Below are 115,343 nucleotides of genomic sequence, written 5' to 3'. Positions count from 1 at the left end.
GCGATGCGGTGTCCAAACCGCAGCCGCCCGTCTTGCCTGACGGCCGCCCGGCCCCTGTCCGCTGCTCGCACGCGGCCGCACCCGACCTGCCCCCAGGCGCCGCACCCGCGCCGGCATTCGCCGTCGGGCCCGCTTGCCGGGCGCCGTCCGCCCGCCCACCTGCAGCGGCCGACTTGTAAAACGCGAACGCGAGCGGAACCTGGGCCGATGCCATCATCCCTTGCCGCATCACCACGCCCGTCTCGGCTGGCCCGACAAACAGCACGCCACCGGGCGCGAGCCGGCCATCGACGATGCGCACGACACGGTCCTGCGCATCCCGGTCGAAATAAATCAGCACGTTGCGGCAAAAAATAAAGTCATACGGCCCGCAGGCGTAACCGGGAAGGTCGAGCAGATTCACGCGCCGGAACCGCACACACGCGCGCACCCGCTCGTCGAGCGTCCAACCGTCGGCCGCACTCTTGAAATGACGGTCGCGAAACCCGAGCGCATGGCCGCGAAACGAATTACGGCCGTACTGCGCCCGCTGCGCGTATTCGATCACACGCTGGCTGATGTCGAACGCGTCGATTTCGAAGCGCGCCGGGTCGATACCGGCATCGAGCAGCGCCATCGCCGCCGAATACGGCTCCTCACCCGTCGAGCATGGCGCGCTCAGGATTTTCAGCATGCGGCCCGGCTCCGCGAACAGCCGCTCGCAGCTAAAACGCACGAGCAACGCGAACGCTTCAGGCTCGCGAAAGAACCAAGTCTCCGGCACGACGAACAGTTCGACCAACGCACGCCGCTCGTCCACCGATGCATTCAGCAACTGCCAATAGGCGTCGACCGCTTCGTCCGTCACCGGCTGTAAACGGTTTTGCTGCTCGCATTGGCGATCGTGCGCATCAGTTTGCATCGCGCGGATGCGCTCGACGAGCGCACGCTCGACGAAATCGGTGCCGAGCGATGCCGGATCGATCCCGGTTTCGCGCGACAACCACGCATGAAAACGCGCATCGAATACGTTCATGGCAGACTCTGCGTCAATCCATCCGCGCTCGGCGCGAGCGACGCGGCATAATCGAACAACAGCGTGCGCGCCTCGCCATCGAGAATCTGCGAAACCGCAACCCACTGAACGAGCCCATCGGCATCGCTCGCGATCGGCCCCAGCCAACGCGCGTGCGACGTGACGATTGCGCTGTCGCGGAACGCGTCGCGTGCGATGCGCGCCGTCTGCGTCGCACGCTCGACGACGAGCCCAAGCCGCCGCTCATACGGTTTGCCGAACGCAGGACTGCCGCCATCGATGCTCGGCCGGTAGCGCACGATCGCAAGCCGCGTCGAGCGCAGCCGCTGCGACGCGCGGCCAAGCGCGAGCCGCGTCACGTCGATCACCGGCACGGGCTCGCCGCGATGCATCAGGATGCCGGCCGCCCACGCCGGCGCACCGGGAATCGCCCTCATGTCCGCGAGCGGCAGCACTTCGGCGATCTGCGTCGCATCGAGCGCGTAACGCTCGTCGTCGAGGTGAAACAACAGGAACAACATGTCGGCTCCGTTGGATGCATCGAAAGTCACGGCGCATCGACCTTGAAGCGCGACACGCCGGTGCGCAACTGGTTCGCGACCAGCGTGAGATCGTCGATCGCCTGCGACGATTGCCGCAACGATTCAGCCGTCTGCTGCGCAGCCTCGGAGAGCTGCGACAGTGCCTGCGTGATCTGCTCGGCGCCATTGGCCTGCGTCTGCATGCCTTCGTTGACCATCTGAAAGCGTGGCGCGAGTGCCTGTACTTCGGCAATGATCTGCGAGAGCTGGGCGCCCACCTGCTGCACATCGCGCATGCCGCGCCGCACCTCCTCGGAGAATTTATCCATCCCCATCACGCCCGCCGAGACGGCCGACTGGATTTCCTTCACCGTCTGCTCGATGTCATACGTCGCGACGGCCGTCTGGTCGGCCAGCCGGCGAATCTCGGTCGCCACGACCGCGAAGCCGCGGCCATACTCGCCCGCTTTCTCCGCTTCGATCGCCGCGTTCAGCGACAACAGATTGGTCTGATCGGCGACCTTCGTGATCGTCGCAACCACCTGATTGATGTTGATCGCCTTATCGTTGAGAATCGCGAGCTTCGCGTTCACCGAGCCTGCCGCGTCCATCACGCTACGCATCGTCTCACCCATGCGCGTGAGCCCGCTTTGCCCGACGCCCGCCAGCGTGGCTGACTGCTCGGCCACCGCCGACACTTCGTTCATCGTATGCAGCAGATCGCGCGAGGTCGCGAAAATCTCGCGCGACGTCGCGCCGATCTCGGTCGTGGTCGCCGCCGTTTCGTTCGCGGTCGCCTGTTGCTCGCGCGACGTCGCCGCGATCTCGGCAACCGAAGTCGTCACCTGAAACGACGATTTCTGTGCTTGCGCGACGAGCGCGGTCAATTCGTCGGCCATCCGGTTGAAGCCGTTCTCGAGCGTGCCGAATTCGTCGCTGCGACCCAGATCGAGCCGCTGAGTCAGATCGCCGGTGCGCATCACGTCATGCACTTCGATGAGCCGCGCCATCGGCACGGTGACCGCCCGATACAGCAAGTAGCCGAGCACGAGCGCGCTCACGAGCACGACGCCAAGCGCAATCGCAAGCGTGACTTCGGTGCCTTGCGCCGAGTTGCGGATCGCCACGGCCGACTGCTCGGCAAAGCGCCGGTTTTCCTTGACGAGAAGGTTTGCCAGGCGAATCATCTCCGTCCAGGCAGGCGTCATCTTCATATACGCGGCAACCGCTTCGCTTCTTGCGCCATGCGCCTTTTGCAGCGTGTCGTTCAACAGCGGCAAATATTGATCGTAAGCGGTGCGAAACGCGTTGAAGCGATTCTGATCGTCGTCGCGGAAAATGGATGCCTGATATTCGGCCGACAACTTGTCGAATTCCTGCAGGGAGCCGGGAATCACCGCGAGATCGCGCTTGATCGCATCGGGCTCCGTATCGACGAACACCGCGCGCTGCATCGCGATATACGATTCGTTCGCCGTCGCGCGCAATGACGACGCGAGATACACGCCCGGGAGAGAATCGCGCTCGATACTGACGGCTTCTTCGTTGATCGTATTCAGCCGCTGATAGGACAGCGCGGCGGTCATCAACATCAGTATGAACAGCACGCCGAAACTGAGCAGGATCCGGTTGCCCAGCATGAGCCGGCTGCCGCCGGCGGAAGGTTTGGACTGCTCATGGCTGGCGCGAGGCGTCACGGTAGACATATCGTTCGATCCGGCTGGCGGAAAAGCGTTTGGAAATAAGCACCGCGAGTGTAACTTGATCCTCCCGGCGCGTGGCATCGCGCCGGATACATCCGGGCATTCGGCTGCCGGCGGCTCAAGCCGCGCCGGTTTCCTTCGGCACCCGCAGCCCGGCCAGGAATCCGCGCGTCGTATAGCGCATCAGCAACTGGCCGCGATGCTTCGCGGCCGTCGCGCGCACGAACGCGAGCCCCAGCCCGAAGCCGCCGCGCTGCGCGCCGCCCGTCGGCACGAGCCGCACGAACGATTCCATCGCGGCCGCGCGCTGTTCCGGCGCGATGCCTGCGCCCTCGTCCTCGACGCCGATCAGCCAGCCGTCGCCGTCGTCGACGAGCGTGCAGTGCACTTCGGAGTGAGCCGGGCCATATTTCAAGGCATTGTCGACCAGGTTCGCGACCGCGCGCGTCAACATCATCCGGTCGCCGATGCACAGGCATTCGGCGGGCGGCACGTCGGCACTCACGCGGCTGCCGATGCAGGTCGCTCTTTCCCACATCTGGTCCACCGCGTCGAGCACGACCTCGTTCAGGCTGACGAGATCACTCGGACGCTTCTCGGACTGCGCGCGCGTCAAATGGATAAAACCGTCTGCGAGCGCGAGCGCGCGACGTGCATGCGCCTCGATCCGCTCGAGAATGGGCGGCATCTCGCCGTGCCCGTTGCGGTAGACATCGAGGAGCGCGAGGATCGACGTTTGCGGCGTGCGCATGTCGTGCGACAGAAAATCGAGCACTTCGTCGCGCTGGCGCAACATCAGGTACGAATTCGAGTGATAGCGGATTCGCGCGATCAGTTCGATGGTGTCGGGCAGCTTGACGAGATAGTCGTTTGCGCCCGCCATGAATGCGGCCCGCTTGACGTCGGGCTCTTCCTTCGCGGACAGCACGATGATCGGCACCCGCGCAGTCTGCGCCTCGCTGCGCCAAGCGCGCACGAGATCGAGACCGTCGATGTCGGGCATCACCAGATCCTGCAGGATCACGGTCGGCTTCACGTCCTTTGCCACCGACAGCGCGCACTGTGCATCGGTGCAGGTATGCAGCACGATGTCGCGCTCCGGAACGAGCAGGCGGCGTATCACCTCGCCGACGAACGGCTGGTCGTCAACCAGCAGCACGGAAATCTCCGATTCCGGAGCATCCGGCGCGTTATCCCCATCCGCTTTGTTCATCATATCTTTACACTACGCAATCATCGCCTTCGTTGCCTGCCCGCTCGTCCGTTGGCCAATTCGGGTGGGCTATAAGCAGGTCCTAATTATTTCCGATTAGAATATAAATGCCGATGTTAAATGAAATTGAGTCAATCTGCTGCTCTTATTCATCGGCCGGAACCATTCCATTCCCGTATTCCCGTTAGGTGGCCGAATCGTGTCGCAACCACTCCCCCAAACTCGCATCGGCTGGCTCCGTTCAAACCCGCTTTTGCCGGATTCCGCCACTCCCGGCTCATGGTGCGCGGCACAACGCACCGACTATTTATCTCAAAAAAACGTTTCCATCGACATTGTCGACACGGCCATTATGCAGGACAAGCGTTTGCGCATCTTTCAGTTTTATCATCCAAAAAGTAGTTATCTTGAAATATTGAAAAGAACTGTCGCAAGAACCAGTGCGGCGCACGTGTTGCGTTGCAGCCCGCTCAACGCTTGCGCACGACCATCAGGCGCAACTCGGTCATGTCTTCGATCGCGTACCTTATTCCCTCGCGACCGAGCCCCGAATCCTTGACGCCGCCATACGGCATGTTGTCCACGCGGAACGACGGCACGTCGTTGATCACGACACCCCCCACCTCCAGTTCATCCCATGCCCGCTGCGCGTGCGCGAGCGAATCGGTAAACACCCCCGCCTGCAAGCCGAAATCGCTGTCGTTCACCCGCGCGAGCGCATCGTCGAAGTCGGAGAACGGTTCGAGCAGCGCCACTGGGCCAAACGCTTCCTTGCGATACAGATCCTGCTCGCGTCCGACCTGCTCAAGCAGCGTCGCCTCGAACATCGCGCCGTCGACCTTCCCGCCCGCGACGATCGTCGCCCCCGCCGCGACAGCCGCGTCCAGCCAGCCGGCAAGACGCCGCGCCTCGGATTCGGAGATCATCGGCCCGACGAAAGTCGCCGGGTCCTTAGGATCACCCATCTTCAGCGAGCGGGTTTTCTCGATCAGCTTATCGCGCAGCGCATCGTACACATCGGCATGCGCGAGAATCCGCTGCACGCCGATACAGCTTTGCCCGGATTGGTAGTACGCACCGAACGCGAGCCGCTCGACGACGTAGTCGAGTTGCGCATGCTGGTCGGCGTCGACGATCGCGGCCGCATTGCCGCCCAGCTCGAGGACAACCTTCTTCTTGCCCGCCTTACGCTTGAGTTCCCAGCCGACGGCAGGCGAACCGGTAAACGACAGCAGCTTGAAGCGCTCGTCGGTCGTGAACAGGTCGGCGCCGTCGCGATGCGCGGGCAGCACCGAGAACGCGCCTTTCGGCAAATCCGTTTCCGCGAGAATCTCGCCGATGATGAGCGCGCCGACGGGCGTGCGGCTTGCCGGTTTCAGCACGAACGGACAACCGGCGGCCAGTGCCGGAGCGACCTTATGCGCGGCGAGGTTCAAAGGAAAGTTGAACGGCGAGATGAACGAGCAGGGGCCGATCGGCATACGCTTGTAGTAACCGCTATAGCCCTGCGCGCGCGGCGAAATTTCGAGATTGATCATCCCGCCGTCGATGCGCACCGATTCTTCCGCCGCAACGCGAAACGTATCGATCAGGCGCGTGACTTCGCCCTTCGAATCGTTGATCGGCTTGCCTGCTTCGATGCAGAGCGCTTCGGCGAGTTCGTCGAAACGTTCGCGAAATCGCGCGACGCAATGTTCGAGAATCGCCTGCCGCTTGTACGCGGGCAGCTCGCGCAGCGGCTTTTGCGCATCGACGGCCGCCGCGATCGCCGCGTCGATCGCCGTGGCATCGGCCAGCGCCACGCGCGTCGCAACCTGGCCGCTGTATTTGTCGGTGACGGCGAGATCCGCGTTCGCATGAACCGGTTCGTTCGCGAGGTAGTACGGATAGGTTTCCTTCAGCATGACGAATGACTCCTTTCCGGTAGGCAATGCAAGTTCCGGCTGCTATGCGGGTCGTCACAGTTGAGCCGATAGACGCTTGATTTCGCGGTTCAGCACGCGCTCGTTGTCCGAGTAGTCGATCGGCACGTCGATCACATGCACGCCCTGCGCCGCGAAGCATTCACGCAATAACGGCTCGAGCGCGTCGGCCGATTCGACCCGGTGCCCATGCGCGCCATAGCTTTGCGCATACGCGACGAAATCCGGATTCGACAGCGTCATCGCGAAATCCGGAAAATTCATGTTCTCCTGCTTCCAGCGAATCATCCCGAACGCGTCGTCGCGCAGGATCATCACGACGAGATCGAGCTTCAGGCGCACCGCCGTCTCGATCTCCTGCGAATTCATCATGAAGCCGCCGTCGCCGCATACCGCGATCACCTTGCGCTGCGGGTGCACGATCTTTGTCGCGATCGCCGACGGCAAGCCGGCGCCCATCGACGCGAGCGCATTGTCGAGCAGCAGCGAATTCGGTTCGTGCGCGCGCCAATAGCGGGCAAACCAGATCTTGTACATGCCATTATCGAGACAGACGATGCCGTCGGCGGGCAACGCGCGGTACAGATCATGGACGATACGTACCGGATAAAGCGGAAAGCGCGGATCGTCCCGCCCTTTCTTCAGGTGCGCTTCGAAATGCTCCTTGATCATCGCGAAGCGCGCGAAGTCCCAGTGCGGCTGCGGCGTCAGCGCCTCCTTCATCTGCCATACCGCGTTCGCGATGTCGCCGACCACTTCGATCTGCGGGAAATACACGGGGTCGACCTGCGCGCCGAGAAAATTCACGTGAATCACGGTCTTGTCGTCCTCGTGCATGAAGAACGGCGGCTTCTCGATCACGTCATGGCCGACGTTGATGATGCAATCGGCATACTCGATCGCGCGATGCACGAAATCCCCATCGGACAGCGAAGCATTACCGAGCCACAGCGGATGCGCCTCGTCGATCACGCCCTTGCCCATCTGCGTCGTGAAAAACGGAATGCCCGTGGCATCGACGAATTCGAGCAGCGTCTTGCAGGTCGTCTTGCGGTTGCCGCCCGCGCCGATCATCAGAAGCGGATGACGCGCCGCCCGAATCGCATCGACCGCGCGTGCCACCGCCTTGCACTCGGCGATCGGACGGCGGCTGTAGCTCGCGGGAATCGGCTGGCCGTCCCCCTCCTCGTGGGCGATATCCTCGGGCAATTCGAGGTGCGTGGCGCCCGGGCGCTCCTCCTCCGCGCGCCGGAACGCCTCGCGCACCGCCGACGGAATATTGCCGATCGACACGATCTGCCGCGTCAGCTTCGTGAGCGGCTGCATCATCCCGACCACGTCGACGATCTGGAAATGGCCCTGCTTGCTCGACTTGATCGGCTTTTGCCCGGTGATCATCAGCATCGGCATGCCGCCCAACTGCGCGTAGGCCGCGGCCGTCACGAAGTTCGTCGCGCCCGGGCCGAGAGTCGACAGGCAAACGCCCGTCTTGCCGGTGAGCCGTCCATAGGTGGCAGCCATGAAGCCCGCCGCCTGCTCGTGGCGGGTCAGGATCAGCTTGATGCGGGAGCGCCGCAACGATTCGAGCAAGTCGAGATTTTCCTCGCCGGGGATGCCGAACACATACTGAACGCCTTCGGCCTCCAGCGCCTTCACGAACAGATCGGATGCTTTCATCGGGATTCTCGGTTGATGCCATGCATCCGGCCTACGGACGGCACGGCGCTGAATGACGCGCACGCCGCGCCGGCCTACGACGCGCGCGACCCGTTTGCTTCGACTGCACACTCACAAGCCACAACCACGACGACGCGACAACACGCGATGACATGCGGCCCGATTCACGGCGATCGATCGGATGCCGTAACGATTGCCGACGCAGGCGGCCAGTTCGCTGCCGGCGAAGCTGCTGCGATTCGATTGTAGAAGATCGGCGGAAATGCCGCTTTGACGCAAGCGGCGTACCACAATGGTGACGAGCAAGAAACCCGCGCCCGTCATCAGTCTTTTGCGTGATAAGCGGCAATTTCCTGCAAATCGAGATCGCGTTCCAGCACGTGCAGCACTTCGTCGTGAATATGTCCGCCCCGATGCAGCCGCAGCAACTCGGCGCGACCGGCGGCGATCGCCGTCAGCACGATGTCGTAGTGCGCATGGCGTGCTTCGACCGGAAGCACGGGCTCGTTCTTGAGGCGCTCGCTCAGATTCGCGCGATACGTATATTGTTCGAACAGCCGGGGATGGATCACGTTTCCGTCGGCGTCGCGCACGTGCGGCTGGATCGCCTCGAGCTGCGCCGCCTCGATGCGCGCCCACACCTGCGGCTCGGTCAGATGATGGCGCTCGGGGCCCGTGTCGCGCAGTTTCAGAAGCTGAATCAGCGGCCCGATCGTCGTGCCCTGCAACAGCACGGTAACGAGAATCACCGCGAACGCGGCGACGAGGATCAAATCCCGGCCCGGCATTTCGTCGGGCAGCGACAACGCGATCGCCAGCGTCACGACGCCTCGCATGCCCGCCCAGCTCGTCACGAACGCCGCTTTCCAGTCGGTGCGCGGGCCACGCCGCGCAATGCGCACTACGGGCCCCTTCAGGCATTCGACCGCGAAAACCCACACGAAGCGCGATACGACCACGGCCGCCAACACCGCGAGCACGGCAGGCGCCATCGTTGCGAAGACCTCGCCAAGCCCGCCCAGCCGCACAATCACGCTACGCAGCGATAGCCCGATCAGCACGAACACGAGCGCCTCGAGCAGGAACACGATCACCTGCCAGAACGCCGTGCCGCGATTGCGTACCGAAGCGGAAAAAATCTCGTGCTGATGCCAGCCGAGCATCATTCCCGTCGTCACGGTCGCGATCACGCCGGATACCTCGCACATTTCACCGGCGATATAGCTGATCCATGCGGCAAGCACGGCGGTCGTGATCACGAGATAATCGTCGTCGAGCAATGCGATGAAGCGCACGATCAGCCAACCGACGATAAAACCCACCACGACTCCGCCCACACCCAGCTCGACGAAGCTGACGAGCGCGTGCTCGAAGCTGAACGCGCCGGTCAACGCGGCGGCAACCGCAAAGCGAAACAGCACCAGTCCCGCCGCATCGTTCAACAAGCTCTCGCCTTCGAGCAGCACCATCAGCCGGCGCGGCAACGCGACACGTTCGAGTACCGCCTTCGCCGCGACCGCATCCGGCGGCGAGACGATCGCGCCAAGCGCGAAGCATGCCGCCCACGGCAACGCCGGCACGGCAAGATGCACGGCCACGCCGACGGCGAGCGTCGTGAACACCACCGCGCCGATCGCCAGCATCATGATGCCGCCGACGTTGCGCTTGAACTCCTCCCAGACCGAAAAATACGCGCCGTCCATCAAGAGCGGCGGCAGAAACACGATCAGCACGAGTTCGGGATCGAGGTTGATCGGCGGCAGCCCCGGCAAAAACGCAATGCCCGCGCCGCCGACGAGCAACGCGGCGGCAGGCGGCAACCTGAGCCGCTTGGCGATCAACTCGAGCGCGACGATCGCAAGAAAGGACAACAAAACAAGCTTGAATGCCGAAACCGGGGACATGGAAGCACCTTCGCTACAAAAATGAATGGCCAGCCGCATGGCGGATCGCGCGATTACAGCATGTCGCGCGGGCGCCGTCGAGAAGACGGTCTTCCATTTCGATCGGAATGCCGGGGTTTCGGCACGGCAACGCCGCGTGGCTTCGCGCCGGCCACCCAGCTCAATAAGGCAGGGCCCCTGCCCACCGCACGACGCACGACACCACGTACAACCCGAGTCCAATCAATCCGCCGACCAGCGTGCCGTTGATGCGGATGTATTGCAGATCCTTGCCGATGTTCAGCTCGATCTGCCGGGACATGTCGCGCGCATCCCAGTTCTTTACGGTGTCGCGGATATGCCGCGTGAGGAATGCGGCAAAATCCGGAGCCATCTCGCTTGCCGCGCGCTCGACGTGCTCGTTCATCGATTCGCGCAATTGCGGGCTCTGCGCAAGGCGCTCGCCGAGCCAGCCGCCAAGCGCCGTCGCGCGGCCAAGCAGCACGGAATCGTCGCGCGCGAGATCGGCCTTCAGCCACGCCCGCAACTGGTCCCACAAATCCTTGACGTAGCGGCCGAACGCATCACCGTCGCGCAAATAACGCTTGATTTCCTCGCCTTTCTCGATGAACGCGGGGTCGTGCTTCAACCGAGCGACAAGCCGCGCGGCGGCCTCGTCGAAGCTGCGCCGCAACCGGTGCTCGCGGTCCTCGCCCACTTGCATGAGCACGCGTGTCACGACGTTCGAGATCAGCGCCGCGCCGTTCTCGCCGAGCCAATTCATCGGCAGCAGCCGCTCCATTTTCGGAAACTCGTAGCGCAGCCAATCGACGATGTATGTCGCGATCGTCGTGCGATTGTCCGGATCGCGAAGCAGCGCGACCACCTGCTCGATGCCGTCGTCGAGCAGGACCTGGTGGCGGCCATCTTTCGTCAGCGTATCGAGAATCGCGCCCGCCGATTGCGACAAGTCGACACCGTCGAACACCGCATGAAACGCGTCCTTCACGAACTGCTGGATGCGCGCGTCGTCGGTCATGTCGAGCCCAAAGCCGACGAGCCGCGCCGCATAGCCGCCGAGCACGCCGGCATTGCGCGGCGCCGCGAGCCACTGCGCGAGCCGCGCGGGCGGATCGTGCCGCTTGATCAGCGAGACGAGCGAGGCTGGATCGAGAAATTTGTCGCGAACGAATTCGGCGAGATTGTCGGCGATTTTTTCCTTGTTTTTCGGGATGATTTCCGTGTGCCGAGACACGAGCGGAATCGGCACGCGCCGGAACAGCGCGACGACCGCGAACCAGTCGGCAAGCGCGCCCACCATCGACGCCTCGGCCACCGATTTGATCCCGTCGACCCACAAGCCGCGCGGCGCGAACAAAGTCGCGACGAACACCCCGGCGGCGGCCGACAGCAGCGCGAACGCGCGCCGCTTGCTGCTCCTGAGTTCCTGTTCCTTGTCGTCGAACATCGCCATCCGATCATCCGATTCCAGCCGTCGCGCGCGCTACGGCGCACAAGTCAGGAATTTCACCATCAACCGCTCGTCCGAGTAGCCGTTGGCGCCCTTCAGCGCACGCGGCTCGACACCATAGGCGACAAAGCCGCACCGTTCGTAGAACGCGCGCGCCGCATCGTTGCCGTCGATCACGGCCAGCGTGACCTGCTCGATGCCGTCCATCGCATTCGCGGCCGCAAGCGCTGCGTCGAGCAGGGCGGCGCCCACGCCACCCCGACGCGCAGCGGGCGCAACGTACATGCCCCACAGCAAGCCTTTGTGGCGCGTCTTTGCGCCTTCCATCTGCTTGATGCCGGCCATGCCGACAATCCGGCCGTCGATGTATGCGCCGAATACGGTCGTTGCTTCGAGCTGCTGAGCGAATGCAGCGAGCGGACGCGCGGCTTCGACGTCATAGGACGAGCCGAACGCGTCGGGGGCGTCCCGCAGCGCTGCAAGACGGATCGTGCGATAGTCGGGCGCGTGCGCCGCCGACAGCAACCGGATCTTGACGGGTAATACGAAAGCTGAATCGTTCATTGCCAGCACCGCCACCATGAAAACGGACGTTGCCCGATGGTACACCGGCCAGCCCGCTTCGCCGAAACCGCTTTGGCGCCGGCGGCGGCCTTTTTGTGGCGTTCGGCATCGCCGGCCCGCACCGGACGTAGCTGCCAGGCCGCGCGTTCCGAGGACGCGCTGAACCAGATCGGTGTCCGCCGAATCCGTCGACGCATTCGGCGCGAGGCAGCCTCGCATCGCACCAGCGAACGCCGGTTCAGGCACGCATTACCATTTACAATCGATCGTCCACGCGGCACTGCGGCCTGCCGCACATACCATCGACTCAACGAACACCCACCCGATGCCAGAAGGAATTCACTACGCGCCGTCCCCGCTGCGCCTCCTCGGCGCGCTGCAGTCCTGGCGGTTTCGCACCACCGCCACGCTCGCCCGCGCGGTCGTCATCAGCGCCGTGTTCGGGCTTGGGCTCGCCGGATGCGCGACCCATCCGCCCGCCACCGCGCTCGAGCGCACCGTTTCGCATGCGTTGCCGCCCGGCACGTCGACGCCGCTGGCCGACGCGCTCGCCGTGCCCGAGCGCGCGCATCCGGGAAAATCGGGCTTCGTCGTACTGCCGCGCGGCGATGAAGCACTGCAAATGCGCATCGCAATTGCGCGCGCCGCGACGAAAACGCTCGACATCCAGTACTACATCGCCGCCGAGGACACCACGGGCAAACTGCTGCTCGGCGCCGCGCTCTATGCGGCCGACCGTGGCGTGCGCGTGCGGATGCTGATCGACAGCCTGAACTTCAAGGACACCAACCAGTTGATGGCCGCGCTCGATGCACACGAGAATCTCGAAATCCGTGTGTTCAATCCGTTCGGCGCGGTGCGCCGCGGCGTGCTCGCGCGCACGGCGAATCTTTTCACCCGCATCGATAGCTTCACGCGCCGGATGCACAACAAGGCGATGATCGCGGACAACCAGGTCGCGATCGTCGGCGGGCGCAATCTCGGCGACGAGTATTTCAACGCAAGCCCGAGCCTGCAATTCCGCGATCTCGACGTGCTCGCGGCGGGCCCCATCACACGCGACATATCAGCGAGCTTCGATGCATATTGGGCGAGCGCGCTCACGTATCCGCTGCCGGTGCTGAACCGGCGGCATTACGACGCGCAAGATCTCGACGCCACGCGCGACGTGCTACGCGCGCACTGGCGCGACAACGCAGCGCCATACAACGCGAAACCGCTGAACGCGACCCCGCTGTCCGAGCAGATTGCGCGCGACGAGCTCGGGCTCGTATGGGCTGACGCTGAATTCGCGGCCGATTCGCCGGACAAGATCACCGCCCCCAACGACGATTACAAGAGCCCGCCGATGCAGCGGCTTGCCGAACTGACGCGCGGCGCGCAACGCGAGTTTCTCGTGCTGTCGCCGTACTTCGTCCCGCGCGACGCGGGGGTCGACGCGCTCGGGCGGCTGAGCGCGCGCGGTGTACGCGTGGCGATCCTCACGAACTCGCTCGCCGCCACCGACGCAGTCGCGGTGCAGGCCGGCTATGCGCCGTACCGCGTGCCGATGCTGCGGCGCGGCGTCGAGCTATACGAATACAAGCCGGACCAGGCACGCCCGCACACCCGCATGCTCGGCTCACGTTCCCGCGCGAGCCTGCATGCGAAGGCTTACGTGATCGACCGGAAGGTGCTCGTGATCGGTTCGATGAACCTGGATCCGCGCTCCGCGCGTCTGAATACGGAACTCGCGCTCGTGATCCACAGCCCGCCGCTCGCGGGCCAGGTCGCCGATCTGTTCGACGCGGCGACGAACCCCGCCGTCAGCTATCGTGTAACGCTCGCGCCCGATACGCCGGGCACTGCACAGGCCGCCGCAAGCACGTGGCCGCTGGTATGGACGAGCATCGACGATGGCCGCGTTCACACCTACAGCATCGATCCGAACGCAGGCTTCTATCGCAACCTGCTTGCTGGGCTATGCCGGCTGCTGCCGATCGACGATCAGCTTTAATCCAACGCGCAATATCGTGCGCGCCCCGCAGTGTGCGTTATAGCGCACTGCGGATCTTTGCTGCGAGCGCTTCGAGTTCCGCCGCATCAGCCATCTCGCGCGCATGCATCTTGAGCGGCTCGTCGGCCCAGCGCGGAATCACGTGAAAATGCACGTGCGGCACCGTCTGCCCCGCCGCCGCACCATTGAACTGTCCGATGAAGAGCCCCTGCGGTTCGAGCGTCTTGCGCAGCGCGAGCGCGACGCGCTTCACCGTTTTCATACATTCAGCCGCGCCTGCTTCGGACAGTTCGTAGAACGTTTCCGCCTGCTCCTTCGGCAGGACAAGCGCATGGCCCTTCGATTGCGGCATGATATCCATGAACGCCAGCGTCGTATCCGTTTCGCACAATCGGATACACGGCATTTCGCCGCGCAGGATTTTCGCAAAAATGTTCGATTGATCGTAGGCCATCAAAAAACTCCCGGCTCGCGAGCCTGTTTATCGGATGTTATCGGATATCGGATTACCGTAGACGCACGATTCTTACCGCTCGGGCGCGATCGTGCAAGCAATCCGGCTCGCAGCGCCGGTGCCGGGACTGGCGCGTCTGCGCCGGCAAATACTCCGGCGCGGGCGATCCGGCTCGACGGGGCTCAGCGCGGCAGGAGCGAGCGCAGCGCGACCGACCGGTCCGCAAGTTGCGCGGCGTTGAGCGTGACATCCGCAGTCATCAGCCGGCGACACACGGCAATTTCGCTTCCCGCGTTCACCGCAGCCGCAGCCCGCAGCCGGCCCTCCGGGTTCAGCGCGAACACGCAGAACGCGTGCTCGTGCGGTGCGCCGCGCGCGACCAGCGTTTGCCCGCTGTCGAAAAGACCGATTGTCTGCAGGTTGCAGTCGTACTGATCCGACCATAGCCACGGCCATTGCGCATAGGTATGTGCACCGCCGAGCATGTTCGCCGCAGCAATGGCTGGCTGGTTTTCCGCGACCTGCCACGATTCGACCCGCACCGGCTTGCCGACGAGCGGATTGAAATGCCGCGTGACCTCGCCGGCAGCGAAAATCGCCGGATCGGCGGTGCGGCACTGTGCGTCCACGCACACGCCATCATCGACCGCGAGCCCGGCCTGCGTCGCCAGCTCGACGTTCGGCGTAACGCCAATGCCGGCGACGATAACGTCCGCGTCGAGCGCGCCCATGCTCGTATCGACGACGCTCGCGCCATTCGCACCGCGCCGGATCCGTTCGGGCAACGTACAAAGCCGCACGTCGACGCCATGCCGCGTATGCAACGCGAGCGCGAACGCACTGACCGCCTCCGGCATACCGCGTTTCAACAAACGTTGCGCGGGTTCGATCAGCGTCACGCGACAACCGAGCCGCACCGCGGAGGCTGCGACCTCCAACCCGATAAAACCACCGCCCAGCACGGCGATGCGCTTGCCAGGCAAAAGCACCGCGCGCAATGCGCGTGCATCGGCGATAGTGCGCATGTAATGAACCTGCACATCCGGATCGAGCGGCCCCGTGAAATGCCGCACGCGCGAGCCGGTCGCGATCAGCAGGCGCGCGTATCCGACGCTCGAGCCGTCGCTCAGCCGCACGCGCCGCGCAGCGCGCTCAATCGCGTCGACACGCACGCCGAGCCGCGACTCGATGCGCCGGTCGCGATACCACGCGGCATCGCGCATGAATGCGCGCCGCTCGCCGTCATCCCCGAGCAGCGCGTCCTTCGACAGAACGGGCCGGTCATAAGGCAATTCGGGTTCCGCACCGATCAGCACGATCCGCGCGGCCGGATCGCACTCGCGCAGCGTTTCGGCCGCGCGCCGCGCCGCATGGCCGCCGCCCGCGATCAAGTAAGGATCAGCCGTCGACATGGATCTCCACCCGAGCGTCGACGATACGAATCGGATACGTGCGCACGGGCGCCGTCACCGGCGGGCATTGCGGCGCACCGGTTCGAATATCGAAACGCCCCTGATGCAACGGACATTCGACGCAGCCGTCCTCGACAAAACCTTCGGACAACCGCGCATGCCCGTGCGTGCACAGATCGTGCAACGCAAACACGTCGTCGCCAATCCGGAATACGGCCACCGGCGTGTTGCCGACGACGCGCATCGCCGGTTCGTCTTCGATGAATTCGTCGAGCGCGCCAAGCGGCTGCCATGCGGCGACGGTTTCATTACTCATGCTTCGAACTCCTGGTCAGATCAGATCGGCGTCGCGAGCAGCGTCTGCACGCGAGACGTGTCGTAAATCACGCGCTTCTTCTTGTAGCGCAGCCCGGCGGCCGTGCGCACGACCGTGTCGCAATACTTGCCCGCCTGATAGACGTTCGATTCGCCGTCGCTGCGCGTCTGCACGACGACATAGCTGCTCTGCGTGTCGATTTCAGCGTCGCGCTCGCCGACGATCGTGAACCCCGACGTCATGTGCCGGTACGTGTGCGCATCGTAGATATTCGCGTGACGCAGCGACACGACGCGATCGCGCAGCATCCGCCGGTTTGTGCAATGAACGATGCCGATCGGCAATCCCAGGTCCGCGTTTTCCTTAGGAACGATTTCATACAGGCAATCGTCGGTGAAAAACTCCGGCCAGCGCTCGAGCTGATCGTTGTCGAGAGCAGCGACGTAGCGCTCCTGCAGCATTCGCAGTTCGAGCCACAGCCGAATGTCGTCGGTGAGATCCGTCATGTTCGCCTCCCGCTCAATAGCCCATCAGCTTTTGGTAGCCGACCCAGAATTTGCGGATCAGGCTCTCGGTGATCGCCGTGTCCTGCTGATCCGGATCGCCGCGCGACATCTCGATCACCGAAGCCGCTTGCGCATCGCGCACCGTGCCGCGCTGGACCAGTTCGGTCGCCTCGGTATCCTCCATCGAGATGTAGCCCGCCGGCCCGACGAGATTCGCCTGTTTGATCCGCAACGCGCGCAGCTCGGGAGTATCGTCCGCATAACCGAAGAAGTGGAAGATCAGCTCGAAGTTCTTCGGCCCCTTCGGCAAGAGCTGCCGTGCGACTAGCGTATTGTGGATCTGCTGGATCACCAGTTGCGGAAAGATCGGCTGAATGTGATTGGTCGTATCCTCGTCGTATTCGGAGACCAGCGCGAGAATCGAATCGTCCTCGAGCGAAAATCCTTCGTCAAACGAACGGATATGCTGCTGCTTGTATGCGCGCGCGGTGTCCTCGTCGTCGCGCGTCTTCGTCATCGTGATGATGCTGTGCAGGCCGTGCGCCGCGTCCGGAATCGAGCGTGCCTTCATCCCGACTCGAAAGATGTTGAACGTCGTATGAAACAGATGCAGCATGCTCGCGTGGTACGGGTCCTTCACATTCTCGAAGTACAGTTTCCAGTTCGATTTCGAGTATTGCCGCGTGCAGCCGAGATACTCGATCGGCTTATGAAAGATCCGGTCGATCCACGGCCGCATCTGCGCACCGAGGTAGTCGGGCAGCGGCGCGACCTCGTCGCTGAATGTGGCGAACACGAGCCCGCAATAGCTGTCGACGCGCAGCTTGCGCAGCCCGTGACGCTTCGGATCGAAATCGGCGGGCATCCCCGCCATGCCTTTCTGTCCGCGCCGGAACGGCACGCCGAGCAGATTGCCTTGATTGTCGAAACTCCACTGATGATAGACGCACGTGTGTGAGCTTGCGTTACCGCGCGCGCGGCGGCAAATCTGCGCGCCGCGGTGCGCGCAGCGGTTCACCCATGCGGCAAGCGCGCCGTCGTCGCCGCGCGTGACGACCACGGGCGTATCGCCGACAAACGTGCTCTTGAAGTCGCCCGCACGTGGAATTTCCGCTTCGAGCGCGACGAAGCTCCATGTCGGCCCGCGAAAGATGCGCTCTTGCTCGCGCTCGTACACGGCCTGCGAGCTGAACACTTTGTATGGCACGCGCGAGCCGTCGTCGTGCGGAAACCGCACATCGGACGAATCGGCGCGATCGACCAGCGATACCGGCGATTCGGTCAATTCCATCGTTGTCTCCTGTCAAGGCGGTCGACAAGCCACCCGATGGAATCCATTTTTGAAAAGCCAGAATCCGGCGTCTATCCGAAAAATGCGCGCCATGCGCGATTGCGGCGGTGCAGTATCCACTTTCGGCAGCTTTTCAAGGTACGATGCGCATTAGATTTGCCGTCCGGCCGACGAACGACGTTCGAGATGCCGGCGCGCCATGCGAGGCAACCGGCCATGTCCCCCATCCCATTCGAGCCGCTCGCGCTGCGCGAGCACAGGCTGTTCGAATCGCGCGATCTCGACGAAACGCGCGAGCGCATCTCGCGCGTGATGCAGCCGCACGCGCTGCTGCCGGGCGGCGCCGCGACCGGGCCCGCCCATATGGACTTCGTGCGGCTCGGCGGGCTTGGAATCGGCGCGATCGCGTTCGGCGATGCGATGCAGGTGCGCGTCGATGCAGTTGACGGCTATCACTTGCTGATGTTTTGCCTCACGGGCCGCGCCCGAGTGCGCGCGATGGGCCGCACGTTCGACGTCGACACCCGCACCGGCGTGTTGTGCGCGCCCGGTGAACCGTTTGCCGCGCAGCTATCGGCTGATTGCGAGCAGTTCGTGCTGCGCATCGATGCCGCCGCGCTTGCCGCGTGCGTCGGCGACGCGGCGACGGCGCTCGAGCCGGTCATCGGCGTCGGCGACTCGTCGCTGAGCGCGTGGATGCAACAGCTCGCGCTCGTCGCACGCTCGCCGCAGCTACTCACCTGCGCGCGCGTGAACCCGCGCGTGGCTACGCGGCTCGAACAACTGCTGATCGACCTGTTGATCGACGGCCATCCGCCCTGCGCCGTGCCGGCGCGGCGCGCCGGCACGGCGCCCGGCTTCGTTCGGCGCGCGCAGGCACTCATCGATGCCCAGTTCGCGCAGCCATTGCAGCTCGCGGATATCGCCCGCGCAGCGGGCGTCCCCGAACGCACGCTGCGGGACGGCTTCGTGCAATTTTGCGGCACGAGCCCGATGCAGTATCTGCGCCAGGTTCGTCTCGATCACGCTCGCGAATGGCTGCTGCACTCGGCGCCGGCCAACCGGCGGATCGCCGAAATCGCGCTCGATTGCGGATTCACGCATCTCGGCCGTTTCGCCAATGCCTATCGCGAGCGGTTCGGCGAGCTGCCGTCAGCAACGCTAGGCGGCGCACGCGACGGCTGATCCGGCATGCCGTGAACGGCGGCACACCATCCGCCGCGTTCGCCGCTCTGCCAAGCAACCGGCACGCACGAAGCAGCATCCGGCGCCGCCGCGCTGCGACGACAGCCGGCCTGGTCACGCCATCCGGCCCAAACGGATGGCCACAAGCATTTGCCGCGCACACCGAACAGCGGAGCAGCCCAGCTCACTGCAAGACCGGAAGCCCCAGGCGCTCCCTATTTCGACAACTGCGCATCAATACAAGGAATGCGGCGGCCAACCCTGCTTCGGCAGGCATCAAGCCGGAAGCTCGCATGCCTGCTTGAGAAGGCTGCGCAATGCACGGTTGGCGGGGTCCGTACCAAAGCGCGGATGCCATGCCTGCGAGATCAGCACCGGCGGTGTCGCCACCGGCAGTTCGCGCGTACGCATGCCGTGCCGGGCGGTTTGCGTGAGCCGCTCCGCGACGCAGGCGACCAGATCGGTCTCCCGCGCGACCGCCAGCGCCTCCGCGAACGTCGGCGTCACGACGGTCACGCGCCGCGAATGGCCCAGCACATGGAGCATGTCGTCGACGGGCCCCGTCGTGCGGCCGCGCCGCGAAACCGTCACGTGCTGATAACGGCAAAAGAGTTCCGGCGTGATCGTCTCGGCTTGCTCGAGCGGATGCCCGACGCGAAACGCCGCAACGAAGCGGTCGCGAAACAACGCCTGACGGACGATCTCGGGCCCAATATCGGCAATCACGCCGACATCGAGATCGATCAAACCCTCGCGCAGCGACTCGACGTCTTGCTGGCCTTGCGCCTTGAAGCGCAGCTGCACGTTTGGCGCCGCTTCCATCAGCAACATCAGCAGCACCGGGCCGAAACTGCTTACGAAGCCGTCGTCGGCGCGAATCGTGAAGGTGCGCGTCAATTGCCGTAGATCGAACGTCTCGCCGTCCTGCAGCAGCGCGCGCGCCCGCTCGACGATTTCGCGCGTCCCCTTGCGCAGCGCCAACGCGCGCGGCGTCGGCACCAGTACGCGGCCCGCGCGCACGAAAATCGGATCGCCGATCATTTCGCGAATCTTGTTCAGCGTGCGGCTCATCGTCGGCACGCTGAGATTCATCCGTTCGGCCGCGCCCGTCACGCTGCCCTCGGTCAAGAGCGCATCGAGGGCGATCAGCAGATTCAGATCAAGTGGTTGTTGCATGCCTTTTAGGATCGAAATCGTTTCCTCGAACCGCCCGGCTCGGCCGGACGGGTGAACGCCGCGATCGTGGCGAAGGCGCGGCGTGCCAATTGTCGTGAAGAGAACCGTAGCACGAACTTGACTTGCGATAACTGAAAAGTATGTTTTCGTCGTAGATCATTTCTGAAAATCAACGCCGTCGCTAACCTCCGGAACGTAAATCGAAATTCAATAGAACGGAGTCACCAATGGTTGGCGAAGTATCGCTTCGGGAGGGCCCGGAACCCAAGCGCACGCTGGCGCACCGGGCGGCCGCCATGATCGTCGGCGCGGCAGTCGCGTCGCTGTCCGGCTGCGCTGCTGACATTACCCCACGCACGACGCTCGTTGCACCCGGTGAAAGGGACGCGGGCGCGAACATCAGCGAAGCGGCACGCGCCGCCCGCGCGGCTCAGGCCATCGATACCGCAGGCTGGTGGAAAGCCTACGGCGATCCGCAACTCGACACGCTGATCGCTCGCGCCACCCAATCGGCGCCGAGCATGACGCTCGCGGTGGCACGCGTCGAACAAGCGCAGGCCGAGCTTGGCGCCGTGTCGTCGGGCGATCTGCCGTCGCTGAATGGCAACGGCGGTGCCCTCGTCGAGCATTTTCCCGATCACTACACCTATTCGTCGCAATACGCGGGCAGAGGCGGCAGCGAAGGCCGCCTGACGCTCGACGCGCAGTACCGGCTCGACTTCTGGGGTAAGCGTCGCGAAGCGAAGGCCGCGGCCCAGGAGCGGCTGCGCGCCGCGCAAGCCGAGCAGGCCGACGCGCGCCTGCTGTTACAGACGGCGATCGTCGAAGCTTACGTCGGCCTCGATATCGCCTATAAGGTGCGCGACATCGCGACAAACGCCCTATCGCGCCGCCACGGCGTGGTCGATCTGCTGAAGCTGCGCGCGAAATCGGGGCTCGCCACCGACATCGACGCCGTACAGGCACGCGAAGCCATCACCGAGACGCGCAGCGAGATTCAGCGGCTCACCGGCGAAATCGCGCGGCGCCGCAATCAGCTTGCCGCGCTCGCGGGCGAAGGCCCGGCGTTCGGCGAACAGCTCGCACGGCCTGCACTCGCGAACTTGGCCGACCCCGCACCGCTTTCGCCGATCCCGGCCACACTGCTCGGCTACCGGCCGGATCTCACCGTCGCGCGCGCGAACGTGGAGGCTGCGATGCATGAAATCGGCGTCGCGAAGGCTGCGTTTTATCCCGACATCGACCTGATGGCGTTCGCGGGCTTCAAGAGCCTCGACGTCGGCCAACTATTGCGCCCGGGCAGCACGGCCCTCGGTTTCGGCCCGGCAATCACGCTGCCGATTTTCGAAGGCGGCTTGCTGCAAAGCAACCTGAAGCGCCGCACGGCCCAGTACGACGCAGCCGTGAGCATTTACAACCAGACCGTTGCGACAGCGCTTTCGCAAGTAGCCGACGGCATCGTGACGCTGCGCGCCGAGCATGCGCGCAAGCTCGATGCCGACGAAGCGCTCGCGCATTGGCAGCGCGTGGTCGGACTGCAACAGGAGCGCGAACGGCAAGGCCTCTCGAGCAAGCTCGACCGCATCGCGACCGAGACGGCGCTGCTGCTCTCCGAGCGCCGCGTGGCCGAGCAGGATGCGCGCATCGCGCTTGCGCAGACTGCGTTGATTCGCGCGCTCGGCGGTGCCTGGAGCCCGTCCCGCCCCCATTCCGACCATACGACCACATCGATCGACCATGAGTGATACCACCCAAGCCCAAACAGTTGAACAGCGCACCGTCCAGCGCAAAAAGCGCCTGACCGTCATCGCCGTGGCCGTCCTGATCGCAGGCGGAGCATGGTTCGCATGGGATGCGCTGTCGAACGGCGCCGCGCGCACGACCGACGACGCGTATGTCGGCGGCCGCGTCGTACAAATCACGCCGCAGGTAAGCGGCACGGTAACGCGCATCCTCGCCGACAACACCGATCGCGTCACGGCGGGCGCACCACTCGTCGAGATCGATTCGGCCGATGCGCGCATCGAGCTGAGTGCCGCCGAAGCGCAGCTCGCCCAGGCAGTGCGCGCCGTGCGCGGCATGTACGCAGCTGACGCACGCTACGATGCGGACGTGAAACTGCGCCGTGCCGAACTCGACAAAGCACAAGCCGACCTTGCCGCAAGGCGGGCGATCGCATCGGCCGGCGCGGTGACGGGCGAAGACGTGCGGCATGCCGAAGTCGCCGTGCGCGCCGCGCAAGCAGCGCTCGACTCGGCTCAGCAACAGCTCGTGCAGGCGCGCGCGCAAATCGACGGCTCGACGATCGAATCGCACCCCGCCGTGCAATCCGCCGCGCAACGCGTGCGCGCCGCCGAACTCGCCCTGGCTCGCAGTGTCGTGCTCGCACCTGTCTCGGGCATGGTTGCGCAGCGTGCCGTGCAGTTGGGCAAACGCATTGCGCCCGGCGACAAGCTGATGTCGGTCGTACCGCTCAACCATCTATGGGTGGACGCGAACTTCAAGGAAGTGCAGCTCAAGGGCGTATGCCCAGGCCAGAAAGCAACCATCACGGCTGACATCTACGGCAAATCGGTCAAATATCATGGCGTCGTCGCCGATATCGAGGCCGGCACCGGAGCAAGCTTCGCACTGCTGCCCGCGCAAAACGCAACCGGCAACTGGATCAAGGTCGTCCAGCGCGTACCCGTGCGCGTGTTGATCGATCCGAAGGATCTGGCCGCGCATCCGTTGCGCATCGGCATGTCGGTCGAGGCAGAAGTGATCGCCGACAAATGCGACCCCGCGGCGGCCGCAGCGCGTCACCCGCAAGTCGACGATGCAGCAGCGATTTACGCGGCGCAGCAGGCGCAAGCCGAAGTGCGCGTGCGCGAGATCATCGCCGCAAACATGGGGGCGAAGTGATGTCGGCCGCCGCTCAACCGGCCGCGGCCGGGCCGGCCGCCAAGCAGTCCATTGCGCCGCTATCGGGTTCGACACTGATCCTTGCCACGCTCGCGCTCGGCCTCGCCTCGTTCATGGCCGTTGTCGACATCACGATCGCAAACGTATCGGTGCCGACGATTTCCGGCAATGTCGGCGTAAGCTCGGACGAAGGCGAATGGATCATCACGTCGTTCGCGATCGCGAACGCTGTCTGCATTCCGCTGACAGGCTGGCTCGGCCGGCGCTTCGGTCAAGTGAAGCTGTTCGTGGCGTCGCTCGCCGCGTTCACGCTCGCCTCGGTGCTCTGCGGCCTTGCTCCGACGTTCGAGACACTGCTCGCCGCGCGCGTGCTGCAAGGCGCGGTATCGGGGCCGATCGTGCCGCTTTCTCAGGCCTTGCTCGTGGCCGTCTTCCCGCGTGATAAGCAAGCGCTCGCTGTTGCGATGTGGGCGATGACGAATATGGCCGGCCCCGTGGTCGGTCCCATGCTCGGCGGCTGGATCACTGATGAATACAGTTGGCCGTGGATCTTCCTCGTCAACGCGCCGGTCGGCATCTTCGTAATCGCAACAATCACGATGTTGCTGCGCGGGCATGACACGCCGACCGTCAAACTACCGGTCGACATCATCGGTCTGCTCTTGATCGCGATTGGAATTGGCTGCCTGCAAGTGACGCTGGATCGCGGCCGCACGCTCGACTGGTTTGCATCGCCCTTTATCTGCGCAACGGCCATCGCAGCCGTTCTGGGCCTCGTGGTCCTTGTAATCTGGGAGCTTGGCGATCCGCATCCGATCATCGATCTGCGGCTGTTCAAGCACCGAAACTTCGCCGTCGGCACGATCGCCGTCGCAGCCGGCTTCGGGCTGTACTTCGCCGCGCTCGTGCTCGTGCCGCTGTGGCTACAAACCAATCTCGGCTACAGCTCGACTTGGGCCGGCCTGGTCACCGCACCGATGGGCGTCTTCGGAATCCTGCTTGCGCCGTTTCTAGGCAAGTGGGTAAGGCGCGTCGATGCGCGGTTCTTCGCGAGCCTTGCCTTCATCGCATGGGCGGGCGTGGCCTGGTGGCGTTCGACCATGACGACTGACGTCGACGCCGGAACGGTTGCGCTGCTGTGCTTGGCGCAAGGCATCGGGATCGGCTTCTTTTTGACCCCGCTTGTCAGCTTGTCGCTCGTCGGCGTGCCGCCGGAGAAGATCGCAGCAGCCTCGGGGCTGCAAACGGCGATCCGGATGATGTCGGGCAGCCTCATCGCATCGCTCGCGCAAACCTTCTGGGATCAGCGTGCACGCTTTCACCAAACCTACCTCGTGCGCACGCTCAACGCCCTCAACGATCAGACGGCCGCAAACGTGGCGGAATTGAAACGCGGCGGCTTCAGCGAGGATCAGGCGTGGGGCGTGATCAACCGTCAACTCGATTTGCAGGCCCACATGTTGTCACTCAACGATTTTTTCTATTTTTCGACGTTTGCCTTCCTCGCTGCGCTCGCGATCGTTTGGCTCGCGCGCATGCCGAAAAAAACCGCCTGAATTTACGATCTCACTAGCCTCCCATGAACGCCTTCACGTCTTTCAAGCAAAAAAACCGCACGCTCGTACCCGTCGAGGTTGTGCAAATTCGTGACGTCACTCCGTGTATGCGTCGCATTTCTATCATCGGCGAAGGGTTGCGCACGATGGAAGTCTATCTGCCCGCGCAATGGGTGAAGCTGTTCGTGCCGACCGACCACGACGGCAAGATCGGCCGCGCATACACGATCCGCGATTTCGATGCCACTGCCGGCCGGATGGATATCGATCTCGTTCTGCACGGCGACGAAGGGCCCGCGACGAGATGGGCGGTTAATGCGCGGCTCGGCGAGACGATCGAGGTGGCGGGTCCGCGCGGCGGTTACGAAATCGATGCGCATGCAATGCATTTCACGTTGATCGCCGATGCCACCGCGTTGCCGGCAGCCGCCTCGATCCTGTCGCGGCTGCCCACATCGTCCAGCGTGCGTATCATCATCGAGGTCAACGACGCACGCGAGGAGCAGATGCTGAAGTGCCGCGCACCCGTGACAGCTCATTGGCTCCATTCGGGGCGCCAAGCGCCGGGCACAAGCGGGCAAATCGCAGCATTCGTGCGCACACTTGCGCTCGACCCGATCGAGCACCGCGTTTGGGTAGCCGGTGAATCGTCGATGGTACGAGACGTGCGCGACCATCTGATGAAAGACCGGGCATTTGCGCGCGGCGCAATACGCTCGCAGGGCTATTGGAAATTAGGCGAGGCCGATCATCGCGACCGAGATTGATCGCTCGGCCGGCTCAAATCAAGTACAAGCGGGGGAGGAACTGCGCGACGATCGCAGCCCCGCCCCACGACGGCAGTACAAATTCTATGCGCCGGCATCGATCGCGAACGCAGCTGGTGGCCCTACTTGCGCAAGCCATCGCCGATAGCAGCGCGCTCCATTTCAAGCTCCAGGCCAATCGGTTTCAGCAAAAGCCGACATCGATATCAGTTCGATCTCGATGCAGACGCGCGCACCCCACAGCCGGTGTACACCAGCAATCTTCCAATACAAAAAGCAGCAACGGGCAACGCAGCCGATTTGATTATTCAGGAGTCCGGCCATGAAGCCGGTACTGTTCACAAAGAGACGAATTCCCGATACCTGGTAACGGGTTGAACGTCATCTCATGCATAGTGAATTTTCGTTGTTTTTATCTAAAAAACAGGGAAATATCATATTCGAAAATAGATAAATCCAAAAAAAACGATATGCATGAGCTGGGCCAAATACCCTTGAGTATCGAATGCCGATCACAAAATGCGAGTAGCGGGTGTTGCCAAACGGACGATAGCGTCATGAATGTCGGCTGTTTAGTGCGGATACGGAACATCGCTCCCTTCATTCGTCATCAATCATTTCCTTCGTCAACGCGTACGAACCATATAGACAGGGCAAACACGGCCACTGTGCCGCGATCATCACGTTTTCTCAAAATGCGAGTTGCTCAATCTGCTTTGCATAAATACACTGCAATTCGTCGAACATAATATTTCTTACCAAGCAATCGTCACTGAATCGAGATCATCGGCACAAGACCGCGGACTCGATGCAGGCAGTGTCAGTCATGTGCTGCGCGCCGTTGCTATTTCCATGCAAGTCGTTCATTGCGCCTTTCATTCGGCGCGGCTTCGTCACGACTGTATATGGTTGACGAAACATTCATTCGAGGAGGAGTGCTTGAAAAACGATTCGATTTGCCTGCCGGGTTCCGACGCACAGGCAAGCGACATCGTCATATACACAGGCGACGAATATCTCGTGAGCCTGAATGACGATCGCGAAGTCTGGCTCAATGGCGAGCGCGTCAAGAACGTGGCTCATCATCCGGCGTTCAGAAACTCGGCCAGGATGATCGCTCGCTTTTACGATGCGATTCACGACGAATCCCGCCGTGAAATTCTGACGATTCCGATGGACGACGGAAGTGGCTTTCGCTGTCACCGGTTCTTCCAGGCGCCGCGTTCGGCCGAGGAACAATTGGCCGCACGTGATGCAATTGCCGAAACCGCACGCCTCAATTACGGTTGGATGGGGCGCACGCCCGATTTCAAGGCCGCGTGGATCGGCACGTTCGGCGCAAACCGCGAACTCTACGGCGAATTTCAACACAACGCCCAGCGCTGGTATGACCTTACGCGCAAGCGCCTGCCGTTCATCAACCATGCCGTGGTGAATCCGCCGGTCGACCGGCACAAAGACCCGAATCACTCCGATGTCTTCGTGCACGTGGACGAGGAAACCGATGGCGGCCTCATCATCAGCGGCGCCAAAGTCGTCGCAACAGGCGCGGCGCTCACGCACTACACGTTCGTCGCACACTACAACGTCGTCTATCGCGACAAGAAATTCTCGCCTGTGTTCATGGTCCCGACGAATGCGAAGGGCGTGAAGCTGATTTGTCGCCAGTCGTATGAACTCAATGCATCGCGCACGGGTACGCCGTTCGATCACCCGCTATCGAGCCGCATGGACGAGAACGACTCGATCCTCGTCTTCGATCGAGTATTCGTGCCGTGGGAAGACGTATTCATGTATGGTGTCGAGCAATCGAACCGCTTCGTCGAGCATTCCGGCTTCTTCGGCCGCACGCTGATGCACGGCTGTACGCGTCTTGCGGTCAAGTTCGATTTCATATGCGGCCTGTTCATCAAGGCGGTTGAAATGACCGGTACCAGCCAATTCCAAGGCGTGCAAGGCGCGGTTGGCGAAGCCATCGCACTGCGCCACATGCTCTGGGGCTTGTCCGATTCGATGGCCTGGCGCGTGGAGCCGTGGAAAGGCGACTTCGTGCTTCCCGACACGGAATCGGCGCTCGCTTATCGGGCGCTCGCGGCAGACTCATATAGCCGATTGATCAATCTGATCCGCAAGACTGTGGCGAGTTCGCTCATCTATCTGCCTGCGCACGCGGACGATTTCCGTCAGGCCGATGAACGTTCGTATCTCGATCGCTACGTGCGCGGCGCCGACGGCGTCGATGCCGTCGAGCGTGTGAAACTGATGAAACTGCTATGGGATGCGACCGGCTCCGAATTCGCGTCGCGGCACGAACTCTATGAAATCAACTATTCGGGCAGCTACGAAAAAAGTCGTCTCGACACGTTGAACGTGGCGCGCGGCAGCGGACGCACTGAAAAGATGACCGCGTTCGTCGATCAGTGCCTCAACGAATACGATCTCGACGGATGGCGAGCCTTCGATCTGCGCCACGCAACAGCCACCGGCTGATCGAGACTCTGTTTATCTTCTCGAACGTGTGCGCGGCGCAATGTCGTACGCACGTCAACAATCGGCACGTGATGCCGCCGATCGGAATATGAGGAATTGGGCCGTGCACGATAGAGAACGGGAAGTCGCTGTCGTAACAGGTGCCGCAAGCGGTATCGGAGCCGCGAGCGTGCGCGCTTTGGACCGCCAAGGATACGACGTGGCCTGCATCGATCGCGATCGAGCCGCACTCGACAATTTACTCGGCGATATCGGGGGGCGTCATCGATCGTTTTGCGTCGACGTCTGCGACGAAAGCGCGATCGTCGATGCATTCGCGCAAATCATGCGTTGGCGCGGACGCATCGATGCGCTCGCCACGTGTGCGGGCGTTGTCGATACGACGGAATGGTCGAAGCTGTCGACGGAACGATTCGTCACCGTGATGAACGTCAACGTGCTCGGCACGTTTCTCGCCATCCGCGAGGCAGCGGCATCTATGCAAGCCGGCTCGCGTATCTGCACCGTATCTAGCGTCGCGGGCATTCGCGGTGGCGGCCTCGCCGGTACTGTCGCCTATGCGGCAAGCAAGGGCGGCGTGATTTCGATGACGAAGACACTCGCACGCGAGCTGGGGCCGCTCGGCATCACCGTCAATTGCATCGCGCCGGCTGTAATTCGCACGCCGATGCTCGATCGGACCGCGAAAACGGCCGGACAAATCAAACGTTTTCGCGGCATGACGGCGCTGCACCGTGAAGGCAGCGCGTCCGAAGCCGCGGAGGCTGTCACATGGTTCCTCTCAAAGCATTCGTCGTTCGTCACCGGCACGACGCTGCCCGTCGACGGCGGGCTCACGATGCTTTGAAATCCTATGTATGGTTCGCATGTCTTCCATTCCGGAGCATAGATGGCTATTTCCACTGATAATCCCTTTTCGCTGATGCGCACGTGGTACTTCGTCGCGGGTGCGGATCAGCAAGCGCTTCGGGATGCCGGCATAACCGGCGCCGATGTCGTGATTCAAGAACTCGAGGATTTCACACCGAACGATCTGCGCGCTGCCGCACGCGGTTACGCCCGCGATGCGATGGAGCGTTGGCGGCGGCAAGGCGCGATACCGGGCGTGCGAATCAATCCGTTCACCACCTGCGGGCTCGAGGATCTCGAGAGCGTAATGCCAGCGTTACCGGCCGTCGTCATGATGTCGAAGGTCGAGACGACGGAACAGGTCGAATCGCTCGATGCCGAAATCGGCAAATGGGAACACCGCCTCGGCATTCCGATCGGCTCAACGGCAATCGTGCCGAATATCGAAAGCGCGCTCGGTATCGTCAATGCAATCCCGATCGCGCACGCAAGCGCCCGCGTGCATGCGATGCTCGTCGGCACCGAAGATATGGTCGTCGATCTCGGCGCAGATCGTTCCCGAGAAGGCACGGAATTGTTTCATCCGCGCGCGCGCTTCCTACTCGAATGCGCGGCGGCCGGCGTACTCGCGATCGATTCGCCTTATACATTCTCGGACGAAGCGGGCGCCAGCGCCGACATGCTCTGGGCACGCTCGATCGGATACAACTCGAAGGCCGTGGTGAACGCGCATCTCGTCTCGCTGACGAACCGCGGATTCACGCCATCGGACGAAAAAATTTCGCTCGCCCGTCGACAGATTGAAGCGTTCGAGACATCGCTAAGTGCGGGCATGGTGCGTGCGGAAGTGGACGGACTCGTCGTCGAGCGGCCGAGCTATGCGTCGGCGCGGCGGTTGGTTGCACGCCACGCGCAGTTGTCGGAGCGCGCCGCATCGCGGGCGATTATGCGCGGTTGACGAAGGGTGCCGGGTATGCGGCACATGCCGCATGTCCAGCGTCGAAGTCGGTTTGGCGGCCGCTCGCGGGCGCGAGCGGCCAAGGCGGAGCGAGCGTGAATCAGCTCGCTTCGGCGCGCAACTGCCCAGCGGCCGTCATCGCATCCTGGCGCCGATCGCCGAGAAACGGGTGCACGGTGTCGCCGGCGCGATCAACCGGAGTGTACCTAAGAAACCCGAGGATGATGCGCACGATCGAACGTTCGATCTCATCGGACGCGAATTGCCACGGAGGATCGATCACAGCCGCATGCACTAGCGATTGCGCGACCTGAAGCAAGGTCCATGCGGCAAGATCGAAATCGATGGCGGCAATCTCGTGCTGGTGTTTTTCGAGCAGCGTGCGCAAACAGCACAGGATTTGAGTGTCGGCAGGACTGTCTGCGATCGGCGTGTCGAAGAAGCGGAATTCCTGTTCAAGCACCTGATGCAACGCAGGAGCGCTCTCGTGTTCCGCCATCATCGCACGCACGATGGCTTCAATGCTGTGCTCAAGATCACTCGATCGAGCAGCAACACATTGCTCGATCGCATTGCGCATCTGAATGGCATGCCGCTCGTGCAACGCGGCAACCAGCGAACTCTTATTCGGAAAATATTGGTAGACCGAACCAACGCTCACGCCGGCGCGTTCGGCCACCATATTCGTCGTCATACAGGCATAGCCGCGTTCGGCTAAAAGCTGGGCGGTCGCCTCGAGAATCAGTTCGACCGTCTGCGCGGATCTTGCCTGCCTCGGGCGCTTGCGCGGTTGAGGAAATTCTCTCATGAAGATGCTCCTGACAAAATGCACCCGCTAATTAAAGCGAGAAAGGACTCCAAACCCATTTGGTGACCTGCATCACGGATTTGCGTTGACGGATCGTGAGCGGCCTCGATTCCCGAATAGAAAAACCGTCAAATATGCGATAAAAATATCGTCATTTTATAGTTCGCAATAGCGTCAATTTTATGTAGTTATGTCAGTTACGCGCCCGGCTCTCGGCACACGAGCATGATCTGTAGCTGATCATATTGTAGCGCAAAGAGACGGTCGGTCCATTGATAAAAAATTAAGCCACCGATCCAATATTTTGCGTGTATCTCCGATGTTATCCATGCTCATAAAAGTCGGCGTATCGCACCGTCTTATAATTTGTATGACAATATTAAATTAATAAAACCGCCAAAATCAAATGCGAGCAAAAATTTCGATCAATGCTTTTCCGGAGCAGCATAAACCTTTGTGCGAACACACGGCGCATGTTCAGGCCATCGCTGATAAACACCTGCCAACACACACGACGGCCAACGGAATATTCATAACTATCTGAAACACAACACGGATTTCGAAGGATCGGCGTGATGCGGAGCATACCTAACGATTGCCCGAGGCGGAATGAGGCAATAGAAATTCACACGCGGCAAATGCGAGTTGCTGACAGCATGCCAACTCCATACCATGCGCGACAGGTGCATCGTATATTTTAAGCACCACTCGCAATCACGCCCGATTCAAAAATGGGTCCGCGTGAATTTCTCATCAAATATCAATACGAGACAACCATGAGCGAAACCGGCTATACGACACATATCGAGGTTAAATATCGGGATACGGACTCGATGGGTCATGTCAGCAGTCCTGTGTACTACGATTATTTGCAGCACGCCTACTTGAGCTATATGTTCGATTTGCTCAAGTTGCCTCGCAACCAAAAGCTTCCACACATCATGGTCAAGACTTCTTGCGAATACGTGCAGCCGGCATTCTTCGGCGATGCATTGTCGATCGAGAGTCGCGTGATCAAGTTCGGTACAAAAAGCTTCGAAATGGAGCATCTGATGCGCCGCGACGACGAACAGAACTCGATCGTTGCAAGGGGATCATCGACGCACGTGATGTTCGATTACGAAAAAAACTGTACCACCGTCATTCCTGAAGACTTCAAGAATCAGGTTCAGTCTTATCAGACACGCTGAACGACCGTAGCCTGCGGTGCGGCGATGCTAATCAAACGGGAGCAAAGAGGAGCATATGCATTTCAATTGGACGGCTGAGCAATTGGCCATTCGCCACCAGTACGCAGCGATCGGCGGCGAAATCGCCCGCGCAGCGGCCGAGCGAGCGGAAGGATTCGACTATGACGGCTGGAACAGATTGCGCGACGAAGGACTCTGGCGTTTGATCGTGCCGGCAGACTATCCCGCCAGCAACGAGAACTGGTGGAATTTCACGGCGGCACTGGAAGGCTTGTCGTCGGCGATCGTCACGCCGGAACTGTTGCTGTCGGTAATCGCGCAAGCCGGCATGGTGCGCGCGCTCGCACGGCATGGCACACCGGATCAGCAAAGCCGCTATCTCGATGCAATCCTGCGCGGAGAAGTCAGCGCAACAGGCATCGCGGAGTTGACCACTGGCACCGACGTGCGCAGCATCAACACTTCGCTGACAGAGGTTGGCGGCGAGTATCGCCTGAACGGCAACAAGTTCAACATCGCACATGCACCGATCATGGACTTCGCGTTGATCGTCTGCCGCGCGGGCGACGCGGATACGAACAACATCACGCTGGTACTGCTCGACAAAGGCGCGCCGGGCTTCACGCCGGGCCGCATCGACGACAAGCTCGGCAATCGCAATCTACCCACCGGCGCGCTGCATTTCGAAGACGTCCCAGTGCGCAAGTCGCAGGTGTTGGGCATACCCGGCCGCGGGCTCGGCACATTGATCGACATCATCTCGCTGGGACGCTTGTATTACGGTCTCGTCGCCGCGCATTTAGCCGAGCCCGCGCTGCGCGACGCGCAACAGTACGCCGCGCATCGTGACAGCTTCAAGAGCACGATCGACCAACACCAGTACGTGCAAAAGCGCATCGTCGATATCCGTATCGGCATGGAACGCTCGCGCTGGCTCGCGTATGGAGCGCTTTCGCAATTGCTGGACGGACATCGCGAAGCGCTGCTGTCGTGCTCGATCGCGAAGCTCGTCGGCGCGGAGGATCTGATCAACGCCGCGACAAGTCTCGTCAAGCTCTACGGCAGCCTCGGCTATCACAACGGCAAGGTCACCGAACTGATGAAAAACGCGCTGGGTTTCGCCAGCGTCGGCGGCACAGAGGAAATGCATCGCAAGAATATTTTCAACCAGATGCAGCGTCTGGCCGCGTGATCCGATGTTTGTGAGCGGCGGCAGGTACGCCGCCGCTCATATCGATCACGCGTCGAACTTCAGGAGCAGAACATGTCTCTAGCGCTCAGAGATCGAGAAGCGGTAACCGCGACGAAAATCGTCAAGCCCGCCATGCTGAAAGAAATCTTGCCGCGTGGCACACGCCAGCGCCAATGCGTAATCGAATCGCGACGTGCAATAGCGGAAATCCTGCACGGCGCAAGCGATCGGCTGCTCGCGATCGTCGGCCCTTGTTCGGTGCACGATCCGCACGCTGCGCTCGAATTCGCCGAGCATCTCGTCGACGAGCGGCGGCAGTTGGCCGACGACATCGAGCTTGTGATGCGCGTCTACTTCGAGAAGCCTCGCACCACGATCGGCTGGAAAGGGCTCATTAACGATCCGTTGCTCGACGGCAGCTTCGAGATCGAACGAGGGTTGCAAACGGCGCGCCAACTCATGCTAGACATCACCGGCATGGGGTTGCCGATCGCAGTCGAGTTCCTCGATTTGACCACGCCTGCCTACTTGTCGGATCTCGTCAGCTGGGGCGCCATCGGCGCGCGCACCACGCAGTCTCAGGTACACCGCGAGCTCGTATCGGGCCTGCCATGTCCGGTCGGCTTCAAGAACAGCACTGAAGGCAGCGTGCAAGTACCGATCGATGCGATCCGCGCCGCCAATCAACCGCATCGCTTCCTTGCAGTCGACAGCGACGGTGAGCTGGCAAAGGTGACGAGCGCGGGCAATCGCGATTGCCATCTCGTGCTGCGCGGCGGCAAGCAGCCCAACTACGACGCATGCAGCATCGATACGGCCGTGAGCGCTCTGAAGGCTGCCGGCTTGCTCGCCCGTGTCGTCGTCGACGCGAGTCACGGCAACAGCGGCAAACGTCACGAAAATCAATTGCTCGTTTGCGACAGTCTCGCCGCGCAGCTTGGCTTCGGCGACGACCGAATCGCAGGGGTGATGATCGAATCCAATCTCGTCGAAGGACGTCAGGACGTCGAACCAGGCAAGCCGCTCGTCTACGGCCAAAGCATCACGGATAGCTGCATTGGCTGGAGCGACACCGTGCATTGCCTCGACAAGCTCGCACATGCCGTTCGCGAGCGACGCCTCGTGCGCATGCTCGAAGACGCTGCGTCGGTCGTCCGGTTCGCGGCGGCATGAACGGCAGACCCGAACACGGACGTCATACGCGCGCCGCATCGCATCCGTGCGGCCTTGTCCGGCCGCGGACGAGGCCATTGATGCGGCGTGCTTTCACCGAACGGAGCGCGAAATGACCGACCTATCCATTGGGCGCGCGCCGACGCCGAACGACGAGATCGCTCGGCATCGCACCGCCATCATGTCCATTGATGAACGATTGATCGCATTGCTGAACGAACGGCTCGATCACGCACAAGCGATCGGCCATGCAAAGCGCTCGATGGGCGAGCGCGTGCACCAGCCTGTGCGCGAACAGGAAATCCTGGCCTCGCTCGACGAGTGCAGCTCGGGGCCGCTTGCGCATTCACACGTGCGCGCGATCTGGACCGAGATCTTTCGCATTAGCCGCACGTTGCAGGAAGGGCCGACGGTTGCGTTTCTCGGGCCGGCCGGCACCTATACCGAAGACGCGATGCACACGCATTTCGGTCATAGCGTGCAAGCGCTGCCGTGCGACAGTGTCGATGCTGTGTTTTACGCGATCGACGCAGGCTCGGCCCGCTATGGTGTGGTTCCGATCGAGAATTCCACCGAAGGGACCATCATGCGCACGCTCGATCTCGTATTCGACAAATCGATGCAGATATTCGCCGAGGTCGCGCTGCCGATCTCGCATTGCCTGATGTCGGCCGATGGTCGGATGGATGACATTGCGAGCGTCATCGCGCATCCGCAAGCGCTCGGACAATGCCGCCGTTGGCTCGATGCGAATCTGCCGCACGTCGAGCGCACGCTTGCGGCCAGCAATGCGCACGCGGCGCAGTTGGCAAGCACCACGCCGGGCACGGCCGCGATAGCCAGCCGCCGCGCGGCCGCGCGCTATGCGCTGACAGTGCTTGCAGCCGATATTCAAGACGAGCGGCTCAACAGCACGCGGTTTTCGATCATAGGCAAGCAAGCTGCTGCGCCACGCGACGACGAGCGCACACTCATCGCCGTTGAGCTTGAAAACGACACAGGCGCGCTCTTGCGCTGTCTCACTCCGTTCGCGGCGCGTTGCATCGCCATCACTCGCATCGATTCCCGGCCGCTCAAAAGCGAACTTTGGGCTTACCGGTTTTTCATCGAAATCGGCTGCTGCCGACATCACCCCGACCTGCTCGACGCGTTGCACGAGCTACGTACCGTCGTCACGTCGCTGCGCGTGCTGGGCGCATATGCGGCGACGGCCAGATCCGGCGAACAGCACGCGCAACACGGAATCAAAATCCCTGTGGCGCTGCACGCAATCAATCAGGATTCCTCTCATGCAAACTGAATTTGAACGGACCGCGCGACGCGTGAACGCGATCTTCACTGGCTATGACACGCGTGCGATCGTCATGCTGCGCGCCTGCCCGGCCTTGTTGCGCGACAAGGATGCGTTGCGATGGTTCGCCCGCGTGCGAGAAAGCTATGCAGACGAACTCGAACTGCTATTGCTCTACTCGCCGCCGAACAGGCCATGCAGCGTAACGGGCGAGCCAGCCGCATTAGGAGCCAGCAGTTGGCCACTACGGCTGGATTCAACAGGCACGGGCGAAATCGTCTGGCCCGCGTCCGATGTGTACTGCCCGCTCGCCGCACAGATCGGACGCATGCGTAACGGCACGCAAGCCGACACAGCAACGGTTTCGACCTGGACGTTATGCGAGCCGCCGCAGGAATCGGACGGCACGGGATCGAGCGCGCCGCCAACCTTTCTCGAAGCGCTCTGTGCGTCGCGCCAGGTCGGTTGGCTGCTGCCGTTCAGGCCGGACGCGAGCGCCGAGCAGTTGGCCGCGGCGGCGCATCTCGACGTCGGTGACTTGTCACGTTCGGTGATTGATTTGAGCGCAATCGAAGCGATGACTAGCGCGACCATTGCAAAACAGGCGCATCGGGCCGTCTGCGAACTTGTGACGAGCGAGCGAGCGCCGTGCGGCATTGCACTGGGGCCAACGGCATCTGCGGGACTTGCGCCGTCAGACGCACACGCATGGCAGGTCGACGCCGTCGAGGCACTGCTCGACGAAATCGCCAATGCAGTGACGACGCGTTGGGTTACGGCATTCACGCGTTCGGCATTCTCATTGCGCTCGCGGCTCTGATTCAAGGACGCGTTCGCGTCAACGAAAACCGCATGCCGGCCAATAAAAATATGATGCCCTCGCCCGGCAACACCAAGCCGATGACAGGCTGGCCGAGCGCGCCGAAACACAAAGGCCACAGCGACGCCCCGACATTCTGCAAAATCGTTCGCAAACCGATCACCCGCCCGACATCCCGTTGCGCCGCGACGTCATGAACCAGCGCGAGAAGATTCGGCTGCGCCATACCGAGCGCAAGCCCTAAAAATACGGCGAGCACGCACATCGCCACGAAACTCGTGTGCCACGGATAAGCAGCAAAGCACATACACGGCTTCCCGATACGCAATATCGGTATCGTTTGCGACCATACCGAAGAAATCGATTTAATAAAAAATTCATCAACAATCCGAAAAAATCAACCCTCCTTTCTTTCCATGAAAGGATTCATACCCATTATCGAATGCATCTGCTGAGCGATGCTGGAGACTGTCTGGTCGAATTAACTCGGAAAGCGGGCAGCGCTTCACTGGAGCGCGAACGATACGCGGTCGATCGAAACCGCTGCGAATTCGGTTCGGCGACCACGGTTTCCGAATGTCGGTTAGCCCCAAACCGGCCGCACGGCTACGGTCTTGTGCGACTGCCGATGTGAGCCTGGCAAAAAAATGGGCAGCTGCCCCGGCGCTGGCCGGCAGCAGCTGCCCATGTGCGGCTCATGCAGAACCGCTGTGCGACGCAACAATATCGCTCAACGCGACATCATGTTCATACTGACGTTATGCATGACCCACATCGAGCCAACGATCAGGATTCCTACGGTCACCACCGTATAACTGAACGCCACCACATTCCAGCGCTGGCTCGACGACGCATTCATATGCAGAAAATAAATCAAATGAACGACGATCTGCACGAACGCAAGCGCCGCAAGCGCGACAATCGATTCGCGTGGCGGCAGCGCACCGCTCAGCACGAGCCCGAACGATGCGGCCGTCAATACAATCGATAGAATAAATCCGGTGATATAACCGCCCACGGTACCGTGCGCTTCGCCGTCGTGAGAAAGATGCGAATCAGCCATTTAGATCACGCTCGCGAGATAAACGAAGGTAAAGACGCAAATCCAGACGATGTCGAGGAAGTGCCAGAACAGGCTCAAGCAGGTAAGCCGGCGGATATCCCGCTCGGTCAACGCTGGGCGGCGCAGCGCCTGAAATGCGAGCACGGCCATCCACAGCAAGCCGGTGGCAACGTGCAGGCCGTGCGTGCCGACCAGCGTGAAGAACGACGACAGGAACGCGCTGCGCTGCGGCCCCGCGCCTTGTCCAATCAGATGCGAGAATTCGCGCAGCTCCAGCACGAGAAACCCCGCACCGAGCAAGAACGTGATGGCCAGCCAACCGAACAGCGCACCGCGTCGTCCACGTTGCGCACCGATCATCGCCAACCCGTATGTGATGCTGCTGACGAGCAGTAGCGCTGTCTCCACCGCCACGCCGGGAATGTCGAACAAATCGGCCGCGCTCGGGCCGCCCGCATACTGCCGGCCGAGCACCGCAAACACCGCGAACAGCGCGGCAAAGATCACGCAATCCGTCATCAGATACAGCCAGAAGCCGAATACAGAATGAGACGGCGGATGATCGTGGTCGTGCGCATTGGCGTGCTCTGCCGCGCTCAAGGATAGATATGCCATCAGTTGGTCTCCAGTTCGACGTTCACCGGCCGCATCTTGCGTGCACCGCCCAACGCCTCGATCTCGCGCACCTCGTCGGCCGGAATGTAATAGCCTTCGTTATCGTTCGAGCTATAGACGATCACCGTTGCGACGACGCCGGCTAGACCGGCAATCACGAGCCACCAGATGTGCCACACCGCGGCAAAACCGAGCACCAAGCTGAACAACCCGACGAACAAGCCAGCACTCGTATTCGACGGCATATGGATGTCGCGATATTCCGATTGCTTGCCGATACCGAGGCCGCGCTCCTTGCGATACGCATATTCGTCGAGTTCGTGCACGACCGGAATCGTCGCGAAATTGTAGGCCGGCGGCGGCGACGACATCGCCCATTCGAGCGTGCGGCCATCCCATGGGTCGCCCGTCAAATCGCGGTTCTCCGGCAGATGACGATCGCGGATACTGACGACGAGTTGCAGCAACTGGCACGCGATGCCGATCGCGATCAGCACGGCGCCCGCCGCCGCGACGATCAGCCAAGGATGCCAAGCGGGATTGTCGTAATGGTTCAGGCGGCGCGTCATGCCCATGAAGCCGAGTACGTAGAGCGGCACGAACGCAACATAGAAGCCGACCTGCCAGAACCAGAACGACGCTTTGCCAAGCTTTTCGTTCAGCTTGAAGCCGAACACTTTCGGGAACCAGTAGTTAAAGCCCGCGAGATAGCCGAACAGCACGCCGCCGATGATCACGTTATGAAAGTGCGCAATCAGGAACAGGCTGTTGTGCAGCACGAAGTCCGCACCTGGAATCGCCATCATCACGCCTGTCATCCCACCGAGCGTGAACGTCACCATGAAACCGATCGTCCAGAGAATCGGCGTCGAGAATTCAAGCCGGCCGCGATAGATCGTAAACAGCCAGTTGAATACCTTCACGCCGGTCGGAATTGCAATGATCATCGTCATGATCCCGAAGAACGCGTTGACGTTCGCGCCCGAGCCCATCGTGAAGAAATGATGCAGCCACACGAGAAACGACAGCACCATGATCGCGCAGCTCGCGTAGACCATCGTCTTGTAGCCGAACAACGGTTTTTTCGCGTAAGTCGCAACGACCTCCGAGAAGATTCCGAACGCAGGCAGGATCAGGATGTACACCTCGGGGTGTCCCCAAGCCCAAATCAGGTTCAGGTACAGCATGGCGTTGCCGCCGGCATCGTTCGTAAAAAAGTGCATGCCGAGATAGCGGTCGAGGCCGAGCAGCGCAAGTGTCGCCGTCAAGATCGGGAACGATGCCATGATCAGCACGTTCGTGCACAACGCCGTCCATGTGAACACCGGCATCTTCATCAGCGACATACCGGGTGCGCGCATCTTCAGGATCGTTACGAAAAAATTGACGCCCGTCAGCAACGTCCCGACGCCGGATATCTGCAACGCCCACAAATAGTAGTCGACACCCACGCCCGGACTGAACTGTAGTTCGGATAACGGAGGATAGGCGAGCCAGCCCGTTTGCGCGAATTCCCCGACGACAAGCGAGATGTTGATCAGGATCGCGCCGACCGCCGTCAGCCAAAAGCTCAACGAATTGATGAACGGAAACGCGACATCGCGCGCACCGATCTGCAGCGGCACGATGATGTTCATCAGACCGACCATGAACGCCATCGCCATGAAGAAGATCATGATGACGCCATGCGCGGTGAAGATCTGGTCATAGTGATGCGGCGGCAGATAGCCAGGCGCATGATACGCGAGCGCAAGCTGCATGCGCATCATGATCGCGTCGGCGAAGCCGCGCAACAGCATGATCAGCGCGACGATGATATACATCACACCGAGTTTCTTGTGATCGACCGTGGTCAGCCATTCGGTCCACAGCCATTTCCAGCGGCCGGTCACCGTCAGCGTGCCGAGTATGCCCAGCACGACCAAGCCCATGAAGGCGCCCGCGCTCATGATGATCGGCTGATCGAACGGGATCGCCGAAAGTGTCAGTTTGCCGAACATGCGTTACCCCTTCGTTCCGCAAGCCGCATCCTTCAAATCGAGGACGTGACCGTTGTTGTACTTCGCGATGATGTTGTTAAACAGCCGCACGTCCACTGTCGAGTAGTAGCGCACCGGCTCCTTCTCGCTCGGTTGCGCGAGTTGACTGTATGCCGTCATGTCCAGATGGTTCGACGACGCGCGCACCTTGGCAACCCACGCGTCGAATGCATCCTGCGGTGTCGCGAACGTGCGGAATTTCATGTCGGAAAAGCCCCGGCCGCTGTAATTCGCCGACATCCCGGCGAAATCGCCGGGTGCATCGGCGATTAAATGCAGCCGCGTTTGCATCCCCGCCATCGCATAGACTTGCGTGCCGAGCTGCGGAATGAAGAAAGAATTCATTACCGCATCGGACGTGATCCGCAGATTGATCGGCGCACCAACTGGAACCGCCAACTGGTTGACCGACGCAATGCCGAGATCGGGATAGACGAACAGCCACTTCCAGTCGAGGGCGACGACCTCGACATTGATCGGCTTGACCTGCGATTCGAGCGGCCGGTATGGGTCCAGCTCGTGCGTGGTCTTCCAAGTCAGCACGCCGAGGAACAGAATGATCAGCGTCGGCACCGTCCAGATCACCACTTCAATCGCGGTCGAATGCGCCCACTTCGGCGCATAGGTCGCATTGCGGTTCGATGCGCGATAGCGCCATGCAAAGAACAGCGTCAAGAAAATTACCGGCACCACAACGATCAGCATCGCCCACGTCGACGTTGCAATCAGCGCTTTCTCCGCCGCGCCGACACTGCCCTTCGGATTCAACACGTCGAGATCGCATCCTGAGAGAGCAACGGTCAGCCCGACTCCCAGGAAAAACAATAAGCTTCTAAAAGCCTTTCTTTTCATCACATTTGCCTAATTGATGCATAGATACTCCGAATGCGCGAGCGCACGTCCGATGCTCGGAATTGGCCGCATCATACGATGCTCGAACTAGACATGCATCTGCCTTCCGTGAAAATCACCTTTACGAATTCCGAGATGTGACACGTTGACGCATACGTTTTTAAATGCGCGCTCCATCGCTGATTCACGGGTGGCGAAAGCACTTCAGAGCGGCGTCGCGCAACGTTACGTTTACTACGTTGCCGTATGCGGAAATCGCATCCGTCTTCATACAACCGTATGGCACGCCGACGTAGGGCATCACACTCGACACGAAATCTCACAGGACCGTCCGCACGGTCGTACCTGCGACATCGTTTCAGGTGGCGCTTGGTGGAGAGGGAGAGAAAAGAAGGGAGCCGATTACACCCAGGCGGATGCCGACGCGTTGCAATACAATGAGCTTCGCGAAACAGTTCTACGAGGCAACAATTATTTCTATCGGGATAGGTACTATGAAAAGCCGCCTGACCGTATTTGACGAAATACCCTTATCGCTCTCCGAACTTGTTGGCGAAGGATTGTCCGAGTTCAACGCTAGAACTAAAGGTCTGTCAAACCTCAAGAATCTTGCTCTATCTATAGAGGGGGCGGACGGTCATGCTGGTGGGCTGATCGGTCACACCGCGTGGGGATGGCTGTTTATCAAATGACTGTACATAGCAGAAAATGCTCGTGGTCAAGGATACGCCTTTGATTTATTGGAACGTGCCAAGCAAATCGCTATAGAGCGAGGATGCCACGCGGCTTGGATCGACACCTTCAATCTCGATGCCAAGAGAATTTACGAACGGTTCGTGTTCACGGTTTTTGCTGAACTGCCCGGCTTTCCGTTAGGACATACCCGGTACTTTCTCCAGAAACGGTATAGCGAAAAGACTTTCGTTTAAGCCTTTCCACTCACCGGCATTAGAAAAACACTAAACGATCTCAACAAAATTTTTTTTGATTCGCTACTGATGCACCTCGTTGGCATGCGGCATCCGAAAGAAAACACGACGCACCGTGCTTAAAGCCTTGCCGCGAGCCGCGAGCCTTGATCGATCGCGCGCTTCGCATCAAGCTCCGATGCCAACTCCGCGCCGCCGATCAGGTGCACCGGCACGCCCGCGGCCTTCAGCGGCTCATACAGCGAGCGATCCGATTCCTGTCCCGTGCATAGCACGATCGTGTCCACCTCGATCACGGTCCGATCCTTGCGCGCTTCACCAAACGTCACATGCAGCCCCGCATCATCGATCAATTCATAGTTCACGCCGCCGATCATCTCTACGCCCTTCATCTTCAGCGTCGCGCGATGAATCCAGCCGGTCGTCTTGCCCAGCCCCTTGCCGAGCCCGGTTGCCTTGCGTTGTAACAGCGTGACGCGGCGCGCGGGCGGCGACACCCGCGCGCGCGTCACGCCGCCACGCTCGAGCGCGGGATCGGTGACGCCCCATTCGGCCTTCCATGCATCGAGATCGAGCGCCGACGATTCGCCATCCTGAACGAGAAACTCGGATACGTCGAAGCCGATCCCACCTGCGCCCACCACCGCGACACGCTCACCGACCGGTTTGTTACGCGCAAGCACGTCGATATAGGTCAGCACTTTCGGATGATCCTGGCCGGGGATGCGCGGATCGCGCGGCGTCACACCGGTCGCGAGTATGACTTCATCGTATTTCGCGGCAATCAGCTCGGCCGGCGCGATACGTCGATTCAAATGCAACACCACCCCGGTCAATTCGATCTGCCGTCCGAAATAACGCAGTGCCTCGTGGAATTCCTCCTTGCCCGGAATCCGCTTGGCCATGTTGAACTGCCCCCCGATCTCGGCCGCCGCATCGAACAAATCGACGTGATGTCCGCGCTGCGCGAGTACCGTCGCGCATGCCAGGCCCGCCGGCCCGGCACCGATCACCGCGATACGCTTGGCTTTCGCCGCTCGCACATAGTTCAGCTCAGTCTCGTGACAGGCACGCGGATTCAACAAGCACGATGCAACCTTATTCTTGAACGCGTGATCGAGGCACGCCTGATTGCAGCCGATACAGACGTTGATTTCGTCGACGCGCCCTTCGGCCGCCTTTTTCACAAACTCGGCGTCGGCGAGAAACGGCCGGGCCATCGACACCATGTCCGCGCAACCGTCGGCCAGAATCCGCTCGGCGACCTCTGGCCGGTTGATCCGGTTCGTCGTTACGAGCGGAATGCCGACCTCGCCTTTCATTTTTTGCGTCACCCATGCGAACGCGCCACGCGGCACCGACGTCGCGATCGTCGGCACCCGCGCCTCGTGCCAGCCGATCCCGGTGTTGATCAGCGTCGCGCCCGCGCGCTCGATGGCCTTTGCGAGCATCACGACTTCGTCCCAGTTGCTACCGTCCGGAATCAGATCGAGCATCGACAACCGGTAGATGATGATGAAGTCACGGCCGACGGCCTCGCGCGTGCGCGTCACGATCTCGACCGGCAGGCGCATCCGGTTTGCATACGATCCGCCCCATTCGTCCTTGCGATGGTTGGTATGCATCGAGATGAACTGATTGATCAGATATCCTTCCGATCCCATGATCTCGACGCCATCGTAACCCGCCTCGCGCGCAAGCGACGCGCAGCGCATGAACGCGCGGATTTGCCGCTCGATGCCGCGCGCGGTCAGCTCGTGCGGCGTGAACGGTGAAATCGGCGATTGGATGCGCGAAGGTGCGACCGCGAACGGATGATAGCCGTAGCGCCCCGTATGCAGAATCTGCAGCGCGATCTTGCCGCCGTGCGCATGCACCGCGTCGGGAATCACGCGATGCCGCCGTGCCGCCGCCGTGGTCGACAACGTGCCGCCGAACGGTTTCGTCCAGCCGGCGACATTCGGCGCGAAGCCGCCCGTGACGATCAGGCCGGCGCCGCCGCGCGCGCGCTCGGCGAAATAGTCGGCAAGACGCGGCAACGTCTTGCGGCTGTCCTCGAGGCCAGTGTGCATCGACCCCATCAGCACGCGATTGCGCAGCGTCGTGAAGCCGAGATCGAGCGGAGCAAGCAAATGGGGAAACGGGGTCGTCATGGTCTATCGAACGGAAAATGGTTGTGTGCACATCGTAAGCGCAACCCCGCTTGTCCGTGAGGGGGCAAACAGCCATAATACTTGTCATTTTCGGCCAATCTTGGCCATTTATCATGGTGCGACGCACGATCAAGGACAATCTGGGCCTACGGCGGCCGACAATCCCGGTCGCCTATTTGCGGCATTTGCTGAAGGTCTTCGAGGAACGCGGCATCGATCCGCGCGACGCGCGCGCGGGCACCGGGCTGCACGACGATGTGCTCGACGAGCCGAACGCGCGCGTCGCGCCATCGCAATGGGGTCGGCTCGTGCTGAACGCAATGCGGCTGAGCGGCGACGAAGGCATCGGCTTCGAACTCGGCCTGCGGCTGCGCATGTCGGTACACGGCTTTCTCGGCTACGCGGCGTTGACCGCGGCCGATTTGCGCACGTCCCTCTCCGTCAATGCGCGTTACTTTCGGATGCGCAATCGACAATACCGGTTGCAATACACGGAGCGCGAGGACGGCGTGTTGCTGGCACTGCACGGCGTCCAGCCGAGCCCGGTGCTTCAGCATCACGCAATGTTCGAGATCGTGCTCACCGGCATCGCGCAAAACGTGAGCACGGTCACGGGACGCCAGGATCCGCCGATCGAGTTGCAATTCACCTGGCCCGAACCGGACTATTACACGCGCTACCACCATCGGCTACCGCCCGTGCGTTTCGGTTGTGCAGCCAATGCGCTATGGGTAGCGCGCAGCGCGCTCGACTGGCCGCTGCCGCTTGCCGACGAAATCGCGCATCAGCAGGCGCTCGCGCAGGTCGAACGCGAATATGCTCACGTGCGTCACGACGAAGGCGATCTCGTCGCGCGGGTGCGCGCGGAGCTGGTTCTGACCGAACGCGGCTATCCTGACCCGGACGAGTTGGCCAAACGTCTGCTGATGTCGACGCGCACCCTGCGGCGGCGCCTGCTCGACGCAGGCTCCGGCTATCGCTCGCTCGTAGACGAAGCGCGGCTGCGCGACGCACGCCATATGTTGCGCGCATCCGATCTTGATCTGAAGACGATCGCCGAACGCCTGCAATTCACCGATCCGGCAAATTTCACGCGCGCGTTCCGCAAATGGACCGGGCAAACACCCAGCGCATACCGGCGCGACGAACAAGCGCCCAACTATTGAGTGCGACGCGCGTTGTTTTCCAGGTGCAGACCGGTCAGCCTGTCAATCGGCGGTCGTCAATTATTGCGGATTGCTTTCTTTTTCATCCCAGGAATATTCGGCTACCCAAGCAATTCCCCGGCGATACGGCACTTGCCACACCAACGCCGTGCGTCAATATGTCGGTGCTCATGACAGCACATCCATACAGGGCTTCCTGGTATGCGCCGGCGGCTGACCACTAAATCAAGCCGGTCGAGAATCTTATTCGAGCAGCAGCGTGCGCAATACGCGCTATACACCCGCCGAATTGTTCAAGTTGTACCCGCGCTAACGGTTCGTTCCTTCCCCAATCGGTCCATCGCAAATTATCGGGCGACGTTCGCACTGCATTGCAATGCGTCTTGCATTCGGCAATGCCGGCGGCAGAACACCCATCTTGCTATAAAAATATAGCTATATTAAAGTAGCGAACATGGCCAAGAACGCACATCTCCAATTTGCCTGCCGACTTCGCGGCGCAGTCACCGGGCTCAACCGCCGTCTGCGCCGCGAAGCGCAGAATCACGCTGATCCCGTACAGTTCTCGCAACTTCTGCTGCTCGGCGCGATCGACCGTCTCGGGGGCGATGTCACTCCGTCCGAACTGGCGGCGGCGGAGCAGCTACGCTCGTCGAATCTCGCCACGCTGCTGCGCGAACTGGAAGGCAACGGCCACATCGAGCGCCACGCCGATCCGCACGACGGCCGAAAAACCCGCGTGTCGTTGACCGCGAACGGCAAGCGCCTGCTGTACGGCAATCGAACGAAGCGCGAGGAATGGCTCGTGCGCGCAATGAACGAATGCCTCACCGCCGACGAACGCGCGTTGCTCGTCGCCGCAAGCCCGCTGCTCGAACGGCTCGCGCAATACGAAGACGCGCCGGGCGGCGAGCCTTCCCTCCCCTCTCGCAGGAGTTTCCGATGAAAACCGCACTGATCGGGCTCGACTACATCGTCGACATCATGCATCCCACCGGCAAGATTGCACGCAGTGCCGCGCATGCGGCACTGCGCAACGTCGTCGGCCGCTTCAACCAGGCGCTGTCGATTGCCGCCCAAAAGGACTGGCTACGCATCGCCGTCAAAGTCGGCTTCGAACCGGGCTACCCGGACCTGCCCACGCACTCGCCGATGTTCTCTCGTGCAAAGGAATTCGGCGCGCTCGACTTGAGCGGCCCCGGCACCGCGTTTCATCCGGATCTCGACGCAGGCGCGGTACAACTCGTCGTCGTCAAGCCGCGTGTCAGTGCGTTCTACGCAACCCGCCTCGAGGCTGCATTGCGCGCGAATCGCGTCGAGCGCGTGATCGTCACGGGTGTCAGCACGACATGGGCGGTGCAGGCCACGGCCCGCGACGCGCACGATCGCGACTACGACGTCCTCGTGCTCGAGGATGCGTGCACCGCCGCGACGGACGACGAACACCAACGCTCGATCGACATGCTGCGCGGCATCGCGCGAATCGTCACGGTCGACGAGCTGGCGACACTCTGAGCCTATCGGCAACGCCACGGAGCGCCGAGATGCGCGACATGCTAGCCGCCCGGATCGCCGGCGCGCTGAACCTGCCGGCATTGCGTCACACGCTCGCGGTGTGCATACCGGTTATCGCGTCCTACGCGGCGACCGGCGATACGCGTTGGCTATTGGCGGCAATCGCGACGGTGTCGGTCACGATTGCCGTCGAGCGCGTCGGCGTCGCGCCGCTCGGCGCGCTCGTTCACGGCGCGGCAATCGTCATCGGCTTTCTGTCGCTGTCGCTCGCGCTAAGCGGGTGGCCAACGTTCGTTGCCGGCTGCGCGGCGCTCGCCGCGGCCGCCGTCGCGTTATCACGCTTCGGTGCACGATTGCGCTCACTCGGCAACTTCATCTTTATCCCATCGCTGTATCTGACCTGCGAAGCCGCTGCCTCGCGCCACCAGGCGCAATCGCTGATACCCTTTCTATGCGCGGCAATGCTGCCGCCCGTCGCACTCGCTTGCATCAACACGCTGCGCAGCGCGCCCGCCGGACAGCGCATGCGTATGCTCGCGCGCCTGCACGACGCGCGCGATCTCGGCCCGCGCGTCGCGCCGGGCGACGCGACGCAAACGGCTATCGCGGCGATGCTTGCGGTTTCCGCCGCCGCGATGCTCGTCGAATGGCGTCACATCGACAACGGGCAATGGGTGATCTGGTCGGCCGCGAGCGTCGTGACCGGCACTGTGTCGAGTGCGCACCGCAAGCTGCGCGATCGTACCCTGGGCGCGCTGGTGGGCGTGCCGGGCGGGCTCGCGATCGGCATGCTGCTGCCGCACGGCACGCTCGTCTACATGCTCGCAACGCTCGCGTCGATCGTCACGCTCGTCGCGTTCCGTCACTATGCAACCGGTTTCGGCGCACGCTGCGCTTGCATCGCATGCGCGTCGTGGATCGCGCAGCAGTCGGCGGCGATTGCCGCCGAACGCGTCGCCGACGTGCTGCTTGGCGGGGCGATCGGCATCGCGTTCGCCCTGGCAACGCACCGGCTCGCGGTTCCGCTCATGCAGAGGTGCGCCTCCCGCCCGCAACGGCATCGGGCTCATTGACGGCGCGCTCCAGACGCTTCGTTTCGTTATCCGAATCCTGGCTCGGCCTCAAGCCGCCGCGCACCGGCAACGCGCCGCCCGCCGGATCATGCCGCGCGTCGCCCGTTCCGCGGCCAGACACCGAACGGCGCATGCCCGAATCGGACGTCGATGCACCTAGGCCGATTCCCCATAAAAGAAAGCGGCCGGCCCTCAAACAGAGCCGGCCGCTTTTTCGGATGCGGCGATGCGGTGCAACCGCTGGCCGCTAAGCCGTCTCGCGATTCGGCGGCACGCGCGCTGCTTCGTACCGGTCATGCGCCGACGCATGTCCGGCGATCCACGGCGCGATATCCATATCCTCGTAACGCACGAAACGGGATTTGTTGACGAGCCGGTAGCCGAACCACACAGCCAGGAAAAGCGGAATCCCGATATAAGTTGCGAGCACGCCGATCCAATCGATCTTGTTCGACAGGAATGCTTGGTAATCCTGACCTAGGGCGATCACGACACATAACACGAACGCAAAAATCGGCCCATAAGGAAACAGTTTCGACTGATACGGCAGTTGATCGACCGAATAGCCCTGGCGAATGAAGCCCTTGCGAAAGCGATAGTGGCTGACCGCAATACCGAGCCACGCGATGAAACCCGTCATCCCCGACGTGTTCAACAGCCACAAATAAACCGTCTTGTCGCCGTACAGGGACGACAGAAAGCACAGCGCGCCAACCGCCGTCGTCGCATATAGCGCATTACGCGGCACGCCGCTTGCCGACAATTTCGCGAACAATTTCGGCGCGCGCCCTTCGGTCGCAAGGTTGTAGAGCATCCGCGTCGACGCATACATCCCCGAGTTGCCCGCCGACAGCACCGCAGTCAAGATGACCGCGTTCATCACGCCAGCCGCGAACGCAAGGCCCGCATGCCGGAACACCAGCGTAAATGGGCTGACGCCAACGTCGGTCACATCGCTCTTCAACAGATTCGGATCGGTGTACGGAATCAGTATTCCGATCACGAAAATCGCCAGCACATAGAACAACAAAATGCGCCAGAACACTTGCCGGACCGCGCGCGGAATCGTCGTGCGCGGATTTTCGGATTCCCCCGCAGCCACGCCAATCAGCTCGGTGCCCTGGAACGAAAAGCCCGCGATCATCGCAACACCCATCATCGCCGGGAGTCCGCCGACGAACGGCGCATCGCCGATCGTGAAGTTGCGCCAGCCGTCGCTCGGGCCGCCCTTCAGGATACCGAAGATCATCAAGAGCCCGACGCCGACGAACGCGAGCACGGTCACAACCTTGATCAGCGCAAACCAGTATTCCGCCTCGCCGAAGCCGCGCACCGTCAAGACATTGAGCACGAACATCACGCCGAGAAAGAGCGCGCTCCACCAGATGCCCGGCACGTCGGGAAACCAGTAATGCATGACGAGCTGCGCGGCGACAAGCTCGACCGCAATCGTCACCGCCCAGTTGTACCAATAGTTCCAGCCGAGCGCGAAGCCGAAGCCCTCGTCGACATATTTGGCGCCATAAGTCGAAAACGAACCTGACACCGGCATGAACGCGGCCATCTCGCCCAAGCTCATCATCAGGCAATAGACCATCGCACCGATCAGCAGATACGCGAGCATCGCGCCGCCGGGGCCCGCCTGCGAAATCGACGCGCCGGACGCGACGAACAGGCCCGTGCCGATCGAACCGCCGATCGCGATCATCGTCAGGTGACGGGCTTTCAGGCTGCGGCGCAGCGTCGGGGGATTCGATGGGTAGGAGGAACTGTCGGAATTCGGTTTTGGTGACATAACGGGCTGGCAAGGGAGCGCGGGCAACAAAGCGGCGCCGCGCCGGGCGAGCCGCCGGGAGGTGGCTCGCCGCGGATCGAACGACGGCACATCGCCGATGCCAACCGGGCGACACGCCGTCTCTATTTTTTTGCGCAGCGCGGATTCTACCCGATTCGAAGCCATCCGCCCGCACTGCGTGCGCGGCCGAGACCGGCGCAAAGCGCTTGCCGATCAATGGGTTGCATCGCCACCAGCGGGCGGGCACGACATGCGCAGCTTGCCGGCTGCGGCGCGACGAGCCAAGTGCCGAAAAGTGCCGAAAAAAGGAAAGGCCGCTCGTAGCGGCCTTTCTCGTCTCCCTGATTTGCCTGCTATTGCTACTTACGTTGCCTGCTGCACCGGGTGCAGCGGCACCCGGCGCGGCGCGGCGAATGCCGCCTGGCGCGCATTGCTCGCATCGATCTCGGCGATCAGGCTGTCGAGACCCTCGAGATGCGCGCTATTGTCGTGATCCCACGGATGGAAGCCCGGCCGGAAATAATCGAGCCATTCGCGCGCGATCAGCGCGAAGATCCCGTTCTTCGGACTCCACAAATACTTGATGAGCTTGCCGATGCCCGGCACTTTGCCGAAGCGGCGGCGATGCGCGATCAGCAGCCGTGTGTTGAAATCGAACAGCGTCGTCCAGAACACCACGGTGACGAGCAGCATCATGCTGACGCGCAACAAATAGCTGGACAGGCCCGGCTTCATCACGGTACGCCACACGTCGTAGGCCACCCCCTTGTGCTCGGTCTCTTCCATCGAGTGCCAATGCCACATCTGCCGGTAGCCGTCGACATCGCTCACCGTGATGCGGTTCGCGAGCACCAGACCCGTGAACATCGCCGTGTAATGCTCGAGCGCCATCGTCACCGCGAGTTGCATCGAATGCGGCAACACCTTCTTGAACCAGCCGAGCACCGTCCACAAGCGTTTATCGAGCTTGTGCGCGGGCATGCCCGCCGCTTGCAGCAGATCGTTGAATTCGACGTGCTCGCGCGTGTGCATCGCTTCCTGGCCGATGAAGCCGGCAACGTCACGCTTCAGCGACGGCTCCTCGATGCGGTCGCGATAGTTGCGCACCGAGTCCATGAAGAAGCGCTCGCCCGCTGGAAACAGCAGCGACAGCGCATTGAACAGGTGGGTGACGCCCACGCCTTCTGTATGCCAGTCGCAAATGCGCTCAGGCGGCAGGGCGAAACGGATATCGCGGCGAACGATTGCATTCACATTCATTTAGATGTCTCCATATCGTCCCCGACGGGACGCGGGTGCGACTCATTGCTCTCCCGAGGGTTTGGTTGGGAAGCGGGGAGCTTGGTCGCCATTCCTTATTGAATCATCATACAACGTTACATTAATTGATGTCATCATAGATCACGATATCGGGCTGCGCAAGACCAGATTTCCACCATGTCGGTCGAGGTCATGCACCGCGCTTCACGTCTCGCCGGCCACCCGACTGAATCGGCCCCGCGGCTGGGCATCGCGGGCCGCCGGGCGCGGCCGACACCCGGCCGCAACCGCTGCCGCGCCGGCGCTTCAGCTGCCGAACGCGTGCTGCAAACGCCGAGCGATCCGCCGGGCTTCGTCGAGCGACGCAACGTTGGTAAAACCCATCAGCAAGCCATCCGGCCCGCTTCCCGCCGCGTAGCGCGCGGACAGCGGCTGGCAGTTCAAGCCCGCGCGCTGCGCACGTTGCGCGAGCGTGCGGTCGCCGGTACGCCCGGCCAAGCGCACGACGAGGTGCATGCCGCCGTGCGCCAGATCGATCTGCACGCGCTGCGCGAAAACCTCCGTCAACGCCTCACAAAGCCAGGCTCGGCGGCGCGCGTACAGGGCGCGCATTTTCTTCAGATGGCGCGCCAGATGGCCGGCGTCGATGAAATCCGCGACAACGGCCTGGGTCAGCCACGGCACGCCGGCCGCCGATGCGTCGAGCGCGTCGGCAAACGCCGGGATCAGCCGTTTCGGCACGACGAGATAGCCCAGCGACAGCCCCGGCGCCAACACTTTCGAAAAACTGCCCGCGTACAGCACGCGATCGTGCGTATCGAGATGCTTGAGGGCCGGCAGCGGAAAACCGCTGTAGCGGAATTCGCCGTCGTAGTCGTCCTCGACAATCCAAGCCCGCGCGGCCGAGGCCCATTCGAGCAGCTTCAGGCGACGCGGCAGGCTCATCGATACACCGAGAGGCGCCTGATGCGAAGGCGTAACGACCGCCATCGCCGCGTGCGGCGCGCGGCGCACGCCCTCCTCGACGACAAGCCCCTCGCCGTCCACCGGTATCGGGCACACGCGCATCGCGCAACGGGTGAGCACGGCGCGCGTCGGCAGATGGCACGGATCTTCCACCCATACCTGATCGCCGGTGCGCAGCAGCGCGCGCTCGATCAGCGACAGCGACGCCCGATACCCGGCGGTGATCACCACCTGCTCTGCCCGGCAACGCACGCCGCGCGACACGAGCAGATAGCCCGCAATCGCGTCGCGCAGCGGCCGGTAGCCGACTGGATCGCCATACGCGAGGTCGGCCACGGCCTGCGCACGAACGCGCCGGCCGGCAAGCCTTGACCAAAGCTTGCGGGGAAACATGTCGAGCGCCGGAATGCCGAGTTGCAGCGGCAACGGTGGCTCGGCACGCCAGCCGTCCGGGAGGGAGGGCCGGGTGCGCTCATCGTCGCGCACCCGGCTTGGCGTGTCACTTGGCGTGACGCGCGTGGGCGTGAGATGCGGCGATACGACGGTGCCGGCCGCCCCTTGGGCGAGCACGTAACCTTCACCGGCGAGCCGCTGATACGCCGCCTCGACGGTGCCGCGCGCGACGCCGAGCGCGCTCGCCAGGCTGCGCGTCGAAGGAAGCCGCGCGCCCGGACGCAGCGCGCGGCCGGCGATCGCATCGCGAAGGCGGTCATATATCTGCTGCGACAGCGAAATACGGCTATCGAGACGATCGACAGAAAATTCGAATGCTTCGGGGGCTCGTACCGCTTGGCGCGGATCGTTCATGGCTTACTCAAATAGTCATTTTTTGGCTCTTTTGACTAGGTCATGTTAACGCGAGACTGGGCCACCGTCACACTCGCTTCATCGTCACCGATCATGAACGAAACCGTCTTTCTCGCCGGCGCCGCAGGCGCAATCGGCACGATGCTCGCGCCGCTGCTCGTGAGTGCGGGCTACGTGGTCTACGGCACCACGCGCCGGGCCGAGCGCTGTGCGGCTATCGAAGCGGCGGGCGCGCGGCCCGTGCTCGTCGACGTATTCGACCGAGCCGCGCTTGCGCGCGAAGTCGAACACATCGCGCCTGCGATCGTCGTGCATCAATTGACCGATCTGCCGGCCGGACTGGACTCCGCGCGGATGAAGGACGCGATCACGCGCAACGCGCGGATTCGTGACGAAGGCACGCGCAACCTCGTCGCGGCGGCACGTGCAGCAGGATGCGCGCACATCGTCGCGCAAAGCATTGCATGGGCTTATGCGCCCGGCCCCGAGCCCTGCACGGAAGACCGGCCGCTCGACACCGCGGCCAACGGCGACCGCGCGATCACGATCGGCGGCGTGATCGCGCTCGAAACGCACGTGCTCGGCGCACAGTCGCCGCGATCGGCTGCCACGGTATTGCGCTACGGCAATCTGTACGGTCCAGGCACCGGGCGCGCCGCGCCGACCGGCGCGAGCCCGCTGCACGTCGAAGCCGCCGCGTGGGCGGCGCTGCTCGCCGTGCAGCGATCGCCCGGCGGCATATTCAATGTCGCCGACGATCGCTCGGCGGTCGACAGCACGAAAGCCAAGCGTGTACTCGGATGGGACCCGACGCTGCGGCTGCCGGCCTAGCGCCCCCGATGAACGCGGCGCCGAGCGGCCGACGGCGCGCGCCCGGCCCCGGCCGTTCCGGCTACCGCCGGCATCGCCGTCGCAGCGGCGATCACCAAGCAAGTCGCGCCGACCGCGCCGTCACTCCAGATAAAACGCGTCCGGCAACAATGCATTCGCGCTCGTCACGCGCACATCGCCCTTCATGTTTGCGAGCACGACTTCGAGCGTGGGCTTGCCGAGTTCGACGATCACCTGCCGGCACGCGCCACACGGCGCGATCGGCCCGTCGGTTTCGCCGACAACCGCAAGCGTCGTGAAATCGCCCGGCCGGTAACCGGCCGCGAGCGCGGAGAACAGCGCCGTGCGCTCCGCGCAGTTGGCCAGCCCATACGATGCGTTCTCGACGTTGCAGCCGTGAAACACCTTGCCGTCCTTCGTCGCGAGCGCCGCGCCGACCTTGAATTTCGAATACGGCGCATAGGCCTTTTCACGCGCGGCCTTCGCCGCTTCGATCATGGTTTCATGTGTCATGGAATTACCTTTTGTTCATAGATGAAGTTGCGTTGGGCGCATCGGCAGATCATCGTGCCGCCGCAAGCGGTGCGCAGTTGAAGACGACGAGCGCTGCGCGTTTGCGGAAGGATTGAGCCCGATCGGCCGGTTCGCGCCGACCCAATGTCTTTCCCGCGACTCGCGCAACCTTATCCGATCGTCAGCCCAGCGTCTCATAAACGACGCGCGCCGGCGCCGGCCGCGTCACGCCGAGCCGGTACGCACGCCGCACGCTGTCCGCCGCACGCTGCGCCGCGGCGGCGTCACGCGCATGCACGAGCGCCAGCGGCTGCTGCGCGTCGATACGCTCGCCAAGCGCGGCCAGCGCGCTCAAGCCGACCGAATAATCGAGCGCATCGCCGATCTTCGCACGCCCTCCTCCCAGCTCGACCACCGCCAGCCCGAGCGCACGCACGTCGATTTGCTCGATCCAGCCGTCCTGCCCGGCAAACACCGGCACACTCACCGCCGCGCGCGGCAAATACGCATCAGGCCGCTCCAGCAGATCGGCCGGGCCGCCAAGCGCCGCGACCATCCGCGCGAAACGCTCGGCCGCGGCGCCCGATTCGAGCGCCGCGGCAAGCTGCCGGCGCGCGCCGTCTTCGTCCGGTGCGAGACCGCCCATCGTCAACATCCGTGCGGCAAGCGCCATACTGACGTCGAGCAGCCGCTCGGGGCGCGCGGCGCCCGTCAAGCAATCGATCGCGCAACGCACCTCGAGCGCGTTGCCCGCGCACGGCGCAAGCGCCTGATTCATGTCGGTGAGTGTGGCCGCCGTCTTCATCCCCGCGCCATTGCCGACATCGACAAGGCTGCGCGCAAGCTCGGCCGCCTTGTCCAAACTCGGCATGAATGCGCCCGAGCCGACCTTCACGTCCATCGCCAATGCTTCGATACCCGCCGCGAGCTTCTTCGACAAAATCGACGCGGTGATCAGCGAAATCGACTCGACGGTCGCCGTCACGTCGCGTACCGCATAGATCCGTTTGTCGGCCGGCGCGAGCTGCGCAGTCTGGCCGACGATCGCCACGCCGACGTCGCGCACCACGCGGCGCAGCGCATCAACGTCCGGCGCGACGTCATAGCCGGGAATCGCTTCGAGTTTGTCGAGCGTGCCACCCGTGTGGCCGAGCCCGCGCCCCGAAATCATCGGCACGTAGCCGCCGCACGCGGCAACCAGCGGCCCGATCAACAGCGACGTCAGATCGCCGACGCCGCCCGTCGAGTGTTTATCGACGACCGGGCCATTCAGGCGCTCGCCGCGCCAGTCGAGCACGTCGCCGGAATCGCGCTGTGCGAGCGTCAGCGCAATACGCGCGGGCAACGGCAACTCATTGAAGTAGACCGCCATCGCGAATGCCGCGATCTGACCTTCGGTCACGTCGCCCGTCGTCACGCCGCGCACGAAACGCTCGATATCGGCTGCGTCGAGCGTTTGCCGGTCGCGTACCCGGCGAATGAACTCCTGCGGCAGGAACATCGCTTCTCCTTTTACCGTTTGCAGTTGCCGCCGGCGCGCATGATCAGCCGCCAGGCGGGCGGACCAACCATTGTTGCCGATGCGGCGGGCGCGGCCATTGTCGCGTCGGTGCGGCCGCCGTCGGGCGACGCGGAATCGATCGGATACGACGCCTTTAGCACCGGCCCGGCCGATTGATGTCGATTCAGCGAAAGCGCCATGCAGGCTCGCTCACGATAGAGACATGGACAGAAACAGCCCGGCGATCGTCGCGCTCATCAGATTCGACAGCGTCGCGGCCGCGAGTGCGCGCATTCCATAGCGCGCGACGTCCGAGCGCAGCGACGGTTCGATCGCCGTGAAGCCGCCCGTCAGAATCGCGATCGAGGAAAAATTCGCGAACCCGCACAGCGCGAACGATACGATCGCGAGCGTCTTCGGAGCGAGCACCGGCAAGCCCGCCGCCGCAACCTGCGCGGCGTCTTTCAGATACGGCGACAGCGAGCTGTATGCGACGAACTCGTTCAAGATCAGCTTCTGGCCGATAAAACTGCCGGCCACGGACGCATCGTGCCACGACACGCCGATCAGCCATGCGAGCGGCGCAAACAGCGCGCCGAGCAACGATTGCAGCGTGACGCCGGCAAACCCTATCCAACCCGCGACCACCCCTACCAACGCGTTCAGCAATGCGATCAAGCTGATGAACGCGATCAGCATCGTCCCCACATTCACCGCGATGCGCATCCCCACGGCCGCGCCCGATGCCGCCGCCTCGATCACGTTCGCCGCATGCTTGTCGTCGAATTCGAGCGTGTCGACATCGGCGTGACTGCGCTCGGTTGTCGGGCACAGCATCTTGCCGAACAGCAGCCCGCCCGGAATCGCCATGAACGACGCAGCGAGCAGATACTCCATCCTGACGCCGAGCCCCGCGTAACCGGCGAGCACCGATCCCGCAACGGACGCCATCCCGCTCGACATCGTCGCGAAGATCTCCGTGCGGGTCATCCGGTTGACGAACGGTTTCACGAAGGCGGGCAGTTCGCTTTGGCCGATGAAGATCGTCGCAACGGCCGAGCACGCCTCGATCCGGCTCACGCCGAGCAGCTTCGCGAACGCGGTGCCGACGATCAGAATCAACCACTTCATCACGCCGATGTAATACAACACCGCGATCAGCGACGTGACGAAAACGACCATCGGCAGCACGCGCAGCCCGAACACGAAGCCGGAATCGCCGAACAGCGCGAACATCTTGTCGCCGACGAGGCCGCCGAACAGGAAGCTCAAGCCGTGCTGCCCCATATCGAGCACGCTCGTGACGGCGTGCGCGATCGCCGCGAGTACGTCGCGCCCGAGCGGCACGAACAGCACGAGCGCGCCGATCGCGATCTGGATCGCAAGCGCGCCGATGACGGTGCGGGCGCTGACCGCCCGCCGGTTGATCGACAGCGCGTAACCGACGCCGAGCAAGACCACGATGCCACACAAGCTGCGCAGAATGTCCAAGTTGGATGTCCTCGTAGAAAAGATTCGGAGTCAGAATCGATAACCGACGCTGGCGTAATAGCCCCATCCCGTCGAGCGGTTCTGGAATGGGCCGTTGCCGAAATCCAGCGCCGTGCCGCCCCACTGGCCGCCGTTGTGAAAATAGCGGGCCGCGGCCCAGAAGCGCCAGCGCTCGAGTTCGTAGATCAGTACGTTGGTCGAGACGAATGCGGTGTCGGTGCGGGTATCGCCGCCGGTCCTTTCACGAAGCCGCGAGCCGAAATCGTAGTTGAAGAAACCGACGTAGAGCAGATTGCCGCGGCCGAGTTTGCCGAACGGATAGATGTATTTCATCTGCGCGCGATAGCCGTCCCAGGTGTTTTCGTTTGCCGCGCCATAGTTCTCCCATTGCCTGCGCAGATAGAGGTTCGCTTGCAGAATCAGCTTGCCGGGCGCCGCGAGATCCGTGCCGATGCCTGCATACAGCGTGTTCTGCCGCCCTGCGCGGCTATGGCCCTGGTCGTAGATCCAGTCGAATGCGAGATACCACTGCTTGATAGGTCCGAAAGCCAGGCTGCGGCCAAGCAGATCGTCAATCGACACGCGCGGCTCCTGCTCGCTGAAAAGCGGCGCGCCCTTGTTCGAAATTCCCGAATCGTAGCCGTTGCCGATACCGAATGCACGCGGGATATCGACGTAGCCGTAAAGATCGAACGGTCCCTTGCGGCCGAAATATTCGTATTCGATGTAGACGTCGTTGGTCCTGTATGGACCAAAGCGGATGTTCTTCGAGCCGATCACGCCGATGCTCTGGCGCAGCCAATCCGACAGGTACGGCGATGCCGCGGGCGGCGCGGGCTGGGTCAAAGCGGGCTCGCCGACGCTTTCGGTCAGGGCCTGCGCATGCAATGCCGATGCGCAGAACGCAAGCGCCGACGCAGCGCAGGCAACCGCGCATCGCGCGGCGCGCGACGAATGACGGACGCGAAATGATCTCCGGGGTGCATTCACGTAGTTGGTTTTCCTGATATCGAACGGGCAATCGGTGGCGAGTGCGCGAGCGCGCGATCCGGCAAATCATGGGTCGATGGCAAAGTCGACGGTGCGACGATGCAAGACCGATGCCAACCTGGGCCGTCGAAAAAGGCGATATCGTACCGCCGGCGCGCACGGTTGCCGCACCAATTTGCAGCAAGTCACGCAATGGCTGCGCCAATATTGACCATCCGGTCAACTTAGGACATTGGCGTTTTCGATAGTCGCGCGAAGCCCATCCGATGGGTTACGCGCCGCCGCGCGTTGAACGCCGAAAGCAAGCAGAAAGCCGCTGCGAACCGTCGCCACCGCCGACGACGGCCGATGCGCGCACGTCACCCGCACCGCGCAAGCCGACAGGCCTGCGCCATCGGGCCTGACATGCAGCCCGCCCGCCACCGCGACACAAACGAGCGCCGCGTCCGGCAGGATCCCGATTACGCGCCGCGCGCGCCGGCCTGCCTGGCAACCCGGATCGACCGGCCCGTGCCATGCTGCGCTGCGAGCTACATTGCGGATCGCGATCCAAACTGGGGCGCGAATTCCGGCGCCGACCATTTGAACGGCACCACGCCCGCACTGCGGCGCACTTCGCGAATCTTGAATCGCACGAGACGCTGCGCGCCGTCGAACGCCGCAAGTTCGGGCCCGTCCCAGACGATCTGCGCGTCGGCGGCGATATACAGCAGATCGCCGTGCTCGAAATCGACGAACAGCAGCCCAGCGCGCGGCTCGCGCAGCAAGTTGCCGATCGTATTGAAGAGATTATTGCCGCTGTAATCAGGCGCCGTCAGCGTGCGCTCATCGTCGACGCGCACGAAGCCCGGCAACCCGCCGCGATGCGACACATCGACGCCGCGCGCACGACCCGCCGCTTCTTCCACATTCGCGCTCGCGATGAAAAACGTATCCGCGCGCGCTAGCCATTCGCAATCGGCGTCAGCCAGCCGTGCGGCGCGATGTTGAGGCGGCAGGGCGTCTGCCTCCACTGGCCTTCGCAATGGCACGCGGCTCTGAATATATTTCGGGCAGTTGCCGAAGCTCTGGCTAACCGTCACCGACATCGTCCCGCCGTCTATCCCGGTCACGACGCCATTGATCCGGTTGCGCCGCCGCGTGTGCGGCTCGATGCCAAGGCCCCCGAACCAGCTGCCGGTGCGCCAGCAGGCGGCGAGCGGATCGTCGCGCAATTGGCCGCCCGTGATGGCGAGCGTGCGCGGGTCCGGTGACACGACGAACCCCGGCTCGCCGGCCCGCAATGTCGCCCACGGTTGCCCGTCGGCATCCAGTCCACCGACGATGAAAAACGGCCGTTGCGCATAAAACGTCCGATGCTGATCGGGCATGAACATGCGGACTCCGCGGCGGCCGAGTGCCTCGGCCGCCGCGGTCACGCCCGCGCGCTGCTGCGCGACGAGTTCGCCTTCGTGGAACGGCGCGGCAACTGCGCGCTCATCGAGCACCAATGACATCGGCTCCGTCATCTCGGACTCCTTTGCGATAGACCCCATCACCGTCAACGCAGGCGACGCACGGACAAACGCCCATTGCCGGCGCCCGCCGATGAAACCGCCCGCCGGCACGCGCGGCGCGACCACCGCACGCATCACCCGTCCGACCGGCCGGAAATACGCGCCGCGAGAACCGCTCCCGGTCCAAGCCGCACCTGCGGCAACGCCGTCACGCCGCGCGCCACCCCGCCTTCGCCGCCGGCATCGGCACGAAACCCGGCAGCGCCTCGATACGCGCGAGCCATTCACGCAGATGCGTATAAGGCTCGAGCGACACGTCCCCCTCCGGCGCATGCGCGATATACGAATAAGCGGCGACATCGGCTATCGTCGGTTGATCACCTATTGCGAAGCGCTTATAGGCAAGCTCCGGATCGATCACATCGAACAGATGCCGCGCGATCCGCACCGCGTTCGCGTGGTCCAGCGGCCGGCCGAACACCGTGACGAGACGCGCCGCCGCCGGGCCATACGCAATCGGCCCAGCCGCGAGCGACAACCAGCGCTGCACGGCCGCCGCACCTGCTGGATCAACCGGCAGCCATGACGGATCGGCATACCGCTTCGCAAGATAAACGAGGATCGCGTTCGAATCGCACAGCACCGCATCGCCATCCTCGATCACCGGCACCTGGCCGAACGGATTGAGCGCGAGAAACTCGGCGCGGCGGTTCGCGCCGCCGGCCAGGTCCACTTCGACACACTCGACCGGCAGGCCAAGCAACGACAGGAACAAAAGAACGCGATGACAATGACCGGACAACGGATGCATGTAAAGCCGGATCGGCGCGGCGGGTTGCATGACAGCTGGCATGACGGCACTCCGTGAGCGAAAACGGGACAGGGAAAACACGCGGCGGCGCATTCGCACCGACCGGCCAGTCCCGTGGCAAACATCCGCACCGGGCGCATGCGCGGGCAGCCCGCCGGAGGCCAGCGCGAAACGCGAGGCCAGGCGCTGCGCGTGGCCGCCCCCGTGTCATGCATCACGCCCGGCCCATCAGACTATCTGGCCAGGGACACTCGCAGCGTACCGTGCGCGGTAGATCCATAGAAGATGGATAATTCCCGAAACACAATCCTTGATAAATGGACAATAGGCGATGGCGGACGTCCGCAGCGTTAACCTGAACCGGCTGGCAATCTTCGTCGCAGTGGTCGAGGCCGGCTCATTCACCGCGGCAGCCGGGCGGCTCGGGCTCGCGAAAACGATGGTCAGCGCGCACATGCAGCGGCTCGAAGCGGAGGTCGGTGCGAATCTGCTCGTGAGAACCACGCGCCGGCTCAACGTGACGGACGCAGGCCGCGCGTTTTACGACGCGTGCCGCGACATCCTGCGTGCGGCCGACGCCGCGCTCGGCGCAGTATCCGGCGACACGGGGCCGCTGCGTGGCACGCTGCGCGTGAGCGCCGCGATCGACTACGGCGCGCTTGTCGTCACGCCCGCACTGGTCGCGCTGCGCGACGCGCATCCGGCACTCGACATCGAGCTGATCTGCGACGACCGGATCGTCGACCTCGTTCACGACAACCTCGACGTCGCGATCCGGCTCGGCCGGCTCGCCGATTCGAACCATCGCGCGGTGAAAATCGGCGAATTCGAACGCTGGATCGTCGCCAGCCCCGCGTTCGTCGCCCGTCACGGCGCGCCGGATACGCCGGATGCGTTGAGCGCGTTGCCTTACGTCATGCTGTCCACGCTGCCGCGCACAATATTCGAGCTTGCGAATGCACAAGGTGAGCGCGCGCGCGTGCGCTGCAAGCGCGCATTCGCGTCGAACACGGCGACCGCTTGCCGCGCGGCGGTGTTGGCGGGCGGCGGCTTCGGCATCGCGACGAGTTTCGCAACGGCGGACGATATCGCAGCCGCACGGCTCGTGCGGCTGCTGCCTGGCTGGACGCTGCCGCCCGGCGACATTCACGCGGTATTTCCGTCGACGAGCCATCCGAGCCCGAAAGTACGGGCGCTGATCGACATGTTGAAAGCGCGGCTCGCGAGATGAGCGTCCGGTGCCGGATGAGACGGCACGCACGCATCCTCCGACAAATTTCCCGCCTGCGGGCAGACTGAAGCCGCGCAGGCCAAACCATGCGGCACGCGGCACGCGCGCCGCATGCGCCGCACAATCCTCCCAACCCAATGCGGCACGGCGCCCCAGCCGATCGTGCCGCCGCTCAGTGCGCGGCCAAATGCTGCAACGCGCCGAGCAACACCTGCCGGCAATTGCGCACCATTTTCTCCTCGGAATCGCGATAACCGGTCAGCAACCACGCAGCGCCAACGTTCGTCATCGCTCCCACCAGCGCAATTCCGATGATCCGCTGGTCCGCGCGCACGTCGGGATCTTCGCTCAGCGGCGCCACGAGCGTCACGATCATCTTGCCGAATTCACTCAGATTGCGCTGGTATGTCGCATCGGTTTGCGCGCTCACGCCCATCACTTCGAGCAGCAGCACGCGCGCCGCGCACGTGTCCCGCAAAAATGCGAAGAATGCGGCAAGGCTCACGTCGATCCGTGCGTCAAGCCCGCCACGCGTCGCGCCGAGCGCGGCAACCGCCTGCTTCACCGACATGCGCAGCCGCTGCGCATGGTGCTCGTAGGTGCTGCGCAGCAATGCATCGGTGCTATCGAACGCTGCATAGAAATAGCGATCATTGAGCTTCGCTTCCTGGCAAATCGCGCGCACGGTGGCCCGCTGGAAGCCAACCGTGCCGAAAATGCGCGTGCCCGCGCGAATCAGCGCGTCGCGACGCTCCGCCGCCCGTGCTTCCGGTGGAATGCCGGCGTAAGGGCGGCCTTTCTTGCCCCGTTCGAGTATTTTCTCCATTTCGCTATTTGACATCAGCCAATGTCAAAATTAAAGTGGTGTTGACTCGCACCACATTCTAAATCGACATAACGATGGAGACAGCCAAAGGGAGGCCCGTCCGATGAGGAATTTCTCCGGCAAGGTGGCGGCAATCACGGGCGCGGGATCGGGCATGGGGCGCAGTTTGGCGATCCAGCTCGCGCGTCAGGGTTGTCATCTCGCGCTCAGCGATATCAATACGGACGGCCTCGCGCAGACCGTCGCATCGTGCACCGGCTACGGCGTGCGGGTCACGTCGCAGCGGCTCGACGTCGCGTCACGCGAAGCCGTATTCGACTGGGCGCGCCAGACGCGCGAAGCGCACGGCAAGATCAATCTGCTCTTCAACAACGCGGGCGTATCGCTTGCAGCGGCGGCCGAAACCGTGTCGATCAAGGATTTCGAATGGATCGTCGGCATCAACTTTTGGGGCGTCGTGCACGGCACCCAGGCGTTTTTGCCGTATCTGCGCGAATCGGGCGACGCTCATGTGATCAACACGTCAAGCCTATTCGGCCTGATCGCCATGCCGACGCAAAGCGCGTACAACGCAACGAAATTCGCGGTGCGCGGCTTCACCGAGGCGCTGCGGATGGAACTCGAGCTTGAGCGCGCGCCGATCGGCGTGACATGCGTGCATCCGGGCGGCGTGGCGACGAACATCGCGACAGCGTCGCGTATCGACGCGAGCGTGGTCGCGCTGACCGGGCAGGATATCGAGACGCATCGCCGCGCCGCGAACCGGCTGATCGACGCCACCACGCCCGATGAAGCTGCCCGCCAGATTCTCGCCGGCGTGAGGCGCAATGCGCGGCGTGTGCTTGTCGGCGCCGATGCACGCCGCGTCGACAAGCTCGCACGCCTGCTCGGCTCCGGATACCAGATTTTCGTGCTGCGCTTTCTGCGCAAGTCGCGCGAGCGCCGTCTCTCCCGCCGGAACGGCACAGCCATGCCCGCGCCCGCTTCCTCGATCAGTAAGGATCCCGCATGAACTCGACAACAGATTGGCACACCACCTTGGGCCCGGCCGACGAACGCGCCCCGCTGGCGGCAACGGGCGCCGCGCCGCGCGCAGCCGATTACGACGTGTTGATCGTCGGCGCGGGCATCTCCGGCATCGGCGCCGCCTACTACCTGCGCGAGCGCTGCCCCGGCGCGAAGTACGCGATCCTCGAAGGCCGCTCGACGATGGGCGGCACTTGGGATCTGTTCCGTTATCCCGGCGTCCGTTCGGATTCCGACATGTTCACGCTCGGCTTCAGCTTCCGCCCGTGGCAAAGCGACAACTCGATCGCGCACGGCCAATCGATCCTCGACTACATCAAGGAGACCGCGCGCGAGTTCGGCATCGACAAGGCGATCCGCTTCAATCACAAGGTCACCGCCGCGAGCTGGGATTCGTCGAGCGCGCGCTGGACCGTGCGCGTGCAGCGCACCGACGGCGAACGCGTTGACGAAGCAGTCTTCACCTGCCGCATTCTCTATATGTGCAGCGGCTACTACGACTACGAAGCAGGCCACGCACCGAGCTGGCCCGACCAGGAAACGTACCAGGGCCGCATCGTCCATCCGCAGCATTGGCCGTCGGATCTCGACTATGCGGGCAAACGCGTCGTCGTGATCGGCAGCGGCGCAACCGCGGTGACGCTGGTGCCATCGATGACGCCCGTCGCACGCCACGTGACGATGCTGCAACGCTCGCCGACCTACATCATGTCGTTGCCCGCGCGCGATCCGGTTGCGGGCGTGCTGCGCCGCTGGCTGCCGGCCGGGCTCGCACACCGGGTCGTGCGCGTGAAAAACGTGCTGCTGACGATGTACTTCTACAATCTTTCACGCCGCCGCCCCAACGCGATCAAAAAGCTTCTGATCCATCTAGCGAGCAGGCAGAGCGGCCCTCAGCTCGATGCGGGCAAGCACCTCACGCCGCGCTACAAACCGTGGGACCAGCGCCTCTGCCTCGTGCCGAACGGCGATCTCTTCAAGGCAATCCGCGCGGGCAACGCCTCGATCGTCACCGACGAAATCGAGCGCTTCACGCCAACCGGCCTGCTCCTGAAAAGCGGCGAGCGCCTCGACGCGGACGTCGTGGTCACCGCGACCGGGCTGAAGCTCAAGATGCTGGGCGGGATATCGCTGACGATCGACGGCCAGCCAGTCGATTTGTCGCAAACGGTGTCGTACAAAGGGATGATGTTCAGCGGCGTGCCAAATCTCGTGCTGTCGTTCGGCTACACGAATGCATCATGGACGCTGAAGGCCGAACTGATCGCGCAGTACGTGTGCCGCATGTTCCAACACATGCGCACGCACGGCTACGACGTCTGCGTACCGCGGCTGCCGGCCGGCCAAACGGAGCTGGAACCGTTCGTCGATCTGTCGTCCGGCTACATCCAGCGCGCCGCCGCGATGCTGCCCAAGCAGGGCGTGAAAAAGCCTTGGAAAGCCTATCAAAACTATATCCGCGATTTCGCGCTCTTCCGGTTCGGCTCGCTCGCCGACGGCGCCCTGCGATTCGAACGCCGCCGCCCGACGCTCGTCGAGCAGAATAATTCAACCCGCCAGCCCGCCTACGAAGGAAGGTGATTCGAATGATAATCAAGCTGTTTCACTACCTGGTCATCGTATTCGCTGCGTTCGCCGCGCTCACGCAATTCATCGCGCATCGCACCAAACGGCTGTTTCCGCCTGAAGGTAAGTTCGTCGATATCGGCTCCGATCGCTTGCATTACGTCGAATATGGCGAAGGCCCGCCGATCGTGTTCGTGCATGGCCTTTGCGGCAATCTGCGCAATTTCGCGTATCTGGACCTGCAACGGCTCGCGAAATCGCATCGCGTGATCCTCGTCGATCGCCCCGGCTCGGGCCGCTCGACGCGCGGCCCGCGTTCGGCGGCGAACGTGTACGCCCAGGCGCGCACCATCGCGATGTTCATCGTCACGCTCGGTCTCGACAAGCCCGTGGTCGTCGGCCACTCGCTCGGCGGCGCGATTGCCCTCGCGCTCGCGCTCGACCATCCGCAGATCCTGAGCCGGGTCGCACTGATTTCGCCGCTCACGCACGTCGAAACCGAGGCGCCCGGCCCGTTCCGCGGCCTTGCGATACGTTTTGCGCTCGTGCGCCGCTTCGTGTCGCTCACGCTCGGCGTACCGGTCGCGAAGCTGCAAAGCCGTAAGGCAACCGAATTGATTTTCTCGCCCGAGCCGGTGCCATACGACTTCGGCCTGAAGGGCGGCGGCCTGACAGGCTTGCGCCCGCACGCGTTCTATTCGGCATCGTCCGATCTCGTCGCAGCGCCGGAGGATCTGCCCGACATGGAAAGCCGCTACGCGTCATTGAACGTGCCCGTCGCGTTGCTGCATGGACGCAACGATCAGATCCTCAACTACCAGCGCCACGCCGAGGCGCTGAAGAACCGGCTCGATAGCGTCGATCTGCGCATTGTCGACGGCGGCCACATGTTGCCCGTCACGCAGCCCGCCGAGACGACCGACTGGCTGCTCGACGTGGCCAAGCCATCGCCGGCGGCCGAACCCAAGCTCGTGGCCGCCAGCACGGCCGCCTAACGCGCACGGCTTGGGCCAACCGGCTGCGGGCGCGGTGCAACGCAGCCGTCGCGGCCGCCTCACGTCCCCGGCCGATACGAACATGCGGCGGGCGCCGCGCGCGATTCGGTGTACGCTAACGGCTCGTCCACACCGTTTTCGTGCCATCCAGAATCGTGCGCGTCGGCCGTCCCGTTCCCGCCTTGCCCCAACCTGTCTGCGACTATTGCGGCGCGAAAGCGGCGCTCACCCGCTATGGCGAGGCCGCCTACCCGTACCACGAGGACCACGGCGAGCTTTGGATCTGCGCGCCATGTGACGCGTGGATCGGGGTCTATCCGCGCAGCCGGCGCCATGTGCCCCTCGGCAGACTCGCGAACGCGGAACTCAGGCAAGCCAAATCCGAACTGCACGCAGCACTCGAGCCGCTCGTTGCCGCGAAAATCCGCCGCGATGGCTGCAACGCCTTCGAGGCACGCGCGAAAGGCATACGTTGGCTCGCAACGCATCTCGGTCTCGACGCTTCCAGCACGATCCATACGTTCGATCTCGACGCATGCCGCAGTGCATTACGGCTTATCGAGCAATTCATGTCCCGAAAATCGCCGCACGCGAAGTCTTGAGCCTCGCCGGCTGCTGCGTCGCAGCTACCGGCCATGCCGCATTCAATTAATTTACGCCGGCTTACATAAACCCTTTATTCATTTCCCACCGAAGGAATTATTGCTTTAAATTTTTTAGATCGAATCAAAAAAAGTTTGACGCTCGATTTTTTTCCCTGCTATCTTTTTCGAAACAAGCTTGCTGCAAACAAAGGAAACCAGGATAAATCAATACATTATCCTAACCAAATCCTTCCAATTAAATTACTTTCCGAGGGGCGGCATCCACTCCATGAGCAAATCGCAATAGATTTCCGGTCTATAGAAACATTCCGATAAGCCAAGTCAGAGAAATTCGACACGCGCCGCTCTAGCAGCGTGGGCAGCGTTTTTCTTATGAAAAATAAATCGGATTCCTAATTATTTAACACGTGACCTTCCGATAATCCATCAGCAGGAGGATCTCCATGTCGCCGTGAATCTCACCTGGTCGCATCGCGCCGTACATCGGCTGCGCGCCGAGCACCCTATTTCCGCCTGACGCCGGCTTCGCAACCGTTCTTCATCATTTCTTGGGAAGTCAGAAAATGCAGAGAACTCAGCACGTGAACCCGCTATTTCCAAAACGTTTTGCGCTGTCGCTGCTACCGCTCGCGATTGCCGCCACGCTGGCCCCGCTTTCCGTGCAAGCCGCGTCCGCTTGGGCACCGACCCACACCAACGCCTTCCTGCTCACTCGCACATCTGCTACGACGGCCGCTTCGCAAACGCAGGCAAAAACCGCGCCGAGCTACGCGCTCAATACGATCGGAACGCCGGAACTCACCGATACGACCGTTACGCCGCTCGAACTGAGCCAGCCGCTGCGCGTGACCGTCGTGCTGAAGAATCGTAACGAAGCCCAACTCGATGCGTTCCTGAGCGAAGTGAATAAGCCCGGCAGTGCGAACTATCACAAGTTTCTGACGCCGGAACAGTTCAAGGCCCGCTTCGGGCCGACTGACGCGCAAGTGCAAGCCGTCGTCGCGCATTTGAAGGCGAACGGTTTCAGCAACGTCAGCGTGTCGGACAATAACAAGCTGGTCTTCGCCGAAGGCAACGCATCGAACGCGGAACGCGGCTTCCACACCACGCTCAAACGCTTCAGCTATCGCGGCAAGCAGGTCTACGGCAACGACTCCGCGGCGCAAGTGCCGGCAGCGCTCGGCACGGTCGTCGATGCGGTGCTCGGACTGCAGAACGCAGCGGTTCCGCATCGGATGCTGCGTCGCGTCGCATCGCCGGATTCGGTCGTGAGAAACGCGGTGGCAGGCTCGCAAATCGGCCACCAGCCAACCGATTTCGCCTCGATCTATGATGCAAAAGGTCTGCCCGCCGCGACCAACACGACGGTCGGCATCATCACCTGGGGCGATCAAACGCAAACGATCGCCGATCTGAACCAGTTCACGCAAAGCGCGGGCCTGGCAACCGTCAACACCAAGGTCGTTCCTGGCGGCTCCGGCACACTTGCCAACGACGGCGATCCGAGCGAATGGGACCTCGACAGCCAGACGATCATCGGCACGTCGGGCGGCGTCAAACAACTCATTTTCTATTCGGCCATCAACGGCGACTCAAACGACAGCGCACTCACCGACGCCTCGATCACGGCCGCGTACAACAAGGCGGTCACCGACAACGTCGCGAAGGTCATCAACGTGTCCCTCGGCCTCGACGAAGCCGCAGCGAACTCCGACGGCTCGCTCGCCGCGGACGACGCAGTCTTCAAACAGGCAGTCGCGCAAGGTCAGATCTTCTCGGTGTCGTCCGGCGATTCGGGCGTCTATCAATGGTCGAGCGCGCCCTATAGCGGCGCGCCCGGTTATGTCGGCACGGAAAGCAGCAGCGGTGCGATCACGGTGCGGATCAACCTCGGCAAATACAGCGTCTCGCATCCGGCCAGCTCGCCGAACGTCGTCGCGGTCGGCGGCACGACACTGTCGACGAGCGGCACGACGACGTGGGCCGGCGAGACCGTCTGGAACGAGGGGCTCTCGTATGCGGATCAAGTCACGAACCAGGTCCGACTCTGGGCGACGGGCGGCGGCGTCAGCGCCTACGAAACCGCGCCGAGCTGGCAGACCGCCGCACTCGGCAGCACGGTCACCAAGCGCGTACTGCCCGACGTCGCATTCGACGCAGCGGGCGCGACGGGCGCGTACATCATCATTAATGGCCAGCCGAACCAATTGATCGGCGGCACGAGCCTCGCGTCGCCGATCTTCGTGGGCGGCTGGGCGCGCGTGGAATCGGCCAACGGCAATAGCCTCGGACTGCCGACGTCGGCGTTCTATGCGGGTCTGCCGAGCAATCCGTCGCTCGTGCATGACGTGACATCGGGCAACAATGGCTATAACGGCTATGGCTACAGTGCCAAAACCGGCTGGGATTACGACACCGGTTTCGGCAGCCTCGACTTTGCGAAGGTCAGCGCAAGCTCGGTCAAGTAACCGCCCCGACGCATCACGCAATCCGCCGGCCACGCGCCGGCGCGCGATCGCCTCTCTTCGGAGAGGCGATTTTTTTTGGTCCGCGCTGCGCTTCGCGGCACTGTGCAAATGCCCACCCGGTTTCGTCACATCATTCGGAATGGCACGCGGCAATGAGCAGACAGCTTGGCCGAATCAGCGATCTTTATCCAACAAGCTCTTGTCCGGTGGAATGTGCATCCGGCAAATTCCATCCGATGGAACGGTGGAGCCATCATCCAACCTCTTCATGCGAGGTCATAGTTGTAACAAAGGCTTGCAAGCCCGACCGATCGACCGTCCTGCCGAAAAGCCGCCCGCGGCATGTGCTTGCGGCCAGTGTGCGTGGTTGGCCAAAACACTGATCAGCGCCTGTTCACAAGCCCCGCGCGATCACGCCGAGCCGGCACGATTGATGCGTGCAAAAAAGCCATACGCGTTCGCTGCTCTGCTGCATGACGCCGTCTTCCGCCAATTATTCTCCGTTATCCTTAACGTTCCACTATATTTAACGCTATCTTGCGATGTTAACCGCCATTCGCACCATCGGCGTAGTGTAGGCTGTCGTACTTTCCCCGATAGATGGCGACGCTATCCTTCGACGCAGACGATGGATCCAGTATCGATTCACGTTCGGCGCCACCGCTACGCGCGGCAGCGCCTTCAGCCAACCAAGCCGCCTCGAGGCGGCCGGCCGCATGCGCGACCGCGCCGGCGCGCGGTCCGAACGAATCAGACGCAACGAACCGGAATCACGTTTCCTGGCATCGTTCGCTGATAATTGAAAGCGATGCGCGCAACCGTTCGAGACCAGACGATGCCAGCCCGCAAGATGAGACCGTTCGATCCGCAGTGCGGCCCGCAATTTGACCATCACGTACAGATGCAAGGTATCTCGAAGATACACCGACTCTGGGCGGCAATCTTCGTCATCGCCGTCGCCAGCGACGTGCTGTCCGGCGCGATCCGCTACTACACGTCGCTCGTCGGCCTCGCACCGCTCGGCTATCTGCCGAAGGCACTGATGGTCGTGGCGCTCGGCTTCGCGCTCGTCGAACGGCCGAAGGCAAGCCACGTGCTTATCATCACGTATCTGGGCGCGCAGATGTGCGTGTCGCTCGCCAACGGTATTCCGTTGAGCGCCGCGCTCTTTTGGATCTGGACGGTCTCGCCGATGCTGTTCGCGCTCGTGATGCCGCCGCAGGCGCTCGAGGTGCTCGAATCGCCGCGAATGTTGGCCGTGCTCGTCGGGCTCACGCTGCTTGCAGTCGGCGGCGTGTTCCTCAACTATTTCGTACACCTGCCCTGGGTCGGCGGCAGCGTCGATATCGGCGGCGGCGTGAGCGTGACGATCGCAAAAGCAACCTACGTGGGCACGGCATCGCGGCTGCCCGGCTTCGGCCGCAGCAGCGCGTCGACAGGGCTGTTGATCGGCCTGCTCGTGACCTGGATCTTCCCGCGCCTGCGCTCGCGTGCTGCCGTCACCGCGATCCTCGCGCTGTCGGCGCTTGCCATTTGGAAAACAACGAACAAGACAACCCTCGTCGCGCTCGTGATCGTCGTCGGGCTGCATCTGATGCTGCGCACGCGCTCGCTGCGTACTGCGAGCATCGCATTGTCGGCGCTCATCGTCGCACTGCCGATCGCGGGTTGGCTCATCACGCTGGCTAGCATTCAGGACATCAGCAGTTCCGGTTCGCTGTCGTCGATGCAAGACCGCTTCTTCAACACATGGCCGATGCTGATCGAAGGCATGGTGCGCGAGCACCTGATCTGGCTCGGCGTCGGGCCGGGCGGCTTCGGCTCGTCAGTTGGTTTCGGCTCGGCAGTCGGCAACGGCGCAACCGGATTCGGCTTCAACACCGGCTACGCAGACAACATGGCCCTTTACACGCTGGCGAATGTCGGCGTAATCGGCAACGTGTTTCTCATCGCGGCATTCGTCCATTTCGTGCTCTCGCGCGAATCGAACAATCGGCCGATCTGGCTGATGCTGTGCTTTCTGCTCGCGAGCGGGCTGACGACCGATATTTATGAAACGACCGGCTGCCTGCTGTTCTTCGGCGTGGTTCTGAACTCAATCAGCCAGCGCGTGCCGCGGCCGCGCATCTCGAGTGCGCGGATCGCATTCGAGCGGCTGCAAAGCAACGTGCGCGGCACCGCGTCGGGGCTACACTGAAGGCGCGTGCGAGAAGGAAACGACGATATGAAGAACCGCACGCTATCCCTGCGCCATCGGCTGTTCGCCGCGCTTGCAAGCGCCACGCTCGTCACGCTCAGCTTCGCCAGCGAGCCGAGCGTCGTCACGCTGAGCGCGTCGCAGCCGGCTTCCGCCGCCAACCCGCCGTATGTCGATCTGCCGGGCTTCGTCGCATCGCGCGACAACACCGGCGTCGCGGTGCACGAGATCGGCGATACGAAGCTGCTCGACGCGATCAAGAACGCGGGCTTCACGTTCATCCGCGCCAACCTGTTCTGGCAAGCAGTCGATACGCCGCATGGCTGGAATTTTTCGCAGTACGACAAGCTCGTCGCCGATCTGTCCGCACGCGGCCTCGGCGTGCTGTTCATCCTCAGCGGTCAGCACTATGCGTTGAGCCCAAAGGGACCACCGACTCAGCCCGCTCAACTCAACGCATTCCGCACCTATGCATTCAAGGTCGCGCAGCACTTCAAGGGTAAAGCGGTGCGCTACGAGATCTGGAACGAAGAGGATCACCCGACCTACTGGCTCGGCAAGCCGTCGGCCGACGATTATAAGGAAGTGCTTAAAAAATCCGTGCAAGCGATCAAGACCGCAGACCCGAATGCGATCGTCGCGACGGGCGGCGTACAGCAGATCAACCGCGCGTTCATCCGTAAGGTCGGCGACATCGGCGGCCCGAAGCAAGCCGCGCCCGACGCAATCAGCGTGCATCCGTACCGGCAGACCGAACCCGAAACCGTCTTCGCCGATTACGCCGCGCTGCGACGCGATCTGTCGACGTATCGCAAGAAACCGCAGGTGTGGGCAACCGAATGGGCATACCCGAGCTACGGCTACAACTATGTGTCCGACATCGATGACGGCCACTCGCAAATCGCGCGCGAGCGCCAAGCGAAATATGCGGTACGGCTGCTGCTGTCGAACTGGATCGCCCAAGTCGGCCTCACGTCGTATTACGACATTCGCAACGACGGCCGAAACAACAAAGACATGGAGCACAATTTCGGACTGCTGGACGCCAACGGTGAAAAGCTGCCTGCCTACACCGCCGTCCAGCATCTGTTCTCGTTCACCGGGGACGCCGAGGGTGCGCAGTATCGGCTCGACGCCAACGCACGTTACATCGTGCTGAAGCTGACCGCGCCGCGCACGACAAAGTACGTGGTCTGGTGCTACGGCACCGGCAATTCGATCGTCGTCGACTTGTCGCGACTGCCGGCCAATGCGCGCGTGACCGACATGTACGGTGCCAAGCTCAATGCCGGCGGCACCACGTTCGAGGTTCCGGAAGCAAAAGGGCCAATTTTCATTACGATTGGCGCCTGAGCGCCGCGCCCGGCGCGAATGCCTGCGCAAAGCCGGGTTTAACCGATTGATGCAGAGGACAGCGGCGGCCGCCGTCGCTAACGGAAAACAACGATGGACCTGAAAGCACAACCCACTATGACCGCGCCACACGCCAAGAACAACGACGGGCTCACAAGCCTATCGTGGAGCATCTCCCGGCACCGGCGGCTGTTCGCGACGATCGTCGGCGTGTTTTTCGCGCTCGGCGTGTTGTATGCATTCGTCGCGACGCCGCAATACCGAACCGAAGCGCTGCTGCGCATCCAAACCAAGCCGGGCGCCGCCATCAGCGCACTGTCCGACGTCTCGGGCACGATCTCGGCCGGCCCGTCCGCGAACGACGAAAGCGAAGTGCTGACCTCGCGCGCGACCGTCGGTGCCGCAATCGAGCAGATCGGCGCGGATCTCGACATCCGCACGCGCAGCTACTTCCCGCTGATCGGCCGTCTGTTCGCATCAAGCCATGCGGATGACGACAAGCTCGCTGCGCCATTGCTCGGCTTGTCCGGTTTCGCGTGGGGTGGCGAAAAACTGAAACTCGGCGCATTCACGGTGCCGGACGCATCATACGGCGACAAATTCCGGCTCGTCGCTGGCGACAACGGCCACTGGGCACTGTACGACAAAAAAGACCGGCTGCTCGCACGCGGCGTAGTCGGCGCCACGGTGCCGTTTACCGTCGGATCGGACAATGCCCAGGCTGGCGAGATTCGAGTCGATACGCTGCGCGCGCGCAGCGGCATCGAATTCTCGATCGTCAAGGAATCGACGCAGCGTGTTTATGACGACGTGATGAAGAAGATGAAAACGATCGTCGCGAACCGCGATTCGACGCTAGAAGAGCCGTCGCTGATGCGGCTCATCTATCAGGCCGATACGCCCCAGCATGCCCAGGATCTGGTCAACGCAATCATCCGCGTCTACCTTCAGCAGGACATTGCCTATCGTTCGCAGAATGCACAACGCAGCCTCGACTCGCTGCACGCACGCCTGCCTGTCCTCAAGCAGGATCTCGCCAAGGCCGAGGACGAGTTGAACCGCTACCGGACGACGACGGGCACGATCGATGTCGACCAGCAGGGGGCTGCGCTGATCGGCCGATTGAACTCGCTGTCCGAAAAACAAACGTTGCTGCAACTCTCGCTCGACAACGTGAAGGGACGCTTCCAGCCCGGCAGCACGACCTATCAGACCGTGCAGACCCAGCTCGATCAAGTAAAAAAGGAAATTCAGCAAACAACTGCCGCAGCCAACAAGCTGCCGACCGCGCAACGCGAATTCGTCCGGCTGACGCGCCAGGTAACGGTTGCTTCTGAACTCTACACAAAGGTGCTGGCCAATGCGCAACAGCTCGAAATCGCCGTTGCCAGCACGCCGTCCGGCGTAACCGTCGTCGACTGGGCAAACAAGCCGTATAGGCGGGCATGGCCGCAACGCGGCCTCATCATCGTCGGCGCGCTGCTGGCCGGCTTGTTCACGGGTTTGGCACTTGTATACCTGCTTGCCCGCCGCCGCAACGAGCTGAACGGCCCCCAGTCGATCGCCGACGTATCGGATCTGCCGTGCGTCGCTGTCCTCACGCCGCCGGCATCGCACGCGCTCAAAATCAGCGCGTCCCATCCGTCGGTCAAACCTCTCGCCGCCCGTGATCCCGACGATCCCAGTATCGAGACACTGCGCGTGCTGCGCACGAGCATGCGGGCAGCGTTCGCGCACGACGGCCGGGAAGGCGGCAAGGTTCTGCTGTTCACTGGCCCAACCGCTGGCGTGGGCTGCAGTTTCGTTGCGTCGAATCTGGCGTATCTGTTCGCGGATTCCAACGCATCCGTTCTGTTCGTCGACGCAGACATGCGTGGCGGATCCCACAATCCGCTCGGCGCCGAGCGCAGCGGCATTGGCCTCGCAAACGTGCTCGAGAATGCACAGCCGCTGGACAATGCGATCGTTAGAATCGGCAATAGCACGCTGTCCGTCATGACGCCCGGCACGCTATCTGGCGCGAATCCGGCCGGTTTACTTGAGCGGCCGGAGCTGACCGCGCTGATCGCGACATTGCGCACGCGTTACGATTTCATCATCGTCGATGCGCCGCCAGTCCTGCCGTACAGCGACGCGCTTTCGATCGCCACTCGGGATTGCGACGCGGTTCTGCTGGTCTCGCGCGGCCGAACGACTCGCGCGACAGACCTTGAAACCGCGCAGCAGCGGCTCGAAAGCGTCGGCGCAAAACTCGTCGGCCACGTTTTCAACGCAGACGCCGGGCCTTCTGGTAAACGCCGAGCTGCATCGCACGACGGCGAGCATCGCGCGTATGAAATCGATACGCCTTCCACGGCAAAGCGAACGCTCGAACGTGCAAAATGAACTGCCGCCAAGAATTTCCGATGCCGAATGAACCCAGGAGTTTTCTTTACAATTAAATACCATTGAAAGCCAAATCGGCAGCATTACATCATTATTAAAAATTAATTCAAGGAAAAACCAGAGGTTTAAACACCTCTGGTTTTTTATTTCATCACCTCCATTTCCTTTTTTCATTTTGTCAACGCTTCATTACCAATCCGTTCGTTTCGAACAAATACTCTAATCCTGTCAAAACAGAAAGGTCACCCACCAAACGCGTGTTTGCGATACCGATCGGCTCCTGCCATCACCCGCGAAACCGCGATCGCACAAGGCAATGCCGGATATTCGCCACCGATGCTCGATGGACGGGCCATCCGACATCGCATTCATCGATACCCCACCATCCCGATTCAAAAAATTCCAACCGGCCTATTTTGCTTCCCAAACACTGGCATTCGATCCATCGTTCGGTAATAATTTAGAGATACCTTTATCTCAAATTAACCTAAGATAGAAACCTTCCCCGAACGGAGATCCTGCCATGAATCATCTGAACATTACTTCCGTGCGCCCGAATCAATTTATTAGGTATCCGAAGTATATTCCGATCGTTTTCGCCACATTGTTCGCACTCCTACTTACTGCGTGCGGCGGTGGTGATGGAAGCAATACCAACTCCAGCCTCGCCGCCGCAACTCCGGGTATCGTCGTGCCTGCATCCTCCACCAGCGCAAACTCGACGTCAAACAGCAATACGAGCAATCCGATCGCATCGGCAACGCCGAGCGCGCCGAGCGCCGCCAGCGCAACCGATACGTCCAGCACATCCAGCACGCCAAATGCGCCTCCATCAGCGAGCGCATCCGATGCAGCCAGTGCCTCTCACGGCTCCAACTCGCATGGTTCTGGCTCGTCGACGAGTTCTAGCGGTTCCGGGTCATCGTCATCGTCGACAACGACTCCTCCGGCTTCGTCCTCGTCGACTTCGCCTGCCGCATGGGTCGCACCGTTCTTTGGTACGAACGGACACTTTGTCGCCACCAACAGCGTCTACAGTTCGACGCCGCTCGCCACTCAGGCATCCCACCTGACTACCGCCGGCATCCACGTCTACCGGCAGGACGCTTACATCCCGGATCACATCGACGCGATTGCGGATAAGCTCATCCCCGGACTCGGACCCAACGTCACCGTACTGCCGATGATCGAAGCGAACCCCTGGGTCGATCCTTCACTAAACGGCAAACAGCCGACCGAAGAAACGGCATACGCATATGCCTATCAGCTTTCCGTCTATGCAGCACAAAAGCTCGCCGGCATTCCGATGGTTGAGTTCGGCAACGAATACGATCTGGATAGCCACAACGCACCGATTCGTGGCGACGGCGTCAATGTTTCGGACTTCGACAATTCGACCTTTCCGATTTGGCGCGGTGCATTGCGAGGTGCACTCGACGGTTGGCGTTCAGTCGATACGCAGCACAAAACCAAGCTGATTGCAAACGCAACGGCCGGTTGGCTGTATTTCGGATTCCTCGATGGACTAATGACGGGCACCCAACCCGACGGCACGACCGGTCATCCGAAAATCACGCCCGACGTAATTCAGTGGCACTGGTACTCCGACGGCGGCGACATCGAAAACGCAGTCGGCCTCACTGGTACGTACAACGTGCTCGCACGGCTCAAGGCGAGCTACAACCTGCCGATCGTGATTACCGAGGTCGGCGTGAATCTCAGCAATACGGAAGCACAGGCTCAGGCGTACATCACGAAGACGATAGCCGAACTGGTCGCTGCAAGAACAACTTACAATGTCATCGGCTTCAATTGGTATGAACTCTATGACGACTCGACCGGAGCGTATGGTTTAATGACGAACAGCGGACAACCAAAGCCGCGGTACACGACGATGCAGACGGCCATCACCAACGCGACCACGACCACTAAAAATTAATCATCACGGTTCGCGCATACCATCTTTATAAAATTCGGCAAACCCGCATTTGCGTGAGGCCGCATAGACCAGATGATGCATTACCGGGTCACGACGTAACGAACGTGACACGCCACCCGATCCAAAGCTGCGCCGCGATCAGCTCGCCGGCGCAGTTATTTTTTATTAAAACATCGACGTTTTTTTGGACGGTATCGTCCATAGAATGACAAAGCTGTCGTCGAATCGACAAATCAGCGGGAGCCACATGAAGCGTGCTCGGTCAACTGCATTGGCTGTTACGAATCCGTTCGCGCTGACGTCGTCGGTACTCAAACGACGGGTTGATGATAGTGACAGTGAGGGCGGGGCGTAATGACAGTTCGTCCGGTAGTTCATCTGAGCCACTTCGAAATGGCAAACACGGCAGGTTTTAAGCGAAGCGATTGAAGCGCGGATCTGTCCGGGGCGATTGATCGTTCAGATACGCAAGACCGCGCGCACCACGCTCAGGTTTTATAGCTATCGTCACGCCGGTCCAACTTGCGAATCAACGCCGGCCAAACGAACGCGCCACCCAATCCATCGGTCTGTACCGATGCCGCTTCGGCGTTCGTCGCGATAATCCCGGCCGGCACCTCGATCAGATCACCGCCGTGCAGTGCGGCGATCTGGATCTGGCAAGCCGTCTCGAACAGATACATCGCGAGAAACGCATCGGCTATCGACGCGCCAACAGTCAGGAGTCCGTGATTACGCAGCATCAGGAACATCGAGCGTCCAAGATCCGACTGCAGCCGCGGCTTTTCGTCGTCTTTTAGTGCAACGCCTTCGTAATCGTGATAAGCAAGCGATTGCAGCACGAATGTCGACTGCTGCGAAATTGGCAACACACCGGCGCGCTGTGCGCTGACCGCAATCCCCGCACGCGTATGCGTATGCAGTACACATTGCACATCGGCACGCGCAGCATGCACCGCGCTATGAATCACGAACCCCGCGCGGTTGACCGGGTATGGCGAATCGCCGATTTTGTTGCCTGCCTGATCGACCCTTACGAGTGACGACGCAGTAATTTCCTCGAACATCATTCCATATGGATTGATCAGGAAATGATGATCAGGGCCCGGCAAACGAGCTGAGATATGCGTGAAGATCAAGTCGTCCCAGCCGTACATTGCGACAAGACGATAGCAGGCAGCCAGATCGCATCGAATGCGCCATTCGGCGGAATCGATGTTGGCAGTGGCGGAAGTAGCGTCCATACAGGCTCCATGCGCGCCAGCTCAAGCGCGCCGGCATCGCGCTCACCTTACCAGCTTCACGCACGGATCGCATCGGGTTTTCCACGCCCATCGACGCGAATCGGCCAAGATGCTCGGCTTCGAGCCGAAACGCGCGCGGCGCGCACACGCGCCGCGCGCCATCCATATCAAGCCGGCGTCAACGGCACCGTCACCGACGTACCGGCCGGATCGAGCGTCAGTTCAGTGCCGGGCGTCGGCCTCAACGTCGCTTCGTAGTCGCTCGACAACACGACCAATCCCAGCCGGTGGCCTGCGTCGAGCCGGTAGTCACGCGGCATGAACGTCAAACGCAAATCGTAGGGCATGCCGGCGAGGACGGGCTGCGAATGCCAGATCGACTTGCGATTGCGAGGATCGGTCCAGGCGCGCGTGATAATCGTCGCGCTGCCGTCGGGCGCACGATCAACGAGCAGCGCCGTCACGTTCGCGGCAGCCGAGAACGTCAAGCGGACCTGCGCGGTCGCAGTTCCTGAGATTCGTGTCGCCTGGGCAAGCGGCTGCGTCTCGAAACGGCTGCGATGTGCGCCATCGGCTGCATTCGCGAGCGTTAGTGCCAAGATCCGCGCATCATCGGTAAATTTCACGAGCGGGCCACCCGATGGCCAGCGCAGTAGCGTTCCCGTTCCCGCTCCGTCTCCACCCGAGAAATACGTAGTAGGCGTTGCACTGCTTGCCGGCCAGCGCGGCTCTTTCAGCAACGTGCCGTTGGCCTGCTCGATTACCGAGCCCGGCCCACGCTCGACACCGTTTTCGTAACCCAGCAAATAGCGTGTGAACCAGCGGTTCACCTGCGCAGTCCATTCGCTCGCCATCGCGGGTACACGACTCGGATCGGTATGACGGGCCCGATGCAACCATAGTTGTGCCGGCACGTGCTGTTTGAGCATCGCGAGATACCACGAAGTCGATTGATCGGTCCTCACATTATCGTCCGCGAGCCCCTGCGCGACAAGCGCAGGTGCCACTGCAAAAGCCGTCGGAATCTCGCGGGCGGCCCAGAATGCCGAATAATCGCCCGTCGTCCGGTCTTCTTTCTGCAACGCTTCATCGATGAGATGCGTGCAACGCTCCGGATGCGAATTCGTCAGGAGTGCTTTTATATAGACATCGACGTCCTCGCCTTGGTAACCGTCCGGCGCACGCACGAGACCCGCCGAGCGGTAATAGCCGTACATGTTCGATAGTCCCGCGATCGGCACGATCGCATCGAGTCCGCGCGTGCGCAAGCTGGCGACCATCTTTGGCAGCGTGCCGTCATACGACACGCCATACATGCCGACATGCCCCGTCGACCAATTCGCGACGATCGGCTTGCCGCTCGCATCCTTCGCGCTCGCGTGTCGGCCGAGCCAACGGATTACCGACGCCATCGCGACGGATTCGTCGCGGGTCAGAATCGTCGGACACCCATCCGAACCCGCGGTGCCAAGCGAATCCGCATAGACAATCGTAAAACCGCGCGGCACGAAGTAACCTTCAATCCACGAACGCCCAGCTGCCGCGGCTTCGACTTGCTGCAAGATTCGAGACTGCGGTATCGCCGCCAGAATACGGGCAGCCGTTGACGCGACTGGATGCGGCGTACCGTCAAGCTCAACATCAACATTGTGATTGGGGCTGTCGGCAAGCCCGTTGTAGTACGGGCTCGCCAGAACGATGACCGGCGTGCGCGCGCCCGATGCGGTTTCGGCCGGCCGAACGATACGCACGTGAATCCGATCCTTCTCGCCGTCGCCATCGGAATCGACGGGCGTCTCTACCCACGCTTCCTCGGTAATCGTATTGCCCGACAGCGATGGCTGCACCTGACCGTTTTCGATCAGGGGTCGATAGCGCCCGCCGCCGGACAGATCCGCGTATGGCACGCCGGAAGGCGAAACACGCCCGAAAGCCGCACGCGCGCCGCCTGCAGCTGGCACCGCGTCCGTATTTTCGCTTCGCCCAGTTTGCGCAAACATAGACGCGCCGGGCAAACCCGAGCCGTCGTCGCCCCCACATGCAGTGAGTAAAACCGCCGCCGCAATGGCGGTGCTCCATACGCATAGCGATTCAGTTTTGCGGATTTTCATTGTTGTCCTTATGCCGGGAATCGTAAGAAAACAGCCAGTCCATATCGAGCGATATCGCTCACAAACAGCGCAGCGGGCACCGCCGAAGCGGTGCCTGTCCTTATTACCGAATCGCCGCGTAGACGGCTTGACCTGCGTCGAGCAGCCCCGCGCCGCAAGTGCTCGTCGAGCACCCCGATCCGCTGGGGAACGCACGCGCGCTCGCTTGCAGCCGCTGCAGGATTTGCGAAGGCGACAATGTCGGATTGATCGCCAGCATCAGCGCAACAGTACCGGCGACGTGCGGCGTCGCCATGCTGGTGCCGTTATAACTTGCATAGCTGTCCGCTCCAGGTGAAGTCCTGCCGGCATTCAGCGTCGACAAAATACCAACGCCCGGCGCGGAAATCTTCACTGCCGCCCCGTAGTTGCTAAAACTCGCACGAACACCATTGCGATCGGTCGCGCCAACCGTGATGACGCCCTGGCAATTCGCGGGTTGCGATGTCGATACCGACGTGCCTTCGTTGCCTGCCGCGACGACGATCGTTGTGCCGCGATACGTGATCTCGTTGATCGCGTTTTGGTAGGTTTGGCTGCACGTGCGGCCGGAGCCGCCAAGACTCATGTTCAGCACGTTGGCCGGATACGGATTGGCCGGCGCACCCGGTACCGACAAGCCCGCGGCCCAACGCATTCCATCAACGATATCGCTCAGCGTACCCCCGCATTTGCCGAGCACGCGTACCGGCAACACCTTGCCCGACCATGATATGCCCGCAACGCCGAAACCATTGTTCGTCACCGCGCCGATCGTGCCTGCGACGTGCGTGCCATGCCAGGAACTGTCGCTCACCGGGCATCCGTAGAATGGCCCGTATGGGTCGTTACTTTCTTGCCACGTCACCCAATCGCCCGGATCCGATGCATTGCTGTCGCGGCCGTTACCGTCGTTCGCGCTTACCGGATCGGAGACGAAATCGTAACCGGGGAGCAGGTTGGCCGCGAGATCGGCATGCGGACGGTAACCAGTATCGATAACACCGACGACGACCCGCGATGAGCCCGTCGTCAAATCCCAAGCGGCCGGCAAATTCGCGCCGCCTCTCGGATCGAAATAGCCCCATTGCTCGGAGTAGCGTGCATCGTTCGGAACAACGGACGGATACATCCGCACATCCGGTTCCGCATACTCAACCGCACTATCGGCGGCAAAATCTTGCGCAAGTGCCTGCGCATCGGCGGGCAGCAAGCGATTTTGCAACGACAGCACCGTCGCGCCACCCGACATTTCGCGCTTAATGCGTATTCCGGCCGCGGGATCGGCATAATTCCCGGCTGCCGAAGCCGCAGTTGCACCGAACGCACGATTCGCCGAGCGCGCACGACGCGCGGAGACCACGCGATCGATCACGGCCTGCACATCCGTCGCGCGCGCCGACGGCCCCGTTGCAGCACTAGCCGCCATCTTCGGCGCTCGGAGCTTAACGATTAATTGGTTGACCGTATCGCGCCCGCCAGGAACCGACGGGGATGTAAGAGTTTGTGCGTGCGAGGGCGGGGCGAGACCGACCAGGACAACACCCGCAACAATCGCAGAATATGAAGCAGTTCTAATCAATTTAGACATGCCGATACCCTCCTGATCACTGTAGATAAAGACAAAGCGAACCGATAAGCTGGCGTTCTGATTGCTGGCTTTGCTGCGCTGCCGATAAGAAAGGGCACGTCACACCGCTGCAAATAACCGTGCGACGTGCTACCGACAAACAGTTGCGGCTGATCGCATCATCCGACATGCGGATACTGGATGATTCGTCTACCGTCAGATCTATATCCACGGGAACTGAACGAAACGGCGAGCGTTTCGTTTGCCCTCCTCTCAGGTTCTATGCCGCTGGTTATATTGATAATTACGCTTTACAGCGCTTCAGCCCCACTTGAACTCCGGCCCCGCACGTTCTACGACGGCAAGGCGGTTTACATTCCTATTGCAAAACTTATCTTGCTGAAATCAGCCTGTCAAACATTTTTAGTTAATATCAAAAAAAGTTTCATGGAATGCATTAATCAAAGAACCAGCTTCCACAGTTCTCTGGAATCGCAGATGACATTGACTGCCTGACGCCTTCCGGTAGAGACGCTTGCATCATATTTTCCCAAACATGGAAAAAAATCGGCCGCGCCGGCCGTTCGGCCCAATTCGCGAATACGCTCATCACAAATAGAAATCATTCCACGCCCGACTCGCGCCGATGTTGCCGTTGCGAATCAGCGAAGAGCAGCTTCGCGGCGCATAGCTCCGCATCCGATGCCAAGAGGGCAAGACGACGCGATCGAACCGCCAATACCATGACTGCCTGGATCGACAGCCCCAAGCAAAGCCGGAGCAGCGCCGGCCGTGCCGGCTCCATCCTTGCTCGGCGACCACTGTCGAAGTAGGAAGTCTCTGCCGCCTGAGGTCATGGACTTCGATTGAGAGACCTGCGCGTCACCATCATCGGCGTGTCTTCACGGCACCGTGCATTTGTCATCCCGTACCGGTACGGTTGCGCAGCCCATACCGTATGCCGCCGGTACGCAATGGCGCGCTCCAAGAGATCAACAGACGGCTTCAACGCGGCGATCTTGATATCGTCTGCCGGAACCGGGAATTGCGTGTTTGCAAGCAAGCCACACGCAAGCGCATTCACGCTCCGCTACGATCGATGCGGATCGAACCTGGCGGCCATCGGCCCCGTGTCGCGTCGAGCCAACCCGGATAGCCCAAGCCAAGTGCCTCGGTAATCCCATAGCTCATGTCGACGGTCTTGTCGCGTATGCCGACCGCGACCGACCGGGCAATCTTTGTCGGCTACTGGCAATTGCGGCGCGTTGACGCCACCCAGCCGAGTCGAAGAGGAATCCATACGATCGCGCAGCAGACACAGCCGCGTCAGCGAAGATATCTAGCCGTTCGCTGCAATGCTGCCGCACTCGTCCGTCAACCGGCGCCAACGAGATAAATCGGGATAGGAACGACAGAGGAAAAACTCGAACGCTCACCGATTTGAGCGAACCTCCTGAAGAGGAATGAGGCTTGCGGACCGCGACTCATGCGTACATTCATCGGCTGCTTCAGCGATCGAGAACGTATCCGGGAAGCGGATGAGTGGCAAGCATTGCTATGCCATTCATCCGTACCGTGTGTTCGTTGGTAGGCTCGATTGGATTCGAACCAACGACCCCCACCATGTCAAGGTGGTGCTCTAACCAACTGAGCTACGAGCCTGTGTGAGGCGCGAATTATAGGGACTCCATCGCCGCGGCACAAGCCCCAAGTTATAAAAAGTGCTGCTGCATCGTTTGGAGAACAATGCAGCAGCAAGAAACCGCCAGCATCCAAGGGCCACCAAAACCGCTGACGGATTACTACGACCGGTTCGGCTAGGCCACGCAACCACTGCGTGCGCCTAACCTTTGAGCTTCACCCATACCTTGTTACGCATCTTCAGCGCGGCGGCCGAGCATACCTTGTATGGGCGCAGGCGTGCCTTCTGATCGCGCGGGAGGTTGATCCACGGCTGCCGCAGCAGCGTCTCATCCATATATCGATCGGAACCGGCAATTTCGTTGCCGTAGCGAAGCGTATTCGATACCTTCGCGATTACTTCGGGCTGCATCATCCAATTGATGAATCTGTGCGCATCGTTGCGATTTTTCGCATTTGCCGGAATGACAAGACTATCCTGCAACAGCCGCGCACCCTCCTTCGGCACTACGAACCTTACGCTCGGCAGCAGTTGGTGGGCCCGCTCGGCAGCACCATCCCACATGTGCTGGACGATCACCTGCTTCGATACCAGTCGATCGACGGGCCCGTCGTTGCTGTATGCCTTCACGAAGGGTTTCTGCTTACTCAACACTTCAAGCACACGCTTCGCGTCGTCGGGACGCTCGCTGCATTCGTCTTGGCCGAGATACCAGCTCGCGGCCATATACATCTCTTCTTCCACATCCAATGCGCCGATTTGCCCGCGCACTGCATGAACCGGATCGAAAAACGATTTCCAGCTATCGTCGAGCCGGCCGCCCGGCACGCGCGCGCCGTCGTATGCGAATCCGGTGACCACTGCCATGTAAGGCATCGTGTAATCGCGATTCGGATCGAACGGCGGATGCCGGTATTCCGGCTTGATGTTTACGGTATTCGGCAGCCGCGCCTTATCCAGTTTCGCTATCAGTCCTGCGCGTGCCAACACCGGGACATAGTAATCGCCGGTGACAGCGACATCGTAACCGCCCGCGCCGGCCTGAAGTTTCTGCGTGAGCGCGGCGTCGCTCTCGTAGACATCGAGCACTGTCTTGACGCCCGTTTGCGCCTCGAACTGCGCAAGCAGCGCGGCGGGCATGTAGTCTGGCCAGTTGCCGACATGCAAGACGCCCGCCGCCGACGCACCCGCGCTCGCCGTCAAACCTAAAGCGGCCAACCACCGTTTCTTCATGTCAGCCCCGCTTTCGATCGATTCGCCTTTTCCTGACTCCCCTGCCCGATAGCGACAATTTGCAGTGCCGAAATCCCGATGATCGCTGTCGAGATCGCATTGATTTTCGGCGTGAGGCCAAGCTTGAGTGCGCCGAAGATATACATCGGCAGCGTGCCGAAACCGGCGCCCGCGAGAAAATAGCTCGTGACGTAATCATTCATCGACGCGACGAATGCGAGCGTCGCGCCAGCCATCACGCCCGGCATCGCCAGCGGCAGCGTCACCTGCGTCAATACCCTCCACGGCGTAGCCGACAGAACCGCCGCCGCATCGAGCAAATGGCGATCGATCTTCGCAAGCCGGGCGCTGACCGGCAAGTATGCGAACGGCAGACAAAACACCACATGCGCAAACAGCACCGTCGCGAAACCCGGTTCAATCGACAACATCGCAAACATCAGCGCCGTGCCGATCGCCAGCACGACCTCCGGTATCACGAGCGGCATGCCGATCGAGCCCGTAAGCACACCACGTGCGCTCGAGCTGACCTTCCACCCCGCCAGTGCAGCGGCAATCGCAATCGGTGTCGCAATCGCAGCCGATGCACCGGCGAGCACCAGCGACGTCAGCGCGGCACTAACCAGCGTTTGATCGCGCAGCGCGTCCAAATAGCCGTCTATTCCCCATCCAGACCAGACAAGCGCGGAGCGCCCCGCATTGAAGCTCATCCAAACGATTGCGACGACGGGCAGGTACAGAAATACGATAACGAGCCATGTAACAGGCGCCGTCAACGGCATGCGCTTCACGTCATGCAAACTCATGAGCGACGTCCTTTCCGAGCGCATTCACCCGGATACGCCGCGCCAGCATCGATATCAACGCGATGCCCAGCAGCGCGAATGCCATCGCGGCGCCGAGCGGCCAGTTGCGGCCGGCGGCAAACTGAAAATCGACGAGATTGCCGATCATCATCGAACGGCTACCACCCAGCAGATTCGATATCACGTAGGTGCCAAGCGCGGGGGCGAACACGAGGCCGACGCCCGCCGCGATACCGCCGCGGCAGATCGGAATCACGATCTCGCGCACCGCGCGCGATTGCGTTGCGCCAAGATCGTAAGCCGCCTCGATGAGCCGCCAATCCATATCATCGAGCGCCGCATAGATCGGCAATACCATGAACGGCAGGAACGCATAAACGAGGCCGAGCAACGTCGCGGCATCGGTATAGATCATGCCGAGCGGGCCGTGCAATACGCCGATGCGGTTCAACAACCGATTGGCGATACCGTTGTCCGCCAGCACGATCAACCAGCCATACATCTGTACGACAATGCAAATCCAGAACGGAATGGTAACGGCCAGTAACAGCAGATTCTTCTGCCTGGCGGGGCGTGACACGATATACAGTGCGCTCGGCAGCGCAAGCACCAGGCAAATCAGCGTTGCCGCAGCTGCAAGCGCGATCGAGCGTACCAATACACGCAGAAAATCCGCCTGCAACACAATCGTCCCGTCAAAATCGCGATCAAAAACGAGCGACCAATACGCGAGCGTCGAGAATTTGCCCCATGCGACACCGCCGAGATCGAGCGGAACCGAGAGCGATACCACGGCCAATACGCCGAGCGGGACAATCACCCCCGCCGCGATGCATGCAACGACAGGCGCCAGCCCAGCATACTTAGCAATGGATGTCATAGGCCCAAGATGTCATTCAAGTTCGACAGCGAGCGTAACAAATTGCTATATCCGACAACAGCCTGTCGGACGGACCAAACGCGCCAAATTTGGGTCCTTTCGCGACAACCGTCTCAAATACCGACGGCGCGCTTTTTCAATGTTGCCGCAGTGCGCGGCATTCCGCCCAGCGCGTGATCCGATACGTGCAATTTACGCTCCGAGGCAATCCATCGATGCAACGATCTCGGCTGCTCGAATCCGAGCTTCGCAGCAATCTCCTTCATGCTGAAACGCTCGCTGCTCATGTAGCGAGACGCAAGATCACGCCGCACGATGTCGCGCAATTCACCGAGCGATGTACCGAGCAGTTGCAGTTTCCGCTGCAAACTACGCTGTGACAAATAAAGCTGCTCATAATCTTTCCAGCCTGGGTTCCGGTACATGTGATCGAGCACGCTCTCGACGACACCACTTGGTGTCCACTTTTGCAATTCGCGCTCTTGCCGGTCGCAGTGACGGCGCGCAACCTCGAGCGCATGAGCATGCGCAAGCGGCAATGGGCTGGCAAGCTCGGCCGCAGGAAAATAGCAGGCGCTTTCCTGCGCGCCGAACTCCACGGGGCAGCCGAACAACGCTGCATAGCGATCGGCATGCGGCGGCGGCGGAAACGCAAGTTGCAGTCTGCGGAACTTGATTTCGCGGCCGCCCAGTACGCCCAGCATTTCACGCCTCAGAACCGCGATGCACATGTCGCTGTTCAACACGAGCAGGTCTGCCCGGTACGCGTAGTCTCGAATGACAATGCGAGCTTCGTCCCCGTCGACTTCGAGATCGATCCGGAAATAGCAAATCGCAAGTAGTGGATAGGAATTCGCGAGCCGGATTGCAGCCTCGAGCGTCGGGCTGACCAGCATGGCCGTGCCGCGCCAGCCATATGCGGTCACGGGGATCGCATCACCGATCTCGAGCCCGATCCCGGTATTGCCGGTCGCGTCGAGCGCATTCGCGAATATCGCCATTTCCTGCGCATGCGTGATTACGACATCAGGTTTGCCGAGATCGGCCGGAACTACCCCGCTTCCTTCAAGAAAACGCTCGGCGGATATTCCGTACCGTTTCATCACCTCGGCAGCGACGATGACTGTGCACAAGGTGGCCGGAAGCTGAGCCGCGCTTTTGGCCTTTCCGGAAACAGCCGGCATAATCGGCTCCTTTCCATGCGGGCGATGTTGCGACGTACTCACGTCAGATCCAATGTGAAAACGATTTGGCAGCCATACTCGTCGAGTTCGCCGCGCCGCCAGCCAAGATGCTGATAAAAACCGTCCGCACGCGAGCCCGGATCGGTGACGAGTGTCACCGAACGCGCGCCCTGCTGCCGCAGCCAGTCCACCGCACGGGCCAGCAACTCCCGGCCGATATGCCGCGCGTGCCAAGCCGGCCGCACGAACAACGCCGCGATGAACGGCTTGTCAGCGAACACCGGCAAGCACACTCCAACGGTCTCGCCATTGGTCTCGCACAACCAGCCTCCGCCTTGCTCGATTTGCCGGACAACCAGATCGCGATCGAGCAAGTCGACTTGATGCGGGTGAATCCGGTTTTCCCGAACCGAGAAGCGCACGTCGTAAAACGCGCCGATGTCGCGCACGCCCATCGGGCGGAACGTCAAAGCCTTGTCAGACAAGTATTTCCCCTTTTTTGCATTGCAAGCATCGATTTTTTATATGCTCAAAGAGACAAATCGATTGTTCAAAACATCAAAATTGAATAATTAATTGTTCTATGAATCATTGGCAAACGTCGATTAATAGACCAAAAACCATTGGCTCAATCAGTCCAGCGCCACTTGATAAAAATATTATCTCAAACAGACAAATAAATAAAATCTTTCCAATTTCCAAATAATTTAGCCCGATTAAGGATCCAAGTTATTTGGCAACCTAAATCAGAAAACTCATTCCATTTATCCAGATTATTCCCAGCACGCATACATTGCGGCTGCTTCCCAGAAAATACCTATCAACGGGAAAATTTTTTGTGACGAATTGCTCCACTGAAGATCGCGTCTCGGTCCAATTCGTTCAGTGACGCTTTGCCTGCACGACGACCTGCGCTGACGCATCGCGTTCGATACGCGCAAGCGGGGCCCGCATCGCGTCGAAATCGTCCGGGGAACACATCTGATGTGCGAAACGAGTCCGCAATTTTCGTGTGATTTGTACAACGTGCGTCACACTGTCGAAAACGTAATGCGCTTCATAATCGACGAAGCGGTGCCGAACCGTTACATCGCTGGGCAAATCGATCATATGTAGATTGCCGGGCAACGCAATCTGCGTGATTTCATCGAAATTGCCATCGATGCATAGCCAAGGTTGTGTGCGCTCAGGCTCAGTCAGCCAGCCCTGCACCTGAGTCGCGATACCGCCCGACAAACTGGACAACGCCGGCAGCGCGGTCGTGCCATCCGGCCATGCAACATGCTCGAGCGTGCCTGTCATCGAGACCGAGAAAGGGCCGCCCGCCACATCACGCTCACTGGTCATAAGCCGGGCCGTGCCGCGCAAGCTGGTTTGCCGCAGGCGCTCGTCGGCAATCCTACGGGCATGCTCGCGCGTGGACTGACGAAATAAGCCGCGCTCGAGTTCGGCAGTCCAGCCGTTATCTTCGACGTAATATTGATAGCGACCCGACCCGTCCGGCGCGATATCGATTCGCAGCCGGGCGCTGCGCGTGCGCGGCTGCGTCGGCGGCGTGCGCGATAGCACGCCGCTATCGACCAGCAACGCTGGCCGATCCATCACCACCGGCGGCAGATAGCCGAACTCGACATTTCCAACGGTCGTATCCGCATAAAGCCCAAGCTCGGGCATCCACGTAATTGCATGATTGATCGCGCCGCTGCCGTAACCAGGCACCCCAGGCAGCGTATAGACCGAGCCGAGATTCAGCAGCACGGGCTCGCTGCGTATTCCGGCTGCCGCAAGCAATGCGCCGAATAGCGCGACATGGTCCTTGCAGTCGCCGTATCGGTTACGCAGGATATCCGTGACCTTGTGCGGCACCGCCGCAGTCTCGCCCAGAAACAACGCGACATAGCGGACGTTCGCGCGCACCCAGTCGTAGATTGCGCGCGCCTTATCACGCGGATCGGATACATTCGCCGTCAGCGTGCGCGCAAGCCGCACAACGGCCGGATCGTTCACGCCGTCGTCGGCGGCATTCGCGCGATAGCGTGAAGCAAATGCCGAAAAGTCGGGGAGTGTCGACACCATCAGCCGATCACCGTAAGTCGCATAACTCACGGAGCCGCTTTCGATGCGCGGATAAGGACCATGGCGGTAATCGAACTCGTAGCGCGTGCGGCCGTTCTCCGTCACAGGCTCGCGCGCGATGAAACCGCGCGCATCGGCGTACAGCGGCATATCCGCCGGCAGATCGAAGATCAGCCGCTGTTCATCGACAGGCATCCGCGATGGCGTGACGAAATACCCAAAGTAACCAGGATCGCTCGGCCTTGCCCGCCTCTTGCGAAACGCAAGACGAGTGCGCGACCCCGCATCGACGCCCGGAAAAATCACCGAGCGCAACACGCCGTTGTCGAAGAACGGCGCGCCGGCCGAGCGCGGTTCAGTCACATCACGAATCGCTTCCGGGCCGACAGGATGCGCGACACCGCGAGCGTCGATCGTTTCGGCTGCGAGCAGTTCGACCTTGTCCGCATCCTTGTCGAACCATATGACACGCTGCGCAACGTCGTCGATGCCGCTCACGGTGTTTGCGCGCAAGGTCGAATCGTCGTGCTCGTCAACCGAGCCGTCGCGTTGCACGACGAACAGATGGACATCGCTAACCACAGTGGACGGCGCGTCGGCAACGGTCTCGGTTGCACCGGGCGCGTCGGCAAAGCCGGCCGCCCGCGCATCGCCCGTCAACGTCGCCGCGCCCACGCACGAAATACCGAGCACTCGGACCAAAACGCGCATTGCCACGCTCGTTGCCACGCTGAAACGCCGCCCTAACCCGCGTCGGCCCGTGCGAGCTGATCAGCGATCGGCAAGCGGCGAATTCGGCGGCCGGTTGCCGCGAAGATCGCATTGGTCAACGCCGGTGCAACGGGTGGCAGCCCCGGCTCGCCGACGCCGCCCATTGGCGTTGCGTAATTGTCCGGCTCAACCAAGTGCACACGGATTTCACGCGGCGTCTCATTCATTCTCAGTACTTGATAGCCGTTGAAGTTAGTCTGCTCAGTGCGGCCGTTCTTGAAGCTGATTTCGCCATGCAACGCAAGTCCAAGCCCCATCACGACCGCTCCTTCGAGTTGCGATCGGACACGCTCCGGATTGACCTGCGGCCCGCAATCGATCGCAATGTCGACGCGCGGCACGCTCAATTTGCCATCCTGATCGATTTTCACCTCGCAGATCACCGCGGTATAGGACACGAAGCTACGATGCGCGGCCACGCCAAGACCGCTTCCTTTCGGCAGCTTACGGCCCCAGCCCGCTTCATGCGCGACAACTTCAATCACGCGCCGCAAACGGCCCGTATCGACCGGATACAATGCAGGATCCTCTCCATAATTCGTATTCTTGACCGACACGTTCGGCTCAAACGTGCGCGCGGGACCGATCAGTTCGAGCAGAAAGTCCTTTGGATCCCGGCCGGCCGCATGAGCCAACTCGGCAGCGAAACTCTGAATGCCGAACGCGTGCGGAATGTTGTAGACCGACCGAAACCAGCCGATCCGGGTGTGCGCGGGTGCCTCGGGGTTTTCGATCCGTATGTTCGGGATGGCAAACGGCAGATCGACGACGCCCTGCACAAGCTCGCCCGGCTGTTCATGCACGATGCCGGGTTTGAATGTCGATTGAATCGACGGGGCCGCACTCCGATGCAGCCAGCCGACAACCTTGCCCGACGAATCGAGTGCGCCTTCGAAATACTCCAGTGCTACTGCGTGAAAATAGTCGTTCGTGATGTCGTCCTCACGGGTGAACGTCAATTTGATCGGTTTTCCTGTCGCCTTCGACAACAATGCGGCTTCAACGACGTAATCCGGCTTGGACTTGCGGCCGAAACCGCCACCAAGCAGCGTGACGTTGACGGTCACGTTGCTCTGCGGCAAGCCGAGCGCTTTGGCCACCTCGTCGCGCGCAGACTGCGGCGCCTGCGTGCATGCCCAGATGTCGCATTGCCCGTCATGCACATGCGCGACCGCCGCGGGCGGCTCCATCGTTGCATGCGCAAGGTGAGGCAGATAGTACGCAGCACTGATTTTCTTCGCGGCACCCGCGAACGCAGCCGCACTATCGCCTTGGTTGCGAATCACCGAACCGGGTTGCTTTGCCGCTGCTTCGAGCCGATCGCGATACGCCGCCGAATCGTAGCCGGCATTCGGGCCATGTGTCCATTCAATCCTCAATTGCTCGCGCGCCTTGATCGCAGTCCACGTGTCGCGCGCGACCACGGCAATGCCGCCAAGCGGTTGAAATCCGGACGGCAGCGGTGTTGCATTCAACTGGATCACGTCGATGACGCCCGGCATCCTCCGTGCGGCGGATGCATCGAACGACGCGACCGTACCGCCGTACACGGGGGGCCGCGCGATCACTGCATACAACATGCCGTCGATGCGCGTATCGATTCCGTACCGCGCAGTACCGCCGACGATATCGCGGCCATCGATCAGTCCGGTCTTGCCCTTGCCGATATAACGGAATTCAGCGGGCAGCTTCAATGCGACCGTCGCCGGATCGGGCACCGCGAGTTCTGCCGCCCGGCTCGCCAGTTCGCCGAAACCGAGCTTGCGGCCTGTCTTCGTATCGACGACTTCATGCACACCCGCTTTCACCTGCTTCACGTCAATGCTCCACATTGACGCAGCCGCCGACTCCAACATCGTCCGCGCCGCGGCTGCCGCGCGTCGCAACGCAGTGAAGCTCTGACGCAAGCTGCGCGAGCCGTCGGTATTCTGGTTGCCGTAACGCACCTCGTCGCCCACCGCCTGCTCGACCTTCACGCGCGCCCAATCGGCGCCCAGTTCGTCTGCAATCACGAGCGCGACACTCGTGCGCACGCCCTGTCCCATCTCGGAACGAATGCAGGTCACCGTCACCGCGCCATCCGGCGCGACACGCACGAACAAACGTGGATCGTCGCGCAAACCGTTTGGCATACCCGCGCCGCCATACTGAGGATTCGCGCTGACAGGAGGCCCCCCGGGCGCATTTGCAGTAGCCGCCTGCACGAGCGCGGGCCCGCCGATCGCGAGCAGCAATCCACCTGATGCGAAACCGAGCAACAGCGCGCGACGGCTTTCGTTTTGTACGGCAAGTTCGTCGCTGCTCATACCGAACCTCCTCGGCTTGCAACCAATTTGATCGCCGCGCGAATCCGTGTATATGTGCCGCAACGGCAGATGTTGCCCGCCATTGCCTCGTCGATGTCGGCATCGCTCGGATGCGGATTCGTCTTCAGCAATGATGCAGCCTGCATGATCTGGCCGCCCTGACAGTAGCCACATTGCGCGACGTTCAACTCCTGCCACGCGCGCTGTAGCGGATGACTGACGTCGGACGACAATCCTTCGATCGTCGTCACGCGTTTGCCCGCCGCGGCCGCAACCGGCGTGATGCACGCGCGTATCGCGACACCGTCGAGATGGACCGTACATGCACCGCACAACGCCATGCCGCAGCCGAACTTGGTGCCGGTTTGGCCAAGCACGTCGCGCAAATACCAAAGCAGCGGCATTTCGGGATTGCCGTCGAAGTGTCGTTCGCGTCCGTTGACGGTCAGTGTGATCATCGTTCATCTCCTTATAGGATTCGATCGCGATCGGACGCAAATGGCGTCCAGTATTGCGGGGGAAATCGAAGGCTATCGCGAAATCGAAAAGATTGCGCGCAACGGCACGCGGCCAGTTTCATCCGCACTTCTTACTGTTAGCGTTTTATATAGACGAGCAAAGATTACTTGCGTTTGGCAATCCTCTATCGCAACGTCTGTCTTGCAGGGAAAACACCGATGCTGTAGTCCGACTACACTTCTACCATCGAAAGCAGTGGAGAATCGCTACATCAGATCAGGCCGTATCTTTCTCCACTTGGTGCGTTGCGCCGAACATCTCACAAGCTCCGGCATTACCCGCCCAACCAAAATCCCTTCATGGAGAGAGACATGCAGACCAAACTCTGGCCGGCCGCCGTGTTATCGGCGGCCGTACTCGCCAGCGCCCATGCGGAAGCCAACGATTTTGCTCCCAATTCCGCGTCGTCTTCCATCGGGTCGAACGCCTTCGCGGCGGCCGCTGCACACCAGCGTGCCGACGATCTGGTGAGAAAGATGACGCTCGATGAAAAACTTCGCCTTATCCATTCGCAATACGAAATGAGCCAAGTGCCTGGCGGAGGCGCGGGCTACATCCAGGGCGTACCCCGGCTCGGCATTCCCGATCTGAACATGGTCGATTCCGCAACCGGATCTGGCAGCACATCGCAGGCAAGCACGACGTTCCCCGCCACGCTTGCAGTCGCCGCGAGCTGGGATCGTCGGCTGTCGTATGCGTATGGCAAGGAAGTCGCGATTCAACTCCGCGCGCAAGGTTTCGGAATGGGGCTTGGCGGAGGGACGAATCTTGCGCGGGAACCACGTGGCGGCCGGCTCTTCGAATACCTCGGTGAAGACCCGGTGCTCGCCGGCGAACTCCTCGCAGAACGCACGGACGGCACACAACGACAGAAGGTTATCGCGACGATCAAGCATTACGCCGGCAATGAGCAGGAACACTCTCGGATGGGCGGTAACAGCCAGATCGACGAACGGACGCTGCGCGAACTGTATTTGCTGCCATTCGAAATCGCCGCGAAGCGCGCGCAGCCCGGCAGTGTGATGTGCAGCTATAACCGGCTCAATGGCGACTATTCATGCGAGAACACCCATCTGCTTACCGATGTATTGAAGAACGAATGGGGATTCGAAGGGCAGGTTCAATCGGATTGGAACGCGACGCATAGCACCGCCAAGGCGATCAATGCGGGGCTTGACGAAGAAGAGGATGTCACCCCGACCAACTACCTGACGCCGAGTCTCGTGCGCCAGGCGATTGCCGACGGATCGGTGTCAACCCAGCGCCTCGACGATATGGTGCGGCGCAAGCTGTATGTGATGATTCGCACCGGCGTGTTCGACGATCCGCCCAAAGGTGGAGGCACGATCGATTTCGCGGCAGCCAATGCGTTCGCGCAAAAGGTTGCCGAACAATCCATCGTTTTGCTGAAGAACGACGGCAATCAGTTGCCGCTTGCCGCCGCCACGCTGAAGAAAATCGCGGTGATCGGCGGCCATGCCGACGCAGCTGTGATGTCAGGCGGCGGATCAGGCAATACACGCGACCCTGTCACCGGCTCGTTCGCCGGATGCGGTGGGCTGACGTTCGGTACATCGACCGGCTGCAGCTGGTGGCGCAATCCGTGGTTGAAGGTCGACGTGCCGATCGTCAAGGCCATCCAGATACTCGCGCCGGGCGCGCAGGTTCAATTCGCCGGCAACAGCGACCAGCAATCGCCGTTCCGTGCGTATACGCAACAGGAAATCGACCAGGCCGTAGCGCTCGCACGCAACTCCGACATCGCAATCGTCGTCGTCACACAAGCCGCTGGCGAGGATTTCGGCGAACTGCAAAGTCTTTCGCTGGCGAATCCGTCGAACCAGGATGCACTCGTCGAAGCCGTCGCTCAGGTGAATTCGCACACGATCGTCGTCGTTCAGAGCGGCAATCCCGTGTTGATGCCTTGGAAAGATCGCGTCGCGGCAATCGTCGAAGCGTGGTATCCGGGCGAAGGCGGGGGCAAAGCAATCGCGAATGTGCTGTTCGGCCGCGTGAATCCATCCGGCAAACTGCCTGTCACGTTCCCGGCACGCGATCAAGATACGCCGACGTGGGGAACAAACGGCACGTTCGAAAACGATCCCGTCTACGCGGAAAAGCTCAATATGGGTTACCGCTGGTATGACGCGAAGAACATCAAACCGATGTTCGAGTTCGGTTACGGCTTGTCCTACACGCACTTTTCGTATTCCGGACTTTCTGTTACTCGTCTGCCGGGCCGCATGCTCGACGTATCGTTCAATGTACGCAACGACGGCGGCGTCGCGGGCGCGGAGGTTCCGCAAGTCTATCTCGGCGTGCCGTACAAGGACGAACCGCCACGGCGTCTCGTTGGCTGGGAAAAGATCAGCTTGAATCCTGGCCAGACGCAGCGCGTGCATATCCCAGTGTCGGCACGGATGCAGAGTGTATGGGATACGTCGCGTAACGGCTGGCAGTTCGTGCCGGGCGCCACGGTGTATGTCGGCGCGTCGTCCCGCGATATTCGGCTGCAAAGCAATTGAGTTCGGCTAGCCGGGGCGGCAATCCGCGCCCGGCTGCCGATTCGGCAATCTGCAAATATCCGTGCGCGGCTTGAAACTTAACCGCCGCGCACTTCTGTTTGTCTGAAGCGCGTACTCCGCACGAAAAATAACATACGGAGCACGGACATTCCGGCATATCCGCGCCAACCGTAACTGAGCTAGTGCGCGTTATCGAGTTTTTTCTCAAACCACGTTTATCCAACGTGCCGACCCGATCATTATTTGCCCAACCCCAACAATTCTTCCATCCGAGTCTTTTCGAAGATTTCGCAAATTTCCATTCAAACGCTTAGATACATATCGACAAACAGTTAATCGCCCCACTCCTCACCTTGAAATTTTTCATTAGAAACACTAACCTCAAAAAAATCTGGCAAACACTCGCAGCAGGATTCTCAGATAAAGCTCACTTGCCCGTCTTTATTCGTTTCAAGCAAAGCAATAATTTCAATTTACAAACACACTCCCAATCAATTAAATACAAATATGTAAATTAAATTCTTCACTGCTCGCACATAGAACACTCACCTGATTTTGGCATCAAAATAATATCTTCCGCGTACTAACAGTACTCGCCCACCATCATGTCCGATGGCCTTAAATCGCCATCCTGCTTTTAAGGAGAATACGAATGCAACTGGATATAAGATCTCGGACACTCGCGTACCTGTCAGGCTTGGCCTGCGCGTTGTCCATATTCGTGAATCAACCCGCATCCGCGTTCGAACGCACTGCAGGGATATCGGCACGTGCAACCGAAACGCAGGCACATCAAACATGGCGGGCGAGACTGGTCCATACCCCCCCAACGCCGGCGGCAGGCTGCTTCCGGGTTTCTTATCCAAACCTCACCTGGAAGCAAGTGGCGTGCGATACCACCGCTGCGCGCGCCATCTCACTATTGAGGAAAAGCAGTTTGGCAGCCAGATTCCGCACGGCCATCGCTGATACCGACAACTCCAACGGTTACGTACTCGCGGCAAATGGCCTCATCAATACCACGCTAAGTCAATTTACCTTCGTCATCGGCGTGACATCCATTACGGACGGCCTGATCCCAATGAATGACTTATATTCGTTACGAATATTGTCCGACGGCGATTCAACAACAACAGCTTGCAACGGCGTCGCCGACTGCAAGGTCCATCAAGAATTCGTCTATAACGTAATAACCGATCAGGCCATGCTATACATGGTTTCATGGTTATTGAATTACACAGCGGGCGGACAAGCCTGTCCAACGGGTTGGTTCAGCGACGGCGCGGCCGATTGCATGAAAGTCAGCGACATTCAATCTGTGCCTGTCGTATCCGCCCCTCAGCTTGGGAAGCTAACGATGCTAGGCGGAGTCACGCCAAGCGGAAATATTACCGTTAGCATCTCGATCGATGCTCCCGGTGGCGCTCAGACCTATTCCGTCACCGCGCCCGATGATCTGAAACTTGCAACCGTGTGGAGGAAGTCGTCATTTAATGTCTATGGTCAAGACAGCGGCCCTTCCGGTGGAGCGGAATTCAATCCCGGCTCATTCCTCGTCACAACCGTGCAAGTGATTGACGGAACATCTACTGCGCCGGCCTGCCTGCAACAGCCAATCGGCTCATTCACATGGACGGGCAATAATCTGACGCTTCAAGGCTGTAAAGCCTTTTCTTTCAACGGGCTTCCCGCTATCCAGTTTGTCGAGTCGAACTGAGGATGTGGAGCACCTGTGCACGAACGCCCTGGAGAGTCGATACGAAATAGCGTGCGGTATCCGAGCGGGCGAATCGGGAATGCGAATGCCACACGCGATGTATTCGTACAGTGTGCGGTAAAACCGTCGTGCCTACGTGAAGTCGCACTCGCGCTGAATGAAACCCGCTGCGCGAGAAGAGGATCCTAGCGCGTATCACGCCGATGCAGCGCGATGGCAAGCTAGGTTCAAAAAGCGGTCTGCACCATGACATAGTCATGCGAAAACGACTGAGGCCACTGCAACGAAGCCCTATCCGATGGCAAACTGATCTTCCGCGGTTGCATGGATTTCGATTCGGCCGGAATGCAACCTATTGGCGCTTTAATACCCGACGTCATGCTCGCCGACCAGTTGCTGAATCGCTATCCGGAAATCGAGCCGGTACTCGATGCGATGGAACTTCAATCCTGCAATGGCATGTCGGCTGTACCAGACGCTCCCGCGCGGCTCGCCGGCGGTGCGGCGGCCTTCACCTTTCGGGGTGAGGACAAATGCGGCTGCGACGATGCGACAGGTTGGATACAGGCGCTCGACGATCCGCGATTTGGCCGCGCGATTGTCCCGCTGCATCGCAATTTGGACCAAAACTAGACCGACGCGAAATTTACCGCAGAAAGGGGCCGTTCGCGCTCTGTATTCGTCGAATGCCTTGGAGAGGCGACCGGGACGACGCCCATGCGCTATCTAACCAAATTGCGGATGCGGTTCGCCGCGCAATGAATCTCGCGCGGCGGCGAAAGCGTCGAGGCCGCCGGGCTGGGATGCAGTTGACCCGCCGCGCGTTCAAGTGAGTTGTCGGGCAATCACCTCGCACGACTCAGGCAAATCAGCAAGCACATTCCCATCCAAATTATCAAAAAATGGCAATACCCTGATCACGCTTGAGCGAAATAATAGTTTGCTTTCTTTCATTTCGATTTGCGGTTACTTTAAAGTAACCATTAAATATTCGGAATAAATAACATCCAGAAAAAATTTAATGCCTAAACGTCTTCAATATTCCATCCTAATCGTGGAATACTGGCGCAGACGACTGGAATCGCATGCACGCGCAACAATTAGTAGCATTATTGAATAACAAATGCCGCCCACGGTACTGGCAACACTTTCGCCACGTGCCGCGAGACAGAAGTCTCAGACCCTGGTTGAGTCCAGCTTGCGGTTTCGCGGCGTCGGCACTCGACTTTTCGCAACACGCTTTGGTTTTGAGGTACGGAATATGTCAGAGGTGCGTATAAGAAATTTGAATCACCTGCGCGTCTTCATGGCGATCGTCGAAAAAGGCAGTTTCACCGCGGCTGCGGAATGTCTCGGCATGTCCAAATCACTAGTCAGTGAATACCTGAGCCGCCTCGAGGAGGAGATCGACACTCAGCTCGTCATGCGGAGCACCCGGAAAATCGCGCTGACTGACGCAGGCACCAAACTGTATGCGGCATCTCAGGCGTTCGTCGGCAATCTCTATGAAACCATCGGCAGCATCAAACACCTTCGCCACGAATCCGCCGGGCTGCTGCGGGTTGCGGCACCCAGCGGCTTTTCCACCACGCATTTAAGCTCGGTCGCGGCGGCATTCATTCAACAGCATCCGCAAATCGACCTGGAAATCGTGAGCAACGACGAAGAAATCGATCTCGTCGAGCAGCGTATCGATCTGGCATTCGAGGCAGGCTGGCCGAAAAACAAAGGATTCCGGATGAAAATGCTTGGAACGTTCGACCAGGTTCTGGTTGCGTCGCCAGAATATGTATGGCGACACACGTCGCCTACGCACCCGGAAGCATTGCCTCAAGCGCACTGGATCGGTCACCGCTGCCTCGCGAATTCGAGCCATTCCGTATTCTGCCGATATAAGCAATCGATCCGTGTGCAGACAAATGGCCGACTCAAGATGGAAAGCGTCTTGCTCGCGCACCAGATGGTGCTGGCCGGCGCCGGTGTCAGTGCATTTCCCGATTATCTGGTCGCTAATGACCTTCGCAATGGACGTTTGCACCGGCTGCTGCCCGAGTGGACGATGCAAAAGGGCGGCATCTATGCGTTTCGCACGTCGGCGCGAAACGCGTCTGTCAGAGAGCGGTTGTTTCTCGGCGCAGTACAGACGTATCTGACCGGGCTATTGCCTGCTGAGGGCCAGCCTGCGTCCATCGTGCATCAGACGGACTGAACCACAGATGGACCTGGCCGGTGCCGATCCCGTTCTCGTATTCGCTGAAAAGACGGCCGCGCGACACACAATCGCACGCTCCGATCGCGCCGGCCATCATCAGGTAATGGCCAAAGTTCGCTTCAGGTTCAAAATCCAGAAACTCCGGCATCGATTCGATCACCCGATCATGCCGGCCCGCCTCCAACCACGCAATCCGCCGCTCGTCCGCCTCGCGCGCAGCAGGCGTCACGATGTTCGATGCAGCGCCCGCCATCCGGTTACGCAATTCGGCAAGCGGCCAGAACATATGCGACAGGCCGCCCGACGCAAGCAACAGCACTCGACAATCGACACGTGCAACCGCTTCCGCAACAATTGCTCCCATCCGGACAAAATCGTCGGACGTCGCGGTCTGGCATATGGACATCGACATCCAGCGTTTGTCGGGCCGACCGAGATAGGTCCATGGATTCAAAGTCGCGTAGTGAATCGGCAAATATGGATCATCGACGGCGTCAATCCACGAGGCGTGTTGCGGCGCCAGATCGGCAATCATGTGCGCGAGTTCCGGATCGCCGGCCAAATCGTATGGAAGTTGGCGGATCGCCCACGGCATTTCATCCGACGTGAAGCGTCCTGTCCGACGCTCATGCGCAGTGACAACCGCTCCAGTCGTGGTCCGCCAGTGACTGTCGAATACCAGTACCGTGTCGTAATCGACCATATCGAAGATTTCGCGCCGTAGTTGCATGAGGCCGGTAACGAGCGTGAAATCGCGGCCGCCGTTTTCGCGCAGTCGCACGTCATCCGGCATCATGACGACAGGCGCATGCGAAATCAGGCCAGCGCCGATGATTCTTCCCATAAATGGTATCCCGTTCGAGAATTCAGCAATTCAACAAACATTCGGAAAACGAATGATCCAACGATTGATGCGCGCGAACGACGCGGCATCACGGCAGCAATAGCAGTTTTCCGGTCGTGCTGCGTGCGGCGAGATCGGCGTGAGCACGCCATGCGTCGGCGAGCGAGTACGTGCGGCCTATCCTGAGCTTCAACGAACCGTTTTTGATTCCGTCGAATACTTCGCTAGCGCGCCACTCGAATTCCTCGATGGTCGCACGGAAATGCTCGAGGTAAGGCCGCGTCAACGTCAGCGAACCTCCCCACAGCAGCCTCATGACGTCGACCGGCGGCACCGGCCCGCTCGCACCGCCGAACAGCACCAACGTGCCGCGCACGCGCAGACTCGCCAAGCTCGCATCGAACGTTGCGGCCCCAACGCCGTCGTAAGCTGCGTGAACACCGTTGCCGCCCGTCAAACGGCGTACTTCACCGGCAAGATCCTCGCCCGCGCGATGAACGATCACGGCGTCAACGCCGTTGCTAAGCGCGAGCGCCGCCTTCTCGTCAGTCGACACGGTACCGATCACGCGCACTCCGCGCTGTTTGAGCCACTGCGTCAGCAGCAGGCCCACGCCGCCAGCCGCCGCATGGACAAGCACCGTTTCGCCTGCGCGAGCACGATATGAATCGTTGACCAAATAATGTGCCGTCATTCCCTGGACGAGCGCCGCTGCGGCGGTTTGCAGATCGATCCCGTCCGGCACGGCAATCGCCTTGTCTTGCGGCACGATCACGCGAGTTGCATAGCTCCCCATCACGGTGGTCCAGGCGATGCGATCACCCGGCTTGAAGCGACTGACTTTCGGGCCGACCGCGAGAACGCGCCCCGCGCCCTCTTCGCCCGGCGTGCCGGGCAATGGCATCGGATAGCGGCCTTCGCGGCGATACAAGTCAATGAAATTCACGCCTGCCGCCTCGAGTTCGACGAGCAGTTCGCCGTCGCCGGCTTCGAGTTCGTCGGAACGCGTCACATAATTCAGAACTTCAGGGCCGCCGGTTTCGCGGATCTCGATGGCATGATGCATTCTGTATGCTCCGTCTGTTTATTCGTTTGCGCCGATTCTTGAAGATGCGTGGAAATACATCCGCACATCAATTCGCGACGACGCCGTCCAGCTCGACCTGATAAAGATCGAGCCAGTTGTTGAGCCGGCTGCTCGACTCGAGCAGAATTCGTTCAAATTCCGACAGGCTTCCGGTCTCGGTTTTTTCCGTGAGTTTGCGTAATGCGCGGCTATCGATGAACGGTTTCAGCGGCGCATGACCTTCGTCGATCGCTTGATTGAGCCGGGTAAGGAGGCCGCGGTCGTACCCTGGCGCCTGGATCGACGGATAAGCTGCTTTCTTGCGATTCAACACCGAATCGGGCAACAGATCAGCCGCCGCCGCGCGCAACAGCGCCTTTTCCTGACCATTGAATTTTTTCATTGCCCACGGAATGTTGAATACGTATTCAACAAGCCGATGGTCGCAGAACGGCACCCGTCCTTCGAGGCCGCTTGCCATTCCCATCCGGTCCTTCTTGTCCAGCAGTACCGGCAGCCATCGCGTGAGCGTCAAATAATGAAGCTCGCGCGTGCGCCGGTCCTCCGGATTCTCCCCGTCCAGTTGCGGGACTTCCGCGAGCGCCGAGTGATAGAGATCAGCCTCATATTCACCGAGCTTCAGTTCGTCGATGAACCACGAATGGAACAGTGCGCGCGGATCAAGCCCGCGGTGGGCACCCAGTTTGAGCCACGGAAAGGTCGGTGCACTCCGCGCAACGGGATCGGAAAACCACAGATAGCCGCCGAAAATTTCATCGGCCGCTTCGCCGGACAACGCGACAGTCGCATGCTTGCGGATTTCGGCAAACAGTTTGTATAACGACACATCCAGATCCGCGAAATTGAACGGTAAGTCCCATGCGCGCAACACCGTCTCGCGTATCGTCGGATCGAGCAGCCCGGCTTGATTCAATTCGATCGTATGATGATCGCTGCCGATATGACGGGCGACCTCCAGCGCGTATGGCGCGTCGGCTGTCGGACGAATCGGATCGGCCTGAAAGTGCTGCGTATGTCCGGTAAAGTCGACGCAGAATGTCGACAGCGTTCCGCCGCTTTGCCGCCGGTGCTTTTGCGCGAGCGCGGCGACGGTGCTTGAATCGATGCCGCCCGACAGCAGCGAGCACAACGGCACGTCGGCGACCATCTGGCGCGATACGATGTCGTCGAGCAGCGAGCGGATCGTCGCGATTGTCGTCGGCAGATCGTCGGTATGAGGACGCGCTTCGAGCGCCCAATAACGCGTCTCGATCATCTTGCCGTACCGGACCCGCAGCAAATGTCCCGGCTTCAGCTCGCGCATGCCGGAAAACGGCACTTGCCCCGGTGTGCGCAGAAACAGTAGCGCATCGCAAATCCCTTGCGACGACGTGCGCGCCTGCACGTCGGGATGCGCGAGAATCGCTTTCGGCTCGGAGCCGAACAACACGCCATCAGCTGTCGGAAAATAGAACAGCGGCTTCACGCCCAGACGGTCACGCACCAGCAGCAACTCGTCGCGTGCGGTATCCCAGATCGCAATCGAATACATGCCGTTCAGGCGATGAACGAATTCGACGCCCCATTCGAGATACGCACGCAACACGACCTCCGTGTCGCAATCCGTGCCGAAACGGTGGCCCAGCGCGATCAGTTCGGCGCGCAGTTCGCGGAAATTGTAGGTTTCGCCAGCATATGAGATGACCGCACGCGGCAAATCGCGTGGGCCCCGCTCCTGGCTCAGCATCGGCTGCGCACCGCGCTCCGGATCGATGATCGCAAGACGCCGGTGTCCCAGCGCGACATGCGTGTCGAGCCACACGCCGCGTGCGTCCGGTCCCCGGCGCACGAGCGTATCGGTCATCTTATCGACGATTTCCGCTTGGCCGCGCAGATCGCGCGCGAAGTCAACCCATCCAGTGATGCCGCACATGGCTGCTCCTATTGAAATACATTGATTGGCTTGAATTGAAACGACAATCAGAAAAGCGCGACGCAGTTCAATCGCGAACCCATGGCCCTCGTAGCCAACCTGCAGTGTCGTAGTCGTCCATGCAATGTCGAGCGAATTCCTCGCAGCTGGCGAGCTGGCCGGATCGCGTCGCCCAGGTCAGCGAATCGAGACGGATCTGGTCGAAATTGCCTGAATAATGTGTTTCGTAAACCGAATGACGCGAACCGAATTCACTGCCGGTCGCGTCCCAAATCAGCTTGAAGAGCTTGATTCGCTGCTCGGGCTCGAGCGCTGCGCCTCGGTAATAAGCGCCGATCAGTTGCTCGACGTGTGGATCGAGCAAATCCGCTGCGCTGGACACCGTGACGAGCGGCGAGCCGCCAAGCGCGGTCTCCATCAGCTCACGTACGCGCTTCCAGATTTGCGGCACTTGTATTCGCAGTGCCGACGCATACTCAAGCCTCGGTACGACGACGCCGGCAGCCGTGCGTTCGGGATCACGCGCCATTGCTGACGTAACGGCTCTCAACAAATGCCATAGCGCGATCAGTTCGCCGAGCGCGGCCTGAATGCCGCGAAACGCGTGCGTACCGTTCGCCCGCGTACCGAACGACAGCAACCCAATCATCAATTCCAGCTTGACGGCAAGCCGGATGCCGGATTGAAAGTTGTATAGATTTGCAAAACCAGACGATGAATAGAAACCGGTCGCACGCTTGACATCGCGGTAGACAAGGACGTCCTCCCACGGAATCAACGCGTTGTCGAAAATCAGCACGCTATCGTTTTCGTCGAAACGGCTCGCCAGCGGCGCGTCAAACGGACTTGTCGCCGCCGCTTCGTATGAAGGCCGGCACATCAGGCTCAGGCCCGGATTGTCCATCCGGGCGAAGAACACCACCGCAAAGTCTTCCGCCTTACCAGGTTCGAGCAGCGCCGATGCGACGGGTGCAACGAATGTCGCATTCGTCAGCGCGCCCGCGGTCGCAAGCATCTTCACACCGCTTACGACGATACCGCGATCGTTTTCACTCACCACGTGAACAAAAACGTCACGCATGTCGTGAATGGTTTTGCCGCGATCGAGAGGCGGATTGATGATCGCATGGTTCAGATACAACCCATGACTCGCGAAACGCTTGTACCAAGCCACGGCGTTCTGCCGAAAGTCGCCGTAATAATCGGCGCCAGCTTCGAGACCGGACATGAACGCGGCCTTGTAGTCAGGCGTGCGGCCCATGAAGCCATAGGTCATTTGCGACCAGATCCGGATGGCATCCTGTGCCGACAACAGATCGTCAGCCGAATAGCTCGGTTTGAAAAAGCGGTGCGTGATTTGCCCATGCTGGTCCGGCGCGGTCAAGCGCTCGCGATGCTCGCCATGCAAAGCGTCGTAGAGCGAAGCAATACTGCGAGCGGCATTGCGAAAGGCGCGGTGTGTCGTGACATCCTTAATACGCTCGCCGCCGAGATACACGTTGCGACCATCGCGCAAGCTCTCGAGATAGTCGTCCCCGTTCATCAACGTCATGTTCTTCTCTCCGTTGCTCGCCCAATCAGGCCGTGATGTCAGCCGCCTGCCGTTCCTTCGACAAATGCGGGTTGCGAAGCGGCGGTTCACCGTGGATATGAACTCGGCGCAGATGCCGGCCGGTACGGCTGACGAAACGCTCACGCCCGTGCAACAACGTGAAGTTGTCAGTCAATACCACGTCACCCGTCTGCCAGTGATGTGCGTAATGCGCACGCGGGTCGTATAGCCTGCGTTTCAGACTGTCGAGCAGCGTCTTTCTCTCGTATTCGGCAACCCCTTCGAACACGTAGTGCGAAGGATTGATGAACGTGTCGTCTCCTTCGAGTGGCGGTTCGCAAAACCGCAGAATCGGAAATTCACGACGTGGATGCCTGCCGATGATCGGCGCTTCCACCGTATTGCTGTAAAGCTCGACCGTTCGCTGATAGCGGCCGCTCGCGCGGCGCCAAAGCGCCAGCTCCTCCTGCGTCGCGATGCGCAACGCCTGCGTCGTGCTGGAAAACGTCGTGCGCCCGCCATCCCCTTCGCCAACCGCCTGCACACACTGAAATACCTGGAATTCCGGTACGGTTTCGAGGTACATCCCATCCCAATGCAACGGCACGTAGCTGTTCGCAAAAATATGGTCGTCCGGATCGGCATGCTCGACGAGTTCGAGTACGGCGCCAAACTGCCACATCATGATTTCGCCAAAAGTCGCGCAATAGCGGGTCAGGCTTTGGGCGTCGTCGAAACTGTCGAAACCGCGCAACACCACCAATTGCTGGCTGCGCACCAGCGCACGCAGCCACTCGATCGACAACTCACCGACGTGACGGCGCCCTCCGTCCGGTTTCACCATCACACCAAACGAGCAAGGTTCGCCAGACGCCCCGATCAACGGTTCAAACGCTACCGTTCGTTTCATGAAAAAGTCATTCATACGGTCTCCGAAGCAGTAGTAAGAAAGCGATTCTTGTTCATCTCCCCCGGATCGATACCCGTGCGCACGGACGAAGGCGCAATCTCGTAGTGGCTCGGCCGGTGATCGTGGGTCACAACGCGGCCGCCCAGCAACTCGGCATCGCGGCGCTTCATCAACATGAACTGGCCGCCGACACTCACCGCGACGCCATGCCACGGCGTCAGCCAGCTATCGCGTGTCTGCATCATGTGAATACCGATCTTCAGACTGGCGGCTGGTTGTGGATGAATTGACAGGCGAATCGCGTCAGGAAATCGTTCGGCCAGCAGTGCTCCCCATGCCCAGCTCCGCTGAATCACACCGAGCGCGCGCAATTTCGCATCTTTCTGCAGCGCGGTCTTGGACCCGCTGTAATCGGGCATTAAACCGTCTTCGTACATGAAGCGAGTCACTGCGCGATAAAGCAGCGTGCCTTCTGCATCCATCAGTTTTTGCTTGACCACATCCAGCGGGTCCGCATATGTGTCGATCAGCAACCGGCGCATTTCGTCGAAATCCGCTGTACGTCCGGCAAACGGTTCGAAATTTTCGAGGTTGTAGGTAGACAAATGCTCGGTGTCGAGATCAGCAATGATTCGCTGCAACGCTTGCTGATAAGCAGTGATGTCATGATCGTCGACTCGAATCAGATCGCCGAATACGCGTCCGTCCGAGCAAATCGTCAGTTTCGCGCCGGGTTCATAGAATCGTCCGATGTTTTCGCACATCTCATTCAAGAAAGCGATCGACAGTTTTTCGCCCATATCGGGAAGTCGTCCCAATACCTTGCCGGGATTCGGCGATTTCGACGGAAAAGCCGGCAACACGAACTCGATCGGCCGGTCCGTATCGACGAATTTCCGTATTCTGGGAAGTTGGATTTCGTGAATGCGTTCGATTTCATGGCGAATGTCGGATCGGTTTCTGTATTCCGGATATCGGCGGTGAACTCGAAGAATTTCACCCAGGACCGATCGGGAAATCTCCGTGTTCCGGTCGTATTTCATGAAGTTTCCTCGTTTTTAAATTAATTAGCTGACCGGAAAATTCTATTTTTAAGGAATAGCTCGATAAATACGGATTCATCGAAAGGATTGTTCGGAAAATTTTCTTCCAACAAAGAAAACGAAAAAGCTTACGCACTCGTTCTCCTTGAGGCGGGCACGCACTAACGGTGCCTTGGAGATGAAGACGGAAGGGAGATGAAAAGGAAGAGAGAATTGACGAGCATCACGCATCGGCACGGCGCCCGCAGCAAGCGTCATGCGCCTATGGCGATAGCAAACACGTGGTGGGTCCGGCCTGCGCTTATCTGTGGGTCAACGTGACATTCGTCGCGAGCTTGCCCAGCGGCGTCGGGATTTGCGGTGCGAAGACGTAAGTCTTCACGTTGGTCTTTTGCCCATTGCCGGCCTTCCGATCGCCCATCGTTGCAGCGAGCATCGACTGCCCAGTCGCGCGGCCCGTCGCAGGCATGACGGTCTGTCCAATCGTCACCGCATTGTCGAGCGGCATTGAACCACCTGTGATTTGATTAACAACAGATGGGCTTGCCGCCACACGCCAATGCAGAGTCGAATCAATCCGGCGTTCCAAGCACCGGTCTTGCAACGCGTGAAGGCGCCTTCACGGCTGGCGAACATGGCCGCATCAGCGATGCAAAGAGAGGCGATTGAAACCGCGGAAAGCACGCCACCGAGATCGGTGCACGGCGGAGAACGCGACCGTACCAACGTAAGCGTCAAGCCGCTTGATCGCGTGATGCGCAAATACATCGGCGCACCAAGGAGGTGGCGCGAATATTTGGCTCAGGATGAATTGAGATGCTTATTTTTGCGGCTGGCATGCTGTGCAGCGTGCCAGCCGCATATGACAGGATCGCCGATCACGGGGCGATCGGCGCCCCGATGTCGGATCGGCGGGTGGCTCAGTCGCGGTGATGATGCTTGCCGTGATGGCGGCCGCGCCGGTAGTCTCGATCGTTTTCGTATGAGTTGGAACGCGAGATATTGCCGCCGAGCGCCGCGCCCGCGCCACCGCCAACGGCTGCGCCGACAAGGCCGCCTGCACGGCCGCCCATCGCGTTGCCCGCTGCCGTGCCGGCGCCACCGCCAAGTGCACCGCCGATGATCGCGCCCGTGCGCTCGCGGCGGTTCGACGTGACCGCGCCGCCTGCGCCACCGCCGAGTGCACCGCCGATGACTGCGCCCGTGCTGCCGCCCACGGCGCCGCCGACGGCTGCGCCGGCTACCCCGCCAAGCGCGCCGCCAAGCGCATTGTTCATATCACCGCCGGCCATGGCCGGCAAAGATGCCGCGGCGAACAGCGATGCGGCAGCCACGATCTGAATGAGTTTCTTCGACATAGATGACAGGTCTTTCAGTTATGGGTTTTGGGACACCGTCAACGAGTATACCGGCGGCGCGAAAGGTTTTCGTTATCCAATGGGGGAGTGCCGGTAAGAGATGTAACAAAGTGATCCGTCCGCCGCTTCATTCACGTTTAGCTCGCGCCGTGCCGATCAGAAACTAAAGCATGAACATCCCAGCGCGCCCCAGAAGCCCGCGACATCTGACACTGGAATGTCCGAACGTCTGGCAAAATCGTGAACATGCCCATGTACGGCGCACGCGCCGCGACATTGATGCGCGATCTTTCCAGTCGAAGCGCTCGCCAAACGAAAATGTCCTGGATATTTAACGAGCGGAGACCAGTCCGGCATGACCGGCAACGGCATTGGTCCCCAATGCGCAAACTCGCCATAGGCGTGGACAATGTCGCCGCCAACTATCGTCAGCATCGACGATATCGCCTTGATCTGCTCGTGCGGAATGGAAAAATAATCGTCAGACAATACAGCCAGGTCTGCCAGCTGTCCCGGCGTGATAGCGCCCTTGCGTCCGGAATCGGAAGAAAACCATGCGCTGCCGACCGTCCACAGTTCCAGTGCGGTCTCGCGCGACAGCCGGTTCGCATGACCGTAGAGCGACATGCCGCCTACCGTCTTGCCTGACACAAGCCAATACAGCGCGGTCCACGGGTTATAGCTTGCCACTCTCGTCGCATCGGTGCCCCCGCCGACTGGCACGCCCAGATCCAGCATTCGCGCGATGGGCGGAGTATGGGCGGCGGCCTGCTTGCCATATCGTTGAACGAAGTATTCTCCCTGGAACGCCATCCGGTGCTGAATCGCAATCCCACCGCCCAGCGCGCCGATTCGTTCGATATTGCGAGGCGTGATCGTCTCCGCGTGATCTACGATCCATGTCAGCCCGTCAAACGGAATGTCTCGATCGACCTTCTCGAAGACGTTCAATATCCGTTCAATCGATTCGTTGTAAGTCGCATGAATGCGAAACGGCCAACGATGCGCAACCAACAGCCGGGCGACGCGCTCGAGATCGCGTTCCATCTCGGCGCCCTGAGTGGGGCGCGGTTGCATGAAGTCCTCGAAATCCAGCGCCGACCAAACCAACGCTTCACCGGCTCCGTTATTGCGAAGAAAATCGTCGCCTTTTCCCGGTCGAGTGGATTGGACCCACGATTCGAGATCTTCATACTCGCTGCCGGCACGCTGCGGGCACAGGTTATAAGCAATGCGAACTGTCATCTGCTTTTGCTTCGCCAGTTGCTCGATCACCTGATAGTCGTCAGGATAGCTTTGGTAGCCACCGGCAGCATCCACCGCACTCGTCACGCCAAGGCGATTGAGTTCACGCATAAACTGGCGTGTCGAATTCAGCTTGTATTCCAACGGAAGTTTCGGCCCCTGGTTCAGCGTCGCATACAGAATCGCGGCATTGGGCTTCGCGATCAGCATCCCGGTCGGCTCACCATTTGCGTCGCGCTGAATCTCTGCGCCTGGCGGCTCGGGTGTTTGCCTCGTATAGCCAACGGCCCGCAGCGCGGCACGATTGAGCCACGCGCGATCGTACAAATGCATCACGAATACCGGAGTATCCGGCGCAACCGCATTAATCTCCTCAAGCGTCGGCATCCTGCGCTCGGCGAACTGAAATTCGCTCCAGCCGCCTACTACCCTCACCCATTGCGGCGGCGGCGTGACGGCAGCCTGATCCTTGAGCATACGAAGCGCATCCGCCAACGACGGTACGCCCTCCCAGCGCAGTTCGAGGTTGTAGGTCAGTCCGCCGCGAATCAAATGCAGATGAGAATCGTTGAGCCCCGGAATCACGGTGCGGCCGCCGAGATCAATGATCTGTGTTCGTGAATCGGCATGCCGCATCGCGTCCCGGTTCTCACCGACAGCGAGAAACTTTCCGCTCGCGATCGCCACGGCCTGCGCCAAACGCTGCTTCCGGTTCATCGTATGAATCCGGCCATTCACGAGGATAAGATCGGCCGTCTCGGAACGCTCATCCGAGACTTTCCGCCGTGCGTCGAATGCGGCGCCGTCTTTGGTCAACACGCCCAATCCAACGGCGGCGGCCGACGACAGGAACGTCCGTTTCTTCATAGCATCCTCATCCTAGGTATCGCGGCTGAACGCTGTGCATGCATTGCATGCACACAGGCCATCACGGCGGCAATACCGCGCCTATGCCACCGGCTCCGGTAAAGCAATCTACTTGGCTGGCTTGGATATCGGCTTCGGATCCGGTTCGCCCATGCCGGAATAATCGAAACCGTGATAGAACGCAGATGTGGGAACCATGTAATCCGTATAGTCGAGCTCTTCGCGCAATATGCCGTATTTCTTGAAGGCTTCATGAAGCGCCTTGCTGCGAACCGGCGATGTGTTATCGGGGCGCGCCCAGTCCCTGACTAGTTCGAAAACGTAATCGACCGTGCTAAGCGGATGCGCACCTGCCTGAATCATGCGCTGAACGGCAAGATCGTGACCGACTTTGTTTGTCGTTGCCGATGCGTCGGCAATGAAATAAACATCGTATCCCGCCTTGATTGCCGACAATACCGGATAAGTCAAACAAACGTCTGACCACAGCCCCATCATCACCAATTTCTTTTTGCCTTTGCCAATGATCGCATTGCGTGTTGCGTCGTCTTCCCAAGTATTGGTGCTGGTTCGGCGATAAGGCTTCGCGCCCGGGTAGATTTCCCGCAATACTGGCATCAACGGTCCGGCGAACCCTGTCTCGCCGCCAAGCGTAAGAACCGTTGGCACTCTATAGAATCTGGAAAACCAAGCAACGGCACCGATATTCCGATTCAGTTCGAGCAGCTCACTGCTACGCGCCGATGTTGCCATCACGTCTTCGTAATCGATGATCACAAGCGTGTGATTGATTGGATTCAGCAACTCCGGACTTCTATAGTCACCGACTTTAGGAATATTCGAGAGCTCGGGAGTACTGTAAACCGAAGAAGGAATGTTCTCGTCGGCATGGGCCACGGCCGCAAGACTGGCAAGCACCGTGAATATCGGTGCGATCTTGTTGAACTTCACGTCTGCCTCTCCTGAAATTTATTTCTGGATAAATTTTCTCTAAATCACAAGCAATCCTGATTTTTCGAAATCAGGATTTGATTGAACGATAACGCAAATCGAGCCGGACATATGACTCATTCCTTGGAATGTTTTTCCCACATTTGAGTCACATCGTCGAACATTCTCGCTTCGGCAGCCCAACGCCGTATTAGCATTGCGCACCCGGTGACGGCGCGTCTGGCCTGCGTGTTTTCGATACTAGACGAATGAGCAGAGCCTACTGGCTCACACCATGTCACGCGCATGTCCGCGTGAGTGCCGGCACCACCGCGACGAGTTCTCCGCGCGCCGTCTGGCGGTACCGTTCCTGACGATTTCAGCGGTTTTTTATTTATTCGCGATCGACGGAAAGTCTTCCGGGACCTGCGGCGCACAATGCGAATAACCCACCCGCAATTGCAATGTTCTTATAGAAATGAATCATCATGTTCATCTGTACGGATTCGGGCATCGACCAATAGTGATGGCCGATGAATGCCGTGCCGATGGTATACAGGGCGAGCAACAACGCAAGCGGCCTGGTAAAAAAACCGACAAGAAGTGCGACGCACACCGGCAATTCCATGATCACTGCAATCAAGGCGGCCAGCGTGGGGAGCGGCGCACCGGTCGACGCCATATATTCGACCGTCCCGGAAAAACCCACGAGCTTCTGCCATCCCGAAGGAAGAAACAGCAGGACGATCAAAATCCGTGCGACCAACAGCAGTAGGTCTTTTTGATTCGCGAGAAAGTTCTTATTGAAATCCATAGTCGATTCCACTCCCAGTTCTATTTGATGTGCCGGCAAGGAGCCTGCACGGGTTTAATGATAGAGGTGTCTTGTCAGGGGCTCGGCTGCAGCCTCACCACGCGCCGCTCATCACCTGTTCCGCGACAAAGTTACCGAACCGATGAATCCGATAGCTCCCAAGTGCGACAACTCCCATGTTAGCCACCATACCGGCAAATGCAGGTATTTCGAAGTCCTTGAAGTTTGCCATGCGCTGTATGCCGCGCAATGTCATTCCGTCCTTTATCCGCCTGCGTCATGACAACCGCGATTTGCCGTGCCACCGCTTACTCTCAGCATGGCCCGGATGGACGCAGCAATCGCTGCCGCCATTGGCATCGATCTAGGCGTAAGATCTTTTCAGCGAACACTGAATTAGTTTCGTCTAACGTCTTTATCCCTGTTTCTTTTATCGGTCCATCGTCTCCAGAGCATATAGCATGCCGATTGATTTTCGCGGTGACTGTACGGATATCGAAACAAATATGCAATGCTCAATATTGGGAAAATCTGTCGAAAAAAAGCAACGATTCGGCATCTGAGCCATTTCCCTTCCTATACCTGCTCGAAGACCATGCGTGGCTTTCAGCATCAATCGATCGAAAGCAAGCTGTCAGATATCGTCAAATAGTTAAATATCGTAGGAAGAAATGAGGCTGGCGCCATCTAATAGTAGATTCCCGCTTCATCGCTCGAAGCCATAATGCGAGCAAGCAAACAATACATATCACCAACCATCATTAACATGGCGGCATAACTTGCAGCGGCATCGCCCAAGCCGCCGCCCGTTCCATATTGCCCCAATACCGTTATGCTAGATTTCAGCGCGCTCGCGTTTTTCGTTCAAGTTCTGGAAAAGAAAAGCATCACCGCAGCCAGCGAAACACTGAGCGTGCCCAAATCAACGGTCAGCCGCAGCTTGATTCGTCTGGAAGAAGAACTCGGCGTGTTGCTGTTGCAGCGCTCCACACGCAGGATCACGCCAACCGATGCGGGCCTCGAACTATATGACTATGCACGCGCGATCTTGAACGACGTCGAGTCGGCAACGATGGCGCTCCGTCGACGCGCGACCGAATCCGTCGGCACGATACGCATCAGTTGCTCGCATGGCTTCTCGGCATTCGTCGTGTCGACGATCATAGATCGTTTCATGCTGAAGCATCCGCAGATCCGGATCATGCAACACATCACGGACAAATTTGTCGATCTGCCGCACGACGGAATCGACGTGCTGATTCGCGCCCATCACCGTCCGTTACCGGATTCCGGCATGGTGCAACGCCCTCTCGGAAAAATACGATGGGGCTTGTTCGCGAATCCCCGGTTGCTCGCCGAGTATGCGCCAATCGTTGAGCCCAACGACGTCGAGAAGCTGCCGATGCTGTCCCATCACACGGTTACCGCCGAACGCTTGATACTCGATCACCCGACGCTCGGTCAAGAATCGCTGACTATCACGCCGCGGTTTTGCGGCACCGATATGCTCGCACTCAAGAAGCTGGCACAAAAAGCGCTGGGCGCGGTCGCGCTACCGACCTACATCTGCAAGCCCGAAATTGCCGACGGCACGCTGCAGCGTATCCTGCCGGACTGGACCGCGGGCACTGCGCAGCTCACTGTACTAATGACCTCTTCGCGCCAGGGGCCGCTTCCCGCGATCCGCGAATTCGTGGACTTTCTCGTCGAAGTCATCCCGGGGATCGTCAATGATTGACCGTTGTGTCGGTCGCAGTCCGCACACCGCATAGAAAGCCGCTTGACAAAACCGCGGCCGGCATTTGCACGTCAGAGCGGCCGGCGTTACGATTCCGGTCCCCACTCTTTCCAAGATGGATATGGCCACCTCATCGCTTCGTTCGTCCACCACGCGCGCCATCGTCACAGGCCACACTCGCGGGCTCGGCGCCGCGTTGGCCGAGCACCTCCTACAACAAGGCATCACGGTGCTCGGCCTGTCGCGCGGCCGCCATTCGTCGCTTGGCAAGCAATTCGGCAATCGCCTCACCGAAATCGAATTGGATTTGTCTGATCCCGCGCGCTTGGCAGCATGGCTTGCGTGCGGCACGCTGCAACACTTCGCCGATGGAGCCTCATGCATCCTGCTGTTCAACAACGCCGGTACCGTCGAGCCCATTGGCCCGCTCGATACCCAAGATTTCGATGCCGTCGCGCGAGCCGTCGGCCTGAACGTCACAACGCCATTGATACTGTCGAGCGCGATCGCCAAGCTTGCAATCGATACGACCGAGTGCCGAATCGTCCACCTGTCGAGCGGCGCGGCACGCAATCCGTATGCGGGCTGGGCTGTCTATTGCGCGACCAAGGCAGCACTCGATCATCACGCGCGGGCAGTCGCACTGGATGCCGGGCGCGCGTTGCGCATCGCCAGCGTCGCGCCGGGCGTCGTCGACACTGATATGCAGGCAACGATACGTGCTAGCAGCCGTGAGCGATTCCCGTCGATCGAGCGATTCGAGCGGCTCAAGCAAGAAGGCGCCCTCGCTTCGCCCGATGCGGTCGCTCGCACGCTGGTCGACTATGTGCTGAGCGATGCGTTTGGGGTAGCACCGACCGTGGACGTGCGTGATTTTTGATCGAGCGTGCATACCGGAAGCCGACCACCTGTATCGCCAAAGCTGCCCGAATCGACCAATCAGGACACGCAGCCGGCAACAGCGGCACTCGGCTCGCTTTCTGCTGAGCATCGCTCCTTTCACGATCGGGGGCCAAAGCGTGACGCCGGATTCACGTGACCGCCGCCAGTCAGTGAGCGGAAAGAGCACGCCGACTGCATGTGCTCCGCGCCCCAGCGAGCAGCTGCGTTGGCATTCGGTACGGGATTGGGCGCGTCTGATAACACATTCGCTACCTAGCCAACCGGTTCGGTAGCAAAACGATCGGTGTGCCCGTGACCGTCATCGATTTCAAGCCGATCCACTCCAACACGGGCTGCTGGGTAGCCATTGGCGCAATCCGGAAACGAGATGCGTGATCGCGATGCTTATTTATCAGGCTTCCTGAATATAAGAACAATACGAAGCCACAGCCTGCATTCATCAGATCGATTATTAACTGGCGACCTGTTACCTCGGGCGTAAGCGGCTCGGGTAGGCCAGTCCCCCATTCGCGCGCGCGTGAGGCATGATGGTGATGGCGTGGTGGAGTCCGTGACCTACACGGTTA

Annotated in this window: 93 protein-coding genes, 1 tRNA gene and 1 pseudogene (1 of these 95 running past the window's edge); 38 read left to right on the top strand and 57 right to left on the bottom strand. The window is 60.9% G+C overall.

The annotated features are described in order from the left end of the window. The 10 genes from BSIN_RS06880 to BSIN_RS06835 form a co-directional block, all read right to left on the bottom strand. Positions 1–1,015: the 5' portion of a CheR family methyltransferase gene (locus BSIN_RS06880; protein ID WP_089339931.1), read on the bottom strand. It extends 677 nt beyond the left edge of the window; only the first 1,015 of its 1,692 coding nucleotides appear in the window; the start codon lies at positions 1,013–1,015; the stop codon falls past the left edge of the window. Further along, on the bottom strand, positions 1,012–1,536 hold the full coding sequence (locus BSIN_RS06875; protein WP_059515559.1) for a chemotaxis protein CheW: 525 nt from the start codon (positions 1,534–1,536) through the stop codon (positions 1,012–1,014). The genes BSIN_RS06880 and BSIN_RS06875 overlap by 4 nt, the downstream gene beginning before the upstream one ends. 26 nt (positions 1,537–1,562) lie before the next feature. After that, a complete protein-coding gene (locus tag BSIN_RS06870) occupies positions 1,563–3,242 on the bottom strand; it encodes a methyl-accepting chemotaxis protein (protein WP_089339930.1) in 1,680 nt (559 codons plus the stop codon). 115 nt (positions 3,243–3,357) lie between these two features. Then, positions 3,358–4,455 (bottom strand): hybrid sensor histidine kinase/response regulator, encoded by a 1,098-nt coding sequence (locus tag BSIN_RS06865; RefSeq protein ID WP_089339929.1) that lies wholly within the window; start codon positions 4,453–4,455, stop codon positions 3,358–3,360. A gap of 467 nt (positions 4,456–4,922) precedes the next feature. Next, entirely contained in the window at positions 4,923–6,356 is a 1,434-nt protein-coding gene (locus BSIN_RS06860) for an aldehyde dehydrogenase family protein (protein ID WP_089339928.1), read from the bottom strand. Positions 6,357–6,410: 54 nt separating this feature from the next. Continuing rightward, positions 6,411–8,051, bottom strand: coding sequence for an acetolactate synthase large subunit (locus BSIN_RS06855; protein WP_059515254.1), 1,641 nt, complete (start codon positions 8,049–8,051; stop codon positions 6,411–6,413). Between the two features lie 111 nt (positions 8,052–8,162). Then, complete coding sequence (locus BSIN_RS06850; protein ID WP_143757368.1) at positions 8,163–8,357, bottom strand: hypothetical protein; 195 nt, start codon at positions 8,355–8,357, stop codon at positions 8,163–8,165. 17 nt (positions 8,358–8,374) lie between these two features. Beyond that, positions 8,375–9,955 carry a Na+/H+ antiporter gene (locus tag BSIN_RS06845; protein WP_089339926.1) on the bottom strand — a complete coding sequence of 527 codons (1,581 nt, stop codon included), beginning with the start codon at positions 9,953–9,955 and terminating at the stop codon, positions 8,375–8,377. Positions 9,956–10,115: 160 nt separating this feature from the next. Then, a complete protein-coding gene (locus BSIN_RS06840; RefSeq protein ID WP_089339998.1) occupies positions 10,116–11,402 on the bottom strand; it encodes a DUF445 domain-containing protein in 1,287 nt (428 codons plus the stop codon). Between the two features lie 36 nt (positions 11,403–11,438). Beyond that, on the bottom strand, positions 11,439–11,969 hold the full coding sequence (locus BSIN_RS06835; protein ID WP_059515562.1) for a GNAT family N-acetyltransferase: 531 nt from the start codon (positions 11,967–11,969) through the stop codon (positions 11,439–11,441). A gap of 325 nt (positions 11,970–12,294) precedes the next feature. Here BSIN_RS06835 and BSIN_RS06830 point away from each other — a divergent pair, with 325 nt between their 5' ends. Further along, positions 12,295–13,965 carry a phospholipase D family protein gene (locus BSIN_RS06830; RefSeq protein ID WP_089339997.1) on the top strand — a complete coding sequence of 557 codons (1,671 nt, stop codon included), beginning with the start codon at positions 12,295–12,297 and terminating at the stop codon, positions 13,963–13,965. Between the two features lie 37 nt (positions 13,966–14,002). Here the strand turns inward: BSIN_RS06830 and BSIN_RS06825 are convergent, their stop codons facing one another. The 5 genes from BSIN_RS06825 to andAc all read right to left on the bottom strand — a co-directional run bounded on the left by BSIN_RS06825 (position 14,003) and on the right by andAc (position 17,944). After that, entirely contained in the window at positions 14,003–14,419 is a 417-nt protein-coding gene (locus tag BSIN_RS06825) for an HIT family protein (RefSeq protein WP_069235503.1), read from the bottom strand. Between the two features lie 182 nt (positions 14,420–14,601). Further along, positions 14,602–15,831, bottom strand: coding sequence for an anthranilate 1,2-dioxygenase system ferredoxin--NAD(+) reductase (gene andAa, locus BSIN_RS06820; protein ID WP_089339925.1), 1,230 nt, complete (start codon positions 15,829–15,831; stop codon positions 14,602–14,604). Further along, positions 15,818–16,147 carry an anthranilate 1,2-dioxygenase ferredoxin subunit AndAb gene (gene andAb / locus BSIN_RS06815; RefSeq protein ID WP_089339924.1) on the bottom strand — a complete coding sequence of 110 codons (330 nt, stop codon included), beginning with the start codon at positions 16,145–16,147 and terminating at the stop codon, positions 15,818–15,820. The genes andAa and andAb overlap by 14 nt, the downstream gene beginning before the upstream one ends. Positions 16,148–16,167: 20 nt before the next feature. Beyond that, positions 16,168–16,653, bottom strand: a complete 486-nt coding sequence (gene andAd / locus BSIN_RS06810; RefSeq protein ID WP_089339923.1) for an anthranilate 1,2-dioxygenase small subunit AndAd — start codon at positions 16,651–16,653, stop codon at positions 16,168–16,170. Between the two features lie 13 nt (positions 16,654–16,666). Further along, positions 16,667–17,944 (bottom strand): anthranilate 1,2-dioxygenase large subunit AndAc, encoded by a 1,278-nt coding sequence (gene andAc / locus BSIN_RS06805; RefSeq protein ID WP_089339922.1) that lies wholly within the window; start codon positions 17,942–17,944, stop codon positions 16,667–16,669. A 216-nt stretch (positions 17,945–18,160) separates the two neighbouring features. Between andAc and andR the strand changes: the two genes are divergently transcribed. Continuing rightward, complete coding sequence (gene andR / locus BSIN_RS06800; RefSeq protein ID WP_089339996.1) at positions 18,161–19,129, top strand: anthranilate 1,2-dioxygenase regulatory protein AndR; 969 nt, start codon at positions 18,161–18,163, stop codon at positions 19,127–19,129. A 276-nt stretch (positions 19,130–19,405) separates the two neighbouring features. Here the strand turns inward: andR and BSIN_RS06795 are convergent, their stop codons facing one another. Next, entirely contained in the window at positions 19,406–20,305 is a 900-nt protein-coding gene (locus tag BSIN_RS06795) for a LysR family transcriptional regulator (RefSeq protein WP_089339921.1), read from the bottom strand. Between the two features lie 227 nt (positions 20,306–20,532). On the opposite strand from BSIN_RS06795, the gene BSIN_RS06790 reads away from it, so the two are divergent. From BSIN_RS06790 to BSIN_RS06760, 7 genes are all read left to right on the top strand, one after another. Further along, a complete protein-coding gene (locus tag BSIN_RS06790; protein WP_089339920.1) occupies positions 20,533–22,050 on the top strand; it encodes an efflux transporter outer membrane subunit in 1,518 nt (505 codons plus the stop codon). Next, complete coding sequence (locus BSIN_RS06785) at positions 22,043–23,209, top strand: HlyD family secretion protein (protein ID WP_069235496.1); 1,167 nt, start codon at positions 22,043–22,045, stop codon at positions 23,207–23,209. Before BSIN_RS06790 ends, BSIN_RS06785 begins: the two co-directional genes overlap by 8 nt. Further along, on the top strand, positions 23,209–24,765 hold the full coding sequence (locus BSIN_RS06780) for a DHA2 family efflux MFS transporter permease subunit (protein WP_089339919.1): 1,557 nt from the start codon (positions 23,209–23,211) through the stop codon (positions 24,763–24,765). Before BSIN_RS06785 ends, BSIN_RS06780 begins: the two co-directional genes overlap by 1 nt. Positions 24,766–24,788: 23 nt before the next feature. Next, positions 24,789–25,532: a siderophore-interacting protein gene (locus BSIN_RS06775; RefSeq protein ID WP_089339918.1), complete on the top strand. Its 744-nt coding sequence runs from the start codon at positions 24,789–24,791 to the stop codon at positions 25,530–25,532. Positions 25,533–26,471: 939 nt separating this feature from the next. Next, positions 26,472–28,022: a 4-hydroxyphenylacetate 3-hydroxylase family protein gene (locus tag BSIN_RS06770; RefSeq protein ID WP_256583642.1), complete on the top strand. Its 1,551-nt coding sequence runs from the start codon at positions 26,472–26,474 to the stop codon at positions 28,020–28,022. A 40-nt stretch (positions 28,023–28,062) separates the two neighbouring features. After that, on the top strand, positions 28,063–28,869 hold the full coding sequence (locus tag BSIN_RS06765; protein WP_089339916.1) for an SDR family NAD(P)-dependent oxidoreductase: 807 nt from the start codon (positions 28,063–28,065) through the stop codon (positions 28,867–28,869). 42 nt (positions 28,870–28,911) lie between these two features. Next, complete coding sequence (locus BSIN_RS06760) at positions 28,912–29,829, top strand: HpcH/HpaI aldolase/citrate lyase family protein (RefSeq protein WP_089339915.1); 918 nt, start codon at positions 28,912–28,914, stop codon at positions 29,827–29,829. A 100-nt stretch (positions 29,830–29,929) separates the two neighbouring features. Here the strand turns inward: BSIN_RS06760 and BSIN_RS06755 are convergent, their stop codons facing one another. Beyond that, a complete protein-coding gene (locus BSIN_RS06755) occupies positions 29,930–30,637 on the bottom strand; it encodes a TetR/AcrR family transcriptional regulator (RefSeq protein WP_089339914.1) in 708 nt (235 codons plus the stop codon). Positions 30,638–31,413: 776 nt separating this feature from the next. On the opposite strand from BSIN_RS06755, the gene BSIN_RS06750 reads away from it, so the two are divergent. From BSIN_RS06750 to BSIN_RS06730, 5 genes are all read left to right on the top strand, one after another. Further along, a complete protein-coding gene (locus BSIN_RS06750; RefSeq protein WP_059515569.1) occupies positions 31,414–31,827 on the top strand; it encodes an acyl-CoA thioesterase in 414 nt (137 codons plus the stop codon). Positions 31,828–31,882: 55 nt separating this feature from the next. Further along, positions 31,883–33,019, top strand: coding sequence for an acyl-CoA dehydrogenase family protein (locus BSIN_RS06745; RefSeq protein ID WP_089339913.1), 1,137 nt, complete (start codon positions 31,883–31,885; stop codon positions 33,017–33,019). Positions 33,020–33,091: 72 nt separating this feature from the next. Further along, positions 33,092–34,192, top strand: a complete 1,101-nt coding sequence (locus tag BSIN_RS06740) for a 3-deoxy-7-phosphoheptulonate synthase (protein WP_089339912.1) — start codon at positions 33,092–33,094, stop codon at positions 34,190–34,192. A 112-nt stretch (positions 34,193–34,304) separates the two neighbouring features. Further along, positions 34,305–35,492, top strand: coding sequence for a prephenate dehydratase (gene pheA / locus BSIN_RS06735; RefSeq protein WP_159935888.1), 1,188 nt, complete (start codon positions 34,305–34,307; stop codon positions 35,490–35,492). Continuing rightward, entirely contained in the window at positions 35,482–36,303 is an 822-nt protein-coding gene (locus BSIN_RS06730) for a hypothetical protein (RefSeq protein ID WP_089339910.1), read from the top strand. The genes pheA and BSIN_RS06730 overlap by 11 nt, the downstream gene beginning before the upstream one ends. Position 36,304: 1 nt before the next feature. On the opposite strand, the gene BSIN_RS06725 is transcribed toward BSIN_RS06730, so the two are convergent. The 5 genes from BSIN_RS06725 to cyoA form a co-directional block, all read right to left on the bottom strand. Continuing rightward, on the bottom strand, positions 36,305–36,610 hold the full coding sequence (locus BSIN_RS06725) for an MFS transporter (protein WP_143757366.1): 306 nt from the start codon (positions 36,608–36,610) through the stop codon (positions 36,305–36,307). Between the two features lie 423 nt (positions 36,611–37,033). Further along, positions 37,034–37,366: a cytochrome o ubiquinol oxidase subunit IV gene (gene cyoD, locus BSIN_RS06720; protein WP_089339909.1), complete on the bottom strand. Its 333-nt coding sequence runs from the start codon at positions 37,364–37,366 to the stop codon at positions 37,034–37,036. Next, positions 37,367–37,981, bottom strand: coding sequence for a cytochrome o ubiquinol oxidase subunit III (gene cyoC / locus BSIN_RS06715; protein WP_059515295.1), 615 nt, complete (start codon positions 37,979–37,981; stop codon positions 37,367–37,369). After that, positions 37,981–39,981, bottom strand: coding sequence for a cytochrome o ubiquinol oxidase subunit I (cyoB, locus tag BSIN_RS06710; protein WP_089339908.1), 2,001 nt, complete (start codon positions 39,979–39,981; stop codon positions 37,981–37,983). The genes cyoC and cyoB overlap by 1 nt, the downstream gene beginning before the upstream one ends. A gap of 3 nt (positions 39,982–39,984) precedes the next feature. Next, entirely contained in the window at positions 39,985–40,872 is an 888-nt protein-coding gene (gene cyoA / locus BSIN_RS06705; protein ID WP_089339907.1) for a ubiquinol oxidase subunit II, read from the bottom strand. Between the two features lie 437 nt (positions 40,873–41,309). On the opposite strand from cyoA, the gene BSIN_RS06700 reads away from it, so the two are divergent. Next, positions 41,310–41,564: a hypothetical protein gene (locus BSIN_RS06700; protein WP_089339906.1), complete on the top strand. Its 255-nt coding sequence runs from the start codon at positions 41,310–41,312 to the stop codon at positions 41,562–41,564. After that, complete coding sequence (locus BSIN_RS26735) at positions 41,565–41,801, top strand: GNAT family N-acetyltransferase (RefSeq protein ID WP_089339905.1); 237 nt, start codon at positions 41,565–41,567, stop codon at positions 41,799–41,801. 119 nt (positions 41,802–41,920) lie between these two features. On the opposite strand, the gene BSIN_RS06690 is transcribed toward BSIN_RS26735, so the two are convergent. Next, positions 41,921–43,954, bottom strand: coding sequence for an NADPH-dependent 2,4-dienoyl-CoA reductase (locus BSIN_RS06690; RefSeq protein ID WP_089339904.1), 2,034 nt, complete (start codon positions 43,952–43,954; stop codon positions 41,921–41,923). A 113-nt stretch (positions 43,955–44,067) separates the two neighbouring features. Here BSIN_RS06690 and BSIN_RS06685 point away from each other — a divergent pair, with 113 nt between their 5' ends. The 4 genes from BSIN_RS06685 to BSIN_RS06670 all read left to right on the top strand — a co-directional run bounded on the left by BSIN_RS06685 (position 44,068) and on the right by BSIN_RS06670 (position 47,708). After that, positions 44,068–45,120, top strand: a complete 1,053-nt coding sequence (locus tag BSIN_RS06685; protein ID WP_089339903.1) for an AraC family transcriptional regulator — start codon at positions 44,068–44,070, stop codon at positions 45,118–45,120. A gap of 454 nt (positions 45,121–45,574) precedes the next feature. Further along, entirely contained in the window at positions 45,575–46,066 is a 492-nt protein-coding gene (locus tag BSIN_RS06680) for a MarR family winged helix-turn-helix transcriptional regulator (protein WP_089339902.1), read from the top strand. Next, positions 46,063–46,635 (top strand): cysteine hydrolase family protein, encoded by a 573-nt coding sequence (locus BSIN_RS06675; RefSeq protein WP_089339901.1) that lies wholly within the window; start codon positions 46,063–46,065, stop codon positions 46,633–46,635. The genes BSIN_RS06680 and BSIN_RS06675 overlap by 4 nt, the downstream gene beginning before the upstream one ends. Before the next feature lie 29 nt (positions 46,636–46,664). Continuing rightward, positions 46,665–47,708, top strand: a complete 1,044-nt coding sequence (locus BSIN_RS06670) for an FUSC family protein (protein WP_089339900.1) — start codon at positions 46,665–46,667, stop codon at positions 47,706–47,708. Between the two features lie 247 nt (positions 47,709–47,955). On the opposite strand, the gene BSIN_RS06665 is transcribed toward BSIN_RS06670, so the two are convergent. The 3 genes from BSIN_RS06665 to pdxR form a co-directional block, all read right to left on the bottom strand. Further along, entirely contained in the window at positions 47,956–49,503 is a 1,548-nt protein-coding gene (locus BSIN_RS06665; protein WP_069235481.1) for an amino acid permease, read from the bottom strand. A gap of 363 nt (positions 49,504–49,866) precedes the next feature. Beyond that, the gene (locus BSIN_RS06660; protein WP_059515313.1) at positions 49,867–50,763 is read right to left on the bottom strand and encodes a metal-dependent hydrolase; all 897 of its coding nucleotides are present in this window, start codon (positions 50,761–50,763) and stop codon (positions 49,867–49,869) included. 306 nt (positions 50,764–51,069) lie between these two features. Next, complete coding sequence (pdxR, locus tag BSIN_RS06655) at positions 51,070–52,536, bottom strand: MocR-like pyridoxine biosynthesis transcription factor PdxR (protein ID WP_089339899.1); 1,467 nt, start codon at positions 52,534–52,536, stop codon at positions 51,070–51,072. A 93-nt stretch (positions 52,537–52,629) separates the two neighbouring features. Here pdxR and BSIN_RS06650 point away from each other — a divergent pair, with 93 nt between their 5' ends. Then, positions 52,630–53,367 (top strand): NAD-dependent epimerase/dehydratase family protein, encoded by a 738-nt coding sequence (locus BSIN_RS06650; protein WP_089339898.1) that lies wholly within the window; start codon positions 52,630–52,632, stop codon positions 53,365–53,367. A gap of 120 nt (positions 53,368–53,487) precedes the next feature. On the opposite strand, the gene BSIN_RS06645 is transcribed toward BSIN_RS06650, so the two are convergent. Further along, positions 53,488–53,880 carry a cytidine deaminase gene (locus BSIN_RS06645; RefSeq protein ID WP_089339897.1) on the bottom strand — a complete coding sequence of 131 codons (393 nt, stop codon included), beginning with the start codon at positions 53,878–53,880 and terminating at the stop codon, positions 53,488–53,490. Positions 53,881–54,061: 181 nt separating this feature from the next. Beyond that, positions 54,062–55,381 carry a thymidine phosphorylase gene (gene deoA / locus BSIN_RS06640; RefSeq protein WP_089339896.1) on the bottom strand — a complete coding sequence of 440 codons (1,320 nt, stop codon included), beginning with the start codon at positions 55,379–55,381 and terminating at the stop codon, positions 54,062–54,064. A 39-nt stretch (positions 55,382–55,420) separates the two neighbouring features. Here deoA and BSIN_RS25775 point away from each other — a divergent pair, with 39 nt between their 5' ends. After that, positions 55,421–55,558, top strand: a complete 138-nt coding sequence (locus BSIN_RS25775; RefSeq protein WP_159935885.1) for a hypothetical protein — start codon at positions 55,421–55,423, stop codon at positions 55,556–55,558. Positions 55,559–55,591: 33 nt separating this feature from the next. On the opposite strand, the gene BSIN_RS06630 is transcribed toward BSIN_RS25775, so the two are convergent. The 4 genes and pseudogenes from BSIN_RS06630 to BSIN_RS06615 form a co-directional block, all read right to left on the bottom strand. After that, positions 55,592–56,872, bottom strand: a complete 1,281-nt coding sequence (locus BSIN_RS06630; RefSeq protein ID WP_089339894.1) for a NupC/NupG family nucleoside CNT transporter — start codon at positions 56,870–56,872, stop codon at positions 55,592–55,594. A 30-nt stretch (positions 56,873–56,902) separates the two neighbouring features. Further along, a complete protein-coding gene (gene tsx / locus BSIN_RS06625; protein WP_369828151.1) occupies positions 56,903–57,718 on the bottom strand; it encodes a nucleoside-specific channel-forming protein Tsx in 816 nt (271 codons plus the stop codon). A 689-nt stretch (positions 57,719–58,407) separates the two neighbouring features. After that, positions 58,408–59,370 (bottom strand): annotated as a pseudogene (locus BSIN_RS06620) (pyridoxamine 5'-phosphate oxidase family protein); the annotation flags it as partial. 196 nt (positions 59,371–59,566) lie between these two features. Next, positions 59,567–60,211 carry a glutathione S-transferase family protein gene (locus BSIN_RS06615; protein ID WP_089339892.1) on the bottom strand — a complete coding sequence of 215 codons (645 nt, stop codon included), beginning with the start codon at positions 60,209–60,211 and terminating at the stop codon, positions 59,567–59,569. 289 nt (positions 60,212–60,500) lie between these two features. Between BSIN_RS06615 and BSIN_RS06610 the strand changes: the two genes are divergently transcribed. Further along, the gene (locus BSIN_RS06610; RefSeq protein WP_089339891.1) at positions 60,501–61,400 is read left to right on the top strand and encodes a LysR family transcriptional regulator; all 900 of its coding nucleotides are present in this window, start codon (positions 60,501–60,503) and stop codon (positions 61,398–61,400) included. A gap of 172 nt (positions 61,401–61,572) precedes the next feature. Here BSIN_RS06610 and BSIN_RS06605 read toward each other — a convergent pair whose 3' ends face one another. After that, entirely contained in the window at positions 61,573–62,226 is a 654-nt protein-coding gene (locus BSIN_RS06605) for a TetR/AcrR family transcriptional regulator (RefSeq protein ID WP_089339890.1), read from the bottom strand. Between the two features lie 103 nt (positions 62,227–62,329). On the opposite strand from BSIN_RS06605, the gene BSIN_RS06600 reads away from it, so the two are divergent. The 9 genes from BSIN_RS06600 (at position 62,330) to BSIN_RS06560 (ending at position 76,760) form a co-directional block, all read left to right on the top strand. After that, positions 62,330–63,238: an SDR family NAD(P)-dependent oxidoreductase gene (locus BSIN_RS06600; protein ID WP_089339889.1), complete on the top strand. Its 909-nt coding sequence runs from the start codon at positions 62,330–62,332 to the stop codon at positions 63,236–63,238. After that, positions 63,235–64,833 carry a flavin-containing monooxygenase gene (locus tag BSIN_RS06595; RefSeq protein WP_069235473.1) on the top strand — a complete coding sequence of 533 codons (1,599 nt, stop codon included), beginning with the start codon at positions 63,235–63,237 and terminating at the stop codon, positions 64,831–64,833. Before BSIN_RS06600 ends, BSIN_RS06595 begins: the two co-directional genes overlap by 4 nt. A gap of 5 nt (positions 64,834–64,838) precedes the next feature. Next, on the top strand, positions 64,839–65,813 hold the full coding sequence (locus BSIN_RS06590) for an alpha/beta fold hydrolase (RefSeq protein ID WP_089339888.1): 975 nt from the start codon (positions 64,839–64,841) through the stop codon (positions 65,811–65,813). 155 nt (positions 65,814–65,968) lie between these two features. Next, the gene (locus BSIN_RS06585) at positions 65,969–66,415 is read left to right on the top strand and encodes a zinc-finger-containing protein (RefSeq protein WP_059515340.1); all 447 of its coding nucleotides are present in this window, start codon (positions 65,969–65,971) and stop codon (positions 66,413–66,415) included. 566 nt (positions 66,416–66,981) lie between these two features. After that, positions 66,982–68,886 carry a S53 family peptidase gene (locus BSIN_RS06580; protein ID WP_089339887.1) on the top strand — a complete coding sequence of 635 codons (1,905 nt, stop codon included), beginning with the start codon at positions 66,982–66,984 and terminating at the stop codon, positions 68,884–68,886. An 835-nt stretch (positions 68,887–69,721) separates the two neighbouring features. Further along, positions 69,722–71,083 carry an O-antigen ligase family protein gene (locus BSIN_RS06575; protein ID WP_089339994.1) on the top strand — a complete coding sequence of 454 codons (1,362 nt, stop codon included), beginning with the start codon at positions 69,722–69,724 and terminating at the stop codon, positions 71,081–71,083. Between the two features lie 27 nt (positions 71,084–71,110). Further along, positions 71,111–72,436 (top strand): cellulase family glycosylhydrolase, encoded by a 1,326-nt coding sequence (locus tag BSIN_RS06570; protein WP_059515346.1) that lies wholly within the window; start codon positions 71,111–71,113, stop codon positions 72,434–72,436. A 93-nt stretch (positions 72,437–72,529) separates the two neighbouring features. Beyond that, on the top strand, positions 72,530–74,821 hold the full coding sequence (locus BSIN_RS06565) for a GNVR domain-containing protein (RefSeq protein ID WP_089339886.1): 2,292 nt from the start codon (positions 72,530–72,532) through the stop codon (positions 74,819–74,821). Positions 74,822–75,344: 523 nt separating this feature from the next. Continuing rightward, positions 75,345–76,760 carry a glycosyl hydrolase gene (locus tag BSIN_RS06560; protein ID WP_143757365.1) on the top strand — a complete coding sequence of 472 codons (1,416 nt, stop codon included), beginning with the start codon at positions 75,345–75,347 and terminating at the stop codon, positions 76,758–76,760. 488 nt (positions 76,761–77,248) lie between these two features. On the opposite strand, the gene BSIN_RS06555 is transcribed toward BSIN_RS06560, so the two are convergent. The 12 genes from BSIN_RS06555 to BSIN_RS06500 form a co-directional block, all read right to left on the bottom strand. Beyond that, positions 77,249–78,004: a class II aldolase/adducin family protein gene (locus BSIN_RS06555; protein WP_089339885.1), complete on the bottom strand. Its 756-nt coding sequence runs from the start codon at positions 78,002–78,004 to the stop codon at positions 77,249–77,251. Between the two features lie 167 nt (positions 78,005–78,171). Further along, positions 78,172–80,115, bottom strand: coding sequence for a Xaa-Pro dipeptidyl-peptidase (locus BSIN_RS06550; protein WP_089339884.1), 1,944 nt, complete (start codon positions 80,113–80,115; stop codon positions 78,172–78,174). 103 nt (positions 80,116–80,218) lie between these two features. Beyond that, the gene (locus BSIN_RS06545) at positions 80,219–81,724 is read right to left on the bottom strand and encodes a S8 family peptidase (protein WP_089339883.1); all 1,506 of its coding nucleotides are present in this window, start codon (positions 81,722–81,724) and stop codon (positions 80,219–80,221) included. Between the two features lie 1,564 nt (positions 81,725–83,288). Further along, a tRNA-Val gene (locus tag BSIN_RS06540) sits at positions 83,289–83,365 on the bottom strand. Between the two features lie 181 nt (positions 83,366–83,546). Then, positions 83,547–84,578 (bottom strand): extracellular solute-binding protein, encoded by a 1,032-nt coding sequence (locus BSIN_RS06535; protein WP_089339882.1) that lies wholly within the window; start codon positions 84,576–84,578, stop codon positions 83,547–83,549. After that, positions 84,575–85,384, bottom strand: a complete 810-nt coding sequence (locus BSIN_RS06530; protein WP_089339881.1) for an ABC transporter permease — start codon at positions 85,382–85,384, stop codon at positions 84,575–84,577. The genes BSIN_RS06535 and BSIN_RS06530 overlap by 4 nt, the downstream gene beginning before the upstream one ends. Next, the gene (locus BSIN_RS06525; protein ID WP_089339880.1) at positions 85,371–86,264 is read right to left on the bottom strand and encodes an ABC transporter permease; all 894 of its coding nucleotides are present in this window, start codon (positions 86,262–86,264) and stop codon (positions 85,371–85,373) included. The genes BSIN_RS06530 and BSIN_RS06525 overlap by 14 nt, the downstream gene beginning before the upstream one ends. A gap of 113 nt (positions 86,265–86,377) precedes the next feature. Next, on the bottom strand, positions 86,378–87,367 hold the full coding sequence (locus tag BSIN_RS06520; protein ID WP_256583638.1) for an AraC family transcriptional regulator: 990 nt from the start codon (positions 87,365–87,367) through the stop codon (positions 86,378–86,380). Between the two features lie 119 nt (positions 87,368–87,486). Continuing rightward, positions 87,487–87,903 carry a GNAT family N-acetyltransferase gene (locus BSIN_RS06515; protein ID WP_069235461.1) on the bottom strand — a complete coding sequence of 139 codons (417 nt, stop codon included), beginning with the start codon at positions 87,901–87,903 and terminating at the stop codon, positions 87,487–87,489. A gap of 427 nt (positions 87,904–88,330) precedes the next feature. Continuing rightward, positions 88,331–90,235: a DUF3857 domain-containing transglutaminase family protein gene (locus BSIN_RS06510; protein ID WP_089339878.1), complete on the bottom strand. Its 1,905-nt coding sequence runs from the start codon at positions 90,233–90,235 to the stop codon at positions 88,331–88,333. Between the two features lie 32 nt (positions 90,236–90,267). After that, positions 90,268–92,601 (bottom strand): xanthine dehydrogenase family protein molybdopterin-binding subunit, encoded by a 2,334-nt coding sequence (locus tag BSIN_RS06505; protein WP_089339877.1) that lies wholly within the window; start codon positions 92,599–92,601, stop codon positions 90,268–90,270. Beyond that, positions 92,598–93,059 (bottom strand): (2Fe-2S)-binding protein, encoded by a 462-nt coding sequence (locus BSIN_RS06500; RefSeq protein ID WP_069235458.1) that lies wholly within the window; start codon positions 93,057–93,059, stop codon positions 92,598–92,600. Before BSIN_RS06500 ends, BSIN_RS06505 begins: the two co-directional genes overlap by 4 nt. A gap of 372 nt (positions 93,060–93,431) precedes the next feature. Between BSIN_RS06500 and BSIN_RS06495 the strand changes: the two genes are divergently transcribed. From BSIN_RS06495 to BSIN_RS06480, 4 genes are all read left to right on the top strand, one after another. After that, positions 93,432–95,645, top strand: a complete 2,214-nt coding sequence (locus BSIN_RS06495; protein ID WP_089339876.1) for a beta-glucosidase family protein — start codon at positions 93,432–93,434, stop codon at positions 95,643–95,645. Between the two features lie 652 nt (positions 95,646–96,297). Further along, the gene (locus BSIN_RS06490) at positions 96,298–97,362 is read left to right on the top strand and encodes a hypothetical protein (RefSeq protein ID WP_143757363.1); all 1,065 of its coding nucleotides are present in this window, start codon (positions 96,298–96,300) and stop codon (positions 97,360–97,362) included. Positions 97,363–97,686: 324 nt separating this feature from the next. Further along, positions 97,687–97,995 carry a hypothetical protein gene (locus BSIN_RS06485; RefSeq protein WP_143757361.1) on the top strand — a complete coding sequence of 103 codons (309 nt, stop codon included), beginning with the start codon at positions 97,687–97,689 and terminating at the stop codon, positions 97,993–97,995. Positions 97,996–98,623: 628 nt separating this feature from the next. Beyond that, entirely contained in the window at positions 98,624–99,571 is a 948-nt protein-coding gene (locus BSIN_RS06480) for a LysR family transcriptional regulator (RefSeq protein ID WP_089339873.1), read from the top strand. Here the strand turns inward: BSIN_RS06480 and BSIN_RS06475 are convergent. From BSIN_RS06475 to BSIN_RS26180, 12 genes are all read right to left on the bottom strand, one after another. Continuing rightward, positions 99,474–100,418 carry a DODA-type extradiol aromatic ring-opening family dioxygenase gene (locus BSIN_RS06475; protein ID WP_089339872.1) on the bottom strand — a complete coding sequence of 315 codons (945 nt, stop codon included), beginning with the start codon at positions 100,416–100,418 and terminating at the stop codon, positions 99,474–99,476. The genes BSIN_RS06480 and BSIN_RS06475 overlap by 98 nt on opposite strands. A gap of 88 nt (positions 100,419–100,506) precedes the next feature. Further along, complete coding sequence (locus BSIN_RS06470; RefSeq protein ID WP_089339871.1) at positions 100,507–101,484, bottom strand: quinone oxidoreductase family protein; 978 nt, start codon at positions 101,482–101,484, stop codon at positions 100,507–100,509. 67 nt (positions 101,485–101,551) lie between these two features. Then, positions 101,552–103,417 carry an asparagine synthase (glutamine-hydrolyzing) gene (gene asnB, locus BSIN_RS06465; protein WP_089339870.1) on the bottom strand — a complete coding sequence of 622 codons (1,866 nt, stop codon included), beginning with the start codon at positions 103,415–103,417 and terminating at the stop codon, positions 101,552–101,554. A gap of 67 nt (positions 103,418–103,484) precedes the next feature. Further along, positions 103,485–104,969, bottom strand: coding sequence for a 4-hydroxyphenylacetate 3-hydroxylase family protein (locus tag BSIN_RS06460; protein ID WP_089339869.1), 1,485 nt, complete (start codon positions 104,967–104,969; stop codon positions 103,485–103,487). Between the two features lie 25 nt (positions 104,970–104,994). Continuing rightward, positions 104,995–105,894 carry a TauD/TfdA dioxygenase family protein gene (locus BSIN_RS06455; protein WP_059515379.1) on the bottom strand — a complete coding sequence of 300 codons (900 nt, stop codon included), beginning with the start codon at positions 105,892–105,894 and terminating at the stop codon, positions 104,995–104,997. Then, positions 105,891–106,922, bottom strand: a complete 1,032-nt coding sequence (locus tag BSIN_RS06450) for an L-tyrosine/L-tryptophan isonitrile synthase family protein (protein WP_089339868.1) — start codon at positions 106,920–106,922, stop codon at positions 105,891–105,893. The genes BSIN_RS06455 and BSIN_RS06450 overlap by 4 nt, the downstream gene beginning before the upstream one ends. A 301-nt stretch (positions 106,923–107,223) precedes the next feature. After that, positions 107,224–107,430 carry a hypothetical protein gene (locus BSIN_RS06445; protein WP_059515382.1) on the bottom strand — a complete coding sequence of 69 codons (207 nt, stop codon included), beginning with the start codon at positions 107,428–107,430 and terminating at the stop codon, positions 107,224–107,226. 412 nt (positions 107,431–107,842) lie between these two features. Next, positions 107,843–108,280 carry a hypothetical protein gene (locus tag BSIN_RS06440; protein ID WP_059515393.1) on the bottom strand — a complete coding sequence of 146 codons (438 nt, stop codon included), beginning with the start codon at positions 108,278–108,280 and terminating at the stop codon, positions 107,843–107,845. 156 nt (positions 108,281–108,436) lie between these two features. Further along, positions 108,437–110,242, bottom strand: a complete 1,806-nt coding sequence (locus BSIN_RS06435; protein WP_256583685.1) for an amidohydrolase — start codon at positions 110,240–110,242, stop codon at positions 108,437–108,439. Between the two features lie 258 nt (positions 110,243–110,500). Then, on the bottom strand, positions 110,501–111,343 hold the full coding sequence (locus BSIN_RS06430; protein ID WP_143757359.1) for an isochorismatase family protein: 843 nt from the start codon (positions 111,341–111,343) through the stop codon (positions 110,501–110,503). Positions 111,344–111,716: 373 nt separating this feature from the next. Further along, the gene (locus BSIN_RS06425) at positions 111,717–112,136 is read right to left on the bottom strand and encodes a DoxX family protein (RefSeq protein ID WP_059515397.1); all 420 of its coding nucleotides are present in this window, start codon (positions 112,134–112,136) and stop codon (positions 111,717–111,719) included. 94 nt (positions 112,137–112,230) lie between these two features. Then, positions 112,231–112,368: a hypothetical protein gene (locus BSIN_RS26180; protein WP_218192401.1), complete on the bottom strand. Its 138-nt coding sequence runs from the start codon at positions 112,366–112,368 to the stop codon at positions 112,231–112,233. A 600-nt stretch (positions 112,369–112,968) separates the two neighbouring features. On the opposite strand from BSIN_RS26180, the gene BSIN_RS06420 reads away from it, so the two are divergent. Further along, entirely contained in the window at positions 112,969–113,874 is a 906-nt protein-coding gene (locus BSIN_RS06420) for a LysR substrate-binding domain-containing protein (protein WP_059515399.1), read from the top strand. A gap of 115 nt (positions 113,875–113,989) precedes the next feature. Next, positions 113,990–114,754, top strand: a complete 765-nt coding sequence (locus BSIN_RS06415) for an SDR family oxidoreductase (protein ID WP_369828150.1) — start codon at positions 113,990–113,992, stop codon at positions 114,752–114,754. Positions 114,755–115,343: the final 589 nt, after the last annotated feature.

Source organism: Burkholderia singularis, from assembly GCF_900176645.1.
GTDB lineage: Bacteria > Pseudomonadota > Gammaproteobacteria > Burkholderiales > Burkholderiaceae > Burkholderia > Burkholderia singularis.
This window is presented reverse-complemented; position numbering and strand designations above follow the sequence as displayed.

Coding starts and splice junctions, on each gene's coding strand:
- BSIN_RS06555 (WP_089339885.1), bottom strand. CDS start 78,004: ATGGACGCTACTTCCGCCACTGCCAACATCGATTCCGCCGAATGGCGC.
- asnB (WP_089339870.1), bottom strand. CDS start 103,417: ATGTGCGGCATCACTGGATGGGTTGACTTCGCGCGCGATCTGCGCGGC.
- BSIN_RS06650 (WP_089339898.1), top strand. CDS start 52,630: ATGAACGAAACCGTCTTTCTCGCCGGCGCCGCAGGCGCAATCGGCACG.
- BSIN_RS06495 (WP_089339876.1), top strand. CDS start 93,432: ATGCAGACCAAACTCTGGCCGGCCGCCGTGTTATCGGCGGCCGTACTC.
- BSIN_RS06510 (WP_089339878.1), bottom strand. CDS start 90,235: ATGCGCGTTTTGGTCCGAGTGCTCGGTATTTCGTGCGTGGGCGCGGCG.
- BSIN_RS06605 (WP_089339890.1), bottom strand. CDS start 62,226: ATGGAGAAAATACTCGAACGGGGCAAGAAAGGCCGCCCTTACGCCGGC.
- BSIN_RS06665 (WP_069235481.1), bottom strand. CDS start 49,503: ATGTCACCAAAACCGAATTCCGACAGTTCCTCCTACCCATCGAATCCC.
- BSIN_RS06725 (WP_143757366.1), bottom strand. CDS start 36,610: ATGTGCTTTGCTGCTTATCCGTGGCACACGAGTTTCGTGGCGATGTGC.
- BSIN_RS06545 (WP_089339883.1), bottom strand. CDS start 81,724: ATGTCTAAATTGATTAGAACTGCTTCATATTCTGCGATTGTTGCGGGT.
- BSIN_RS06425 (WP_059515397.1), bottom strand. CDS start 112,136: ATGGATTTCAATAAGAACTTTCTCGCGAATCAAAAAGACCTACTGCTG.
- BSIN_RS06565 (WP_089339886.1), top strand. CDS start 72,530: ATGGACCTGAAAGCACAACCCACTATGACCGCGCCACACGCCAAGAAC.
- BSIN_RS06675 (WP_089339901.1), top strand. CDS start 46,063: ATGAAAACCGCACTGATCGGGCTCGACTACATCGTCGACATCATGCAT.
- BSIN_RS06760 (WP_089339915.1), top strand. CDS start 28,912: ATGGCTATTTCCACTGATAATCCCTTTTCGCTGATGCGCACGTGGTAC.
- BSIN_RS06745 (WP_089339913.1), top strand. CDS start 31,883: ATGCATTTCAATTGGACGGCTGAGCAATTGGCCATTCGCCACCAGTAC.
- deoA (WP_089339896.1), bottom strand. CDS start 55,381: ATGTTCCTGCCGCAGGAGTTCATTCGCCGGGTACGCGACCGGCAAACG.
- BSIN_RS06590 (WP_089339888.1), top strand. CDS start 64,839: ATGATAATCAAGCTGTTTCACTACCTGGTCATCGTATTCGCTGCGTTC.
- BSIN_RS06685 (WP_089339903.1), top strand. CDS start 44,068: ATGGTGCGACGCACGATCAAGGACAATCTGGGCCTACGGCGGCCGACA.
- pdxR (WP_089339899.1), bottom strand. CDS start 52,536: ATGAACGATCCGCGCCAAGCGGTACGAGCCCCCGAAGCATTCGAATTT.
- BSIN_RS06515 (WP_069235461.1), bottom strand. CDS start 87,903: ATGGGCGTGCGCGACATCGGCGCGTTTTACGACGTGCGCTTCTCGGTT.
- BSIN_RS26180 (WP_218192401.1), bottom strand. CDS start 112,368: ATGGCAAACTTCAAGGACTTCGAAATACCTGCATTTGCCGGTATGGTG.
- BSIN_RS06415 (WP_369828150.1), top strand. CDS start 113,990: ATGGATATGGCCACCTCATCGCTTCGTTCGTCCACCACGCGCGCCATC.
- BSIN_RS06600 (WP_089339889.1), top strand. CDS start 62,330: ATGAGGAATTTCTCCGGCAAGGTGGCGGCAATCACGGGCGCGGGATCG.
- BSIN_RS06610 (WP_089339891.1), top strand. CDS start 60,501: ATGGCGGACGTCCGCAGCGTTAACCTGAACCGGCTGGCAATCTTCGTC.
- andAb (WP_089339924.1), bottom strand. CDS start 16,147: ATGAGTAATGAAACCGTCGCCGCATGGCAGCCGCTTGGCGCGCTCGAC.
- BSIN_RS06855 (WP_059515254.1), bottom strand. CDS start 8,051: ATGAAAGCATCCGATCTGTTCGTGAAGGCGCTGGAGGCCGAAGGCGTT.
- BSIN_RS06870 (WP_089339930.1), bottom strand. CDS start 3,242: ATGTCTACCGTGACGCCTCGCGCCAGCCATGAGCAGTCCAAACCTTCC.
- BSIN_RS06595 (WP_069235473.1), top strand. CDS start 63,235: ATGAACTCGACAACAGATTGGCACACCACCTTGGGCCCGGCCGACGAA.
- BSIN_RS06860 (WP_089339928.1), bottom strand. CDS start 6,356: ATGCTGAAGGAAACCTATCCGTACTACCTCGCGAACGAACCGGTTCAT.
- BSIN_RS06530 (WP_089339881.1), bottom strand. CDS start 85,384: ATGAGTTTGCATGACGTGAAGCGCATGCCGTTGACGGCGCCTGTTACA.
- BSIN_RS06470 (WP_089339871.1), bottom strand. CDS start 101,484: ATGCATCATGCCATCGAGATCCGCGAAACCGGCGGCCCTGAAGTTCTG.
- cyoA (WP_089339907.1), bottom strand. CDS start 40,872: ATGAAAAGAAAGGCTTTTAGAAGCTTATTGTTTTTCCTGGGAGTCGGG.
- BSIN_RS06505 (WP_089339877.1), bottom strand. CDS start 92,601: ATGAGCAGCGACGAACTTGCCGTACAAAACGAAAGCCGTCGCGCGCTG.
- BSIN_RS06875 (WP_059515559.1), bottom strand. CDS start 1,536: ATGTTGTTCCTGTTGTTTCACCTCGACGACGAGCGTTACGCGCTCGAT.
- andAd (WP_089339923.1), bottom strand. CDS start 16,653: ATGACGGATCTCACCGACGACATTCGGCTGTGGCTCGAACTGCGAATG.
- BSIN_RS06680 (WP_089339902.1), top strand. CDS start 45,575: ATGGCCAAGAACGCACATCTCCAATTTGCCTGCCGACTTCGCGGCGCA.
- BSIN_RS06700 (WP_089339906.1), top strand. CDS start 41,310: ATGAGCTTCGCGAAACAGTTCTACGAGGCAACAATTATTTCTATCGGG.
- BSIN_RS06460 (WP_089339869.1), bottom strand. CDS start 104,969: ATGACGTTGATGAACGGGGACGACTATCTCGAGAGCTTGCGCGATGGT.
- BSIN_RS06750 (WP_059515569.1), top strand. CDS start 31,414: ATGAGCGAAACCGGCTATACGACACATATCGAGGTTAAATATCGGGAT.
- BSIN_RS06455 (WP_059515379.1), bottom strand. CDS start 105,894: ATGAATGACTTTTTCATGAAACGAACGGTAGCGTTTGAACCGTTGATC.
- BSIN_RS06580 (WP_089339887.1), top strand. CDS start 66,982: ATGCAGAGAACTCAGCACGTGAACCCGCTATTTCCAAAACGTTTTGCG.
- cyoC (WP_059515295.1), bottom strand. CDS start 37,981: ATGGCATATCTATCCTTGAGCGCGGCAGAGCACGCCAATGCGCACGAC.
- BSIN_RS06740 (WP_089339912.1), top strand. CDS start 33,092: ATGTCTCTAGCGCTCAGAGATCGAGAAGCGGTAACCGCGACGAAAATC.
- BSIN_RS06785 (WP_069235496.1), top strand. CDS start 22,043: ATGAGTGATACCACCCAAGCCCAAACAGTTGAACAGCGCACCGTCCAG.
- BSIN_RS06480 (WP_089339873.1), top strand. CDS start 98,624: ATGTCAGAGGTGCGTATAAGAAATTTGAATCACCTGCGCGTCTTCATG.
- BSIN_RS06765 (WP_089339916.1), top strand. CDS start 28,063: ATGTCGTACGCACGTCAACAATCGGCACGTGATGCCGCCGATCGGAAT.
- BSIN_RS06840 (WP_089339998.1), bottom strand. CDS start 11,402: ATGTTCGACGACAAGGAACAGGAACTCAGGAGCAGCAAGCGGCGCGCG.
- BSIN_RS06485 (WP_143757361.1), top strand. CDS start 97,687: ATGGATTTCGATTCGGCCGGAATGCAACCTATTGGCGCTTTAATACCC.
- BSIN_RS06845 (WP_089339926.1), bottom strand. CDS start 9,955: ATGTCCCCGGTTTCGGCATTCAAGCTTGTTTTGTTGTCCTTTCTTGCG.
- BSIN_RS06535 (WP_089339882.1), bottom strand. CDS start 84,578: ATGAAGAAACGGTGGTTGGCCGCTTTAGGTTTGACGGCGAGCGCGGGT.
- BSIN_RS06825 (WP_069235503.1), bottom strand. CDS start 14,419: ATGGCCTACGATCAATCGAACATTTTTGCGAAAATCCTGCGCGGCGAA.
- BSIN_RS06475 (WP_089339872.1), bottom strand. CDS start 100,418: ATGGGAAGAATCATCGGCGCTGGCCTGATTTCGCATGCGCCTGTCGTC.
- BSIN_RS06830 (WP_089339997.1), top strand. CDS start 12,295: ATGCCAGAAGGAATTCACTACGCGCCGTCCCCGCTGCGCCTCCTCGGC.
- BSIN_RS06550 (WP_089339884.1), bottom strand. CDS start 80,115: ATGAAAATCCGCAAAACTGAATCGCTATGCGTATGGAGCACCGCCATT.
- andAc (WP_089339922.1), bottom strand. CDS start 17,944: ATGGAATTGACCGAATCGCCGGTATCGCTGGTCGATCGCGCCGATTCG.
- BSIN_RS06435 (WP_256583685.1), bottom strand. CDS start 110,242: ATGAACCGGAAGCAGCGTTTGGCGCAGGCCGTGGCGATCGCGAGCGGA.
- BSIN_RS06615 (WP_089339892.1), bottom strand. CDS start 60,211: ATGCCAGCTGTCATGCAACCCGCCGCGCCGATCCGGCTTTACATGCAT.
- BSIN_RS06755 (WP_089339914.1), bottom strand. CDS start 30,637: ATGAGAGAATTTCCTCAACCGCGCAAGCGCCCGAGGCAGGCAAGATCC.
- BSIN_RS06520 (WP_256583638.1), bottom strand. CDS start 87,367: ATGAAACGGTACGGAATATCCGCCGAGCGTTTTCTTGAAGGAAGCGGG.
- BSIN_RS06835 (WP_059515562.1), bottom strand. CDS start 11,969: ATGAACGATTCAGCTTTCGTATTACCCGTCAAGATCCGGTTGCTGTCG.
- BSIN_RS06660 (WP_059515313.1), bottom strand. CDS start 50,763: ATGAATGTGAATGCAATCGTTCGCCGCGATATCCGTTTCGCCCTGCCG.
- BSIN_RS06420 (WP_059515399.1), top strand. CDS start 112,969: ATGCTAGATTTCAGCGCGCTCGCGTTTTTCGTTCAAGTTCTGGAAAAG.
- cyoB (WP_089339908.1), bottom strand. CDS start 39,981: ATGTTCGGCAAACTGACACTTTCGGCGATCCCGTTCGATCAGCCGATC.
- BSIN_RS06690 (WP_089339904.1), bottom strand. CDS start 43,954: ATGACGACCCCGTTTCCCCATTTGCTTGCTCCGCTCGATCTCGGCTTC.
- BSIN_RS06790 (WP_089339920.1), top strand. CDS start 20,533: ATGGTTGGCGAAGTATCGCTTCGGGAGGGCCCGGAACCCAAGCGCACG.
- BSIN_RS06500 (WP_069235458.1), bottom strand. CDS start 93,059: ATGATCACACTGACCGTCAACGGACGCGAACGACACTTCGACGGCAAT.
- BSIN_RS25775 (WP_159935885.1), top strand. CDS start 55,421: ATGATCAGCCGCCAGGCGGGCGGACCAACCATTGTTGCCGATGCGGCG.
- BSIN_RS06570 (WP_059515346.1), top strand. CDS start 71,111: ATGAAGAACCGCACGCTATCCCTGCGCCATCGGCTGTTCGCCGCGCTT.
- BSIN_RS06795 (WP_089339921.1), bottom strand. CDS start 20,305: ATGCAACAACCACTTGATCTGAATCTGCTGATCGCCCTCGATGCGCTC.
- andAa (WP_089339925.1), bottom strand. CDS start 15,831: ATGTCGACGGCTGATCCTTACTTGATCGCGGGCGGCGGCCATGCGGCG.
- BSIN_RS06645 (WP_089339897.1), bottom strand. CDS start 53,880: ATGACACATGAAACCATGATCGAAGCGGCGAAGGCCGCGCGTGAAAAG.
- BSIN_RS06490 (WP_143757363.1), top strand. CDS start 96,298: ATGCAACTGGATATAAGATCTCGGACACTCGCGTACCTGTCAGGCTTG.
- BSIN_RS06780 (WP_089339919.1), top strand. CDS start 23,209: ATGTCGGCCGCCGCTCAACCGGCCGCGGCCGGGCCGGCCGCCAAGCAG.
- BSIN_RS06865 (WP_089339929.1), bottom strand. CDS start 4,455: ATGATGAACAAAGCGGATGGGGATAACGCGCCGGATGCTCCGGAATCG.
- BSIN_RS06445 (WP_059515382.1), bottom strand. CDS start 107,430: ATGCCGCTCGACAATGCGGTGACGATTGGACAGACCGTCATGCCTGCG.
- BSIN_RS06670 (WP_089339900.1), top strand. CDS start 46,665: ATGCGCGACATGCTAGCCGCCCGGATCGCCGGCGCGCTGAACCTGCCG.
- BSIN_RS06560 (WP_143757365.1), top strand. CDS start 75,345: ATGAATCATCTGAACATTACTTCCGTGCGCCCGAATCAATTTATTAGG.
- BSIN_RS06450 (WP_089339868.1), bottom strand. CDS start 106,922: ATGAAATACGACCGGAACACGGAGATTTCCCGATCGGTCCTGGGTGAA.
- pheA (WP_159935888.1), top strand. CDS start 34,305: ATGACCGACCTATCCATTGGGCGCGCGCCGACGCCGAACGACGAGATC.
- cyoD (WP_089339909.1), bottom strand. CDS start 37,366: ATGGCTGATTCGCATCTTTCTCACGACGGCGAAGCGCACGGTACCGTG.
- BSIN_RS06575 (WP_089339994.1), top strand. CDS start 69,722: ATGCCAGCCCGCAAGATGAGACCGTTCGATCCGCAGTGCGGCCCGCAA.
- BSIN_RS06440 (WP_059515393.1), bottom strand. CDS start 108,280: ATGTCGAAGAAACTCATTCAGATCGTGGCTGCCGCATCGCTGTTCGCC.
- andR (WP_089339996.1), top strand. CDS start 18,161: ATGTCCCCCATCCCATTCGAGCCGCTCGCGCTGCGCGAGCACAGGCTG.
- BSIN_RS06525 (WP_089339880.1), bottom strand. CDS start 86,264: ATGACATCCATTGCTAAGTATGCTGGGCTGGCGCCTGTCGTTGCATGC.
- BSIN_RS06775 (WP_089339918.1), top strand. CDS start 24,789: ATGAACGCCTTCACGTCTTTCAAGCAAAAAAACCGCACGCTCGTACCC.
- BSIN_RS06730 (WP_089339910.1), top strand. CDS start 35,482: ATGCAAACTGAATTTGAACGGACCGCGCGACGCGTGAACGCGATCTTC.